109 protein-coding genes, 2 tRNA genes, 1 other RNA gene, 2 pseudogenes and 2 riboswitches (2 of these 116 running past the window's edge) are annotated in these 112,808 nt (G+C 65.6%); of the genes and pseudogenes, 69 read left to right on the top strand and 45 right to left on the bottom strand.

Translation table 11 applies throughout. From position 1 onward, the window contains the following. The 28 genes from glmM to G333_RS0110860 form a co-directional block, all read left to right on the top strand. A protein-coding gene (glmM, locus tag G333_RS0110995) for a phosphoglucosamine mutase (protein WP_018167905.1) crosses the window boundary here: on the top strand, positions 1–1,027 show its 3' portion. Its footprint begins 314 nt before the window's first position; 1,027 of the gene's 1,341 nt are visible here — the last part of the coding sequence; the start codon falls outside the window, past its left edge; the stop codon is at positions 1,025–1,027. A gap of 145 nt (positions 1,028–1,172) precedes the next feature. Beyond that, entirely contained in the window at positions 1,173–1,940 is a 768-nt protein-coding gene (tpiA, locus tag G333_RS0110990) for a triose-phosphate isomerase (RefSeq protein WP_018937955.1), read from the top strand. After that, positions 1,937–2,320 carry a preprotein translocase subunit SecG gene (gene secG, locus G333_RS0110985; RefSeq protein WP_018167903.1) on the top strand — a complete coding sequence of 128 codons (384 nt, stop codon included), beginning with the start codon at positions 1,937–1,939 and terminating at the stop codon, positions 2,318–2,320. The genes tpiA and secG overlap by 4 nt, the downstream gene beginning before the upstream one ends. 22 nt (positions 2,321–2,342) lie before the next feature. Further along, positions 2,343–2,427, top strand: a tRNA-Leu gene (locus tag G333_RS0110980). A 265-nt stretch (positions 2,428–2,692) separates the two neighbouring features. Further along, entirely contained in the window at positions 2,693–3,049 is a 357-nt protein-coding gene (locus tag G333_RS0110975) for an NADH-quinone oxidoreductase subunit A (RefSeq protein WP_018146236.1), read from the top strand. Continuing rightward, positions 3,040–3,516, top strand: a complete 477-nt coding sequence (locus G333_RS0110970) for an NADH-quinone oxidoreductase subunit B family protein (RefSeq protein ID WP_012982122.1) — start codon at positions 3,040–3,042, stop codon at positions 3,514–3,516. Before G333_RS0110975 ends, G333_RS0110970 begins: the two co-directional genes overlap by 10 nt. Positions 3,517–3,533: 17 nt before the next feature. Beyond that, positions 3,534–4,253: an NADH-quinone oxidoreductase subunit C gene (locus G333_RS0110965; protein ID WP_018146235.1), complete on the top strand. Its 720-nt coding sequence runs from the start codon at positions 3,534–3,536 to the stop codon at positions 4,251–4,253. Further along, positions 4,246–5,499, top strand: a complete 1,254-nt coding sequence (locus tag G333_RS0110960) for an NADH-quinone oxidoreductase subunit D (protein ID WP_018146234.1) — start codon at positions 4,246–4,248, stop codon at positions 5,497–5,499. The genes G333_RS0110965 and G333_RS0110960 overlap by 8 nt, the downstream gene beginning before the upstream one ends. Next, positions 5,499–6,029, top strand: coding sequence for an NAD(P)H-dependent oxidoreductase subunit E (nuoE, locus tag G333_RS0110955; RefSeq protein WP_018167902.1), 531 nt, complete (start codon positions 5,499–5,501; stop codon positions 6,027–6,029). The genes G333_RS0110960 and nuoE overlap by 1 nt, the downstream gene beginning before the upstream one ends. Position 6,030: 1 nt before the next feature. Next, complete coding sequence (gene nuoF / locus G333_RS0110950) at positions 6,031–7,311, top strand: NADH-quinone oxidoreductase subunit NuoF (protein ID WP_018176461.1); 1,281 nt, start codon at positions 6,031–6,033, stop codon at positions 7,309–7,311. Between the two features lie 33 nt (positions 7,312–7,344). Beyond that, the gene (gene nuoG / locus G333_RS0110945) at positions 7,345–9,744 is read left to right on the top strand and encodes an NADH-quinone oxidoreductase subunit NuoG (RefSeq protein WP_019628471.1); all 2,400 of its coding nucleotides are present in this window, start codon (positions 7,345–7,347) and stop codon (positions 9,742–9,744) included. A 12-nt stretch (positions 9,745–9,756) separates the two neighbouring features. Then, a complete protein-coding gene (nuoH, locus tag G333_RS0110940; RefSeq protein WP_018146230.1) occupies positions 9,757–10,821 on the top strand; it encodes an NADH-quinone oxidoreductase subunit NuoH in 1,065 nt (354 codons plus the stop codon). A gap of 10 nt (positions 10,822–10,831) precedes the next feature. After that, a complete protein-coding gene (gene nuoI / locus G333_RS0110935; protein ID WP_018146229.1) occupies positions 10,832–11,320 on the top strand; it encodes an NADH-quinone oxidoreductase subunit NuoI in 489 nt (162 codons plus the stop codon). 15 nt (positions 11,321–11,335) lie between these two features. Then, positions 11,336–11,992, top strand: coding sequence for an NADH-quinone oxidoreductase subunit J (locus G333_RS0110930; RefSeq protein WP_018146228.1), 657 nt, complete (start codon positions 11,336–11,338; stop codon positions 11,990–11,992). 89 nt (positions 11,993–12,081) lie between these two features. Further along, complete coding sequence (gene nuoK / locus G333_RS0110925) at positions 12,082–12,387, top strand: NADH-quinone oxidoreductase subunit NuoK (protein WP_018141813.1); 306 nt, start codon at positions 12,082–12,084, stop codon at positions 12,385–12,387. A 6-nt stretch (positions 12,388–12,393) separates the two neighbouring features. Continuing rightward, positions 12,394–14,403, top strand: coding sequence for an NADH-quinone oxidoreductase subunit L (nuoL, locus tag G333_RS0110920; RefSeq protein ID WP_018146227.1), 2,010 nt, complete (start codon positions 12,394–12,396; stop codon positions 14,401–14,403). 52 nt (positions 14,404–14,455) lie between these two features. Then, on the top strand, positions 14,456–15,970 hold the full coding sequence (locus G333_RS0110915; RefSeq protein WP_018167897.1) for an NADH-quinone oxidoreductase subunit M: 1,515 nt from the start codon (positions 14,456–14,458) through the stop codon (positions 15,968–15,970). Between the two features lie 13 nt (positions 15,971–15,983). Next, positions 15,984–17,432 (top strand): NADH-quinone oxidoreductase subunit NuoN, encoded by a 1,449-nt coding sequence (nuoN, locus tag G333_RS0110910; RefSeq protein ID WP_018167896.1) that lies wholly within the window; start codon positions 15,984–15,986, stop codon positions 17,430–17,432. A gap of 3 nt (positions 17,433–17,435) precedes the next feature. Beyond that, complete coding sequence (locus G333_RS0110905; RefSeq protein WP_026340955.1) at positions 17,436–17,780, top strand: DUF2818 family protein; 345 nt, start codon at positions 17,436–17,438, stop codon at positions 17,778–17,780. Between the two features lie 63 nt (positions 17,781–17,843). After that, a tRNA-Met gene (locus tag G333_RS0110900) sits at positions 17,844–17,920 on the top strand. Between the two features lie 214 nt (positions 17,921–18,134). Continuing rightward, positions 18,135–18,590: a ribosome maturation factor RimP gene (gene rimP / locus G333_RS0110895; protein ID WP_018146223.1), complete on the top strand. Its 456-nt coding sequence runs from the start codon at positions 18,135–18,137 to the stop codon at positions 18,588–18,590. Between the two features lie 77 nt (positions 18,591–18,667). After that, complete coding sequence (gene nusA, locus G333_RS0110890; RefSeq protein ID WP_018146222.1) at positions 18,668–20,161, top strand: transcription termination factor NusA; 1,494 nt, start codon at positions 18,668–18,670, stop codon at positions 20,159–20,161. Between the two features lie 64 nt (positions 20,162–20,225). Beyond that, positions 20,226–22,988 carry a translation initiation factor IF-2 gene (infB, locus tag G333_RS0110885; protein ID WP_196799827.1) on the top strand — a complete coding sequence of 921 codons (2,763 nt, stop codon included), beginning with the start codon at positions 20,226–20,228 and terminating at the stop codon, positions 22,986–22,988. Continuing rightward, positions 22,988–23,455, top strand: a complete 468-nt coding sequence (gene rbfA, locus G333_RS0110880; protein ID WP_018146220.1) for a 30S ribosome-binding factor RbfA — start codon at positions 22,988–22,990, stop codon at positions 23,453–23,455. Before infB ends, rbfA begins: the two co-directional genes overlap by 1 nt. A gap of 31 nt (positions 23,456–23,486) precedes the next feature. Further along, positions 23,487–24,458: a tRNA pseudouridine(55) synthase TruB gene (gene truB, locus G333_RS0110875; RefSeq protein ID WP_018146219.1), complete on the top strand. Its 972-nt coding sequence runs from the start codon at positions 23,487–23,489 to the stop codon at positions 24,456–24,458. Positions 24,459–24,572: 114 nt separating this feature from the next. Continuing rightward, positions 24,573–24,842, top strand: a complete 270-nt coding sequence (rpsO, locus tag G333_RS0110870; protein WP_018146218.1) for a 30S ribosomal protein S15 — start codon at positions 24,573–24,575, stop codon at positions 24,840–24,842. Between the two features lie 122 nt (positions 24,843–24,964). Continuing rightward, complete coding sequence (gene pnp, locus G333_RS0110865; protein ID WP_019571463.1) at positions 24,965–27,052, top strand: polyribonucleotide nucleotidyltransferase; 2,088 nt, start codon at positions 24,965–24,967, stop codon at positions 27,050–27,052. A gap of 69 nt (positions 27,053–27,121) precedes the next feature. Next, positions 27,122–27,739, top strand: a complete 618-nt coding sequence (locus tag G333_RS0110860) for a class I SAM-dependent methyltransferase (RefSeq protein ID WP_018167889.1) — start codon at positions 27,122–27,124, stop codon at positions 27,737–27,739. 181 nt (positions 27,740–27,920) lie between these two features. Here G333_RS0110860 and G333_RS0110855 read toward each other — a convergent pair whose 3' ends face one another. Further along, positions 27,921–28,199 (bottom strand): hypothetical protein, encoded by a 279-nt coding sequence (locus G333_RS0110855; RefSeq protein WP_018146215.1) that lies wholly within the window; start codon positions 28,197–28,199, stop codon positions 27,921–27,923. A gap of 111 nt (positions 28,200–28,310) precedes the next feature. Here G333_RS0110855 and G333_RS0110850 point away from each other — a divergent pair, with 111 nt between their 5' ends. After that, positions 28,311–29,759: a circularly permuted type 2 ATP-grasp protein gene (locus tag G333_RS0110850; RefSeq protein WP_018146214.1), complete on the top strand. Its 1,449-nt coding sequence runs from the start codon at positions 28,311–28,313 to the stop codon at positions 29,757–29,759. Position 29,760: 1 nt separating this feature from the next. Beyond that, positions 29,761–30,720 carry an alpha-E domain-containing protein gene (locus G333_RS0110845; protein ID WP_026313083.1) on the top strand — a complete coding sequence of 320 codons (960 nt, stop codon included), beginning with the start codon at positions 29,761–29,763 and terminating at the stop codon, positions 30,718–30,720. Between the two features lie 19 nt (positions 30,721–30,739). Here G333_RS0110845 and G333_RS0110840 read toward each other — a convergent pair whose 3' ends face one another. Further along, the gene (locus G333_RS0110840) at positions 30,740–31,564 is read right to left on the bottom strand and encodes a proteasome-type protease (protein WP_018937946.1); all 825 of its coding nucleotides are present in this window, start codon (positions 31,562–31,564) and stop codon (positions 30,740–30,742) included. Between the two features lie 162 nt (positions 31,565–31,726). Here G333_RS0110840 and G333_RS0110835 point away from each other — a divergent pair, with 162 nt between their 5' ends. Together G333_RS0110835 and G333_RS0110830 are read left to right on the top strand one after the other, a co-directional pair. Beyond that, the gene (locus G333_RS0110835; protein ID WP_018167886.1) at positions 31,727–32,323 is read left to right on the top strand and encodes a histidine phosphatase family protein; all 597 of its coding nucleotides are present in this window, start codon (positions 31,727–31,729) and stop codon (positions 32,321–32,323) included. 107 nt (positions 32,324–32,430) lie between these two features. Next, positions 32,431–33,030, top strand: a complete 600-nt coding sequence (locus G333_RS0110830) for a histidine phosphatase family protein (RefSeq protein WP_019628469.1) — start codon at positions 32,431–32,433, stop codon at positions 33,028–33,030. Between the two features lie 64 nt (positions 33,031–33,094). Here the strand turns inward: G333_RS0110830 and G333_RS0110825 are convergent, their stop codons facing one another. Beyond that, positions 33,095–33,544 (bottom strand): host attachment protein, encoded by a 450-nt coding sequence (locus G333_RS0110825; protein WP_018146209.1) that lies wholly within the window; start codon positions 33,542–33,544, stop codon positions 33,095–33,097. 235 nt (positions 33,545–33,779) lie between these two features. On the opposite strand from G333_RS0110825, the gene G333_RS0110820 reads away from it, so the two are divergent. Together G333_RS0110820 and G333_RS0110815 are read left to right on the top strand one after the other, a co-directional pair. Beyond that, a complete protein-coding gene (locus G333_RS0110820; protein WP_018146208.1) occupies positions 33,780–34,817 on the top strand; it encodes a DUF21 domain-containing protein in 1,038 nt (345 codons plus the stop codon). Between the two features lie 20 nt (positions 34,818–34,837). Beyond that, entirely contained in the window at positions 34,838–35,419 is a 582-nt protein-coding gene (locus tag G333_RS0110815) for a GNAT family N-acetyltransferase (protein ID WP_019612521.1), read from the top strand. A gap of 29 nt (positions 35,420–35,448) precedes the next feature. Here G333_RS0110815 and G333_RS0110810 read toward each other — a convergent pair whose 3' ends face one another. The 3 genes from G333_RS0110810 to G333_RS0110800 form a co-directional block, all read right to left on the bottom strand. Then, entirely contained in the window at positions 35,449–35,835 is a 387-nt protein-coding gene (locus G333_RS0110810; protein WP_018146206.1) for a YajD family HNH nuclease, read from the bottom strand. 70 nt (positions 35,836–35,905) lie between these two features. Continuing rightward, positions 35,906–36,940, bottom strand: a complete 1,035-nt coding sequence (locus tag G333_RS0110805; RefSeq protein ID WP_038038264.1) for an alpha/beta fold hydrolase — start codon at positions 36,938–36,940, stop codon at positions 35,906–35,908. Then, entirely contained in the window at positions 36,930–38,951 is a 2,022-nt protein-coding gene (locus G333_RS0110800) for a site-specific recombinase (protein WP_018937939.1), read from the bottom strand. Before G333_RS0110800 ends, G333_RS0110805 begins: the two co-directional genes overlap by 11 nt. Positions 38,952–39,217: 266 nt before the next feature. Between G333_RS0110800 and G333_RS0110795 the strand changes: the two genes are divergently transcribed. From G333_RS0110795 to G333_RS0110785, 3 genes are all read left to right on the top strand, one after another. After that, a complete protein-coding gene (locus tag G333_RS0110795) occupies positions 39,218–39,832 on the top strand; it encodes a BMC domain-containing protein (protein ID WP_018937938.1) in 615 nt (204 codons plus the stop codon). Between the two features lies 1 nt (position 39,833). Next, positions 39,834–40,406, top strand: coding sequence for an NUDIX hydrolase (locus tag G333_RS0110790; RefSeq protein WP_018146202.1), 573 nt, complete (start codon positions 39,834–39,836; stop codon positions 40,404–40,406). A gap of 76 nt (positions 40,407–40,482) precedes the next feature. Next, complete coding sequence (locus G333_RS0110785; protein WP_019628468.1) at positions 40,483–41,772, top strand: TlpA disulfide reductase family protein; 1,290 nt, start codon at positions 40,483–40,485, stop codon at positions 41,770–41,772. 144 nt (positions 41,773–41,916) lie between these two features. Here the strand turns inward: G333_RS0110785 and G333_RS0110780 are convergent, their stop codons facing one another. Then, complete coding sequence (locus G333_RS0110780) at positions 41,917–42,591, bottom strand: rhodanese-like domain-containing protein (RefSeq protein ID WP_019628467.1); 675 nt, start codon at positions 42,589–42,591, stop codon at positions 41,917–41,919. A 271-nt stretch (positions 42,592–42,862) separates the two neighbouring features. Between G333_RS0110780 and G333_RS15285 the strand changes: the two genes are divergently transcribed. Both G333_RS15285 and G333_RS15280 read left to right on the top strand, forming a co-directional pair. Then, the gene (locus G333_RS15285) at positions 42,863–43,030 is read left to right on the top strand and encodes a hypothetical protein (RefSeq protein ID WP_018951281.1); all 168 of its coding nucleotides are present in this window, start codon (positions 42,863–42,865) and stop codon (positions 43,028–43,030) included. Between the two features lie 14 nt (positions 43,031–43,044). Next, positions 43,045–43,242, top strand: coding sequence for an SHOCT domain-containing protein (locus G333_RS15280; protein ID WP_018951280.1), 198 nt, complete (start codon positions 43,045–43,047; stop codon positions 43,240–43,242). A gap of 35 nt (positions 43,243–43,277) precedes the next feature. Here the strand turns inward: G333_RS15280 and G333_RS0110770 are convergent, their stop codons facing one another. From G333_RS0110770 to G333_RS0110760, 3 genes are all read right to left on the bottom strand, one after another. After that, positions 43,278–44,582 (bottom strand): TlpA disulfide reductase family protein, encoded by a 1,305-nt coding sequence (locus tag G333_RS0110770; protein ID WP_018937935.1) that lies wholly within the window; start codon positions 44,580–44,582, stop codon positions 43,278–43,280. 108 nt (positions 44,583–44,690) lie between these two features. Beyond that, the gene (locus G333_RS0110765; protein ID WP_019628466.1) at positions 44,691–46,205 is read right to left on the bottom strand and encodes a GGDEF domain-containing protein; all 1,515 of its coding nucleotides are present in this window, start codon (positions 46,203–46,205) and stop codon (positions 44,691–44,693) included. A gap of 113 nt (positions 46,206–46,318) precedes the next feature. Continuing rightward, positions 46,319–46,552 carry a hypothetical protein gene (locus G333_RS0110760; RefSeq protein ID WP_018146192.1) on the bottom strand — a complete coding sequence of 78 codons (234 nt, stop codon included), beginning with the start codon at positions 46,550–46,552 and terminating at the stop codon, positions 46,319–46,321. Between the two features lie 137 nt (positions 46,553–46,689). On the opposite strand from G333_RS0110760, the gene G333_RS0110755 reads away from it, so the two are divergent. The 5 genes from G333_RS0110755 (at position 46,690) to G333_RS0110735 (ending at position 51,356) form a co-directional block, all read left to right on the top strand. After that, entirely contained in the window at positions 46,690–48,006 is a 1,317-nt protein-coding gene (locus G333_RS0110755; RefSeq protein WP_019628465.1) for a rhodanese-like domain-containing protein, read from the top strand. 221 nt (positions 48,007–48,227) lie between these two features. Continuing rightward, positions 48,228–48,872 (top strand): TetR/AcrR family transcriptional regulator, encoded by a 645-nt coding sequence (locus tag G333_RS0110750; protein WP_019628464.1) that lies wholly within the window; start codon positions 48,228–48,230, stop codon positions 48,870–48,872. After that, positions 48,869–49,360: a DsrE family protein gene (locus G333_RS0110745; protein ID WP_019562695.1), complete on the top strand. Its 492-nt coding sequence runs from the start codon at positions 48,869–48,871 to the stop codon at positions 49,358–49,360. Before G333_RS0110750 ends, G333_RS0110745 begins: the two co-directional genes overlap by 4 nt. Positions 49,361–49,430: 70 nt before the next feature. Then, positions 49,431–49,931, top strand: coding sequence for a DsrE family protein (locus tag G333_RS0110740; protein WP_026340954.1), 501 nt, complete (start codon positions 49,431–49,433; stop codon positions 49,929–49,931). Positions 49,932–50,315: 384 nt separating this feature from the next. Beyond that, on the top strand, positions 50,316–51,356 hold the full coding sequence (locus tag G333_RS0110735; RefSeq protein ID WP_018951277.1) for a GGDEF domain-containing protein: 1,041 nt from the start codon (positions 50,316–50,318) through the stop codon (positions 51,354–51,356). Between the two features lie 142 nt (positions 51,357–51,498). On the opposite strand, the gene G333_RS0110730 is transcribed toward G333_RS0110735, so the two are convergent. Genes G333_RS0110730 through mscL form a run of 3 tightly spaced genes read right to left on the bottom strand, consistent with a single transcriptional unit; the run spans position 51,499 to position 53,709 of the window. Next, a complete protein-coding gene (locus tag G333_RS0110730) occupies positions 51,499–52,266 on the bottom strand; it encodes an ABC transporter permease (protein ID WP_018951276.1) in 768 nt (255 codons plus the stop codon). Further along, a complete protein-coding gene (locus G333_RS0110725; protein WP_018937927.1) occupies positions 52,263–53,231 on the bottom strand; it encodes a daunorubicin resistance protein DrrA family ABC transporter ATP-binding protein in 969 nt (322 codons plus the stop codon). Before G333_RS0110725 ends, G333_RS0110730 begins: the two co-directional genes overlap by 4 nt. A gap of 55 nt (positions 53,232–53,286) precedes the next feature. Next, positions 53,287–53,709: a large-conductance mechanosensitive channel protein MscL gene (gene mscL / locus G333_RS0110720; RefSeq protein WP_018937926.1), complete on the bottom strand. Its 423-nt coding sequence runs from the start codon at positions 53,707–53,709 to the stop codon at positions 53,287–53,289. A gap of 227 nt (positions 53,710–53,936) precedes the next feature. Between mscL and G333_RS0110715 the strand changes: the two genes are divergently transcribed. Continuing rightward, entirely contained in the window at positions 53,937–55,430 is a 1,494-nt protein-coding gene (locus G333_RS0110715) for a plastocyanin/azurin family copper-binding protein (protein WP_019628462.1), read from the top strand. A gap of 159 nt (positions 55,431–55,589) precedes the next feature. Here the strand turns inward: G333_RS0110715 and G333_RS0110710 are convergent, their stop codons facing one another. Together G333_RS0110710 and G333_RS0110705 are read right to left on the bottom strand one after the other, a co-directional pair. Then, positions 55,590–55,937: an antibiotic biosynthesis monooxygenase gene (locus tag G333_RS0110710; protein ID WP_019562701.1), complete on the bottom strand. Its 348-nt coding sequence runs from the start codon at positions 55,935–55,937 to the stop codon at positions 55,590–55,592. Between the two features lie 262 nt (positions 55,938–56,199). Further along, entirely contained in the window at positions 56,200–56,502 is a 303-nt protein-coding gene (locus tag G333_RS0110705; RefSeq protein ID WP_019567719.1) for a DUF3817 domain-containing protein, read from the bottom strand. Between the two features lie 109 nt (positions 56,503–56,611). Here G333_RS0110705 and G333_RS0110700 point away from each other — a divergent pair, with 109 nt between their 5' ends. After that, positions 56,612–57,229 (top strand): class I SAM-dependent methyltransferase, encoded by a 618-nt coding sequence (locus tag G333_RS0110700; protein ID WP_019628461.1) that lies wholly within the window; start codon positions 56,612–56,614, stop codon positions 57,227–57,229. A 38-nt stretch (positions 57,230–57,267) separates the two neighbouring features. On the opposite strand, the gene G333_RS0110695 is transcribed toward G333_RS0110700, so the two are convergent. From G333_RS0110695 to G333_RS0110675, 5 genes are all read right to left on the bottom strand, one after another. Beyond that, complete coding sequence (locus tag G333_RS0110695; protein WP_019628460.1) at positions 57,268–57,537, bottom strand: hypothetical protein; 270 nt, start codon at positions 57,535–57,537, stop codon at positions 57,268–57,270. Between the two features lie 172 nt (positions 57,538–57,709). Further along, on the bottom strand, positions 57,710–58,144 hold the full coding sequence (locus G333_RS0110690) for a DsrE family protein (RefSeq protein ID WP_019612534.1): 435 nt from the start codon (positions 58,142–58,144) through the stop codon (positions 57,710–57,712). A 340-nt stretch (positions 58,145–58,484) separates the two neighbouring features. Next, complete coding sequence (locus G333_RS0110685) at positions 58,485–60,119, bottom strand: methyl-accepting chemotaxis protein (RefSeq protein ID WP_019628459.1); 1,635 nt, start codon at positions 60,117–60,119, stop codon at positions 58,485–58,487. Between the two features lie 264 nt (positions 60,120–60,383). Further along, a complete protein-coding gene (locus G333_RS0110680; RefSeq protein WP_019628458.1) occupies positions 60,384–61,016 on the bottom strand; it encodes a hypothetical protein in 633 nt (210 codons plus the stop codon). 69 nt (positions 61,017–61,085) lie between these two features. Continuing rightward, the gene (locus G333_RS0110675) at positions 61,086–61,715 is read right to left on the bottom strand and encodes an alternative oxidase (RefSeq protein WP_019567723.1); all 630 of its coding nucleotides are present in this window, start codon (positions 61,713–61,715) and stop codon (positions 61,086–61,088) included. Between the two features lie 236 nt (positions 61,716–61,951). On the opposite strand from G333_RS0110675, the gene G333_RS0110670 reads away from it, so the two are divergent. Both G333_RS0110670 and G333_RS0110665 read left to right on the top strand, forming a co-directional pair. Next, a complete protein-coding gene (locus tag G333_RS0110670; protein WP_019628457.1) occupies positions 61,952–62,359 on the top strand; it encodes a rhodanese-like domain-containing protein in 408 nt (135 codons plus the stop codon). A gap of 179 nt (positions 62,360–62,538) precedes the next feature. After that, entirely contained in the window at positions 62,539–63,468 is a 930-nt protein-coding gene (locus G333_RS0110665; RefSeq protein WP_019628456.1) for a hypothetical protein, read from the top strand. Positions 63,469–63,554: 86 nt separating this feature from the next. Here G333_RS0110665 and pyk read toward each other — a convergent pair whose 3' ends face one another. Beyond that, complete coding sequence (gene pyk, locus G333_RS0110660) at positions 63,555–65,018, bottom strand: pyruvate kinase (protein WP_019628455.1); 1,464 nt, start codon at positions 65,016–65,018, stop codon at positions 63,555–63,557. Positions 65,019–65,312: 294 nt separating this feature from the next. Then, positions 65,313–65,897, bottom strand: coding sequence for an ion transporter (locus G333_RS0110655; RefSeq protein ID WP_019567725.1), 585 nt, complete (start codon positions 65,895–65,897; stop codon positions 65,313–65,315). A gap of 476 nt (positions 65,898–66,373) precedes the next feature. On the opposite strand from G333_RS0110655, the gene G333_RS0110650 reads away from it, so the two are divergent. Then, positions 66,374–67,021, top strand: coding sequence for an HD domain-containing protein (locus G333_RS0110650; RefSeq protein ID WP_018176429.1), 648 nt, complete (start codon positions 66,374–66,376; stop codon positions 67,019–67,021). A gap of 414 nt (positions 67,022–67,435) precedes the next feature. Here the strand turns inward: G333_RS0110650 and G333_RS0110645 are convergent, their stop codons facing one another. The 3 genes from G333_RS0110645 to G333_RS0110635 all read right to left on the bottom strand — a co-directional run bounded on the left by G333_RS0110645 (position 67,436) and on the right by G333_RS0110635 (position 71,361). Then, complete coding sequence (locus tag G333_RS0110645; RefSeq protein WP_019562710.1) at positions 67,436–67,873, bottom strand: GreA/GreB family elongation factor; 438 nt, start codon at positions 67,871–67,873, stop codon at positions 67,436–67,438. A 325-nt stretch (positions 67,874–68,198) separates the two neighbouring features. Next, positions 68,199–69,305: an SEL1-like repeat protein gene (locus G333_RS0110640; RefSeq protein ID WP_019628454.1), complete on the bottom strand. Its 1,107-nt coding sequence runs from the start codon at positions 69,303–69,305 to the stop codon at positions 68,199–68,201. A gap of 259 nt (positions 69,306–69,564) precedes the next feature. Continuing rightward, the gene (locus G333_RS0110635; RefSeq protein ID WP_038038295.1) at positions 69,565–71,361 is read right to left on the bottom strand and encodes an SLC13 family permease; all 1,797 of its coding nucleotides are present in this window, start codon (positions 71,359–71,361) and stop codon (positions 69,565–69,567) included. 94 nt (positions 71,362–71,455) lie between these two features. On the opposite strand from G333_RS0110635, the gene G333_RS14885 reads away from it, so the two are divergent. After that, positions 71,456–71,605, top strand: coding sequence for an integrase core domain-containing protein (locus G333_RS14885; RefSeq protein WP_081618745.1), 150 nt, complete (start codon positions 71,456–71,458; stop codon positions 71,603–71,605). 179 nt (positions 71,606–71,784) lie between these two features. Further along, a complete protein-coding gene (locus G333_RS0110630; RefSeq protein WP_019628452.1) occupies positions 71,785–72,750 on the top strand; it encodes an IS5 family transposase in 966 nt (321 codons plus the stop codon). Between the two features lie 146 nt (positions 72,751–72,896). Here G333_RS0110630 and G333_RS0110625 read toward each other — a convergent pair whose 3' ends face one another. The 12 genes from G333_RS0110625 to G333_RS14880 form a co-directional block, all read right to left on the bottom strand. Beyond that, a complete protein-coding gene (locus G333_RS0110625; protein ID WP_196800524.1) occupies positions 72,897–74,174 on the bottom strand; it encodes a hypothetical protein in 1,278 nt (425 codons plus the stop codon). 290 nt (positions 74,175–74,464) lie between these two features. Next, complete coding sequence (gene modC, locus G333_RS0110620) at positions 74,465–75,571, bottom strand: molybdenum ABC transporter ATP-binding protein (protein ID WP_019628450.1); 1,107 nt, start codon at positions 75,569–75,571, stop codon at positions 74,465–74,467. Next, positions 75,568–76,260, bottom strand: a complete 693-nt coding sequence (modB, locus tag G333_RS0110615; RefSeq protein WP_026340952.1) for a molybdate ABC transporter permease subunit — start codon at positions 76,258–76,260, stop codon at positions 75,568–75,570. The genes modC and modB overlap by 4 nt, the downstream gene beginning before the upstream one ends. A gap of 6 nt (positions 76,261–76,266) precedes the next feature. Continuing rightward, positions 76,267–77,067: a molybdate ABC transporter substrate-binding protein gene (gene modA, locus G333_RS0110610; RefSeq protein ID WP_019628448.1), complete on the bottom strand. Its 801-nt coding sequence runs from the start codon at positions 77,065–77,067 to the stop codon at positions 76,267–76,269. A 192-nt stretch (positions 77,068–77,259) separates the two neighbouring features. Next, positions 77,260–77,646 carry a winged helix-turn-helix domain-containing protein gene (locus G333_RS0110605; protein WP_019628447.1) on the bottom strand — a complete coding sequence of 129 codons (387 nt, stop codon included), beginning with the start codon at positions 77,644–77,646 and terminating at the stop codon, positions 77,260–77,262. 309 nt (positions 77,647–77,955) lie between these two features. Next, entirely contained in the window at positions 77,956–79,914 is a 1,959-nt protein-coding gene (gene acs, locus G333_RS0110600) for an acetate--CoA ligase (RefSeq protein WP_019628446.1), read from the bottom strand. A 102-nt stretch (positions 79,915–80,016) separates the two neighbouring features. Beyond that, on the bottom strand, positions 80,017–80,628 hold the full coding sequence (locus G333_RS0110595) for a 3'-5' exonuclease (RefSeq protein WP_018176416.1): 612 nt from the start codon (positions 80,626–80,628) through the stop codon (positions 80,017–80,019). 125 nt (positions 80,629–80,753) lie between these two features. After that, positions 80,754–82,580, bottom strand: coding sequence for a putative nucleotidyltransferase substrate binding domain-containing protein (locus G333_RS0110590; RefSeq protein WP_019628445.1), 1,827 nt, complete (start codon positions 82,578–82,580; stop codon positions 80,754–80,756). Positions 82,581–82,775: 195 nt separating this feature from the next. Further along, positions 82,776–84,545, bottom strand: coding sequence for a sodium:solute symporter family protein (locus tag G333_RS0110585; protein WP_019628444.1), 1,770 nt, complete (start codon positions 84,543–84,545; stop codon positions 82,776–82,778). Between the two features lie 7 nt (positions 84,546–84,552). Next, positions 84,553–84,816 (bottom strand): DUF4212 domain-containing protein, encoded by a 264-nt coding sequence (locus tag G333_RS0110580; RefSeq protein ID WP_018948713.1) that lies wholly within the window; start codon positions 84,814–84,816, stop codon positions 84,553–84,555. A gap of 56 nt (positions 84,817–84,872) precedes the next feature. Beyond that, positions 84,873–86,747, bottom strand: a complete 1,875-nt coding sequence (locus G333_RS0110575) for a DUF294 nucleotidyltransferase-like domain-containing protein (RefSeq protein WP_019628443.1) — start codon at positions 86,745–86,747, stop codon at positions 84,873–84,875. A 225-nt stretch (positions 86,748–86,972) separates the two neighbouring features. Next, positions 86,973–87,137, bottom strand: coding sequence for a DUF1328 domain-containing protein (locus tag G333_RS14880; protein WP_018146152.1), 165 nt, complete (start codon positions 87,135–87,137; stop codon positions 86,973–86,975). Between the two features lie 342 nt (positions 87,138–87,479). On the opposite strand from G333_RS14880, the gene G333_RS0110565 reads away from it, so the two are divergent. Both G333_RS0110565 and G333_RS0110560 read left to right on the top strand, forming a co-directional pair. Then, entirely contained in the window at positions 87,480–87,773 is a 294-nt protein-coding gene (locus G333_RS0110565; protein ID WP_019628442.1) for a hypothetical protein, read from the top strand. Positions 87,774–88,086: 313 nt separating this feature from the next. Next, positions 88,087–88,695, top strand: coding sequence for a porin family protein (locus tag G333_RS0110560; protein ID WP_019628441.1), 609 nt, complete (start codon positions 88,087–88,089; stop codon positions 88,693–88,695). A 96-nt stretch (positions 88,696–88,791) separates the two neighbouring features. On the opposite strand, the gene gorA is transcribed toward G333_RS0110560, so the two are convergent. Then, a complete protein-coding gene (gorA, locus tag G333_RS0110555) occupies positions 88,792–90,186 on the bottom strand; it encodes a glutathione-disulfide reductase (protein ID WP_019628440.1) in 1,395 nt (464 codons plus the stop codon). A gap of 195 nt (positions 90,187–90,381) precedes the next feature. Beyond that, on the bottom strand, positions 90,382–91,131 hold the full coding sequence (locus G333_RS0110550) for a glutathione peroxidase (RefSeq protein ID WP_018938436.1): 750 nt from the start codon (positions 91,129–91,131) through the stop codon (positions 90,382–90,384). 264 nt (positions 91,132–91,395) lie between these two features. Between G333_RS0110550 and ffs the strand changes: the two genes are divergently transcribed. From ffs to G333_RS0110525, 6 genes are all read left to right on the top strand, one after another. After that, positions 91,396–91,492, top strand: an RNA gene (ffs, locus tag G333_RS14875) — signal recognition particle sRNA small type. Between the two features lie 86 nt (positions 91,493–91,578). Next, a complete protein-coding gene (gene dnaX, locus G333_RS0110545; RefSeq protein WP_019628439.1) occupies positions 91,579–93,423 on the top strand; it encodes a DNA polymerase III subunit gamma/tau in 1,845 nt (614 codons plus the stop codon). Positions 93,424–93,474: 51 nt separating this feature from the next. Then, on the top strand, positions 93,475–93,801 hold the full coding sequence (locus G333_RS0110540) for a YbaB/EbfC family nucleoid-associated protein (RefSeq protein ID WP_018146146.1): 327 nt from the start codon (positions 93,475–93,477) through the stop codon (positions 93,799–93,801). Between the two features lie 22 nt (positions 93,802–93,823). Continuing rightward, positions 93,824–94,414 (top strand): recombination mediator RecR, encoded by a 591-nt coding sequence (gene recR, locus G333_RS0110535; RefSeq protein ID WP_018146145.1) that lies wholly within the window; start codon positions 93,824–93,826, stop codon positions 94,412–94,414. A gap of 33 nt (positions 94,415–94,447) precedes the next feature. After that, positions 94,448–94,792, top strand: a complete 345-nt coding sequence (locus tag G333_RS0110530; RefSeq protein WP_018169363.1) for a histidine triad nucleotide-binding protein — start codon at positions 94,448–94,450, stop codon at positions 94,790–94,792. Between the two features lie 30 nt (positions 94,793–94,822). Continuing rightward, entirely contained in the window at positions 94,823–95,617 is a 795-nt protein-coding gene (locus G333_RS0110525) for a hypothetical protein (RefSeq protein WP_019628438.1), read from the top strand. A 310-nt stretch (positions 95,618–95,927) separates the two neighbouring features. On the opposite strand, the gene rsgA is transcribed toward G333_RS0110525, so the two are convergent. From rsgA to G333_RS0110510, 3 genes are all read right to left on the bottom strand, one after another. Next, positions 95,928–96,824: a ribosome small subunit-dependent GTPase A gene (rsgA, locus tag G333_RS0110520; protein WP_019628437.1), complete on the bottom strand. Its 897-nt coding sequence runs from the start codon at positions 96,822–96,824 to the stop codon at positions 95,928–95,930. Between the two features lie 310 nt (positions 96,825–97,134). Continuing rightward, complete coding sequence (locus tag G333_RS0110515; protein ID WP_018169366.1) at positions 97,135–97,470, bottom strand: 4a-hydroxytetrahydrobiopterin dehydratase; 336 nt, start codon at positions 97,468–97,470, stop codon at positions 97,135–97,137. Then, complete coding sequence (locus G333_RS0110510; protein WP_018169367.1) at positions 97,463–97,783, bottom strand: cytochrome c; 321 nt, start codon at positions 97,781–97,783, stop codon at positions 97,463–97,465. Before G333_RS0110510 ends, G333_RS0110515 begins: the two co-directional genes overlap by 8 nt. 128 nt (positions 97,784–97,911) lie before the next feature. On the opposite strand from G333_RS0110510, the gene orn reads away from it, so the two are divergent. Next, positions 97,912–98,475, top strand: a complete 564-nt coding sequence (orn, locus tag G333_RS0110505) for an oligoribonuclease (protein WP_019628436.1) — start codon at positions 97,912–97,914, stop codon at positions 98,473–98,475. A gap of 231 nt (positions 98,476–98,706) precedes the next feature. On the opposite strand, the pseudogene G333_RS14865 reads toward orn, so the two are convergent. Continuing rightward, positions 98,707–99,687: pseudogene (locus G333_RS14865) on the bottom strand (IS481 family transposase); the annotation flags it as partial. Between the two features lie 338 nt (positions 99,688–100,025). Here G333_RS14865 and G333_RS15395 point away from each other — a divergent pair. Continuing rightward, positions 100,026–100,230 (top strand): annotated as a pseudogene (locus tag G333_RS15395) (hypothetical protein). Positions 100,231–100,546: 316 nt separating this feature from the next. On the opposite strand, the gene nadC reads toward G333_RS15395, so the two are convergent. After that, a complete protein-coding gene (gene nadC, locus G333_RS0110485) occupies positions 100,547–101,380 on the bottom strand; it encodes a carboxylating nicotinate-nucleotide diphosphorylase (protein WP_019628432.1) in 834 nt (277 codons plus the stop codon). Between the two features lie 64 nt (positions 101,381–101,444). Further along, positions 101,445–102,836, bottom strand: coding sequence for a sodium:alanine symporter family protein (locus G333_RS0110480; RefSeq protein ID WP_019628431.1), 1,392 nt, complete (start codon positions 102,834–102,836; stop codon positions 101,445–101,447). A gap of 158 nt (positions 102,837–102,994) precedes the next feature. Here G333_RS0110480 and G333_RS0110475 point away from each other — a divergent pair, with 158 nt between their 5' ends. From G333_RS0110475 to G333_RS0110440, 8 genes are all read left to right on the top strand, one after another. After that, positions 102,995–103,915 carry a ZIP family metal transporter gene (locus G333_RS0110475; protein ID WP_018951160.1) on the top strand — a complete coding sequence of 307 codons (921 nt, stop codon included), beginning with the start codon at positions 102,995–102,997 and terminating at the stop codon, positions 103,913–103,915. Between the two features lie 360 nt (positions 103,916–104,275). Next, positions 104,276–104,377: riboswitch (glycine riboswitch) on the top strand. Position 104,378: 1 nt separating this feature from the next. Beyond that, positions 104,379–104,490, top strand: a riboswitch (glycine riboswitch). A gap of 120 nt (positions 104,491–104,610) precedes the next feature. Continuing rightward, entirely contained in the window at positions 104,611–105,714 is a 1,104-nt protein-coding gene (gcvT, locus tag G333_RS0110470) for a glycine cleavage system aminomethyltransferase GcvT (protein ID WP_018938445.1), read from the top strand. 75 nt (positions 105,715–105,789) lie between these two features. Continuing rightward, positions 105,790–106,182 (top strand): glycine cleavage system protein GcvH, encoded by a 393-nt coding sequence (gcvH, locus tag G333_RS0110465; RefSeq protein ID WP_018176402.1) that lies wholly within the window; start codon positions 105,790–105,792, stop codon positions 106,180–106,182. Between the two features lie 84 nt (positions 106,183–106,266). Further along, positions 106,267–107,619 (top strand): aminomethyl-transferring glycine dehydrogenase subunit GcvPA, encoded by a 1,353-nt coding sequence (gene gcvPA / locus G333_RS0110460; RefSeq protein ID WP_018951162.1) that lies wholly within the window; start codon positions 106,267–106,269, stop codon positions 107,617–107,619. A 65-nt stretch (positions 107,620–107,684) separates the two neighbouring features. Then, entirely contained in the window at positions 107,685–108,212 is a 528-nt protein-coding gene (gene tpx / locus G333_RS0110455) for a thiol peroxidase (protein ID WP_018951163.1), read from the top strand. Positions 108,213–108,293: 81 nt separating this feature from the next. Beyond that, complete coding sequence (gene gcvPB / locus G333_RS0110450; protein WP_018951164.1) at positions 108,294–109,802, top strand: aminomethyl-transferring glycine dehydrogenase subunit GcvPB; 1,509 nt, start codon at positions 108,294–108,296, stop codon at positions 109,800–109,802. 247 nt (positions 109,803–110,049) lie between these two features. Continuing rightward, positions 110,050–112,422, top strand: a complete 2,373-nt coding sequence (locus G333_RS0110445) for a PAS domain S-box protein (RefSeq protein WP_019568491.1) — start codon at positions 110,050–110,052, stop codon at positions 112,420–112,422. Positions 112,423–112,453: 31 nt separating this feature from the next. Next, positions 112,454–112,808 carry the 5' end (the start) of a PAS domain S-box protein gene (locus G333_RS0110440; protein ID WP_019628430.1) on the top strand. The gene runs 3,188 nt beyond the window's last position, so 355 of the gene's 3,543 nt are visible here — the first part of the coding sequence; the start codon lies at positions 112,454–112,456; its stop codon lies off the right edge, out of view.

The raw sequence follows: 112,808 nt of genomic DNA, 5'->3' as shown, positions 1-112,808 counted from the left end.
ATTCCACGACAACGGGTTCAAGTTCTTTACCCCCGAGGGCGACAAGCTGCCGGATGCGACCGAGGCGGCCATCGAGGCGCGTCTCGATCAGCCGGCACAGCCCATCAACAGTGCGCGTCTGGGCAAGGCCGTGCGCATCCAGGATGCCGCTGGACGCTACGTCGAGTTCTGCAAGAGCGCGATCCCGGCGCGTTCCGAGCTGCGCGGGATGAAGATCGTCATCGATTGTGCCCACGGTGCGACCTACAACGTCTCCCCGCACGTGTTCGAAGAGCTGGGGGCGCAGGTCGAGATCCTCGGCGCCAGTCCGGACGGCTACAACATCAACGACGGGGTCGGCGCCCTGCACCCGGAGAACGTCGCCGAACAGGTGCGGGCGACCGGGGCGGATCTCGGGATCGCGCTGGACGGCGACGGTGACCGGGTGATCCTGGCCGATGCCGACGGCACCGTGGTCGATGGGGACCAGATCCTCGGTATCCTGGCGCTGGCGCGGCAACAGGCCGGGGGCTTCGACGGCGGTGTGGTCGGGACCCTGATGACCAACCTGGGGCTGGAGCAGGCCCTGGGGGGCGCCGGCATCCCGTTCGTGCGTGCGAAGGTCGGGGATCGCTATGTCCTGGAGGAGCTCCGCCGTCGCGACTGGACCCTGGGCGGCGAGGGGTCGGGGCATATTGTCTGTCTGGAGCACACCACGACCGGCGACGGTACGGTGGCGGCGTTGCAGGTTGCACACCTGATGCACCGTACCGGTCAGCCGCTCTCGGCGCTCGCAGCGGCCATTCCCAAGCTGCCGCAGTGCCTGATCAACGTGCCCGTCAGCGGTGCCGCGGCCGGCTGCCTGGAGGCCGAGCCAGTGCGCGCCGAGGTCGCCGCGGTGGAAGATCAGCTCGGCCAGCGTGGCCGGGTCCTGCTGCGTCCCTCCGGTACCGAGCCCCTGGTGCGGGTGATGGTTGAGGGCGAAGATGTCGACGAGACCCGCTCGGCCGCCGAGCGCATCGCGGACAGCATCCGGGCGGCGATCTGATTGCCGCAACCAAGCCTCGCCTGCGCGCCCCGCGACGGCTTGGTTGATTTGCTACCGGTGCGCCGGTAACATCCCGCCGCTCTAATCATCATGATCGGACCCCGTGTATCTGCGGGGTTCGGCCGATCGCAGGAGGAAGATCCGCATGCGCACGCCGCTGGTCGCCGGAAACTGGAAGATGAACGGTTCGCGGGACGCGAACCGCGCGCTCCTGTCCGCCCTGAAGGGCAGCCTGGGCGACATCCGGGGCGTGGACGTGGCGGTCTGCCCGCCCGCGGTCTACCTCGCCGAAATCGCGAACGACCTGTCCGGTGGCCCCATCGCCGTCGGCGCGCAGGATTGTTCCGACCAGGAAAAGGGTGCCTACACCGGCGAACTGGCCGGCTCCATGCTGGCCGAGGTGGGGTGTCGCTATGTGATCGTCGGGCATTCCGAGCGCCGCGAGCGGCAGAACGAGGACAATGCCTGGGTGGCAGCCAAGTTCGTTGCGGCGCAGGCCGCCGGGCTGACCCCGATCCTGTGTGTGGGCGAGCAGAAGGCCGACCGCGAAGGCGGGCGCACCGAGACTGTGGTGGCCGAGCAGCTCGATGCGGTCCTGGATGCGGCCGGAGTCGAGGCGTTCGCCGGCGCCGTGATCGCCTACGAGCCGGTTTGGGCGATTGGCACCGGTTTGACCGCCACGCCGGAACAGGCCCAGGAAGTGCATGCATTCATCCGCAACCGTGTTGCGGGTCGCGACCCGCAGGTCGCAGCCGATCTTCGGATCCTCTACGGTGGCAGCATGAAGGCCGATAATGCGGCCGGCCTCCTGGCGCTCGAGGACATCGACGGCGGTTTGATCGGTGGTGCCTCGCTGGATGCCGACGCATTTTCCGCCATTGCCCGCGCCGCGGGCGAGCAGGTCGCGGCATGATTTACGGCCTGCTCCTGGTGGTCCAGGTCGCGGTATCGCTTGGCCTGATCGCGCTGATCCTGATGCAGCACGGCAAGGGCGCCGACGCGGGCGCGGCCTTCGGCAGCGGCGCATCGGCGACGGTGTTCGGTGCGGCCGGGTCGGCCAACTTCCTGAGCCGCTCGACGGCCGTGCTGGCGGTGGTCTTTTTCCTCAACAGCCTGACGCTGGCGTATCTGGCGGCATCCAGCCCGGAGGCCGAGAGCCTGCTGGACCAGATGGAGGCGATGGAAGAAGAGGGCGATGGTCCGCCGGATCTCCCGCCCGAAGTGCTCCCGGGGCAAGAGCCCCCGGGTGGCAGCGGCCCGCAATCCGGCCGGCCGGCCGATGTGCCCGATTGAGATCCGGTACCTGTACGAATTGGCAGATGTGGTGGAATTGGTAGACACGCTATCTTGAGGGGGTAGTGGCGCAAGCCGTGTGGGTTCGAGTCCCACCATCTGCACCAAATACTCGTTGCCCCGGGCGGTTGAATATCTGTCGGCGCCCGGGGTAATTAACAATAAAAACAGCATCTTATAAAATTACGAATACTTGACACCGTTTTTGGGCATCACCTAGACTCCGTGCCCGGTGTACGGCTCTGCCGCGTCTGTGCGGGACCGAGTCGTACCCGCGCTTTCAACCAGCAACGCTGAACGGCTCGCCGGCGCGCTCGATCCACGCGACGCCTCGCGAACCTGCCCGCCTGAGGCGGCGTACGGGAGAGAGAAATGCTGGAAGGTTATTTACCCATCCTGCTGTTCATCGCAGTAGGCATCGTGATCGGCGTCGTGCCGCTGGTGGTCGGTATGGCCGTGGGTCCGCACAAGCCGGACGCGGCGAAGAATTCGCCCTACGAGTGCGGCTTCGAGGCCTTCGAGGATTCGCGGCTGAAGTTCGATGTCCGCTTCTACCTGGTTGCGATCCTGTTCATCATCTTTGATCTCGAGATCGCGTTTCTCTTCCCGTGGGCCGTGTCGCTAGACACCATTGGCCTGTTCGGGCTTCTTGCGATGGCCCTGTTTCTTGTCATTCTGGTCGTCGGTTTCATCTACGAGTGGAAGAAGGGGGCGCTGGAATGGGAATAGAAGGCGTTCTTGAGAAGGGCTTCGTCACCACCTCGGCGGACAAGCTCATCAACTGGGCCCGCACCGGGTCGCTCTGGCCGATGACCTTCGGTCTCGCGTGCTGCGCGGTGGAGATGATGCATGCCGGTGCCGCGCGCTACGACCTCGACCGCTTCGGGATCATCTTTCGGCCGAGCCCGCGCCAGTCGGACGTGATGATTGTGGCCGGCACCCTGGTCAACAAGATGGCGCCGGCTCTGCGCAAGGTCTACGACCAGATGCCCGAGCCGCGCTGGGTGATCTCCATGGGGTCCTGCGCCAACGGGGGCGGGTACTACCACTACTCCTACGCGGTGGTGCGCGGTTGCGACCGCATCGTGCCGGTGGATGTCTACGTGCCGGGGTGCCCGCCGACGGCGGAGGCGCTGCTCTACGGCATTATCCAGCTGCAGAACAAGATCCGGCGCACGAACACGATCGCGCGCTGACGCACCCGGGGTAGCAGATGGCTGAACAAGACAACTGGACCGACGCCCTGCGGGCGGAACTGGGCGATGCCCTGGAAAGCCTGCACGAGGCGAACGGCGAGATTACCGTCGATATCGCACCGGGCTCCTGGCGCGAGGCGGGCGAGAAGCTGCGCGACGCCCTGGGCTTCGAGATCCTGATCGACCTGTGCGGGGTGGACTACCTCGAATACGGGCAGGACGAATGGGGCACCGACTCCGCCACCAATACGGGCTTTTCCCGCGGTGTCGAAGCGGCGACCTCCGGGCGTTTCACCTTCGATGATGCGCCGGAAGATTCCAACTGGGACGGCCCGCGGTTCACCGTGGTGGCTCACCTGCTGTCGCTCGAACATAACCGCCGCGTGCGGATGCGCGCCTGGCTCAGTGACGAGGAGTTCCCCGAGGTCGAATCCCTCGTGGACGTCTGGGCCTCGGCCAACTGGTTCGAGCGCGAGGCCTTCGATCTGTTCGGCATCCTGTTCTCCGGGCATCCGGACCTGCGCCGCATCCTCACGGACTACGGCTTTGTGGGGCATCCGTTCCGCAAGGACTTCCCGCTGATCGGGCATGTCGAGATGCGTTATGACGCCGAGCAGGCCCGTGTGGTGTACCAGCCGGTGACGATCGAGCCGCGCGTGCTGGTGCCCAAGGTGATCCGCGCCGACCATCGCTACAGCGAGGGCGAGAAGCCGGGCGAAGGAGCCGAGAATGCCTGAGATTCGCAACTTCACCCTCAACTTCGGGCCGCAGCATCCCTCCGCCCACGGCGTATTGCGCCTGGTGCTGGAGATGGATGGCGAGGTGGTGCAGCGGGCCGACCCGCACATCGGCCTGCTGCATCGCGGCACCGAGAAGCTCGCGGAGAGCAAGCCGTACAACCAGTCGATCGGCTACATGGACCGTCTGGACTACGTGTCCATGATGGCCAACGAGCACGGCTACGTGCTCGCGATGGAAAAGCTGCTGGGCATCGAGGCCCCGCTGCGCGCGCAGTACATCCGGGTGATGTTCGACGAGATCACCCGCATCCTGAACCACCTGATGTGGCTGGGGGCGCATGCGCTGGATATCGGCGCCATGGCGGTGTTCCTGTACGCCTTCCGTGAGCGCGAGGACCTGATGGACTGCTACGAGGCGGTCTCGGGTGCGCGCATGCACGCGACCTATTACCGCCCTGGCGGTGTCGCGCGGGACCTGCCCGGCACGATGCCGAAGTATCAACCGTCCTCCTGGAAGTCGCAGGAGGTGGTGGATGACCTGAACAAGATCCGTCAGGGCTCGTTGCTGGACTTCATCGAGGCGTTTACCGAGCGCTTCCCCGGCTGCGTGGACGAGTACGAGACCCTGCTGACCGATAACCGGATCTGGAAGCAGCGCACCGTCGGGATCGGCGTGGTCGACCCGGATCGTGCGAAGCAGCTGGGCTTCACCGGCCCGATGCTGCGCGGCTCGGGCATCGAGTGGGACCTGCGCAAGAAGCAGCCCTACGAGGTCTACGACCGTCTCGACTTCGACATCCCGGTGGGCACCAACGGCGATTGTTACGACCGCTACCTGGTGCGCATTGAGGAGATGCGCCAGTCGAACCGCATCATTCGTCAGTGTGTGGACTGGCTGCGCCAGAATCCGGGCCCGGTGCTCCTCGAGGATCACAAGATCACCCCGCCGAAGCGCGAGGAGATGAAGGCCGATATGGAGGCCCTGATCCACCACTTCAAGCTGTTCACCGAGGGCATGTGCCTGCCGGAAGGCGAGGCCTACGCGGCGATCGAGCATCCGAAGGGCGAGTTCGGGGTCTACCTGGTCTCGGATGGTTCCAACAAACCGTATCGTCTGAAGGTCCGTCCGCCGGGCTTTGTGCACCTGTCCGCGCTGGACGAGATGGCGCGCGGCCACATGCTGGCCGACGTGGTCGCCATCATCGGGACCCAGGACATCGTATTCGGGGAGATCGACCGCTGATGGCTGCCGAACAGAAAACTGTCGCCTTCCACAAGCACGCCGCGAAGAAGGTCGAGCTGAGCGCGCACGAGCGCGAAGAGATCGACGCCTGGCTGGCGCGCTATCCCGAGGATCAGAAGCGCTCGGCCGTTCTGGGCGCACTGCGTGCGGTGCAACACGAGGATGGCTATCTCTCCACCGCGAAGATGGACGCCGTGGCCGACTATCTCGGGCTGCCGGCGATCGCGGTGTACGAGGTGGGTTCGTTCTACTCCATGTACGAACTGGAGCCGGTGGGCAAGCACACCATCATGGTGTGCGACAACATCTCCTGCATGCTGCGCGGCGCCGAGCCGATCATCGAGCACCTCGAGAAGCGTCTGGGCATCAAACGCGGCGAGAGTACACCGGACGGCAAGTTCTACCTGAAGCTGGAAGAGGAGTGCCTTGCAGCCTGTTGCGGCGCCCCGATGATGCAGGTGGACCACAAGTACTACGAGAATCTCACCCCCGAGCGGGTCGACGAGATCCTCGACGGTCTGGAGAAGTAGCATGGCCAACCAGATCTGCTTTGCGACGCGTTACCTGGACAACGCCGCCGCGCTCGAGACCTACAAGAGCGTCGGCGGCTATCAGGCGCTGGAGAAGGTCTACAAGGGCAAGATGGCCCCCGAGGACGTGATCGAGGAGGTCAAGACCTCCAACCTCCGCGGCCGCGGAGGTGCGGGTTTCCCAACCGGTCTCAAGTGGTCGTTCATGCCGCGCAACAGCCCGGGGCAGAAGTACATCGTCTGCAACTCGGATGAATCCGAGCCGGGTACCTGCAAGGATCGCGAGATCCTGATGTACAACCCGCATGCGCTGATCGAGGGCATGGCGATCGCTGGGTACGCGATCGGCGCGACGGTGGGCTACAACTACATGCGCGGCGAGTTCATGGACGAAGTGAACACGCGCTTTACGGCCGCGCTGCAGGAGGCCTACGAAGCCGGCTACCTCGGCAAGGACATCTTCGGCTCGGGGGTGGACTTCGATCTGCATCCGTCGCTGGGGGCGGGCGCCTATATCTGCGGCGAAGAGACGGCGCTGCTGGAATCGCTGGAAGGCAAGAAGGGCCAGCCGCGCTTCAAGCCCCCGTTTCCGGCCAACTACGGCCTGTACGGCAAGCCGACCACGATCAATAACACCGAGTCGCTCGCCTCGATCCCGTCGATCATCCGCAACGGCGGCCAGTGGTTCGCGGATCTGGGTGTGCCCAAGTCCGGGGGCGAGAAGCTGTTCTCGGTGTCCGGGCACGTGAACAAGCCGGGCAACTTCGAGATCCCACTGGGCACTCCGTTCAAGGATCTGCTGGAAATGGCCGGCGGTGTGCTGAACGGGCGCAAGCTGAAGGCGGTGATCCCGGGCGGATCATCGGTGCCGGTGGTACCGGGCGACGTGATGCTGAAAGCCAACATGGACTTCGATTCCATCGCGCATGCCGGCTCCATGCTGGGCTCCGGGGCGGTGATCGTGATGGACGAGACCGCTGACATGGTGAAGTCCCTGCAGCGGATCTCTCGCTTCTATTTCTCCGAGTCCTGTGGCCAGTGCACGCCCTGCCGCGAGGGGACCGGCTGGCTCTACCGCATGCTCACTCGCATCGTCGAGGGCCAGGGCCGACCCGAGGACCTGGAACGGCTGGACGACGTGGCCAGCAAGATCGAGGGCCATACCATCTGCGCCCTGGGCGACGCCGCCGCCATGCCGGTGCGCAGCTTCGTCAAGCATTTCCGCCACGAATTCGAATACTACATCCAGCACGGCCGGAGCCCGGTGGCAGACGCCGCCTGACGCTCTACCGCGCCATCGCATCAGGAATCGAGCATGAGTCAGGATCAGAAACAAGATCTGGTCAGCATCGAGATTGACGGCCGTACGGTGGAGGCGCCCAAGGGCGCCATGCTCATCGATGTCGCCGATGATGCCGATATCCGCATTCCGCGGTTCTGCTACCACAAGAAGCTGTCGGTGGCGGCCAACTGCCGTATGTGTCTGGTCGAGGTGGAAAAGGCGCCCAAGCCGCTGCCGGCCTGCGCCACGCCGGTGATGGACGGCATGAAGGTGTACACCCAGTCCCCGCTGGCGCTACGCGCGCAGAAGGGGACCATGGAGTTCCTGCTGATCAACCATCCGCTGGACTGCCCGATCTGTGACCAGGGCGGCGAGTGCGAGCTGCAGGACGTGGCCATGGGCTACGGCGAGAGCGTGTCCACCTATACCGAAGCCAAGCGCGTGGTGAAGGACAAGGACATCGGTCCGCTGATCGAGACCGAGATGACCCGCTGCATCCACTGCACCCGTTGTGTGCGCTTCGGCGAGGAGATCGCCGGGGTGCGCGAGCTGGGCGCGACCGGACGCGGCGAGCACATGCGCATCGGCACCTACGTCGAGAAGACCGTGGCCCACGAGCTCTCCGGCAACGTGATCGACCTGTGCCCGGTGGGGGCGCTGACCGCCAAGCCGTCGCGCTACAGCGCGCGTGCCTGGGAATACGCGCAGGCGGCGACGATTGCCCCGCATGACGCGGTCGGCTCCAACCTGTTCCTGCATACTGACGACGGCCGTGCGATGCGGGTCGTCCCGCGCGAGAACGACGCGGTCAACGAGACCTGGATCTCCGACCGCGATCGCTTCAGCTACACCGGTCTGTATGCGGAGGATCGACTGACCCGCCCACGGATCAAGGTCGACGGCCAGTGGCAGGAGGTCTCCTGGGAGACCGCATTGAGCTACGCCGTCGAGGGCCTGAAGGAAGTGGCCCCGGATCGCATCGGTGCGCTGCTGTCGCCCTCGCTTTCGCTGGAAGAACACTACCTGGCGCAAAAGGTGTTGCGGGGCATGGGTGTCACCGACATCGATCACCGCGTGAATCAGCGCGATTTCCGCGACGAGGCGGCGGCCCCGCTGTTCCCGTATCTGGGGGTCGCAATTGGCGAGCTCGAAAATGCGGATGCCGTTCTGCTGGTGGGCAGCAACCCGCGTCGCGAGCAGCCGTTGCTGGCACACCGCCTGCGCAAGGCGGCCTCGCGTGGTGCACATGTGAGCCTGATCAACGACATGCTGCTGGACCTGACCTATCCGGTTCAGGCCCAGCTGGTCGGCGACGAGCATGACCAGGTCCTGGCGCTCGCCGGGATCGCCGGGCAGCTCGCCGCGGCCGGCAAGTCGCTGCCCAAAAAGCTGGAGAAGATCGTCAAGGCGGCCGCGACAGACGACGGCGAGACGCGGGAAGCCTTCGAACGCGCAGCCCGGGCGCTGCTGGACGCGAAGCGAGGCCATGTGCTGCTGGGCGTCGCCGCAATCAACGGGCCAGCCTTTGCCACGTTGCGGGCCCTGGCAGGCTGGATCGCCAAACATACCGGTGCCAGCCTGGGCTACCTGCCGCAGGGCGCGAATGCCGCGGGTGCCTGGCTGGCTGGCGTCCTGCCGCATCGTGGCCCGGGTGGGGCGGAGCTGGATGTCGCCGGTACGAATGCCGCCGAGATGCTCGAGCAGGGACGCGATGCATTCGTGATCGCCGGGCTGGAGCCGGGCCGCGATGGGGTCGATCCGGTGGCCTTCCAGGCAGCCCTGGAGCGTGCCGGTCTGGTGGTCGCCCTGAACAGCTTCGCCACACCTGAACTGGAGGCTGTGGCAGATGTGCTGCTGCCGATCGCCACAAGCTTTGAGCAATCCGGGACCTTCGTGAACGCCGAGGGCCGTTGGCAGAGTTTCCGCGCCGCCTCGCGCGCCCCCGATGACGCCCGGCCGGGCTGGAAGGTCTGGCGCGTGCTCGGCAATCTGCTCGACCAGAGCGGCTTCGATTACCTGGATTCGCCCGCGGTGCGGGACGAGCTGAAGGGCCAGCTGGCGGAAGCCAGCTTCGATACCGGTGTCAACCTCAACAAGGTGCAGGTAGAGGTGCCCGAGGCCGGCGCGGGCGACGGGCTGTACCGTGTGCAGGCGGCCGCGCTCTACAGCGGTGATCCGCTGGTGCGCCGTGCCGAGCCGCTGCAGACCAGCCCCGAGGGGCTGCTGGCCGAGAGCGTGCTGGTGCATCCCGAGTCCGCCGGCGAGCACGCCCATGGCAGCCGCGTGCGACTGCGTCAGGGCAAGGCCGAAACGGAGTTGACCCTGTTGCTGGACGATTCGGTGCCGCCGGGTCTGGCCGTGACCTTTGCGGGTTCCGCGGCCATGGGGGCCCTCGGCCTGCCGAACACCACGGTCACGCTGGCGCGGGCCTGAGGGACTTAAGACATGTTCGACTGGATGATGAACCTCTTCTACAGCCTTCCGACGGTCATGCAGATCCTGATCGGCATTCAGCTGATCGTGATTCCGCTGATGCTGGCCGTGGCCTACACGACCTTCGCCGAACGCAAGGTCATCGGTTACGCCCACGTGCGCATCGGCCCGAACCGGGTGGGCCCGCGCGGCTGGCTGCAGCCGATCGCGGACGCCCTGAAGCTGTTGACCAAGGAGGTCATCCTCCCGACCAACGCCAATCGCTTCCTGTTCCTCAGCGCCCCGGTGCTTACCATTGCGCCGGCTTTGGCGGCCTGGGCGGTGGTTCCGTTTTTCGACGGCGGGGCCCTGGCGGACGTGAACGCCGGCCTGCTGTATCTGCTGGCCCTGACCTCCCTCGGTGTGTACGGCATCATCATCGCGGGCTGGGCCTCGAACTCGAAGTACGCGCTGCTGGGCTCGCTGCGCTCGGCCGCGCAACTGGTCTCCTACGAGATCGCGATGGGCTTTGCCCTGGTGGGCGTGCTGATGGCTGCCGGCACCCTGAACGTGGGCGGGATCATCGAGGCGCAGTCCGGGAGCATGTACCACTGGTTCCTGCTGCCGCTGCTGCCGATGTTCTTCGTGTACTTCATCTCCGGGATCGCGGAGACCAACCGTGCGCCCTTCGACGTCGCGGAGGGCGAGTCCGAGATCGTGGCCGGGTTCCACGTGGAATACTCCGGCATGGCGTTCGCGGTGTTCTTCCTGGCCGAATACGCCAACATGATCCTGATCTCGGCCCTGACCGCGATCCTGTTCCTGGGGGGGTGGCTGTCGCCGTTCCAGGGCATCCTGCCGGCCGCCGTGTTCGACTGGCCGGTGATCGGGGCGCTGCTGGATCACGGGATTCACTGGTTCCTGTTCAAGACGGCGGTGTTCCTGTTCGCCTTCCTGTGGTTCCGCGCCACCTTCCCGCGCTATCGCTATGACCAGATCATGCGCCTGGGCTGGAAGGTCCTGATCCCGGTGACCATCGTCTGGCTGTTTGTCGAGGGCGTGCTGGTCGCGTTCAACGTCGGCCCGTGGTTCGCCTGAGGAGATCGTGATGAAAGCCGTGCGCCGTTTCTTCAAGAGTTTCCTGTTCTTCGAGCTGCTGCTGGGGCTGCGCCTGACCGGGCGTTACCTGTTGAGCCGCAAGTTCACCGTGCAATACCCGGACGAGAAGACGCCGATGTCGCCGCGCTTCCGCGGGCTGCACGCCCTGCGCCGTTATCCCAACGGCGAAGAGCGCTGCATCGCCTGCAAGCTGTGCGAGGCGGTGTGCCCGGCGCTGGCAATCACCATCGACTCCGAGGAGCGCGACGACGGCACGCGGCGGACCACGCGCTACGACATTGACCTGTTCAAGTGCATCTTCTGCGGCTTCTGCGAAGAGGCCTGTCCGGTGGATTCCATCGTCGAGACGCACCTGTTCGAGTACCACTTCGAGAACCGGGGCGAGCAGATCATGACCAAGGACAAGCTCCTGGCCATTGGTGACCGCTTCGAGAAAGAGATCGCGCAGGCCCGCGCGGTCGACGCCCCCTACCGGTAACGCAGGGAACGCCTCATGACCTTCGAGCTTGTCCTTTTCTACCTGTTCGGTGCGATCCTGCTGGGAGGCGCGCTGGCGATGATCAGCGTGCGCAACCCGGTGCATGCGGCGCTGTTCCTGGTGCTTTGCTTTGTTGCCGCCGCGGCGTTGTGGGTCATGGCGGAGGCCGAGTTCCTGGGCATCGTCCTGGTGCTGGTGTACGTCGGCGCGGTCATGGTGCTGTTCCTGTTCGTGGTGATGATGCTGGACATCAACCTCGCCAAACTGCGCGAGGGCTTCGCCGAGTATCTGCCGGCGGGGATCGTGGTCGCGCTGGCCATGGCCACCGTGCTGGTGCTGGTGATTACCCGCTACATCACCATGGACGCCCCCGAGCGCGCCGGCCCCGAGTACGCCAACACCGAGGCCCTGGGCGCGATCCTGTACACCGAGTACGTCTACCCGTTCGAGATCGCCGCGGTCATCCTGCTGGTCGCGATCATCGCCGCGATCTCGCTGACCATGCGCAAGCGGCCGGACAACAAGTCGATCGACCCGGGCAAGCAGATGGCGGTCTCCCGCGAAGGGCGGGTGCGCATGGTCGCCATGCCGTCGGAGAAGAAAGAAGCCCCGCGCCGGGGTGCGCAGGGGTCCGGGGCGAACGCCCCGGGCAGGGACGACGGCTCGAAGTAGGCACACCGAGTACACAGGCATCCCGGCCGCGCGCCGGGACCCGGACACCGGGGGCGGCCAACGTCCCCGAAAGAACTCAGGGCTAGAACATGATTACGCTAGAGCACTACCTGGTGCTGGCCGCGCTTTTGTTTTCCATTAGCGTGGCCGGGATCTTCCTGAACCGGAAAAACGTGATCGTGCTGTTGATGTGCATCGAGCTGATGATGCTCGCGGTGAACATCAACTTCATTGCCTTTTCGTTTTTCCTGCAGGACCTCGCGGGCCAGGTGTTCGTGTTCTTCATCCTGACCGTCGCCGCGGCCGAGGCGGCCATCGGCCTCGCCATCCTGGTGTTGCTGTTCCGTAATCGCGGAACCATCAACGTCCAGGACATGGATGCAATGAAGGGATAAACGGCCATGGATACGATCTATCTACTCATTGTTCTGGCGCCGCTGTTCGGCGCGATCGCCGCCGGCCTGTTCGGTCGCCAGATTGGCCGTGCCGGGGCGCACACCGTCACCATCCTGGGGGTGGCGGTGTCGTTCATCCTGTCTGTGGTGGTCTTCTGGGCGCATGTCTTCGGGGATGCCGGGGTCTACAACGAGACCCTCTACACCTGGCTGGTGTCGGACGGCATCCAGTTCGAAGTCGGGTTCCTGGTCGACAACCTGACCGCGATGATGATGCTCGTGGTCACCTTCGTCTCCCTGATGGTGCACATCTACACCATCGGGTACATGAAGGACGATCCAGGCTATCAGCGCTTCTTTGCGTACATCTCGTTGTTCACCTTCTCCATGCTGATGCTGGTGATGGCGAACAACTTCATGCAGCTGTTCTTCGGCTGGGAGGCCGTGGGGCTGGTCTCCTATCTGCTGATTGGCTTCTGGTACAAGCGCCCGACCGCGACCTACGCGAACATGAAGGCGTTCATCGTGAACCGGGTCGGGGACTTCGGTTTCCTGATCGGCATCGCCGCGCTGGTGTTCTATACCGGCAGCCTCAACTACACCGAGGTGTTCGCCGAAGGCCAGGCGATGAGCGAGGCCACGATCACCATCTGGCCGGGCTGGACCTTCGGCCTGCTGGACCTGGCCCTGATCTTCCTGTTCATCGGTGCGATGGGGAAATCCGCCCAGGTGCCGCTGCACGTCTGGCTGCCGGATTCCATGGAAGGCCCGACGCCGATCTCCGCGCTGATCCACGCGGCCACCATGGTGACCGCGGGCATCTTCATGGTCGCGCGCATGTCGCCGCTGTACGAGTTCTCGGTCGCGGCGCTGTCGTTCATTCTCATCATCGGCGCGATCACTGCGTTCTTCATGGGCCTGATCGGGCTGGTGCAGAACGACATCAAGCGCGTGGTCGCCTATTCGACGCTGTCCCAGCTGGGTTACATGACCGTGGCTCTGGGTGCGTCGGCGTACGCCGCGGGGCTGTTCCACCTGATGACCCACGCCTTCTTCAAGGCGCTGCTGTTTCTGGCGGCCGGGTCGGTGATCATCGCCATGCACCACCTGCAGGACATGCGCGCGATGGGCGGCCTGCGTCGGTACATGCCGATCACCTACGTGACGGCGCTCATCGGGTCACTGGCGTTGATCGGCTTCCCGTTCTTCTCCGGGTTCTTCTCCAAGGACGCGATCATCGAGGCGGTGGGCTATTCCGAAACCCCGGGGGCCACGTTCGCCTACTGGCTGGTGCTGGCCGGGGTGTTCGTCACCGCGCTATATACCTTCCGCATGTTCTTCATGGTGTTCCATGGCGAGGAGCGCTATGACCAGGCACACAAGTACATGCCGGACCACGGCGATGAACACGACGATGAGCATGGCGATGACCACCACCACGGTCCGTTGCAGCCGAAGGAGTCGCCGTGGGTGGTGACCGTGCCGCTGATCCTGCTGGCGATCCCGTCAGTCGTGGCTGGCTACTTCATCGGTCCGATGTTGTTTGGCGACTTCTTCGCCAACAGCCTGTTCGTGCTGCCGGAGCAGGATGTGCTGGCGACCAAGGGCGAGACCTACACCGGGGTCATCGGCTTTGTACTGCACGGTCTGATGCTGCCGGCGTTCTGGCTGGCAATGGCTGGCCTGGCGACCGCCTGGTACCTGTACATGAAGCGCCCGGAACTGCCGGCGTTAATCGCCGAGCGCCTGAAGCTCGGGGTGCGCATCCTCGAGGACAAGTACGGCTTCGACCGCTTCAACGACTGGTTCTTTGCCGGCGGGTCGGTGCGTCTCGGGCGGGCGCTGTGGCGCTATGGTGACGCGCTGATCATCGACGGCTTGCTGGTCAATGGCACGGCGCGCTCGATCGGCTGGATCTCGTCGCGTGTCCGTCACATGCAGTCCGGCTTCCTCTACCACTACGCGTTCGTGATGATCATCGGCCTGCTGGTCCTGATGTTCGCCTTCGTGATCTGAGCGGCTTCGACACCCATGCGCTCGAAGCCCATCGCTGTTTCAAGGAACGACCATGTTTGCTGACTGGCCTATCTTGAGTCTGTTGATCTGGCTGCCGATTCTCGGCGGCTTCCTGGTGCTCGCCGCCGGGCGCGACGCGCCCCATGTGGCGCGTCGGCTCGGGCTCGCGGTGGCCGTAGCGACCTTTGTCGTCAGCCTGCCGCTCTGGTTCGTGTTCGAGCGGGGGACCGCCGAGATGCAATTCCAGGAGCTGGCCTCCTGGATCCCGGCGTTCAACGTGAACTACCACCTGGGTGTGGACGGCATCTCCATGCCGCTGATCCTGCTGACCACGCTGATCACTGTGGTCGTCGTGGTTGCCGCGTGGGAATCGGTGAAGGACCGCATCGCCTACTACATGGCCGCGATGCTGGTGATGGAAGGCCTGATGATCGGCATGTTCGCATCGATGGATGCGGTGCTGTTCTACGTGTTCTTCGAGGCGATGCTGATCCCGATGTTCCTGGTGATCGGGATCTGGGGCGGTCCGCGGCGCGTCTACGCCACCCTCAAGTTCTTCCTCTACACCTTCCTCGGTTCGGTGTTCATGCTGGTCGCGCTGATCTGGATGTACATCCAGTCCGGCAGCTTCCTGATCCAGGATTTCCATGCCCTGCAGATCGGCCTGACCGCGCAGATCCTGATCTTCCTCGCGTTCTTCATGGCGTTCGCGGTGAAGATCCCGATGTTCCCGGTGCATACCTGGCTGCCGGATGCCCACGTGGAGGCGCCCACTGGCGGCTCGGTGATCCTGGCGGCGATCATGCTGAAGATCGGGGGCTATGGCTTCCTGCGCTTCTCGCTGCCGATCACCCCGGATGCCAGCGCCGTGCTCGACACCATGATGATCGTGCTGTCGCTGATCGCGATCGTCTACATCGGCCTGGTGGCGCTGATCCAGAGCGACATGAAGAAGCTGATCGCGTATTCGTCGATCGCGCACATGGGCTTCGTGACCCTGGGCTTCTTCCTCGCGTTCTACATCTACTCCAACACCGGTGACTGGGAAGGCGCCTCGCTGGGTATCGCCGGCGGCATGGTGCAGATGATCTCGCACGGCTTCATCTCGGCGGCGATGTTCCTCGCGGTGGGGGTGCTGTACGACCGCCTGCACAGCCGGCAGATCGCCGACTACGGCGGTGTGGTGAACACCATGCCGTGGTTCGCCGCGTTCTTCGTGCTGTTCGCCATGGCCAACACCGGCCTGCCGGGCACGTCCGGATTCGTCGGCGAGTTCATGGTCATCCTGGCCGCGTTCAAGGCGGATTTCTGGATCGCCTTCCTCGCTGCTACCACCCTGATCCTGGCCGCTGGCTACACCCTGTGGCTGGTCAAGCGCGTGATCTTCGGCGCGGTGGCCAATGAGAACGTGGCCGGTCTTTCCGACATGAATCGCCGCGAGTTCTTCCTGATGGGCGTGCTGGCCTTCTTCACGCTGCTGCTGGGCGTATGGCCGGCCCCGCTGCTGGATGTGATGAACGCGACCATCGACCACCTCGTGGCGCATATCGCGCAGTCGAAGCTCTGAAGGGGCGCCTGACATGAATTTCGAGATCCCCAATTTCCTCCCCGCCGTGCCCGAGATGTTCGTGCTCGGGATGGCGTGCCTGATCCTGGTGATCGACGCGTTCCTGCCGGATTCGCGGCGTGATGTCACCTACGGCCTGGTGCAGGCGACCCTGGTCGCGGCGGCGGGTCTGACACTGTGGATGATGGGGCCGGAGACGGTCCTGACCTTCTCGGATACCTTCGTGAAGGACCCGATGGCCGACATCCTGAAGGTGGCGGTGTACGTGACCAGCTTCCTGGTCTTCCTGTATGCCCGTCCGTACCTGATGGAGCGCGGTATCCACAAGGGCGAGTTCTACGTGCTGGGCCTGTTCGCGGTGCTCGGCATGATGATCATGATCTCGGGGCACAACCTGCTGACCCTGTACCTGGGCCTGGAGTTGCTGTCCCTGTCGTCCTACGCGCTGGTCGCGTTCTGGCGCGACAACTCGCGCGCCACCGAGGCGGCCATGAAGTACTTCGTACTGGGCGCTCTGGCATCCGGTTTGCTGCTCTACGGCATGTCCATGATCTATGGCATGACCGGTTCGCTGGATATCGCGGTGATTGCCGCCGAATTGGTGGCTGCGGACGAGAGCATGAACGTCCCGCTGGTCTTCGGTCTGGTGTTCCTGGTGGTCGCCATCGCGTTCAAGCTGGGGGCGGTGCCGTTCCATATGTGGGTGCCGGACGTCTACGACGGCGCCCCCACCGCGGTCACGCTGTTCATCGCCACGGCGCCGAAGATTGCGGCATTCGCCTTCCTGATGCGGCTGCTGGTGGAAGGGATGGGCCCACTGCACGCCGACTGGCAGGGCATGCTGATTATCCTCGCAGTCCTGTCGCTCGCCGTGGGCAACGTGATCGCGATCGCCCAGACCAGCATCAAGCGCATGCTGGCCTATTCGACCATTGCCCATATCGGGTTCCTGTTCATGGGGATCCTGGCGGGCACCGACAGCGGGTACGCCTCGGCCATGTTCTACGTGATCGTCTACGCGATCACGGCCGCCGGTGGTTTCGGGATGATTGTGTTCCTGTCGCGCAAGGGGTACGAAGCGGACCAGATCGATGACTTCAAGGGGCTCGCCAAGCGCAACCCCTGGTTTGCGTTCATCATGCTGCTCCTGTTGTTCTCCATGGCCGGTGTACCGCCGACGGTCGGCTTCTACGCCAAGCTGGCGGTGATCCAGGCCGCCGTGGGCGCGGAACTGGTCTGGCTGGCGATCGTCGCGGTGATCTTCTCGATCATTGGCGCCTTCTACTACCTGCGTGTGGTCAAGATGATGTTCTTCGACGACCCCCAGGAAGGTGCCGAGGAGCCGGTCCAGCCGTCCGGTGCGCTGGCCGCTGCGCTTAGCATTAATGGGCTTGCGGTGCTGCTGTTGGGAATTTTCCCGGGTCTGCTGCTGTCTTTAACCCACTACGCAATTATCGGGTAACTCGTGACACAGTGGATTCCGTTTGATGTTCTAGTCTGGGGGTTTGTGGTGGTGGCGTTTATCAGCGCCAACCTGCCCTGGCTCAGTGATCGTATCGGCCTGATGGTGGTGCCGGAGAGCGGCATCAAGGGGCCATGGACCCGCATTGGCGAATGGCTGGTGCTGTATCTCGTGATCGGCGCCATCGGGAAGGGGCTGGAGTTCCAGGCGACCGGCGGTATCCATCCGCAGGGCTGGGAGTTCTACGTGATCACCCTGTCGCTGTTCGCCATGTTTGCCCTGCCCGGATACATCTGGCGCTACGACCTGCGTCCACACCTGCGGGCTGGCCAGCGCCGGGCACGGTAGTAAATAATCGGCGACAGCCCTTGCGGGGCGGGTCGCCGCTTTGGTATAGTTCTGCGTCTCGGATGCGGGGTGGAGCAGTCTGGCAGCTCGTCGGGCTCATAACCCGAAGGTCGCAGGTTCAAATCCTGCCCCCGCTACCAATTGTCAGAGAGGCCCCGTACGGGGCCTTTTTGTTAAGGACCGATGGTCCGGTCGCAACTGCTCGCGGTCGGCCCGCCGTCCTTAAGGCCGCGCTCCCGCGCGCCTCGCAGCGGATGTTTCGCTGCAGTCATCTTGAGAGGTGTACGAGGGGCGTTCGGCGCCCTTTTTTTGTTTCTGGGTCCCGCCCGCGGGACGGAGTCGATCGAGACGCCCTTGTCGCAGAAGGCTGAACAACTGAAAACACTGCTGACCCCGGTTGTCGAGGGGGAAGGCATGCAGCTGTGGGGGCTGGAGTACCACTCCGGTTCCACGCCGCCTGTCCTGCGGATCTATATCGATGGCGAGAATGGCGTCACTGTGGACGATTGCGCGCGCGTCAGCGATCAGGCCGGTGCGGTCATCGAGGTCGAGGAGGCTCTGAAGGGGAACTACACCCTGGAGGTGTCCAGTCCCGGTATCGAACGCCCTCTGTTTACCCCCGAGCAGTTCCGGAGCTACATCGGTCATCCGGTGAAGGTGCGTCTGGCATGGCCGGAGCATGACCGCCGCAATTTCCGTGGCGTACTGCTGTCGGTGGAAGACCCGATGATCGAGGTGGAAGTGGACGGCATGGCCTACGAGCTGCCGCTGGCCGCGATCCACAACGCGCGTGTCCTTGAGCAGCTATAAAAAATAGCTGTAGTCCAGGGCGCTGCTACGCTTTTTGTTGAATCGGCAGGCAACTGCCGAGTGCGGAGAGGCAAGACATGAACAAGGAGATCCTGCTGGTCGCTGATGCTGTGGCGAACGAGAAAGGAGTGGAGAAGGACATCATCTTCGAAGCCCTGGAATCGGCCCTGGCGATGGCGACCCGCAAGTACCACGGCGGCAAGATGGACGTTCGCGTGAGCATCGACCGCGAGGAGGGTGATTACGAGGCCTTCCGGCGCTGGACCGTGGTGGACGACGAGGACCCCGAGTTCGAATCCCCGGAATACCAGACGCTGCTGTCCTATGCCCAGCAGAAGAATCCGGATGCCCAGGTCGGCGACGTGATCGAGGAGCCGGTCGAGGCCGTGGACTTCGGTCGCATTGCGGCCCAGGCCGCGAAGCAGGTCATCGTGCAGAAAGTACGCGAGGCCGAGCGAGCCAAGGTCGTCGCGGAGTACCAGGATCGCGTTGGCACGCTGGTCATGGGGATCGTCAAGCGTACGGATCGCAATGGCACCTATGTGGACCTCGGGAGCAACGCCGAGGCCCTGATCCCGCGCGAACACATGATCCCGCGCGAGACCGTGCGTACCAATGACCGGCTGCGCGGCTATCTCAAGGAGATCCGCCCCGAGGCCCGCGGCCCGCAGTTGATCCTCAGCCGCACCGCGCCGGAGTTCCTGATGGAGCTGTTCAAGCTCGAGGTACCCGAGGTCGGCCAGAACATTATCGACATCATGGGCGCGGCCCGTGACCCGGGTATGCGTGCCAAGATTGCGGTGCGCTCCAACGACCCGCGTCTGGATCCGGTCGGCGCCTGCGTCGGCATGCGCGGCTCGCGTGTGCAGTCGGTGTCCAACGAGCTGGCCGGCGAGCGCATCGACATCATCGTCTGGGACGAGAATCCGGCTCAGTTCGTGATCAATGCGATGTCGCCGGCGGAGGTCCTGTCGATCGTGGTCGACGAGGACAAGCAGTCGATGGATATCGCGGTCGAGGAGGACAAGCTGTCGCTGGCCATCGGCCGTGGAGGCCAGAACATCCGCCTGGCCTCCCAGCTGACCGGCTGGGAACTGAACGTGATGACCGAGGAACAGGCGGCCGAAAAGAGCGACGCCGAGGCCCAGCAGTTGGTCGCGTTCTTCATGGAGGCCCTGGATGTCGACGAGGAAGTTGCCAGCATCCTGGTTCAGGAAGGCTTTACGACCCTGGACGAAGTGGCCTATGTGGAAGAGGCAGAACTGCTGGCGATCGAGGAGTTCGACGAGGCCATGGTCGAGGAGCTGCGCAATCGTGCGAGCGACGCGCTCCTGACCAAGGCCATCGCGGCCGAGGGTGGCGATGGCTATCAGCCCGCGGAGGATCTCCTCGGCATGGAAGGCATGAGCCCGGCGCTGGCGAACAAGCTGGCGTCACATGGCGTGTGCACCATGGAGGACCTGGCGGAGCAGGCATCCGACGACGTGGTCGAGATGACCGGCCTGGATACGGAAGAGGCGTCGGCGCTGATTATGACGGCGCGCGCCCCGTGGTTCGAAACCGGGGAGTAAGCCCCGGTCGCTCGTCTCGCGGACGCGTATCACAGGCTGTCGGTTGGCCTGAAAAGAATCTGGAATGGAGGTAGGCGCCATGGCGCAAATGACAGTGCAGCAATTCGCGGAATCGGTGGGAACACCGGTTGACCGCCTCATGGTTCAGCTCAAGGAGGCGGGCGTCGAGGTCGATGGTCCGGAAGCGGCGATCACCGATGCCGAAAAGCGCAAGCTGCTCGATCACCTCCGTCAGGCGCATGGCGAGGGCGACGCAGGGCGCGTGACCCTGAAGCGCCGGACCCAGGCGCAGACCCTCAAGGTCAGTTCCGGCCAGGGGCGCTCCAAGACGGTCAACGTCGAGGTGCGCAAGAAGCGGACCCTCAAGCCCAAGCCGGCCGAGGCGCAGCCCGAGGCCCCGGTGGAAGAGGCCCCGGTGGCCGAGGAGCAACAGGCCCCGGCGCCCGAGGCCCCGGAAGAAATCCGTGCCGCCGGCCAGGCGGAAGAGACGGCCCCCGAGGCCCCGGTCGAGGACGAGACCCCGGTCGCCGAAGAGGTGCCGGTCGAGGAGCCCAAGGCTGAAGAGCCGGTCGTCGAGACTCCGGCCGAGCCGGAACCCGAGGTGGCCGAAGAGGCGCCGGTCGAGGAGCCCGCTGCCGAACCGGAACCCGTGTCCGAGAAGCCGAAGCGTCCGCTCAGCCGTACCGAGCAGCTGGCGCTGCAGGTGGAGGCCGAGCGCGAAGCCCAGCGCAAGGCGTCCGACGCGCGCAAGCAGGAAGCCGTTGAACGCGAAGAACGCCAGAAGCGTCGGGCGAAAGAGCTCGAGGCCCAGGAGGCCAAGCGCGAGAAGGAAGAACAGACACGGTTGGAGCGCGAAGCCGCAGCGCGGCAGGCCGCTCCGGCGGCTGCCCCGGCAGCCGATGCCAAGGCCGGCAAGGGCGCCCGCAAGGGTGGTCGCAAAGACGAGCGCAAGGAACTGCATGTCGCCGGGGACCGCCGCGGTCGCCGCAAGAAGGGCGAGAGCCGCAAGGCCCAGTCCGCAGCGGCTCAGGCCGTGACCAGCAAGCACGGCTTTGCCAAGCCGACCGCGCCGGTGGTGCGGGATGTCGAGGTGCCGGAAACCATTACCGTGGCCGACTTGGCCCAGGCGATGGCGATCAAGGCGCCGCAGCTGATCAAGGCCCTGATGGGCATGGGCGTGATGGCGACCATCAATCAGTCGATTGATCAGGACACCGCGATGCTGGTGGTCGAGGAGATGGGGCATAACCCGATCGCCGCGAAGGAAACCTCGGTCGAGGACGAGATCGATACCGGTCTCGAGCAGAATGCCGAGGCCCGGCCGCGGCCGCCGGTGGTGACCGTGATGGGTCACGTCGACCACGGGAAGACCTCGCTGCTGGACTATATCCGCAAGGAGAAGGTCGCCTCTGGCGAGGCGGGTGGGATTACCCAGCACATCGGCGCCTACCACGTTAAGAACAACCACGATGGCGTGACCTTCCTGGATACCCCGGGGCATGCCGCGTTTACCGCAATGCGTGCCCGCGGCGCCCAATCCACCGACATTGTGATCCTGGTGGTTGCGGCGGATGACGGCGTGATGCCGCAGACCATTGAGGCGATCCAGCATGCGAAGGCTGCGGGTGTACCGATGGTCGTGGCGGTCAACAAGGTCGACAAGCCCGAGGCCGAACCGGATCGGGTCATGAACGAACTGGCCCAGCACGAGGTGATCCCCGAGTCCTGGGGCGGCGATACCCAGTTCATTCAGGTCTCTGCCCATACCGGCCAGGGGATCGACGATCTGCTGGAGTCCCTGGGGCTGCAGGCCGAGGTGATGGAGCTGAAGGCCCCGGACGAGGGTCCGGCGCGGGGTGTGGTCATCGAATCGCGCCTGGAGAAAGGCCGCGGCCCGGTCGCGACCATTCTGGTCCAGTCCGGCAAGCTCAAGCACGGCGACATCGTGCTCTCGGGCAAGGAATACGGCCGCGTGCGGGCGATGTTCGACGACACCGGCACGGCCGTGAAGGAAGTCGGCCCGTCGATGCCGGTCGAGGTCCTGGGCCTGTCCGGGGTGCCGGACGCTGGCGACGAGGTGCTGGTGGTGGCCGATGACAAGACGGCCCGCGAGGTCGCAGAACATCGCGACACCAAGCAACGGGAACGCAAGCTGGCCGCGCAACAGGCGTCGAAGCTGGAGAACATCTTCAACCAGATGCAGGACGGCCAGATCGCGACCGTGAACATCCTGATCAAGGCGGATGTGCAGGGCTCGGCCGAGGCCCTGCGCGAGTCGCTGATCAAGCTGTCCACCGACGAGGTCCGCGTGAAGGTGGTCTCCGCCGGCGTGGGCGGGATCTCCGAGTCCGACATGAACCTGGCGATGGCCTCCGAGGCGATCGTGATCGCGTTCAACGTGCGTGCCGATGCGGGCGCGAAGCGCCTCGCGGCGGAGAACGAGATCGACGTGCGCTACTACTCGGTGATCTACGAGGCGATCGACGACGTGAAGCAGGCGCTGTCCGGTCTGCTGTCGGCCGAGATCCGCGAAGAGATCGTCGGCCTGGCGCAGGTGCGCGACGTGTTCAAGGCCTCGGGCTTTGGTCAGGTGGCCGGCTGTCTGGTGATGGAGGGCGCGGTCAAGCGGGGCAACCCGATCCGCGTGCTGCGCGACAACGTCGTAATCTACGAGGGCGAGCTGGAGAGCCTGCGTCGCTTCAAGGACGATGTGAACGAGGTCAAGGCCGGTACCGAATGTGGTATCGCGGTGAAGAACTACAACGACGTGAAGGCGGGTGACCAGATCGAGGTCTTCCAGCGCGTCGAGGTGGCCCGGACGCTCTGATGCCCGGTAACCGCGACTTCCATCGTTCCGACCGTGTCGGGGAGCAGATCCAGCGCGAGCTGGCCGAGCTCATCCGCATGGAGGTCAAGGACCCGCGGGTCGGCATGATCACGCTGGCCGGGGTCGAGGTGTCGCGCGATCTGGCGTATGCCCGAGTGTATTTCACCCAGCTCGGCGGGGCCGAGAAGGGTCAGGAGGCGCAGAAGGGCTTGAACAGCGCCGCCGGTTTTCTGCGTCGGGCCCTGGGGCAGCGCATGCGTCTGCGCTCGGTGCCGCAACTGCGCTTCATCTATGACGATACGCCCGAGCGCGGTGCGCACCTGTCGTCACTGATTAACCAGGCGCTGGCCGAGGATCGGGCGCATCATGCCGACGATCCCGAGACCCTGGATGGGGACGGCGCGGCAGATGACGGTGGCTCCGACAAGCGACGCGATCCGGACGAGGGACCGGAACGCGGGGCCTGAGCCCGGGCGTTTGCGGCCGGGCGGTTCATCCATGGCGAGCAAGCGTCGCGACGTCGACGGCATCCTGTTGCTGGACAAGCCGCGGGGGCGCAGTTCCAACCAGGCGCTGGGCCGGGTCAAGTATCTGTTGCAGGCGAAGAAGGCCGGTCATACCGGGGCACTGGACCCGCGGGCGACGGGCCTTTTGCCGTTGTGCTTCGGGCAGGCCACCAAGGTCTCCGGCTGGCTGCTGGATGCGGACAAGCGCTATGTCGCCGAGGCGCGCCTGGGTGTGGAGACGGACAGCGCGGACCTCGATGGCGCAGTGATCCGCGAGGCGGCGGTGCCGCCCATCGAGCCGGCCACCCTGCGCGAGCTGGAGCGGCGGTTCAGTGGCGACCAGGCGCAGGTCCCGCCAATGGTCTCGGCCCTAAAGCATCAGGGCAAGCGCCTGTACGAGCTCGCGCGTCAGGGGGTGGAGGTGGACCGCCCCCCGCGTCCGGTGCAGATCCATTCCCTGGAGATCGAGCAGATCGCGGCGGATGGCCTGCGTTTGAAGGTGCACTGTTCCAAGGGGACCTATATCCGTTCGCTGGTTGCCGACATCGGGCATGCGCTCGGTTGTGGAGCGGCGGTGGATACGTTGCACCGGGTCGGGCACGGCCACTTCGATGCCGCCGCGATGGTCTCGCTGGAGGCCATTGAGGCGGCCTTCGAGGCGGGCGGGGTCGCCGCCATCGAGGCCTTGCTGCAACCGGCGGAGGCGGCGCTGGCGCACTGGCCGTCGGTCACGCTCGACGCCGCCGCCAGCGCCGCCATGCGCCATGGCAACCCGGCCGCGCCGACCGCCGTGGTCGGGCAGGCCCCAGGGGCGGCGGATGCGCCGTACGAAGGGGATACTGGCTGGCCCCTGGTGCGGATTTTTGATGATGGTGGCCGCTTCCTGGCGGTCGGTGTTCGCGACCCCGACGGGCAGATCCGGGCGCGGCGTTTGTTCGTGCCGGCGGCGCACGCGCCGGCCTGAGCGTGCCCGGTCTCTTTCTGTTCACGTCGTCGTGCGTCGTGCTACCATTGCCCGCCTATCGCCAGCGCCACTGGTCGGTTAACGGTTTAGAAATTTTTCAGGAGTCAGGTTTTCATGTCGCTCACCACCGAAGAAAAATCGGCCATCGTCGAGAAGCACAAGCGCGATCCCAACGACACCGGTTCGCCGGAAGTCCAGGTCGCGCTGCTGACGGCCCGCATCCAGCATCTGATGGGGCACTTCGACAAGCACAAGCAGGATCATCACTCGCGCCGCGGCCTGTTGAAGATGGTCAGCACGCGCCGCAAGTTGCTGACCTACCTCAAGCGTCATGACCAGGAGCGCTATCAGGCCCTGGTTCAGGAGCTTGGGCTGCGCCGCTAAGGCCGGCATGACGGGCCCGCGCCATTGGTGCGGGCCCGTTCGCTTTCGGGCCCGCACCAATGGGTCGCGAGAGCCAGAATTCAGGCATCAAAGTCGCAAGAACACGGGAAACGGGAAATAACGTGGCATACAAGAAGTCATTCCAGTACGGAAACCATACGGTCACCTTCGAAACCGGTGACATCGCTCGTCAGGCCAGTGGCGCCGTCATCGTCAATATGGCCGAGACCGTGGTGCTGGTCACCGTGGTGGCTCGCAAGGAAGCCGACCCGGGCCGAGACTTCTTCCCCCTGACCGTGAACTACCAGGAACGCACCTACGCGGCCGGCAAGATCCCGGGTGGATTCTTCAAGCGCGAGGGGCGTCCGAGCGAGAAGGAAACCCTGACTTGTCGCCTGATCGACCGACCGATCCGTCCGCTGTTCCCGGAAGGTTTCAAGAACGAGACCCAGGTGGTCGCGACGGTAATGTCGATCAACCCCGAGGTGGATCCCGATATCCCCGCGATGCTCGGGACCTCGGCCGCGCTGGCGCTCTCCGGCGTGCCCTTCGCCGGGCCGATTGGCGCCGCGCGAGTCGGTTACCGCGCCGGTGAGTACCTGCTGAACCCGACCTACAGCGCCCTGGCGGATTCCGACCTTGATCTTGTCGTGGCGGGCACCGAGAACGCCGTGCTGATGGTCGAATCCGAGGCCAACCAGCTCTCCGAGGAGGTGATGCTGGGTGCGGTGATGTACGGCCACGAGCAGATGCAGGCCGCGATCCAGGCAATCAAGGAACTGGCGGCCGAGGCCGGCAAGCCCGCGTGGGAGTGGCAGCCGACGGCGTCGCTCGAATCGCTCGAGGAGCAGATCCAGGGGGTGGTCGGCGAAGAACTGGTAGAGGCGTACCAGATCGCCGAGAAGCAGGCGCGCACGCAGCGCATTGGCGAACTACGCGGCAAGGCCGTGGAGGCCCTGGTCAGTGAAGATGAGTCGGGGCCCAGCCTGGATGACGTGAAGACGGCCTTCCACGACCTGGAGTACCGCCTGGTCCGTGATCGTATCCTCGACGGCAACCCGCGCATCGATGGCCGCGACACCAAGACGGTGCGCCCGATCCACGTGGATACGGGCGTGCTGCCGCGCGCGCACGGCTCCGCCGTGTTTACCCGGGGCGAGACGCAGGCAATGGTGGTGGCCACCCTCGGCACCGATCGCGATGCCCAGATCATCGACGCCCTGGAAGGCGAGCGCCGCGACCGTTTCATGCTGCACTACAACTTTCCGCCTTACTGCACCGGCGAAACCGGCTTTGTCGGGACACCCAAGCGCCGCGAGATCGGCCACGGGCGCCTCGCCAAGCGTGGCGTGCAGGCGGTGATGCCGAACGAGGCGGACTTCCCCTATGTGCTTCGCGTGGTCTCCGAGATCACCGAATCCAACGGGTCCAGCTCCATGGCCTCTGTCTGCGGTACCTCGCTGGCGCTGATGGATGCCGGCGTGCCGCTGAAGGCTCCGGTTGCAGGTATTGCGATGGGCCTGATCAAGGAAGGCGATCGCTTCGCCGTGCTCTCCGACATCCTCGGCGACGAGGACCATCTGGGGGACATGGACTTCAAGGTGGCCGGCACCAACGACGGCGTGACCGCGTTGCAGATGGACATCAAGATCGACGGGATCACCCGCGAGATCATGGAGCGGGCGCTGGCCCAGGCCCGTGAGGGCCGCATGCATATCCTCGGATGCATGAACGAAGTGCTGCCGCATCATCGTGACGAGATGTCCTCGCACGCGCCGCGCTTCATCACCATGAAGATCAACCCGGACAAGATCCGCGACGTGATCGGCAAGGGCGGGGCGACCATTCGCGCACTGACCGAAGAGACCGGCGCGACCATCGACATCCAGGACGACGGCACGGTGAAGGTCGCCTCCACCGATCAGGCGGCGGGCCTCGAGGCCAAGCGCCGTATCGAAGAGCTGACTGCGGATATCGAGGTGGGGCGCCAGTACACCGGGAAGGTGGCGAAGATCATGGACTTCGGGGCGTTCGTCTCGATCCTGCCGGGCCGTGACGGTCTGGTCCACATCTCGCAGATCTCCGACGAACGTGTCGAGAGCGTCGGCGATTTCCTCGCGGAAGGGGATTCGGTGACGGTGCGGGTACTGGAAGTGGACAAGCAGGGCCGCATCCGTCTGAGCATGAAGGCGGTCGAACCCGAGTCCTGATCGGACTCGCTTCGATCACGGGCGCTGCTTTTCCCGGCGTCCGGCCATTCAGATTCGGGACGCGTGGGCATGGACCTCGTCAGTATTCGCAAAAGTTACCGGCGCTACGCTCGCCACTACGACGCCACCTTCGGTCGAGTGTTCGCGACCGGGCGCGCCAGCGCGCGGGAGACCCTGGCGCCGGTCTCGGGCAAGCGCATCCTGGAGGTCGGGGTCGGCACCGGGATCTCGCTGCCGGATTACCCGGATGACTGCGAGGTGGTGGGGATCGATGTATCCCGCGAGATGCTGGAGGTTGCGCGTGGGCGCCTGAACGGTGGCCTGCCGGCAGTATCTGGCCTGTGCGAGATGGATGCCGAAAAGCTCGGCTTCGCCGATAATAGCTTTGACGCGGTGGTCGCGATGTATGTGGCAACCGTGGTGCCCAACCCCGATGCCCTGTTCGCCGAGATGTGGCGAGTCTGCCGCCCCGGGGGGCGCTTGCTGGTGGTCAACCACTTTGCCTCGCAGCAATGGTTGTTGCGCGGCGTCGAGCGCTGCCTGCGGCCGCTGTCAAAGGCCGTTGGGTTCCGGCCGGACATGGAATACGAGGACTTCGTGCGCGTGACCGGGCAGGAGCCCTGCATGGTCGCCCCGGCGAGCCTGTTCGGCTACTGGAAACAGGTCGAATTCCGCAAGCCTGTCTGAACGTTCGTCCTCGCATGGCGCCGCCACGAGCCCCGTGATGGCGAGGAGCGCAGCGACGAAGGAAGCAACCTCCGTCCGCACCCCCTGCGTTTTGTTCGGTTCGGTTGCCTGGCCGCCCAGGAAGGCCGCCATGTCGCTACATTCCTTGCGATGGCAGGGCTTGTGACAAGGCCATGGTTGGTCAGCGGCGGGTGAACAACGGCAGCTCGTGGCGCCGCGCATTGGCGGCGAGAAACTGCCCGCGGCCATCCCGCTCGGCATCCAGCCCGGCCTGTTCCGTTGAAGGTTCCCCCAGGATTGTTGCCAGGAAGACCTCCAGTTCCCGCCCGTCCACCCGCAACCTGCCGAAGGGCGTGCCGTCGGCGGCCGCATACCAGAACAACCGTGGCTGCCAGTTGCATCCCTGGATCTTTGGGTGGCGGTAGAGTTCGATCAGGCGCTGTTCGAGTGCGTCGGACATGGGAACCTCGGTCGGGGCGGGCCGGACGAAACGCTGTGGGCAGAAACGTCGACTGTCGCCAAAAGGCGTTACTGTAGAACAACACCATCCCCGCGTCAGAGGACCCGACGAATGGCCATCGACTGGAAGCAATACGATTCCGCCCCGTTTTACGACGAACTGATCGAGAAACCTGGCCAGCCACGCCCTCCGGCTCGGGCACTCGCGGAATACCTGGCCTCGCTGGACGCGGGCGAGATCCACAGCCGCAAGCAGGCCGCGGACAGCGCGATTCTCGAGATGGGTATCAGCTTCACGGTCTACACTGAAGGCGAGAACATCGACCGTGCCTGGCCGTTCGACATCATCCCGCGGGTCATTGCGCGCAAGGAATGGGATCAGGTCACGGCCGGCCTCGAGCAGCGCCTGAATGCCCTGAATCTGTTCATTGACGATATCTACAACGAGCAGCGGATCTTCCAGGACAAGGTGATTCCGCGCTACGTGCTGAACCAGTCAAAGAACTTCCGCGAACAGTGTGTTGGCATCAAGCCGCCGCAGGGCGTCTGGGCACACATCTGCGGCTCGGACCTGGTGCGCGACGGCTCGGGGCAGTTCTACGTGCTGGAGGACAACCTCCGCGTGCCCTCCGGCGTGTCGTACATGCTGGAGAATCGGCAAGTCACCAAGCGGGTGTTCCCGGAGCTGTTCGAGAGTTCCAGCATCCTGCCGGTGGATGAATATCCCACCCAGCTGTTCGACATGCTCGCCTCGATCTCGCCGCGTCCGCAGGACTACCCGGAGATCGCGGTGCTGACGCCGGGGATCTACAACTCGGCCTACTTCGAACACTCCTTCCTCGCCCAGCGCATGGGCGCGGAGCTGGTGGAGGGCGCGGATCTGGTGGTCGGCGACGACGACTGCGTCTACATGCGCACCATCGATGGTCTGGAGCGCGTCGACGTCATCTACCGGCGCATCGACGACGAGTTCCTGGATCCGGAGGTCTTCAATCCGGATTCGATGCTGGGCGTGCCCGGGCTGATGCGCGCATGGCGCCAGGGCAACGTGGGGCTCGCCAACGCGCCGGGCGCGGGCGTGGCCGACGACAAGGTGATGTATGCCTTTGTGCCGGACATCATCCGCTATTACCTGGATCAGGAACCGATCATCCCCAACGTGCCGACCTATCTCTGCGTCAACGAGAAGGATCGTGCCTACGTGCTGGATCACCTCGACGAGCTGGTGGTGAAGCCGGCGAACGAGTCCGGTGGCTACGGCATGCTGGTCGGCCCGCACGCAACCAAGAAGCAACGTGCCGAGTTCGCGCAGCTGATCAAGAAGGACCCGCGCAACTACATCGCACAGCCGACGCTGGACCTTTCGGTGGCCCCGACGCTGTGCGGTGACGAGATCGAACCGCGGCACCTGGATCTGCGCCCGTTCGTCCTGCAGGGGGTGCGCACCGACGTGACCGCTGGCGGGCTGACCCGCGTGGCGATGCGCAAGGGCTCGCTGGTGGTGAACTCCTCGCAGGGCGGGGGCAGCAAGGACACCTGGATCGTGGACGAGGAGAACTAAGATGCTCTCGAGAGTCGCAGAACGCGTGTACTGGATGGCGCGCTACGTTGAGCGTGCCGAGAACACGGCGCGCATGGTCATGGCCTTCAATCTGCTGGCGCTGGACATGCCGAAATCGGTGCAGCTGTCCTGGAAGGGGCTGGTGGACGTCACCGGTAACGAGGCCCTGTTCGACAACCACTACCAGCGCGAAGATGAACGGAACTGCGTGAAGTTCCTGCTGGCCGATGCCGATAACCCCAGCTCCATCCTCAACTCCCTGCGCGCCGCGCGCGAGAACGTTCGCACCACGCGCGATCTGGTGCCCTCCGAGGCCTGGGAGGTGATGAACGAACTCTATCTGTTCGCGCGCGACCATATCGATCAGGGTATCGGCAAGCGCGGGCGTTTCGAATTCCTCTCGGACGTCATCCAGCGCTGCCAGACCCTGACCGGGCTGCTGGCCGGAACCATGAGCCACGATGCCGCCTACGACTTTATCCGCCTGGGGCGCAACCTGGAGCGGGCCGACATGGGGACGCGGCAGATCGACGTTGGCGCACTGCGCCACCTGAAGAAGGATGGTGAGGACCCGGGGCCCTACGAGGGACTGCTGTGGACCAGCATCCTGCGTTCGGAGAGCGGCTTCCAGATGTATCGCCAGCATGTGAAGCGGCGCATCAACGGCGTGGATGTGGTGCGCTACCTGTTGCAGGACACCGCCTTCCCGCGGTCGGTTACCCACGCCTTGACCCAGGTACAGGACGCGCTGGAAAAATTGCCGAACAACGAACTGCCCCTGCGCCTGGTGATCCAGGGGCGCCGTCACGCGGCCGATGCCCACGTGGACGAATTGATCAAGGAAGAGGCCCTGCACGCCTTCATCGACGTGCTGCAGCGGGATATCGGAGATATTCACGGCGCGAACGCCGAGACCTGGTTCCTGGCCTCGCCGGCGCAGGTGCAGACTCAGGCGGCGTAGCGTCGCCGCGCTGCGGTGTTCAGCGCCGCGGCTTTTTCGTCTTGGCCGAGGAAGACCCCGCCGTCTTGCCGGAGCCGCGGCTGACGCGCGTCCCGCGCTGCTTGCGTTCGTGGGCGGATTCCCAGTCGAAGCGCGGCAGGTCGGTGAAGGCCTTCTTGATGTTCATGTCCCAGGCCTGGGTGAGCGACCGCAGGTAGTCGTCGTCCGTCTCCAGGCACAGGTAATGGTCGAAGGTCAGGGTGCCGCGCTCATAGACCATCACCTCGATCGGTGGCCCCACGGTCAGGTTCGAACGGATCGTCGAGTCGATGGAGACCAGGGCACAGCGCGCGGCATCGCCCAGCGGGGTGGTCGGGTCGATGATGCGGTCCAGAATCGGCTTGCCGTATTTGCTCTCGCCGATCTGCAAGAAGCGTGTCTGCTGCGAGGTGGTGATGTAGTTGCCCTGCGGGTAAACCATGAAGATCGCTGGCGCGTCCTGGCCGATCTGGCCGCCGATGATCAGCGTGGCCTCGGCCTTGATGCCGGAGCGGGACAGTGCCTCGGAGTGCTTTTCCGCCTCTTCGCGGTTGAGCCGGCCCAGATAGTCGGCTGCATCCGACATGCGCTCCACGGTGGCCAGGCTCTCGTCGGCACCTTCTTCCATGTCCCGTTTGAGCTGCTGTACCACGGATTGCGTAGTGGCGAGGTTACCGGCAGCGAGGACCACAAAGACCCGCTGACCCTCGATCTCGAAGGTGTGCATCTTGCTGTAGGTGCTGACCTGGTCGACGCCCGCATTGGTGCGGGAGTCGGAGGCGAAGACGAGACCGTCGTCCAGATCGATGGCGACACAATAGGTCATGGGGACGCGGGTTTCCGGGCAAGGGGGTGACGGCATACTAGGGCTGGGGTCGGGGGGCGTCAACGCGCCGGGCGGATGGTTGCGCCCAGAATATGCATCGAACCGATGCCCTTGGATGACGGTCTCTTGCTTCGTTGAACCCCGTTCTCACTGGAGGTCCCGATGCTGCGGCGCTGGTTCTTGTTCCTGATCATCCTTGGATTTTCCCCCGTAATCGCGAGCGCCGACACACTGGCCCCGGATGCGCTGATCGAGCGCATGCAGGCGGGTGGGCTGGTGATCTACTGGCGGCATGCGGCCACCGACCGCAGCCAGCGGGACACCGACCTGGCCGACATGAGCCGTTGCGAGGGGCAGCGCAATCTCGACGACCGCGGGCACGAGCAGGCGCGTCAGGTGGGCGAGGGCTTCGAACGTCACGCGATCCCGGTCGAGCGCATCCTGAGCTCGCCCTTCTGCCGCAATGTCGACAGCGCCCGGATCGCCTTCGGCGAGGATTCCTGGGAGGTCCGTGACGACCTGTTCAATATGCCGCCAGTGCGTGACCGTCAGCGCCAGCAGGAGCTAGTCGATGCATTGCGGCGCTATCTGGTGACGGCGCCGGGGGATGCCGGGAAGAACGTGGTGATCGTGGGCCACAACATCAATCTTCAGCAGGCCGCCCGGGTTCGCATCGACGAGGGTGAAATCGCCGTGTTCGAGCCCGGCAGCGACTCGCCCCGGGTACTCGGGGTGCTGACGCCCGACGACTTCGACTGAGCCCCGGGAGACTGTGAGGGGCGGGCCCGGTGGGTGCCGGGTACCGCGGCCGCAGAGCGTCTGCACACAAGGGAAACACCCAATCCATCACTCGCGAGGAGGACGGCATGCGAAATGGGATGCTGGGCGCAATCCTGGCCCTGTTGCTGGTGGCGTTCGCTACCGCAAATGCGGGGACGCTGGCACCGGATGCGCTGATCGAGCGTATGCAGGCGGGTGGGCTGGTGGTGTACTGGCGGCATGCGGCGACCGATCGTTCGCATGACGACTACGACCTGTCCGACATGGACGATTGCGAAGGACAGCGCAATCTGAGTACGCGCGGGCGCGAACAGGCGCGCCAGGTGGGCAAGGGCTTCGATCATTACGCGATCCCGGTGGAGCAGGTACTGACCAGCGAGTTCTGCCGTAACTGGGAGACCGCGCACTATGCCTTCGGTGACTACGAGATTCGGACCGAGCTCTACAATCTGCCGATTATCCAGGACGATGAGCGCCGCGAGGACCTGATCGAAGGCCTTCGGGGGCATCTAAATACTCCGCCCAGGGATCCGGAGAAAAACATCGTCGTTGTGGGCCACGATCTCAACCTGCGCCACGCCGCGGATGTGGAAATCGAGGAGGCGGAAATGGCGGTGTTCGAGCCACACGCCGACGGCCCGCGCCTGCTGGGCACGCTGCAGCCGGACGATCTCGGCAAGCGTTGAGGGGCGTTGGGTCCGACCGGTCGCACCCTGGCCCCGCTATGCGGGGCCAGGGCTGGAATGGTGCCTAGTAGAGGAAGTCGGGCAGGTGCTTGCGCAGGGTGGTGGCGTCGGTCGACTTGGTGATGTTCTTGGCGACCTCGGCGGTGACGCTATGGGCGACGGTCGGGTCCAGCATTTCGCGCAGGGCGCCCAGGAACGAGGGGGCGGCGACGATCACCAGTTTTTTGAAGGTGCCGTCGTTATGGGCGGACTTGAGGCGTTCGGCCACCTGTCGGGCAAAGCGGTTGCGCTCGTTGGCGGCGGGGTCGGTGCTGTCCTGCATGGCGTGGCGGGCGTCCCCGCTGGCGCTGCTCCAGCTGCGCCCGGGACGATCCGAGACGAGATCCTGATTGTGGGCGCGGGATTCGCTGTGCGAGAGCGTCTCGCTCTCGTGCATCCCCTGGCAGGCACGGCCCTCGCAGGTGAAGATGCGGGCTCGTGCGGCGTCGGCGACAACGATCCAGACAGTATCCATGCAGATCCTCCTGTAGCGTATTCGGTGGCCCGACCGGCCGTTTCCTGACGTACCGGGCCGCTGTGGCGCCGGCCCGACAGGCATCGGCCCCATCTCCGAGTGTAGATGTTTTGCCGGTTTGCGGGTGCGGCTTGGCATGACGAAACGTACGTTCCGTGCGGGCGCGCACGGCTTGCCACGCGGTACCCTGAAGCCTCTCCCGTTCGTGCGCCGTGTTGCCCAAGGAAAAGACCCCATGAGCGTCCTCACCTGGCTGGGTATCCTCGTCTGCCTGTCCCAATCGGCGATTCTGTCCGGACTCAATCTCGGACTGTTCTCGCGCAGCAAGCTGGAGCTGGAGGTCGAGGCGCAGAAGGGCGACCGGCGCGCGGAGCGCCTGCTGGCCCTGCGCGCCGATGCCAACTTTGCCCTGGTGACCATTCTCTGGGGAAACGTCTCCGTCAACGTGCTGCTGGCGTTGTTGTCGGGTTCGGTGATGGGCGGCGTGGCGGCATTCCTGTTCTCTACCGTGGTGATCACGATCTTTGCCGAGATTCTGCCGCAGTCCTACTTTTCGCGGCATGCCCTGCGGGTCGCGGGGGCGCTGTATCCACTGCTGCGCTTCTACCAGATCCTGATGTACCCGGTGGCACGGCCCACTGCCTGGGTGCTGGACCGCTGGCTGGGGGGCGAGGAGATTCGCTTCTTCCCCGAGCGGGATCTGCATCACCTGATCGACCTGCACATGCAGGCCCACGGCAGCGAGATTACCCGGGTCGAGGGGCGGGGCGCGCGGAATTTCCTCGAGCTGGACGACATCCTGGTGCAACACGAGGGCCAGGCGCTGGCCCCGGACAGCGTGATCACGCTGGACTTCGAGGCCGGGCGTCCGGTGTTCCCGGCGATCGAGCCCCGTACCGATGATGCGTTCCTGCGTCGACTCAATGGGCCGGGTCGCAGCTGGATGGTGGTCATCGATCCCGAGGGCGAGCCGCGCACGGTGATCCGGGTCGCGGATTTTACCCGCGAGGCGCTGTTTGCGCCGGAGCGGTTCGATCCCCACCATCACTGCCATCACCCGCTGGTCGTGCGTGATGGCAGCCACCGGCTGGGCAGCCTGGTACCCCATTTCCGGGTGCGCCCGGCCAGCAGCGGCGACACGGTGGTTGGGGACGACGTGATCCTGCTGTGGACCGATAGTCAGCGCCGGATATTGAGTGGGTCGGATATCCTTGGGCGCCTCTTGCGTGGTGTCGGCCGAGAGGCCCCTGCGGACACGCCGGCGCCGGTTTGATTGCCATGCCGGGAGGACGAATGGAGTTCAGGAGCGTGGGAGGGGCGGGGATTGCCCCCTATCTGGAGGATGTTGCACGCCTGCGCATCGCAGTCTTCCGCGAGTGGCCATATCTCTACGACGGCAGCGCGGAGTACGAAGAGCGGTATCTGCAGGACTACGTCGACTGCCCGGACAGTACGCTGGTACTCGCGCTGGAAGGTGATCGCGTCGTGGGGGCCTCCACTGCGCTGCCGCTGGCTGCGGCCGAGGCGGAATTCCAGGCTCCCTTCCTTGAGCAAGGACTGGACCCGGCGGCGTATTACTACCTGGCGGAATCGGTACTGGAGCCGGACTTCCGCGGCCAGGGGGCGGGGCATCGGTTCTTCGACGAGCGCGAGGCGGCAGCGCGGCGCCTGGGCTTTGCCCATGCCACCTTCTGCGCGGTGGTGCGCCCGGAGGATCACCCGCGACGCCCGGCCGGTTACCGGCCCCTGGACGGGTTCTGGAAGAAGCGCGGCTACCGGCGCGCCGAGGGGCGGGTTGGCCACTTCCCGTGGCCGGATATCGGCGAGAGGCAGGAGAGCCTCAAGCCATTGCAGTTCTGGTGGCGCCGGCTCTGACCCGATGCCGACTCCAGCCCGCAGTCGTTCTACGCCTTCGAGTCGTCGCCGCCCCGGTCGTTCGTGTCAAGCAACCCGGCCAGCCCGGCAAACGGGTTGTGGGTGGCCGAGGAGGTGCTCGCCGTATTCCCGCTGCCCGGAGTGGCGTCGGTGTAGCGCTGGTGTTCGTTGTCGTGGCAGTACAGGCACAGCAGCTCCCAGTTGCTGCCGTCGGATGGATTGTTGTCGTGGTTGTGGTCGCGGTGGTGCACGGTTAGCTCACGCAGATTGACGCGGGTGAATTCGCGCCCGCAGCGGCCGCATACCCACGGATACATCTTCAACGCTTGCTCGCGGTAGCCCTGTTCCCGTTCCGCCTGGTCGCGGCGGCTGCGGGCAACCAGGTCGTCGAGGCGGTTGGGGGTCGAGTGGCTCATAGGGCGTTCTCCGAAGGTTGGCTGGGTCCACCGTAGCGCCAGCGCGCGGTGGTGGCCAGAGAAACCCGAGTCAGTGCTTTTCGCGCAGGTACTGTGCCAGGGCGTCGGGCGAGCGTTCGTGGCCCGAGGGGAGGCTTCCTTGGGGGTCCCGCAGCCAGGCGGCGATGTCGTCGAACGTGGTCTCGGCCCCGGTATACCGGGTCAGCATGTGATAGCCCTCGGGGTACAGCGCGGCCCGATGGTCATCGGATCCCTGGGCGCTCAGGGCCTCCAGCAGGCGCGCCAGGGGCAAGGGTGGCACCAGATCGTCGCGCGCTCCGTACAGCGTCAGGCTCGGTGGGGGCAAAGTCGGGCCCGCCTCCAGCGCGTGGGTCATCAGGGTGGTCAGGCCGTCCAGGGCATCGATGCGGGCATCACGCAACACCAGCGGGTCGTCACGCATCTGTTGTAGCACCGCGGGGTCATCGGTGGGGTGGATGTCGAGGTCAGCGGCCATCTCGCCGTCCAGGCGCCAGCCGGGCGCCAGGCGCGCCCCGAGCCACAGGCCGAAGCGCTGATACCAGGGCATGTCGCCACGGCTCCAGACCGCCGGGGCGATCAGGACCGTGCCGGCGACCCGGGGCGATGCAGTGGCGGAATCGGTCGTTTCCTCCATGGCCAGCAGCGCGACAGCGCCGCCCATGCTCTTGCCGATCAGGTAGGGCGTCTGGTCGGGGTAGCGCTCTTGCAGCAGCCGGAGTGCGGTGCGGGCGTCCTCGGCCAGCAGTCGGTGACCGGACCAGTAGCCGGCGTTGCGCGTGGCTCCGAAGCCGCGCTGGTCATAGGCATACACCGCAATGGCGTGCCCGGCCAGCGCCTCGCCCAGCGCCTGCATGCTGCCACCGTGGTCGTTGAAGCCGTGCAGGGCCAGCACAACCCGCTCGGGGGTGTCCGGCCCCCAGCGGTGCAGCGGCAGCCGGTCGCCATCCGTCGTGTGGATCACCTCGGAGGCGATCATCGGGGTGCGGGTCTCCTCACCGGAGGGGCTGGGTGCCGTCCCGGCACAGCCGGCGAGCGCTAGCGCGAGTGTCGGCGCCAGCAGACGCAAGGCCCTGCTAACGAGCATCGGACTCGTCGTCGCCTCCGTTGGTCGTGGTCTGCGCGCCGGGCGGGAACAGGAATTCGCCCGGACGTTCGCGCAGGTGGCGACCATAGGCGCGAACGACGCGGCCAAAGGTGCCGATGCGCACGCCACGGGCACGCAGCGCAACGTACAGCGCGAGCCCGAAGCTGACCCACAGGTTGACCGCCCCGATCAGCAGCACGAACCCCAGAAACAGGACGAACATGCCCAGCCCGGGCGCTTCGCTGGCGGTGACATAGCCGAGGTTGGCCGAGGCAAAGGCGACGTGCTGGATGTCCAGTGGCAGGTTCAGCAGGTAGCCGACATATCCGGTCACTCCCAGAAGCACGCCGAACAGGAAGTTGCCGATCAGTGCACCGTAGTTGTGACCGATCCAGTCGGCCAGGCGGTGGCGCGCCCCGGTCGGCAGCAACCGGCGCAGAAGCGGATGCTCGCGCAGGCGGCCGGGCAGGTCGAGGTAGGCGCAGCGGTTGTCGAAGAAGCCCGCAATCAGGCCGGAGACGAACAGCCAGACTCCGGCGATCGCGGCAAAGAATAGCGCCAGGCCCATGATCGGGTGCAGCCCGTCCACCAGGTAGTCGACCTCGCGACCGGACAGGACTGGAGCGCTGAACAGGCCCGCCGCAAACAGACCGATCAGGATGGCGGTCGGCAGCGCGATGCCCACGTTGCCGAGTACTGCGGCGAACTGCGAACGGCCCACCCGCATCAGGAGATCGGCCATGGTTCGTGGATCGGCTGTGCCGCGTTCGCTTTCCTCGATGGCGGCGGCCAGACGCGCGGCGGTCATTGCCGGCTGCTTGGTGGCCACGGTGAAATGCAGGATGTGGATCAGCACAAAGCCGAGGCCGTAGTTCAGGCTCACCCACAGGGTGTTGACCGCGTGGGACAGTCCCAGGGATTCGATCTGGATCTTGATCAGGGCCATGACCGCGATGATCAGCCCGGCGCCGGCTCCGGAGCGCAGCATCTGGAAGTATTCGCTGCGCGACTGGGTGATGTAGTGCTCGCCGGTGTCGCTGACTTGCTGGGTGATGCTGCGCGAGACCAGCTTGATGTTGTCCTGCCACAGCGCGCGTACACCGTGCTGGCGGGCGCTGATGGTGATGAGTTCGCGGAACACCCCGACCGAGGCTGCGCGCGTGTCGCGGTCCGCGTCCGGCTCCAGCAGGTCCAGTAGCTTGTGAATGCGGCCGAGGGTCTGGTCCAGACGTTCCAGAAGGTGGGTGAGCGACAGGCTGTTGCCATGGGTGATGGCTAGCTGGCGCAGGCGCGCGATCTGCTCGCTGCACTGCTCCAGTAGCACCCGGGCATGGCGGTCATCCATGCGCTCGTGATCGGGGTCTTCCAGCGCGGCTCGGTAGTCGCGCACATAGGCGGAGATCTCGCGCTCCTGGGCGACAAAGGCCGAGTTGTGCTCGGCGATCGACGGGTCCAGGCGCAGCAGTTCCGGTTCCAGTTCTTCCGCGGCCACCCAGATCGACAGCATCTCCAGGGCGTAGAGGATCTCCTCGCGTGCCCGTTGCAGGACCCCGGGGTGTTCCCCGGTCAGGCAGCCCAGGGCCTCCAGCAGGCGCCACCAGGCATCGTCCGGCAGGGCCGCAACCCAGGCGGCGTCATCGGTCTGGTGAAACACGTGATAAAGCACGTCTTTCAGGTCGCGCCGGTCCATTGGGCGCGGATTGATCCGCTCGTAGATCAGCTCCGCGGCCTCGCGGAAGAAACCCTTGCGCGAGAACAGCCCGATCCCGGTGTACAGCGTCAGGTGCCGGGCGTCCTCCAGCCCGTCCTCCAGGCGCTCACGCAGCCGGTCCTGCAGGCGCGGGTTCTCGCCCAGGGCGAGGGTTAACTGCTCAATACGGGAGATCACCGGCGCGACATTGCGCGGGTCTTCCGGGCGCAGCCAGTCCACGAGCTGGCGCAGGGTCTCGGCCAGATCGAGATCGGCGTCTTCCACGCTGGCGAGGAGGTGTTCCGCATCCTGCTTCGGCATGACAATCCCTGTGGCTGCGGGGTTGGCGTTGCATTATACGAGCGTCTTCCCGGGACGTGTGGCCGCCCGAAGGCCGGCCCCTGAAGGCACTCAACGTTGAGCTTGGGGCGCGCTGCGTTCACAATACGTCCTTCAATTCTCCCGCGTGTGCACGCGAGCCCGCCCATTTCGGGGCGGCTTGCATGAGGCGTGCGCGAATTCCCGCGCGGGTTCGGGCCGCGACGCGCGGGAACCATGGGCCGCGGGCCCTGGCCCAGAGCGAATCGATGATCCAGCTGCGCACCTACGTCTACATGGATTCCCTCCAGCCGCAGCTGGCGGAATACATGGCTACGGTCTCCCAGGGCTTCCTGCCCGTTCCGGGAGACTCCTGCCTGTGGGTGGAAGTGTCCCCGGGGATGGCGGTGCACCGCCTGACCGACGTCGCACTGAAGGCGACCAACGTGCACCTCGCGCAGCAGGTGGTGGAGCGCGAATTCGGCTCCATGGTGATTCACCATCGCAGCCAGAGCGAGGTGATCGAGGCCGGCCGGGTGCTGCTGGAGCGTCTCGGTGCCAGCCAGGAGGACCGCCAGCCCTGTCGCATCCCGTGGCAGGAGACCATCCGTGGGATGACCCCGGACCACACCGTGTTGATCAACCGCCAGAACCGCCGCGGGAACATGATCCTGCCGGAACAGAGCATGTTCATCCTCGAGGCGGAACCGGCCGGCTACATCATTTATGCCGCGAACCAGGCACTGAAGGCATCCAATGTTTCGCTGATCGACGTGCGCGCAGTCGGCGCCTTTGGTCGCTTGACCCTCGCGGGACGGGAAGGCGACGTGGACGAGGCGGCGCGTGCGGCGATCCACGCGCTGCACAACCCCGCCGGGACCTGAGATGCATCGCGCCCAGCTGCTGGACCTGCTCGCCCGACACCAGACGACCTTCATCGAGGAGGCCGGCTACGTCCGCCGCGCCCTGGAGTTCGTCAGCGAGCACCCGGACTGCTTCCACTGCGATCTCCTGCCCGCGCATGTAACCGGTTCCGCCTGGGTGGTCAGCCCCGACCGTGAGCAGGCCCTGTTGCTGCTGCACGGCAAGCACCACCGCTGGTTCCAGCCCGGCGGGCATGCCGACGGCCAGGCCGACATCCTGCAGGTGGCTCTGCGCGAGACCCACGAAGAGACTGGCCTCGCCCCCGAGCAGATCCGCCTGGTGGAAGAGGATGTCTTCGATCTCGACATCCACACCATCCCGGCCAGCCCGCATTTCCCGATGCACGAGCACATCGACGTGCGCTTCCTGCTGGAGATCGACGACCGCCTGCCGGTGCCCGGCAGCGACGAGTCGAACGACATCCTCTGGGTGCCGCTGCAGCACGTCTCGCGCTACAACAACTGCCGTTCCCTCTGGCGCATGGTGGAAAAGACCCGCCGTCTACGCACGTTCCGGCATACGCACCCGCGCTGACCCAATCCCTCGGGGCTCTTCCGTGCGGCGTTCCCGCGGGCATGACGGGACGCTATAGTCGCGGTCGGTCCCCTTGATGGATGCCCGCGTGTCGATACGATTCCTGCCGCGCCTGTGCCTGCTGCTGTCTCTGCTTCTGCTGCTTCCGCCGGCGGGTGCCGGAGAGGTTGAATCGCGCACGTTGACAGTGACCGATCCCGCCGGCGTCGACCTGGGCGTCACCGTGTACCCGGCCACTGGCGATCGGCTCTACCTGTGGCTGCTTCCGCAGGCGGGCGAACATACCAACCATGCGCGCTTCGGGCACGAGCTGGCGGCGATGGGCGTGGAGGTCTGGCAGGTCGATCTGCTGGATGCCCATTTCCTCCCGCGCACCAATGAGAGCATGCGCAGCCTGGATGGCGTCAGCGTGGCCGCATTGCTGCGCGCAGCGCACGCGCAGACCGGCAAGCAGGTGATGCTGGTCGCCTCGGGCCGCCCGGCGATCACCGCCCTGCGCGGCCTGCGTCAGTGGCAGGCGGACGGCCCCGAAGCGGCCTACGTACTCGGTGCGGCGCTGGCCTTCCCCAACCTGATGGTCGACACGCCGGTGGCGGGTGCCCCCGCCGAGTTCGTCGATGTGGTGCGCGCCACCAGTCTGCCGGTCTTCCTGCTGCAGCCCACCCAGGGCGTCTATCGCTGGCACCTGGACGACATCCTGACCGACCTGCGCCACGGCGGCAGTGCGGTGTTCGTGCAGATGGTCCCGGACGTACGCGACTTCTATTACCTGCGCCGCTCCGATCCCGAGCCGGAGGAACAGGCCGCGGCCGAGCGCCTGCCTGCGCAACTGCTGCAGGCGGGCCGGCTCCTGGCCAGCGTCCCGCGCCCGCTGGCGGCCGCGCCGCTGCCGGAGGCCACCCGTGCGATCGAAGTCGGCCGCGGGCTGGTGGAGCGTGATCGCCCGCGGCCGCTCGCGGACTTCACGCTGACCGATCACCTGGGTGATGAACAGTCACTGTCCGACTATGACGGCCAGGTGGTTTTGCTCAATTTCTGGGCCAGTTGGTGCCCGCCCTGCGTGCACGAGATCCCGTCGATGAACCGCATGGCCGAGACCCTGGGCGAGGGCTTCGCCATCGTATCGGTCAATTATCAGGAGAGCGCCGAGCACATCACGGCTTTCATGCAAGAGGTGCAGGTGGATTTCCCGGTCCTGATGGACTTCGACGGACGGGTGGCTGCCGACTGGCGCGTTTTTGCCTTCCCCAGTTCGTTCATTCTCGACCGTGACGGCCGCGTGCGCTATTCGGTCAACAGTGCCATTGAGTGGGACGACCCCGATGTCATCGCCACGGTCGAGGCCTTGATGGCGGAGCCGAAGTAGCTGATTCGCTGCCTGGCGGAGTCACCGCCGATTCGCCACCCATTCCGTCCTTGCGAGCACCGCGAAGTAATCGGGTGGGGCTGTGCCCTGGTCTGGCCGATGGCGTCGCTGCGCTTGCAACGACGAGGCAGGTGTCCTCTCGGGCTAGCCGTCGGTCTCGCCCTCGACCGTGGTCAGGCCGAAGGCGTGCCACATCTGCATGCCGCCGCGGTACCACTTGAGGCGCTCGGCCGGGTAGCCGAGGTTGGTCAGGGTGCGGATGTTGGTGGGTGACTGGCCGCACCAGGGGCCGTTGCAGAACAGCACCAGGGTCTTCGCCCGGCTGAAGTCGTAGAAGTCGCCGTCGAAGATTGCGCCGAAGTCTTCGGTCAGCACGTTGCGCACGTCGTCCGGGTTCGCGCCGGAGGCAAAGTGCAGGCGGTCCCAGGGGATGTTGACGGCGCCGGGGATGGTGCCGCGGCGGTATTCGCGCGGGGTGCGCGAATCGATGATCACCAGGTCGTCGTGCTCCGTGGTCTGCTGGAGGTAGTCGATGAACTCCAGCTCGCCCAGGGTCTCGACGCCGGGCCCAAGGCTCATCGGCTGGATACAGAACGGTGGGCAGGGCCGCGCGACCTGTGCATAGTCGAGGTCGATGGTCGCGAAGGTGTCCTGGTCGCGGGTCACCGTTACCAGTTCGTCGCCGTGGCGCACCTCGAACTCGGCCATGTCGGTGGTGATGCCGACCTCTGTTTCCGCGAATGCCGGAACGCTCAGGAACAGGACCGCCGCTGCGAGCAGGTTTGATCGCACTTTTGGTGCGGTAAAGGGTGCTTTCATGGGGGAGGCTCCGCTATGTCTCTCATACCTCGAACGTAGACTCGAACTGCGGCGATTGCGCGAAATAACGCCTGCCCGCGTGGGCATTTCCTGACCCGGTAACGTCCTGCACAAGGGGGCGCGCGATCCATCTGGTGGGGGTGACCGATGATGTACGGACGCCTTGATATTCGGGGGGGCGTGCAGGTCTGGTAGGGTGCGCGCTCGCTCGCGCGGGGCAGGTGCGCACAGGATTGCGTCCAGAGGAAGGAAGGTGTTTGTGTTGCGAGGGATGCGTACGTTTTGGGTGGCCGGCATTGCGCTGGTGGCCACCGGGTGTTCCATCACCCAGTCGATCGAGCCGCTGGATGCGGTGGATGTCAGCCTGGTCTGCGTGCTCGACAACCCCGAGATCCACATGGCTGGATTTCAGCCCGAGATGCGCGAACGTGTACATTGATCAGTGTTTCCCTAGTGGACGAACTGTTCGCGCAAGTGAATGCCGTGGAGTTGATCCGCGGAGGCGAACAGGCGGATCAGGGACGCGATGAAGACTCCGACGGCCGTTCGGTCGAGGCGCGACTGGAAGAGCTGGATCGCTTGCACGACCGGGGGCTGATTACCGAAGCGGCCTACGAGGAGCGTCTGCGCGCCATCCTGGCGGATCTTTAGCACACCCCGCGCGGCGCCGCGCCCTTTCCGGGCCGCTATGCGTCGTCGTCCAGCAGGTCGCGGATCTGGTCGATCACGCCGGGTTCGGTCCATTCGATGGCGCCGAACAGGTAGTAGCGCAGGCGGCCCTTGCGGTCGACGACGTAGCTGGTGGGGTAGGCCATCGCGCGCCAGTCGTCGAGGGAGTCCTGTTCCGGATCGAGGAGGATGGTGAACTCGGTCTGCACCTCGTCCTCGATGAAGCGGCGGATAGTGTCCTTGTCCTCTCCCAGGTTCACCGCCAGGATGCGAAAGCCTTCGTCGCGCAGTTCGTCCTCCAGCAGTTGCATGGACGGCATCTCGTGCACGCAGGGCGGGCACCAGCTGGCCCAGAAATTGATCAGCACCACCTCGCCGCGATAGTCCTCCAGTCGATGTATATCCCCCGCCAGGTCGGGCCGCTCCAGCGGCGGGGCCGCCACGGGTTCATCCAGGGCGTTGAGCTGTGCGTCGGTGCCGCTTGGGGTGCGTACCGTCAGGTCCGTGTCCGCTTCGGCCACGGCGGGCGTCCGTTGGTGAGGCAGCCGCGTCAGCAGGTCCATGGCGAAGATCATCTCGCGGTGGAAGGTCTCGCTGGCGAGCCGCTCGGCTTCGGTCGCATCGGGGCGGAAGAAGAAGCGGTCGCGGATCCCGGGAAGCAGCCGCGCACCCACCGCGCTACTGCCCTCGGTCAGCCCGCTGCGAATCCGCCCGAGATGCTGGCGCTGGGGCGACTGGGCCGGTTGCAGGATGTACACCGGCAGATTAGTCAGCCGGACGATGGGTTGTAGTTCGGCCTCATCGGTATCCACCCCGGTATGCAGAAAGGGGCTGGTCATCAGCAGTCCGGCCAGGTAGTCGGCCTCGGGGTGGGCTTGTTGCCACTGGTACAGGCCGGTGAGCAGCCAGGGCAGGGCACGGTCATGCCCGAAGGCATAGACCGGTCGTCCGGTATCGGTGTGGGTTGCCTCGATCAGGTCCGTCACCGTGGCGGTGGGCATGTCGTCGAAGCTGGATGCCGCCTCGGGCAGGAAGTGGCCGGTGAACGGATCGACCAGCCAGGTCTCGACCCCGGCCGCCTGCAGCGCCAGCGCCTGTTGTCGATGGCCGTCCTGCAGGCCGTGTTCGGAAGGAAACCACAAAAGCACGGCGTCGCCATCGGCGCGATAGCGTTCCACCGGGATCTCGGCCCCGCCGGCCTCGATCGAAGCGGCGGCGTCGACTGCGCCCGTCGGGCCGTTCGCCTCCTGCGCCGGTGCGGCGAACGGCATCATCAGCAGGGCCGCGAGGGCAAACAGGCGTACGAGAATGCGGTGTGTCATGGAAACCTTGGTGAAGGGGCTCGGGAATAGACGCGCGAGAGCTTGATATTGCTCCACGGGTCTCCTGCGGGGTGTCAGGATTGTGTTCGCAGTCGGGGATTCCGGTCCCTACAACACGGGCATGCCTGCAACGGGTATGGGTTCGGCGGGGGCGATGATGATGCGGTCACGTCCGCCGTCCTTCGCGGCGTACAGGGCCTGGTCGGCGCGTCCCAGCAGCGAGTCCATGGTGTCGCCGGGGTGGAAGCTGGCGATCCCGGCCGAGCAGGTCTGGCCGTTGGGCATCGCGCTGCGCAGGCGTTCCAGCACGCGGCGGGCCTGCTGCGCATCAATGTGCGGGAATACCACCACGAACTCCTCGCCGCCAAAACGTGCCAGCAGGTCCGTGGGCCGCAGGATGGGGCGCCAGGCATCCACCATTTCCTGCAGCAGGGCATCGCCGGCTGCATGGCCGTGGGAATCGTTGAAGCGCTTGAAGTGGTCAATATCCAGGAATGCGAGGTTGAGCGGGCCCTGGGTGCGTTCGGCGCGGGCGATCTCGCGGGTTAACTGTTCTTCCAGGTGGCGACGATTGCCGGCCCCGGTCAGCGGGTCGGTACGCGAGAGGTTCTCCAGGCGCTTGGCCTGGTGCTGGGTCTCGCGCAGCAATCCAGCCATGCGGTACAACACCAGCAGGAACAGCAGGATGGAGGCGATCGCCGCAACGCGAATGATCTCCATCTCGCTGCCCGCCGTGAACAGGATCACCATCGGCACCAGGACGGACGCGGCGCCCAGCACGAGCAGACGCCGGCCGGAGAGTTCGGCGTGCGAGGTGTGTGCGCGCGGTTCGGTCTTGGCGGAAGGATGCCATGCCGCCGCCACGATCAGGGAATAGGCAATCAACCAGAAGGCATCGGTCAGTCCGCCCGCGGTGTACCAGCCGGTGGAGTTGCCGTGGGCGTAGAGCAGGTCGGCCGTCAGATAGGCGAGCATCCCCAGGAGGAGGAAGCTGTGGGCCGTGATGCCGGTTCGGTGGAGGAACACCAGGCGCAGGACCAGGGGCAGCAGGATCAGGTCCGCGACCGGATAGCCCGTGGATACCAGCAGTTGCAGCCAGGTCAGGTCGGGGTCGTAGGTGTAGGGTGCGATCAGCAGGGCCCACCCGAGCACCGCGGCCGAAATGCCCACGATCAGGGCATCCACAAACGCGCCGTCGTCGCGTGCGGTCTGGCTTCCCAGTTGCCACAGCGCGATGGCGAACAGCGGGTATACCGACAGGTAGAAGATATCCGCGGCTGAGGGGAAGGGTTCCAGGCCCTGCAGGTCGAGCCAGTACCAGATGCCGTGGCCGATGGCCGCCAGCGTCAGTGCGGTGGCGATCAGGCCCCAGGCGGTCGCGGCGAATGGCCTCGGCCGGCGCAGTGCGGCGATGCCGACAGCGAGGGCAGCGCTTGTGGTGCCCAGCACGTAGAGACTGCTGGCCAGCAGGCCATAGGGCAGGGCGACATAGGTTGCGGTCAGCAGGAGGCCAATGCCCAGAAGGACCTGCCAGGTATCCGGCCGAACGGCCCGGGCGCCGCGATGGTTTCCCCCGTCAGCGCAGTGCGTGTCGTCGTGCTGGATACTGGCCCATTTCCCCATGGACAATATGGTGACAGACCGATTGCGGGTTGTCCCGTTTCGGCATGCCTCTTGAGCCGCTCAGCCGGGCGCCACGGGCTACAAATAGCCGGTGACGCCCGTGTGAGGTCAGGTTACAGGCCGATCAGTTCGGCGTGGACACCGGTGGCGGTTACCGTGTCCAGCAGCTTGCGGCTGTCGACCCGTTCCGGATCGTACTCCACCACCATCAGGTGGGGCCGTTCGTCGTGACTGGAGGCGGCCATGACGCCGGGGAGTTCACGCAGGGTGTCCTGTATGCGCTCGCGGGCCGCGTGGTCGGTGTTTTCGTCGATGTGGATGGTGACATCCGCCATGTGATTGCTCATTGGGGGTTCCTTCGGCTGCTGGGCCGTGTGCCTTTACCCTGAATATAGACACTGTACGGGGTGGCTCAAACGGAGGCCTGGCCGGCGGCGGAACAGGGGGCTATGGTGGAGCGATGGACGCAAAAAGGAGAATCACGATGCGAGCGATCTGGCTGGGACTGGTCCTTGCCGCGGCAGGTAGTACCGCGCAGGCCGAAGAACTGACGGGCGACACGCTGCTAGAGGCCGCCAACGCCGAGATCACCAACATCGACAAGGAGGGCCTGCAGGAGTGGATCGCCAGCGAGCCGGACCATGTCGTGATCGACGTGCGCACCCGCACCGAGATCGAGCACACCGGCGGGCAGATCCGGTCCAGCGAGACGCTCAATATCCCGCGTGGCTGGATCGAGTTCGAGGTGCCCGGCGAGATCCCGGACAAGGACACCCCGATCGTCGTCTATTGCGGCCAGAACCTGCGTAGCGTGGCCGCCGCGCAGACCCTGCAGCAGATGGGCTACACCAACGTGCAGAACTACCCCGGCGGCTTCTTCGAGTGGCAGGACGCGGGCCTGCCACTGTACGTGCTGGACAAGGCACGCGACTCGTTCCTTTATGACCGGCCGCAGGAGGTGACCGATGGCGTTTGGTCCGCGATCGGCGCGACCCAGCCCTCCACCTACGAGAACTCCGGCCACAACAACAACCTGTCGTTCATCATCACCGAGGACGGTGTGGTGGTGATGAACGCCGGCGACAACTACCTGCTGGCGAAATCACTGCATGAGGAGATCCGGAAGCTCACCGACCAGCCAGTGAAATACGTGGTGCTGGAAAACGCCCAGGGCCATGCCATGCTCGGCATGACCTACTGGCAGGAGCAGGGCGCCACGGTGATCGCCCACAAGGATGCCTGGCGCGAGATCGAGGCCAACGGCCAGGCCAGCCTGGAGGGCGCGGCCAATCGTACCCGCGACAAGGCGTTCATGACCGAGCTGGGTACGCCGGATGTGACCTTCGCCACCCGCCTCGACCTGGACATGGGTGGCGAGACCATCCAGATCCGCTACCTCGGACCGGGCCATGCACCGGGCGATATCGCCATCTGGGCGCCCGCGCGCAAGGCGCTCATTACCGGCGACCTGGCCTTTCATCAGCGCATGCTACCGATCTTCGACTACACCGATACCGCCGGCTGGATCGAGACCTGGCACGAACTGGAGGCCCTGGATGCCGACTACATCATCCCGGGCCACGGCGAGCCGGTGAATGACTTCGACGTGCTGCGCCGCTACACCCACGACTACCTCGTGCATCTGCGCGAGGAGGTCCAGCGCATCCTCGACGAGGGCGGCACGCTGAACGATGCCTACAACATCGACCAGTCCGCCTACCGCCACCTGGACACCTACGGCGAGCTGCACCGCCAGAACGCCGGACGCGTCTTCCGCACCATGGAGTTCGAGGACTTCTGAACCGGAATCCGGGTGCGGTGACCCGGTCATTGCGAGCGCAGCGAAGCAATCTTCATCCATAACCCGGGCCGCCCATCCGCGGCCCGCCCCCCTCCAGGGTATTGATCGGGCCTGTGCAGCGCATGGGCTCGATCGTTTTTCCGCGATGTCTCGTGGCCGGCGTATGGCGTTTCGCATATGTTCGCGCTAGATTAGAACGAACGTTCGGTTCGGTTGTGGTGATGACGGAAAACCCAAAGCAATCGGTGCGCGGTGCCGCACTGCGCAAGCTCGTGCTGGATACCGCCTTGGAGCGGTTCAGTCGCGATGGCTATTTCAATACCTCCATCCATGACATCCGTCGCCAGGCCGGGGTCTCCATTGGCTCGATCTATCACCACTTCGGCAACAAGGAGGCGCTGGCCAAGGCGCTGTACGACGACCTGCTGCAGCGCATGGACGCCGGCCTGGCCGAAGTGATGGGGCGCGAGAGTGACTGCCGTGCGCGCTGCGACGGAATCATCGCGTTCCTGTTCGAGGCCGCGATCGAGGCCCCCCAGGCCATGCGTTTCGTGCTGGAGGCGCGCCACCGCGAGTTTCTCCCGGACGAGCCGCCGGTGTGTTCTTCGCAACCGTTCCAGCGGATGCGCGAGTGCATCGAGCAGGGCATTCAGAGCGGCGACGTTCGCCCGATGGAGGTGCCCGTAGCCGCCACCGCCGCGTTCGGTGGCGCAATCCGCCTGCTGCATTTACACCTCGACGGGGCTCTGGAGAGACCCCTGCCGCACTACCTGTCCGAGACCCAGGAGGCCGCCTGGCGCGCCATCGTCATGCCCCCCCCGGACAACCCGTACCCCGCTTCCACCCCTAAGGAGAGTCCCCTATGAAAATCGTCGCTTCCTTGTTCCTGCTGTTTGCCCTGTCCCTGTCTGCCTTGAGCGTCCAGGCCGATGCTCCCACCGATGCCCGGGCCCTGGAGGGTGTTGAGCAGGGTCGGGTGGTGTTCGACCTGAATAACAATGATCCGGAGATGCTGGCGCTGTACCTGATGGTGATTCGCGAGACCTTTGAAGACCTGACCGATCAAGGCGTCGAGCCGGACATGATTCTGGCGTTTCGCGGGCGGGCCGTGACCATGGTGTCCGAGGACCGAGAACGCTTCGATCTGACCGAGTTTGACCATCTCGACGCCATCGAGGAGCACGTGGCTGCGCTGAAGGAGAAGGGTGTTCACATGGAGTCCTGTGCCGTGGCCACCCGCCTGTTCGGGGTCGAACATGGCGAGCTGCTGCCCGGCATCGAACCGGTGCGCAACACCTTCGTCTCCCTGACCGGCTATCAGGCGCAGGGTTACGCGGTCATCCCGATCTACTGAGTCCGATTGATTCAGGCACCGAGTCCGGGCACAAGAGATCCGGACCTAAACCACGAAAGGAGGAGTATCCATGCGAAACCGAATAGTGATCCTGCTGGTGGCCCTGCTGCTGCCGCTCGGGCTGGGCTCGACGGCGGCCGCCGAGGGCCTGGACAACCGCGAGGCGACCCAGGGCATCGAGACCATGCGGGCGGTCTACGACATGCGCAAGTCCGACCCGAATGTGATGCTCGCCTATTTGCGTGGCATCGCCACCAACCACGAGAACCTGATCAAGGAGGGTGTGGAGCCCGATCTGCGCATGGTCTTCATCGCCGAGGCCGTCAAGTTCATCACCACGGATCCCGAGCCGGAGATCGCCATCGACCACGGCGACACCCTGGAAGAGATCGCGAAGGCCGTCGACCGCCTCGATGAGCTGGGCGTGAAGATGGAGGTCTGCGCCGCCGCGACCCGTGCCTACGGGGTGGACAACGACAAGGTGCTGGACCCGATCCAGCCGGTCCGTAGTGGCTTCATCGCCGTCATGGGGTACCAGAATCAGGGCTACGCACTGGTCCCCGTCTACTAGGAAAACGCTGACCAGCGTCTTCCTGGGTTCCCGCCGACCCCACACGGGTCATGTCTTGTCGCCGCAGGGATGCGGCGATTTTTTTGTCCTGCAAAGGGGCGTTGACATGGCCGCCAATCTGCGTGGATTGATCATTGCCTTCCTGGTGGATGGCGTCTCTATCCGTATGGATCGGCGCCGTTCATTCGAACTCCGCCGTTTTCTATTACCATAAAACTCCAATGTTTGGCGTTGCCCCGCAGGGAAACCTTGCAGGCGGGGTAGGGTCCGACATCCGCGTGATGCCGAAAGGCACCCTGCGTAGAGATGATTTCGCCCCGTTGGCGGCCCCGGATGATCGACCGGGGACGGTGGCGGCCCCTTCGACGAGACGAGATCAATGCCATGACCAGCGGTCGAGATCTGCTTGATGGGCTGGCCCACCTGACGGGCATACGCAATGCCCAGCGCTTGGAATATAGTCTGCTCAAGACGCTGGACGACATCTACGAAAGTGCCCGTATATGGGCGATTCAGCTCGATGCAGAAGGCCAGCCCCGCAGCCTGCATACCTTTGATCGCAAGCACGATGCCGTGATGACGGTGCCGTTCGACCCCAAGGACCAGCCGGTCCCTGATGGGTTGCTGGAGCAGGCGTTGGCAACCGGTCAGCCGGTTGCCGAGGCCGATGTGTCCGGTCGTCGGGTCTCGGTCTTTCCGATGTCCGGGCTCAACGAGTTCAGTATCTGCCTGGTGTTTTCATTCGATGACGACGATGCTGACGAGTCCCTGGATGCCCGCCTGGTCAAGAGCTTCCTTTCGGTGTATCGCAACTTCGTCAAGCTGATTGATGACGCCCAGACCGATGAGCTGACCGGTCTGCTCAACCGCAAGACGTTCGACGACAATTTTCGCGATCTCGCGACCCTGGAACGTAGTGTCCACCGGCCGGGGCTGGCGGAGGATCGTCGCCGGGAGCCCGATCCGGAAGAAACGCAGATCTGGCTGGGTGTGATCGATGTCGACGACTTCAAGAAGATCAACGACGGTTTCGGTCACGTGTATGGCGACGAGGTACTAATTCTGCTCGCGCGGCTGTTGCAGAAGAGCTTTCGCGAAAACGACCTGATCTATCGTTTTGGTGGGGAGGAGTTCGTGGTGCTGGCCGAGATCGCCGGTGCCGACCGGGCCGCCGCCACCTTCGAACGGCTGCAGCACGCGGTTGCCGATTATGTAGTGCCGCGAGTCGGCCGGGTCACAACGAGCATCGGCGTGACCCAGTTGCGCCCATACAAGACGGCCAGCGCCGTACTGGACGAGGCCGATCAGGCCTTGTATTACGCCAAGGCAAACGGCAAGAACCGGGTCTGTATGTACGACCGCCTGGTCGCCGAAGGCATGATTAAGCCCTCCAGGATTGACGTGGGCGAGATCGAACTGTTCTGACCACGCCGCTCGGTGCGGCCCTGCACCAAGGGGCTCGGGCGGCTTGGTCGGATGAAACGGCCGCTGGCGGTACCCCCGACCCGCGAGACCCTGGTAAATACGATTCAATGGTCTCCTGCGTACGGGGGTGCCCCAGGTTTCCCTAGCCGCGGGCGAGGCGGCGGTTGAGCGCGTAGACCGACAGCGGTGCGAAGACCAGCGCGATCGCCAGCGCCCAGGCGAGCGACCACAAGGCCGGTTCAAGGGCCGGACCCTCGGCGTTCATCAGGCCGCGGGCGGCATCTGCCAGCAGCGACACCGGGTTGGCCTGCACGAAGCCCTGCAGCCACACGGGCATCGTATCCACCGGCACGAAGGCCGAGCTGACGAAGGTGACCGGGAACAGCGCGGTAAAGCCGAACAGCTGCACGTGCTCCGGGTCGCGTGCGATGACGCCGACCAGCACCATCACCCAGGAAAAGGCCACGGCAAAGGTCAGCACCAGCGCCACCATCGCCAGTAGATGGGCCCACGAAGTCTCGAGGCGAAAGCCCAGCAGGAATCCGACGACCAGCAACAGGGCAATGCACAGCAGCTGCTTGACCACGTCCGCCAGGATGCGCCCGGCCAGCGGCGCCCAGCGCGGGATGGGCAGGGCGCGAAAGCGGTCGAACACGCCGCGGGTCAGGTCGGTGTTCAGGCCGTGGCCCACGTACACGGTAACGAACAGCATGTTCATTACGATGACACCCGGCAGCACGAACGCCAGGTAGTTCTCTGGCGAGCCGGCAATTGCCCCGCCGAATACGAACAGGAACAGCACCAGAAACAGGATCGGCTGGATGCTGTAGTCGCCCAGCTCCCAGGGGTTGCGCCGCACCTGCACCAGGCTGCGCCAGGCCAGCGCCAGGGTCTGATCGAGGGCCTTCATGGCGTGGCCTCCGCGTTGCCCGGCTCTTCGCGGCTGGCCCCGCTGCGCCCGGTCAGGGACAGGAACACATCATCCAGACTGGCGCCGCGCAGCCCTAGCTCCGCGACCTCGATGCCGGCGGCGTCCAGCTCTCGCAGCAATGCGGGCAGCAGGGCCGGGTCCGACACCGGTACGCTGATCGTTTCGCCCTCCACACGGGGCGGGGTGCCCACCATCGCGGCGACCCGCTCGCCGGCCGCCGCGGCCTGTTCCGCGCGAGCCACCATCAGGAACAGCGAGCGTCCGCCGACCCGGGCCTTCAGCTGTGCGGCGGTGCCTTCGGCGATCACGCGTCCGTGGTCCAGTACTACGATGGCATCGGCCAAGGCGTCGGCTTCCTCCAGGTACTGGGTGGTCAGCAGCACGGTTGTGCCGTCAGTCTGCAGTTGGCGGACACGCTCCCACAGGTCGCGGCGGGCCCGCGGGTCGAGGCCAGTGGAGGGCTCGTCGAGGAACAGGATGCGCGGGCGCCCGACCAGGCTGGCGGCCAGATCCAGCCGGCGCCGCATCCCGCCGGAGTAGGTCTGGGCCGGGCGCTGACCGGCCTCGCGCAGGTCGAAATCCTGCAACAACTCGTCAGCGCGGGCCCTGGCGTCACGGCGTTTCAGGCCCAGCAGGCGGCCGATCAGGATCAGGTTCTCCCGTCCGGTCAGCTTCTCGTCCACCGAGGCGTACTGGCCGGTCAGGCCGATGATCTCGCGCACCCTAGCGCCGTCGCGAGCCACATCGAAGCCGCCTACACGGGCGACCCCGGCGGTGGGCGTCAGCAGGGTGGCGAGCATACGCACCACGGTTGTCTTGCCGGCGCCGTTTGGCCCCAGCAGGCCCAGTACGTGGCCGGCCGGCACCCGCAGATCCACGCCGTCCACGGCCCGCGTGCCGCCAAAGTCGCGCACCAGGCCTTCCACTTCGATGGCGTTGTCCAAACTCGTCTCCCTGTTCGATGCCCTTGCTGAGACGCCGTCTGGCCGTACCGGTTCCTCAGCGTGTCCCCCAGTCACCTTGCCGCACCTTCAACAGGTCGCGGATCTCCGTCAACAGTTTCTCTTCGTTGCTGGGTGCCGCGGGTTCTTCCGGCTTGGCCTCTTCCTTGCGCTGCAGGCGGGCGATCCCCTTGATGGCGGCGAATACCACCACGGCGATAATCAGGAAGTCCACCACGCGCTTGATGAACAGTCCGTAATTGATCGTGACCGCCGCCACGCCGTTCTCCGCCTCGCGCAGCACGATCGCGAGTTCTCCAAAGTCGACCCCGCCGATCAGCAGGCCGATGGGTGGCATCACTACATCGGAAACCAGTGAGGACACGATCTGGCCGAACGCCAGCCCGATGATGACACCCACGGCCATGTCGACCACGTTGCCGCGCGCCACAAACTGCTTGAACTCGTTCACGATGCCCATGGCCCTTCACCAGTCGATGGATGCTGCTAGATCTATAGGCCAGCGCCGGCGCGGTTGCCATGGCAGGGCGAAGGGGGGAGACCGGAGTTTGCGCGGTGGGCACGTCAGTTTGAGTGCCGCGCCGTTGCGCTTGACGCGCGTGATTGTGCCGCGCGACGCTGTGAATAGATGCATGGTCTATAAAGGTTATAGCGGAGCGTCGTGGATCCGATCCAGAAGAGGGGGCAATGAAACGAACAGAATCGGCATATCCTTCGGCCATTGGCCGTAACCCACTGGGTGGACATTTCGCGGCCGGGTTTGCCGTGGTCCTGTTGTGGTGTTTCGCCTCAGTGGCCCAGGCATCGACGGGCCCGGATTTCAGCGAACTGTTCGGCGACAGCGACTTCATCGAGATCATCGAGCGTGACGAGGGGCTGGAGACGCGGCCGACCGGGTATGTGCACCCGGATGCCGAGCCCGATCATGTGTTCCGCATTGATCTGGACGAGGGGCAGGTGCCGATCGGGCAGGGCGTGGTCTACGACGGCTTCCTGATCGACGGGAAACTGCCCGGGCCAACCTTGCGGGTGACCGAGGGCGACATCGTGCGCATGGAGATCACTAATAGCGGCGATGTGATGCATGGCGCCTCGATCCATGCCGCCTATACCCAGACCTCGAAGCACGTCGGGCACATCCTTCCCGGGCAGACCAAGTCGATCACCTTCCGCGCGACCACACCGGGGGTCTTTATGTATCACTGTGCCCCGGGTGGTCATGCGATCCCGATGCACGTGATGTTCGGGCAGTACGGCATGATCGTTGTCGAGCCGCGCGACGAACCCTACAAGCTGGAAGCCGACCTGGGGCAGGAGCCGGACCTGAAGCTCTATATGCTGCAGCACGAGCTGTATGCCAGTGGCAAGGAGGCGGTGGAAGGCGACGCCAGTTACACCGCGTTCAACGGCCAGCTGTTTCGCTACGTGGAGAACCCGATCCCCGTCCGTCCGGGGGACTACGTGCGCATGTACTTCCTGAATGTCGGCCCCAACCTCCTGTCCACCTTCCATATTGTGGGCATCCTCTGGGACTACGTGTACTGGCAGGGGCATCCCGAGGCACTGTGGCCCGGCGGGCAGACGATAACCGCGGGCCCCTCGGACTCCTGGGTGATCGAGTTCCGAATCCCCCCGGAGGAAGGCGTCTACACGATGCTGGATCATGGCGTCGGGGCCACCAGTCGGGGTGCCATTGGGCTGCTGGACGCCCGAGCGGACGCGGAGACCTCCTCCGAGATCCTGGCCGAAGGCCCCTCGCACGAGCCGGCAGAGCGTGCGGAGCGGATCGGTGAAGCCCGGCGTGTCCTCGCGCCGTTCGGCATTCCCGACGCCGACACCAACCCGGTACCCGCCCGGGCGGATCGTCCGGTCCGGTTCGGGGCGGATGTGGACGAGGTCGTGATCGAGATGAAGGGCAATTCCTTCTACCCGAAGGTGGTCGAGGTGGCGCCGGGCACCAAGATCACCTGGGTGAACGAGGATGTCTTCACTTATGGTCTTGGGGAGACCTCGGGTGCGCACAATGCCGTCGCCATGCGCGGCCCGCAATCGTTCGCTACGGCGATGCTGGGCCACGCCGAGAGCGACAGCGTCACGCTGACCGAGCCGGGCACGTATGACTACATCTGTGCCCCGCACCCGTACATGGAAGGCCGCATCATCGTGCGCGATCCTGGGTAGGTCAGCGCTGAGTCAGGCCATCCTGGCCCTCTCGGAGCACGGGGGCTGCAGCGTGCAGTAACAAAATGCCAGCCCATCAGTGTTTCCTGAACACTCGGCAGGTCGGCTGGACGCGGCCCGATCGCGATCGAGCCGCGTGTGACGGGTTGGTGGCGAGGATCAGGCTCCGTGGGCGCTGCGGGAGTCGTCCGGCGCCTGGTCGCGGTCCTGCATGCCGTAGTCGCGCACGACCTCGGCCACGCGCAGGCGGTAGTTGGCGAAGATGCCGCCGCGCCCGGCCGCCTGCACCTGGCGGTGTTCCTCGAGGTTGCGCCATTCCCGAACGGCTGCTTCATCCCGCCAGAAAGACAGTGACAGCACCTTGCCCGGCTGGCTCAGGCTCTCGAAACGCTCGATGGAGAGGAATCCGTCGACGTCCTTCAGGTGCTCGCGCAGACTCGCGGCCGCATCCAGGTAGTCCTGCTTGCGTTCGGCGTGTGGTTCCACTTCGAAGATTACGGCGATCATGGTGGGCTTTGGTATGGGGATGAAGGGCCGATTAGACCACGCGAACGTCGGTTCTGGGGAAGGCATTCAAGGGACGAGTGGCCAGTCCGATTCATCGAGGCACACCTGGGGCCGTCATCCCGGACGCCGCGCAGCGGCGATCCGGGATCTCCGGCGCTGGGGCAGTCGCTGACGTAGGAGATCCCGGCTCTGCGCTTCGCTCCGGCCGGGATGACGAGCGGGGGCTGCAGGCGGCTGGGTCGTGGCCCGTGATGATTGGGCGTCAGGCCGTCCTGGCCGCGCTTGCGTTGGAGATTTCGCGCCGGATCAGGTGGTCGACGTAGAGAAAGCCGAAGGGCACCACCCCAAGGAACAGGACCAGCAGCCATTTCCAGACTGGCCACCCGCTCAGGTGGCTGGCGATCAACGACGTCGCGCCATAGACGATGAACAGGATGCCGTGCACCCAGCCCACGTAGGTCACCGCCAGTGGCATATCCGCGTAGGTGCGTAGCGGCATGGCGACAAAGAGCAGGGTGACGAGGGAAATGCCCTCGACAATGCTGATCAGGCGGAAGAATTTCATAGGGCTGGCCCGGCGGCATGGGAATCGGCGCGGAGGGTAGCACACGGGGCCCGAACGCCTGATATCCTTCCGGTACGAGAAGCCTTTGCTCCGGTAACCAGGAACCCGCATGAGCACCAAGCCGCACTGGGAAGACGTCTACCAGACCCGCGCCACCGATGCGGTGGGGTGGTATCAGGCGGAGGCGCGGACGTCGCGGGCCCTGATTTGGGCGGTGGCGCCGGCCCCCGATGCCGCGATTGTCGATATCGGTGGCGGTGCCTCGGTCCTGGTGGACGAGCTGCTGGCAGAGGGCTATCGCAACCTGACGGTGCTCGATCTGTCCGGGGCGGCGATCGAGAAGGCGCGCGAGCGGGTCGGGGAGCGCGCCGCGGCGGTCGCATGGCAGGAAGCGGATGCACTGGAACACGCGTTTCCGGAGGCAGCGCTTGATGTCTGGCATGACCGCGCGGTGTTTCACTTCTTGATCGCCGCGGATCAACGGGCCCGATACGTGCAGCAGGTGCAGCATGCCCTTCGCCCGGGTGGGCATATCGTAATCGGGACCTTTGCGCTGGATGGCCCGGAAAAATGTTCCGGCCTGCCGGTGCAGCGGCTTTCCCCAGAGACCCTGCAGCACGCGTTCGGTCCGGGTTTTGCGCTGGTGAAGTCGCAACGCGAGGTCCACGTGACCCCGGGCGAGACCGAGCAGCCGTTCAACTGGTGCGTGTTCCGCAAGAACGACTGATCCCGAGTGCTCCACGTTCAGCGGTGCCGCCGCGGCGATCAGCGGCGTTTGAACTCCGCGGCATGGGCCTTGGCCCGGGAGCGGATCTCCTCGAAAAACAGTGCCTCCCAGCGGGTGTTGCGTTCGTCCCTCGACAGGGCGTTGTCCTGCGACTCGCGCTTGAGGCGCTCATCCGCTCCCGTCTCCGCAGCGTCCAGGATCTGCTTGAAGCTCTCCTGTGCCGCGGCCGCCTTCGGGTCGATCCCTAGGCGTTGCAGGACATCGGCCAGCAGTGCCCCGCCTTTCTTCCACTTCGACCAAAGCCTCATAAGTGGCCCCCTGGGGTTCGTTTGGAACGGCCCGGTCCCATGCGTGACGGGCTCGGAGCCTGGGCTCCGCCAGACAACAAACAGTGTACCCGGGCGCGCCTGCAATGGAATCCGGCCGTCCAAACGGAAAAGGCCCTCCGAAGAGGGCCCCGTCAGCATCGAAAGCGGGCGATCAGTTCGAGAAGAAGCGCACGTTCGGATCGGCCATATAGGCACCGACTTCTTCCGGGTCGGCCGGGGTGATGCCGTCAAGCAGGTCGGCCTCGGTGTAGTCCGTGTTCGGCAGGAAGATGGCGCAGGTCTCAACGGTGGCGCCGTTGTTGAGCAGGTTCATCATCAGCTGCTGTGCGTTCCGGTCGGCCGGCTGCATGGTGGCGCCGTCGAAGTCTTCGGTCGCCATCGTCGCGGCGGGACCGCACAGCAGGACGCGGATCTCCTGACCCTGACGCATGCTCTGGTTGGCCAACACCATGGACATGAACTGGGTGTGGTCGTCGGCCGAGGTGACGCTGACGAACAGCTTGGAGGGCTCATCCGCCTGCGCAACTGTGCCGGCACCGGCGAGGGCGAGAAGGGCGGAAGCGGCTAGAGTCTTGATGGCTCGCATGGAAGCTCCTGATCGGTTCTTAAAGTGGAATGCCAGAATATAATCGTATGCTGATACTAAATGCAAAAGAATGCGTCTAGATCGCGTTTATCGGGCAACCCCCAATGGGTCCACCTTCGTCGGGTGGAGGCATCGCGGGCAACGTAAATCTTAGAGTGCGTTCGGCGGCTGGAGTTCCCGGTGCCCCGTGACGAGCCCCCACTTTTCGCATCGCAAGCTCGGATCGCGCGGCTGCTCCTGACGGATCCGTTTTTTTCGGATGCTTTCGTGCAAAGCGGTAGCCGCCCGCCTGGCAAGCCGGAGCCGAAGCCGAGCTCACGGTGCCCTATAAGCGTGGGGGTCAGCCAATGCGGTAGGCGGAGGCCAGGTCGCGTACGCGCGAGGCGATGTCCGCGACCTCCTGGCTGGCGGTGGCCGTCTGGCGGGCCCCGTTGGCGGTATCGCCGGTGATGTCATTGATGGCGTAGATATTCCGGTTGATCTCTTCGGCCACCGCGTTCTGTTCTTCCGCCGCGCTGGCGATCTGTGTGGTCATGTCGCTGATTCGGCCGACCGCTTGGACGATGGATTCCAGCGCTTGCCCGGCGCGTTCGGCGTCGTTGCTGGTGGCCTCGGCCATTTCGCGGCCGCGGCCCATCGCGGTGACGGCGTTGCGGGTGCCCGCCTGCAGCGACTCGATCATCGCCTGGATATCCGCCGTGGAGTCCTGCGTGCGCGAGGCGAGGGTACGCACCTCGTCGGCGACCACGGCGAAGCCGCGTCCCTGTTCGCCGGCGCGGGCGGCCTCGATGGCCGCATTCAGGGCCAGGAGGTTGGTCTGCTCGGCAATGCCGCGAATGACGTCGAGCACCGAGCCAATCTGCTGCCCCTTCTCGTCCAGGTTGCGCACGGATTCCTCGATGGTCGCGACTTCGCCCGACAGGCGTCCGATGTCGCTGACCACCGTGCGCACCACTTCGCCACCCGCGCGGGATTCCTGATCGGCTTCCTGGCTGGAGGACGCGGCATCGGAGGCATTGCGCGCGACCTCCTGCACCGTCGCGGCCATCTCGTTCATCGCCGTCGAAACCTGCTCGGTCTGCGAGCGCTGCTGGTCGATGTTCCCGTTGGTCTGGGTACTGACGGCGGACAGCTGTTCCGCGGCAGAGGCCATCTGGTCCGTCAGCGTGCGCAACTCGCGGATCGAGTCCTGGAATTGGTCGAGCATGCTGTTCAGGGCGCCTGCAGTGGCGCCGATCTCGTCGTCGGAGCGAACGTCGACCCGGCGCGAGAGGTCATGGTGCTCGGCGATCTCCGTGAGTGTCTCGCGCATCCGCGAGATCGGGAGTGCCACCGAGCGATACGTCCACACCCCGGTGACCACGACGATGATCAAGACCACCAGCATCAGCGCGCCGCTGCGCACCAGAACCTGGGTGTAGAACGCCGATACCCGCTCGGCTTCGGTCCCGGCAACATCGATCTGCAGGTCGACCAGCTGGGTAATCTGGTCGCTGATCGGATCGATGGTGTCGTACAGGGGACCGTTGAAGGCGTCGAGCTCGCCCTGGACATCGCCGGACATCCCGCCAAGAGCCCCCTCCAGACGGTCCAGGTGGGCGTTGGCTGCGCGGAACAACCCGCGGGCACCATCGGCCAGTTCCTGCTCACGGGGCGTCAGGGTCGTGGCCAGGTAGGCGTCCCAGATCTCGGCGATCTCCTCTCGTGCCTCACGGACGTCGGCGAGTGCCTCTTCCGCCGTCATCCGTCCGGCGTCCGCCTTGTTGACCGCATCGATGACCAGCACCGCATAGTTGTCGGCGATGGTCTTCAGCTGCTGCAGGGGCACGACGCGGTCGTGATAGATGTTCTGCACGCCCTCTTCGATGTTGGCTGTGCCGCGGGCGGCCAAGGCCGCCAACAGCAGGAGCGCGGCCACGGGTACCACGATGGTGATGACCAGCTTGGATCGAACGGAGAGCGAGCGGAAATTCATGGGCGGTCCTTGTGTGGCCAGTATTGGGAGCAGCCCGCAACCTCGGGCCATGACCACAGTAAACGGCCTGGCCGGCCAAACCTTGAGGTGGATCACCCGTTGCGACGTCCGCTAGAGTCCGCTGCCAGCCGGTTCGAACGGGTGTCGGGCCTGCGCGGTTGGCGGCGTACTTGCCGGGGGTTCAGCGGCGTTTTCTGCGGGGCCGACTGACGAAGCAAAAGGCAAGGTTTGAACCCGAAGGTCGCGAAGGTCTCGCGTTCTACTTCATCTCGCGGACGGTCCGGACGACAGGGTCTCGCGGATGCGCCGCACGTCGCGCACATACTCCAGCATGGCCGTCATGGCATCGGCGAACAGGTAGGCCGCGAACAGGACCATCCCGCCCGCGAACAACCCGGCGAGGGGCCAGAGGATCGCCGTCAGGAGGGCCAGTCCCCAGCTCGCCGGTTCCACCAGCTCGGCTTCAAGGCCGAACGCGGCCACCGCGGTGCCCGCAAAGGGCTCCACCGCCGTCAGGGAGATGACCGACAACGCCAGCGCGAGCAGCACGAAGGCAATCGCCAGCAGCTCGCCGACCAGCCGTGTGCAGACGACAACGCAGGTGATGGCGGGATAGTCCCGCGTCGCCAGCGTGCCCAGTGCGCGGGCCCTTCGCCACAGGAGCACGACCCAGGCCAGCACTGCAACGGCAAAGAGGGCCTGCAGCAACACCAGGGATGCGACCGGCCAGGGCACCTGCGGCGTTTCCTGTGCCAGCGTCCAGAGCGTCACCGATGTCAGTAGCCCGCCCAGGCCCGTCAGGACCGCGATACCGCGCAGTCCCCATCCTGCCAGCCGCTGCAGGGGGAGTGCGCCCTCGGTCCCGCCGGTTGTCTCGTCGTTCACGGCCGTCTCCATGTCGTTCGCATACGGCCACACGATAGTGCCCGAAAACCGGCCCCGTCAGGTCGCGGGAGAGCGCCCGGGTCAGTCCTTCTTGCCGAGCAGGTCGGCGAAGCCGTGGTTGACGTCCCGGTGGCCTGCCTCGTCGGCGCGTACCGCGCGGATGACGTCGGACAGGCGGGCATCTTCCGGAAGGTTCCAGTACTGGATCGCGCGTGCCGGCGCGGCGACGTTATCGAGCCCGCCGGACTCCACTTCCTCCAGGTACTCGGTGTAGCTGACGACCGCTTCCTCTTCGAAGTAGCCTACGATCCGGTGCGCCGTACGCGACGAGAGGATGTAGATCATAAAGAACAACGTGTAGAAGAAGCCCTGCGCCAGGATGATCAGGAAGCGCTCCAGCCAGTTGGGCGAGGTGATCTCGATGAAGGTGAGCAGGTGCATGCGCTCGTTCTCGGCCTCGTCCATCAGCGTGCGGATCCAGCCGTGGTCATCCTCCATGCGCCGCAGCGAGCGCAGGTGCTGCAGCGTGGCGCCCACCATGCCGGGGACGCCCGCAACCGTCTCCAGGACCACGGCGCGGTGTCCGTAGCGCCGGGCAAAGAAGGTGTCGGCGAAGAATCGCATCAGCGAGGTAAAGCCCCGTGCGACGCGGTCGGAGAAATCACGGGGTTCGTGGTGGCGGCTCAGGTCGATATCGTGGTCGTTCGGCATGCTGCCCCTAACGCTGATCAGTGCGCCGTTTCAGGCGGCAGGTATCCATGGAGCATAGAACCCGCCGTCTGAAATGTCGTGGGGCCGCTTCACAGAGCGTGAAACCTCAGGCATGACAGAAGCCCGGACCGGGTTTCTGATGTCCAATGTCGAGGTTGTGGATCGGGCGGTGCAATCGGGGGAACCGGGAGCCGAGAAGGCGGCCTCAGAGAGAGGCGAACATCAAAGGAGAGCGCATGGCGAACGAAACGAGCAAGCCGCAGCTGGAGATCAGCGTGAACGCGGCGCGCGAACTGGTCGATATCGGCCTGGCCGTGTTGCTGGATATCCGTCAGCCCTTCGAACTGGAGCTGGAAGGCGCGGTAGAAGGTGCCGTCCCTGTGCCCCTGTTCCGCCTGAAGCAGCTGCTGGGTCGCGAGCTGTCCGAGGAGGAACAGGAACTGCTGGATGCGGACGAGCCGGACGAGCGGGATTTCCAGCACTTCATCTCCCTGATCAACCGCCACCACGTCACCCAGGACCAGATCCTGCTGTGCCTGTGCAATAGCGGCCGCCGCAGCCTGCGTGCCGCAGAGCTCCTGCGGGACCTCGGGTATGCACGCTGCCTTTCCGTCCGGGAAGGTTTCCGCGGCTGGACCAGCTAGGGAGACACATGATCCATGGGCATGTTCGCCAGTGCTGATCGCTGATATGGGCTATCTAAGGAGGTGAGCGGGGGCGATTTCGCCTCAATGGTCACCGCGTTTCGGGCCCTGACCCGGGGCCGACCCCGTCATGACCGTCAACGGGCGCCGGCCGGGTGATTCTACGGAGGGGCGCTGCCATGCTGCGACTGCCGGCCGTTCCGTTTGCCCACCAATCCTGGTGCTGCCGACTGCACATCGGCACGCTTGTCGGGTTGGTTCTGCTTGTCGGAAGCCCTCTACTGGCGCATGCGGATGGCGCCGAAGACTGGCTGGCCGCCATTGCCGAATCACCGCTGGGCGAGCCGATTGCCGTTACCTCCACTGTGCAGGGCGGCGTCGTCGAGGGGGCGGTGCACGCCCGGCTGCCGTATTCGTTTGCGTTGGTGGCCAGTGAGCTGGAAGCGCTTTCGGCGTGGTGCGAAATCACCGTCCTGCACATCAACATCAAGAGCTGCGTCTACCGCGAGGGGGCGGACGCCTTGCTGCACCTGTACGTGGGCCGTGCGCGTTACGAGCAGGCGGAGTATGCAGAGCGTGTGGAGCTCGTCAGGCGGTCGGCCCAGATGGGTGAGGACTGGCTGCTGATCGAGCTGGAGGGCGATCGTGGGCCCTACGGAACCCGGGATTACTCCATCGTCGTCCACGTCGTGCCGCACGACACGGGGACCCTCGTCAACCTCGAGTATTCGTTGCGCTTCGGGGTGATTGCCCGGCTGGCCGCGCTCGTCTACCTCGCCACCGGGGGACGCGAGCGGGTGGGTTTCACCGTGGTCGGTTACGAAAACGGCGAGCCACAATACATCGGCGGCCTGGAAGGCATGATCGAGCGCACCGTCATGCGCTTCTATCTTGCACTGCAGGCCTGGCTCGACGTCCGCGACCGGCCGGCTCAGGAGCTCCTTTTGGCCCGCCTGGAACGCTGGTTCGACCTGACCGACGAATACCCGCGCCAGCTACGCGAGCTGGACCGCGAGACCTACCTCGAGCAGAAGCAACGCGAGTACGCGAACCAGCAGAGGCTGCAGGATGCCCCACCGCCCCGCCGGCGCATCCTGCCCCTGGACTGACGGGCTATCCGAATCCCCCTGTCCTTGCAGCTCGGACAGGAGGCGGGTGTCGTGTTCTTCCGTCTTCGGCCGCACGGGGGTGTGGGTCAGGGGTGCTCCGGTGCGTTGGTGTATTCCTGGCGGGGACGGTCGAGTTCGAGCAGTTCCAGGCGGTGGTTGCCGGTCGGATGGGGCCCCGAGGGGCCCTGGACGAGGAGGGCGAGGCCGTCGTCGATGCCGTGCTCGGTGAGCCACTGGCGCGCGAAGTCGTTCCAGTCGGCGCGGTCCTCGGCGACATCCACGGGGTGGACACCGTAGGAAAACTGCAGGCCCTGGGCGGTGGCCGGGTTCGGGGTGAAGGCGGCGATCCAGCAGGGCAGGCGCAGTCGCGCGATGCGCCGGGCGGTGGCGCCACTGGCCGTAGGCGCCAGGGTGACCCGTGGCAGGCGCCGCTGCGCGGTGTGCAGTACGCTGCGCGCGATGAGGTCGACGGCTCGGTCAAGACCTGCCTCGTCAGGGTCGTCCGGGCCGTCGGCGCCGATGCCGCCGTCGCGTTCCGGTTCGATGGAGCGGGCAATGGCCGCCAGCATCGCCACGGCCTCCACCGGGTACAGCCCCATCGCCGACTCGGCGGAAAGCATCACGCAGTCGGTGCCGCCGAGGATGGCGTTGGCGACGTCGGTGGCCTCGGCGCGGGTAGGGCGGCGCGAGGCGACCATGGACTCCAGCATCTGGGTGGCGGTGATCACCGGGCGGTTGTGCCGGTTGGCGCGTCGGGTGATGCGCCGCTGGGCGAGGGCAATGCGCGCGATCGGGATCTCCACTCCGAGATCCCCGCGTGCCACCATGATGCCGTCGGCGGCTTCGAGGATGCTGTCGAGCTGCTCCAGCGCGGCGGCGCGCTCGATCTTGGCGATGATGAAGGGGGCGTAGTCCAGTGCTTCTGCCGCCTTGCGCACCGCAAGGATGTCGTCGCCGTCGACTACGAAGCTCTGGCTGACCGCATCCACGCCGTGTTCCGCTGCAAACCGCAGCCATTGGTGGTCTTCCGTGGTGAAGGCGCGGATGCCGAGATCGATGCCCGGCAGATTCAGGCCCTTGCGCGAGCGCAGTTCTCCGCCGGTATGTACGCGGCAGATCACTTCGCTGCGCTCGACCGTCACCACCTCCAGCTCGATGAAGCCATCGTTCAGGAACAGGGCATCGCCCGGCTGCACCGCCTCCGGCAGGCTCGCGAACGACACGCTGACCCGCGAGGCATCGCCAATGCAGTCCTCGGTAGTCAGGGTGATGGTCTGGTCGGGGTGCAGTTCGATCGGCTCTTCCGCCAGTTCGCCGATACGCATCTTCGGACCCGGCAGGTCGCCGAGGATGGCGACGCGGGTGCCGGTCGCATCCGCGACGTCGCGGATGCGACCGATCAACTCGGCATGGTAGGCGGCATCGCCGTGCGAGAAATTCAGCCGAGTTACATCGAGCCCGGCCAGCATCATGCGCCGCAGCGTCTCTGGTGAATCGGACGCGGGCCCAATGGTGGCAACGATCTTGGTCTTCTGCGCGGGAAACGGCATGGGCGGGTTATTCATCCGGGCGGTGTCTTAGAAGGGTAGACCGTACCGCGGATACCTGTCGCCGTGTCCGTGGCATGTCCATGTGCGGCCGCTGGGATCGGTAGACGGCCTTCGTAGACGACCCTCAGTGCGATGCGTCCGCTTTAATCGTGGCGTAACCCTGTCGGAGCAGTGATAGCGGCCCGTTGAGTCGAACGTTCGGACCATCGGAACAACATGGGTGTCCTCTTATTCCTGGTCCTGGAGCAAGAAGGATGAGGGAGATAACAGCACAACCCATCGAGCGGTTTCCGTTTATTCGTTCATGTCTTCGCGCTTTGAGCGCTCCTCCTGACGTCGCTTGCGAATGGTGCTGGACTTTATGAATGGCAGGAGTTTCAGCAGCCCCGTAACAAGGCGTGAACGATAGTACTCGACGCGTACGATGAAGCGGACAGCCCAGTGTTCCTTACCCAACTTTTCCTTGGCCTCTGTTATCGCGGCACTGCTGCCGGCATTGCGGACGCTGGCCAGACGGAACAGTTCAATCTGTCGGAGCAGGGCCGTGTGTCGCAGCAGCGGCAGGGGGCGGAGAAGTCGGATCAGGCGAGTGGATTTGAGTATCTCGTGAAGCAGTGGAAAGGAGAAGATGATAATCAACACCGATAGCCAGTTTTCTTTGGTCGTCTTCCAGCGGTCATGCGAGATGGCCATGTAAAAAGCATACTCGACCACGAACACTGCCCAGATCAGCCAATCGGCGACCGTGATCAGGGGGTGTTCCACGTCTAACCAGTAAGTGATCGTCAGCGGCGCGGTCAGTATGGCGGCAATGATGACGGCAGCGGTCAGGTAATTGCTGAGTGATTCTTCAAGCGCCGATTCAAGCTTCAGTCGCACCGGCTCCCTCCCGCTACCCTGAGTGGCCGCCTTCCAGCGCACGAATGGCAATGGATAACGTCACGCCAGGGATTCGTGCCTTTGCATGGCGCGTTCGTCATCAACACAGACTGTTCGCCACCATAGGCCGAGGTCAGGCTGGCGTCGGTACGGTGCCAAACAGAACGGTTTTGCGGCTCTTTGCGGCGGAAAATCCGGCCTTTTCCAGCAGGGCGAGCGCCGCGGCTGACGCCAGGAGCCCGTACCGCTGGGGTCGGTGAAGGCCGGCTGCAAGAAGATGGGGATCTCTTCTTCCGGCTGAGGGGGTACCACTAGCTCCGCCATGATCGGAAGGAGGGGCAACAGGCAAGGTCGACCCCATGCCATGCGCGCACCCAATAGCGTGACGCACTTGACTGAGACCGGCGCCGTAACGTGGAGCTCTTCTGATTCGGTTTCTCTACAATACCCGGCATCACACCCTTCCGGATCAACCCATGCAGCTGGAACAACGCGCCCGTTCCTTCGCCATTGCCGCGCATGCGCGCGTCGAGCACGTCTGCCGGTATACCGGCGAGCCCTATATCGTGCATCCGGCGCGGGTTGTGGAACTGCTGCGTTCGGTGCAGCACACCGAGTGCATGCGGGCGGCCGTCTGGCTGCAGGACACCATTCGGGATACCGGGGTAAAACCGGAGACCCTGGAGCGGCTGTTTGGCGCGGAGGTCGCAGAAATGGTGGTGATGATCAGCGACGTGAGTCATCCGGAGGACGGCAACCGGGCCCAGCGCAAGGCGATCGACCGGGCGCATCTGGCGCGGGCGACGGCCCCGGCCAAGACCGTGAAACTGGCCCAGCTGATCGATCTGGCCTGTACCGTATTCATGCATGATCGTGCCTTCACCCCGGTGTTTGTTCGCGAGAAGGCGGCCTGGCTGGAGGTGCTGGAGGGCGGCGACCCGTTGCTCTGGCGCCAGTTGCGGGATCTGACACCGGCCATGCACCCGGAAATGGCGGACAAGGACGCCGATTGGCGTCGAAACTGCCCCTTCGCACGGCGCTCTCCCCTGCGCCGGTACGATGTCGCAGTGGGGCGTGGTATTCGGGAAGGATCCAGCAACCAGGACACGGCTGCGGCCGGGTGAAGCGACAGTCCGAGCCGCGCAGGAACAGGAACCGGTCCCCATTATCGCGGTCGGCGGCGGATTGGTTCTAGCGCGAGTCTTACACCGTCCCCAGCAGCGTTGGCCTCACTCGCCGGGGACACTCGCGGTGCTCGTGCCGAACGGGTGATGGACTAACTAACTGGAGGCTCGGCCTTGCGCGCCTCGGGAAGTAAGGAGGGGTCAGACCTGGTCTTTTCCTCTGCCTTCACCACAGGAGCCAAAGGCAAGGTGTGACCCCATGCCATAGCGGGAGATGCCGCATTGCCGTCTGTCTGCGAGCAAGTTGGCCATTTTCGTCCCTAAATTGTCCGTTTAAGGCCATCTGTGGGCCTGGAAACCGCTATAACCGAAAGTATTTCAGGCTCTTGTCGTGGTCCGACCCCGTCGCGCTTGTCAGCCCTTTTCCGGATCGGCTTCATCCGGGTGTTGCGGTGTCCGCTCGTCGGCGCGAAGTATGTTGACCACCATGAACCGCAGCCGGCTCCGCAGGAGGGAGACCTCGGCGGTCCCGTTCCGTTGGAGCCCCAGCAAACGTGCGCCAAGCGGCGACAGGATGGATATCTTCGCCTGTTCGGGTCTCGCGTCTTCCGGCTCGCAGAGTTCGACGACAAACGTCTCCTCGGTTTGCAGATCCAGTAGTTGTACCCGGGAGCCTACTCTGGCGATGGGCTCCCCGCGGGTTGCTGCCGCTTGGCTTCCATCGTCGAGCTTCTCGAGAAGGCAGGCGAGTTCCATCGGGGTGCCGATAGCTCCGCAGTAGTCCTTCCGGATCCATTGATGGGTTCGGGTATCGGCGGCTGGCCGAAGGTAATACGGGTTGTTGCGCGCCACGGTCGCATCTCCTGATCAGAAACAAGAAGAAGGGGGTTGGCCGGGCGCACGAACGAGGAAACGGCGCCCGGCCTAAGCGAGAGTTCTCATGGCGTTTGGGACTCCAGACCGAGTATTGCGGGGGTTGTCGTTACGAAAGCCGGATGCTAGACAGCTCCCTCGACAAAGGCAAATCCGCACGAATAGTGGTAGTTATCGTGTGCGTATGAGAGTCCGGCGTTCCCGGCTCAACAGGATGGTGCCTGTCCCTTTCATTCTCGTTACAACCGTGCCGTGGCCTCGCATCGCCAGGCGCAAGATGCGGGATCGGCGCGTGCGTGCTCGCCTATCGAGTGATGGGCGGACCGAAGGGCTCGGTCTTGCGCGTCTCGGCCTCCGCGCGTTGCTCCGGGGTGAGTTGCTGGTGGATGTAGTCGCGCGCCTCGGCCGCCGGCTTGTGGCCCTGATCGGCGGCGCGCGCGAACCAGACCCAGGCGGCGACATAGTCGACCTCCACACCATGGCCGTCGGCCAGCACGATGCCCAGGTTGTACTGCGCCGGGGCCAGGCCCTGCCGGGCAGAGGCTTCATACCAGCGCGCTGCCGCCGACTGGTCCCGGGGTACCCCCAGGCCTCGATCCAGCAGGACCCCAAGGTTGGCCTGGGCCTGGGGGTGGCCCGCTTCGGCCGCCGCCCGGTACCAGTGAGCAGCAGCTTCCATGTCTTCCTTTGTGCCCTTGCCATCGCGGCAGAGATTCCCCAGTTTCGCCGCGGCGTCGGGGTCCCCGGCCTCGGCCGCCTGCTGATACCAGCGGACAGCGGCGGTCAGGTCCGCGTCCACTCCATCGCCCTGTTCCAGGGCGAGGGCGAGATTGAAGGCCGCGTCCCGGTGGCCCGCGCTGGCGGCCTGGGCGTAGTACTCCACTGCGGCGGTTCGATCCCGCTCGCAGCCACTGCCTTGTTGGTGGGCGACCCCAAGGCTGTTCAGGGCATCGGGATCGCCGCGTTCCGCGGAGCGTTTCCACCATTGGACGGCCTCGGTGGCGGCGGCGTCGCCGCCCTGGTTGAGCAGCAGAACCGCCAGATTGTTCTGTGCCGCGACGTGTCCTGACTCGGCCGCGCGGCGATACCAATGCCGGGCCATCTCGGTATCCGCCGGCTCTGCCTTCTCGGCCATCACGCCCAGGTTGAAGCTGGCATCGCTTAGCCCCTGTTCCGCGGCCTGTGTCCAATACTCGCGTGCACGCTCTGGGGCCGCCTCCAGCCCCAGCCCCTCCGCGTAGAGGATTCCCATGCCGAGCTGCGCCCAGGCCGAGCCACCATCGGCGCGGGCCTCCCAGATGTCCCGGGCGGCCTGGTAGTCGCCCCGTTCGAAGGCGAAAAAACCCTCGCGGTCGGCGCCGCCCGGACTTTCGGGGGGCAAGGGGTTGGAGGATGAGATGGGCGTGTCCATGGCTGATGCGCTCGGTGGCAGGTGACAGCCCGAGGATACAGGCCCGGATGCCTACCGCAAGGCACAGCACGGAACATCGTCGGGGTTGCACGGCTCGCCACCCATTCGCCCGGCCGAGCCGTTCGGTCATGGCCCGTCTCCAGCCCGGACCTTGGCTCTTGGGGAACTACGATCCGGCAGCGACCGCTCGATGCTCAGTACCTTGTCGAGGTCCGCACGGGCCATGCGTGGCTGGCCCCGCTAGCCTCTCTACAACCTTTTAGGGCGGCCAAATCCACAGGATCAGCGGCACGGCAGTCACGATGACGATCAGCGACAGTGGCAGTCCCATGCGCCAGTAGTCGCGGAATTCGTAGCCACCGGGGGCCATGACCAGGGTGTTCGACTGGTGCCCGATCGGCGTCAGGAAGGCGCAGGACGCGCCCACGGCGACCGCCATCAGAAACGGATCCGGGGCCGCCTCCATCGACCGGGCCAGCGCGATCCCTACCGGCGCCGCCAGCACTGCCGCGGCGGCGTTGTTGACCACGTTCGAGAGCAGCATCACCACGACCATTAGCAACGCCAGCATCACGGCAGGGGAGGCGGCTTCGCCCAGCGCGAACAGGCCATCGGCGATCAGCTGCGAGCCGCCGGTCGTCTCCAGCGCCCGACCCACCGGCAGCAGCGCCGCCAGCAGTACGATAACCGGCCACTCGATCCCGCGATACACCTCGCTCGGCCCGATCAGCCCGACCAGCACCATCGCCACCGCGGCCCCGACCAGCGCGGGCGCCGCCGGTACCCAGCCCAGCGCCACCGCGCCCAGCGCCAGCGCAAACAGGCTGCTGGCGAGGATCACCTTGCGCGGCCGGGTGATGCGCAGCCCGCGCGAGGCTAGCGGCAGGCAGCCGAGCTCGCTCAGGGCGGCGGGCAGTTCCTCCTCGCCGCCCTGCACCAGCAGGATGTCCCCGGCGCGGAACCGCACCTTGTCCAGGCGCTCGCTCAGGCGCACGCCCTGGCGCGCAACGGCCAGCACATTCACCGCGTAGCGCTGGCGCAGTTCCAGGGCGCTGGCCGTGGTCCCGACCAGGCGCGAGCCGGGCGTGACGATCGCCTCCTCCAGTGCCAGTTCGCCCAGCGCGTTCTCGCGCTTTTCACCGTTGCCTTCCTGCTCGGCTTGCTCTTCCGCCTCCTCGACCCGCGCCTCCAGCTCCATCTCGGTCACGTCCAGCAGCGTCTTCAGGCTGTCGGAGTCCGCCTCGACCAGCAGGATGTCGTCCGCGCGCAGCACCTCGTAGATGGCGGGCATGGGCTCGCGGCGTTCCCCGCGGACGAGTCCCACCACGACCACCTCGGCCTCGCCGCGCAGCTCGCGCATCAGCTCGTAGACGGTGTGGCCGACATAGCGGTTGCCCTCCGGCACCCGCACCTCGGTCAGGTAGGCGCTGATCTCGAACAGCTCGCCGCTGGCGGCCGGGCGCTCCCGCTGCGGCGTCAGCCGCCAGCCGATCAGTGCGATGAAGGTCACGCCGACCACCGCGATCCCAAACCCCACCGGGAGGAAGTCGAACATCGCAAACGCGGTGCCCGTCGCCTCCGCGCGGTACTCGGCGATGATGATATTCGGCGGCGTGCCGATCATGGTCAGCATCCCGCCCAGCAGCGAGCCGAACGCCAGCGGCATCAGCAGGAACGCGGGCGAACGCCCGCTCTGGCGTGCCATCCAGATGGCCACGGGCATCAGCAGGGCCAGCGCGCCCACGTTGTTCATGAACCCCGAGGCCAGTGCCACGACCCCCGTGAGGGCCGCCACCTGCACCCAGGGCTGGTCACCCACACGGGTGAGCTGGCGCGCCACCGTGTCCACGACCCCGGCGTTCAACAAGCCCCGGCTCAGCACCAGCACTGCAGCGACCGTGATCACCGCCGGGTGGCCGAAGCCGGAGAACATCTCGCGAAACGGGACCAGCCCGAGAAAGGCCGCTGCCAGCAGCGCCCCGATCGCCACGATGTCGTAGCGCCAGCGGTTCCAGACGAACAACGCCAGGGTCACCGCTAGCAACCCGAAGATCATCCACTGCTCGGCCGTCACTCACCGCTCCCTCGGGTGTCCCTTTCACCCAATGTAGGGCCTTCGCGGGTTACGTGCACCGTTTTCGGCGGCAAGCGTGCGGTGCATCAGAAACGGCCAATGGCACACCGAGCAGTGGCTGCAGGACTACAACGAAACCATCCCCCACGATTCGCTGGGGGACCTGACGCCGGTCGAATGCCGGCAGCTACACCACCCGGAAACCTCTGGTTATGCGTGGACCTAATCCGGGGAAGTGGACACTATGGCTTATGACGGGAAAGGGGCAGCGGGCAAGACGGCCAAAAGAAGTGGGTGTCCTCTTCTCCCCCCTCTAAGGAAACACTGATTTATTCCGCCGTGGGTCCCGCCCACCTGGCGGGTTTGGGATAATGGCGCCAGGTTTCCTGCCCGAGGTGATGGCCGATGTCCCAGCGCAGCTTTTCCGATCTCGAGTATTCCGCCAAGCGTAAGCAGACGCGGCGCGACCGCTTTCTGGGGGAGATCGATGCGATCACGCCCTGGGCGGCGCTGGTGGAGGCGATCGAGCCGCACTACCCGAAGGGGAAGCGGGGTCGTCCGCCGATTGGTCTGGAACGGATGCTGCGGATGTACGTGGCCCAGCAGTGCTTCAACCTGTCGGACGAAGGGATCGAGGACGCGGTGTACGACAGCCAGGCGATCCGGAGCTTTGTCGGGATCGACCTGAGCCGCGAAGACGCCCCGGATGCCACGACCCTGCTGCAGTTCCGCCGGCTGCTGGAACAACACAACCTGACCCAGATCATCTTCGACCGGATCAACGCCCATCTGCAGCAGCGGGGTCTGATGCTGCGCGAGGGCACGGTGGTGGACGCCACCTTGATCGCGGCCCCGCCGTCGACCAAGAACCGGGAGAAGGCGCGCGATCCAGAGATGCACCAGGCGAGGAAAGGCAACCAGTGGTACTTCGGGATGAAGGCGCATATCGGGGCCGATGTCGTCACCGGCCTGGTTCATACCGTGAAGGGTACCGCTGCGAATGTCTCGGACGTCTCGCAGGTGCCGGAACTGCTCCACGGCGAGGAAGCGAGCCTGCATGGCGATGCCGGCTACATCGGTGTGGAGAAGCGACTGGAAGGCCATCGTCCGGAGACGCACATCGCGCGCAAGCGCGGCACTGTACGCGCGATGCCAGAGGGCCCCGAACGCGATCAGGTGCGCGCCGCTGAACGGCACAAGGCCCAGTTGCGTTCGATCGTGGAGCATCCGTTCCATGTGGTGAAGAACCTGTTCGGATATCGCAAGGTGCGCTACCGCGGCCTCAAGAAGAACACCGCGCAGCTGCACAGCCTGTTCGCCCTGGCGAACCTGTACCGTGCGCGACAATGGGGGCTGCTGCCGCAGGGGTAGTGTGTCCGCAGGACCGGAAATCGCCCCTGTAACCGCCAAAAACGGCGGTTACAGGGGCCCAGGCCGGCCGTAATGGCCCCAGTGCCCTTCCAAAAACGCTTCGGCGGGGCACGGAGCCGGATGCAGGCCCATTAATCAGCGTTTCCCTAAGCGTCAAGCCCAGCCATTTCCAAGAGCTCATCCGTGCCCTGGTTGGCCAGCCAGATAAGGAATCCCCGGTCCACTACGCTAAGCCTGCGAGTGGTGGCATCGTAGTCCAATATGATCGGCTTCACGCTCTTTTCTACTTGGAGCGAAGCCGCTGACTGAAGTGCCTGTGTTATGTTTCCTGGATTGAGGGATTTTCCATCCGGGTGTTTGTTCTGCAAAGCCTTTCTTATGTCTGCGTAAGTGAGACCATCCTCAAGCTGTTTTGAGTCAGACGTCAGAACTGGCCAGAGCAGCCAGCGATACATTTCAAGTCGGGTATCCTGAAATCCATCCGAAAAATTCGTTATGAAAGCTTGATATCTTCCACGCTGCTCGTTAACTACTTCACGAATAAGCCCCTGCACAGATCCGGCGTACCGGACTTCGACCAAGGCTTCTTGGGTGCGATATACCTCCGCCCTACGACAGGCTCTTCGACAACATTCCTGAACAATAGCGACGCTATCAAAACAGTTGTCAAGCAACTCCTCGATGAATTCGTCTTCGAAGTGGATATTGAGCAACCTAGCTCCGGAGGTTATTACTTCTCTTAGCTCATCTCTTTTCCACTCGTCGGCATCGATTGGAATTACTCGGCCCGTCAAATCACCGTTATAAACAATGAGCCGGTTCTCCTCCAGCCACACGCCTACGATAATCACACAAAAGCCAGACCCCTCGTGCAATGCCTTAAGCTCGATCGCAAAGTCCCCTTGGGCTTCAGGCGACAGATAGTGGAAGTCTTCAAGAACAATGAACTTCTTGAATCCTATGGAATCCAGGGCGCCGATTAGGTCATTTACATCATCAGGATCGAGAGTGAGCGGAGCCGTAACGGTCTTTTGGCTCTGAGACTCTTCTTTCTCGGCATCTGCACCAAGGCCGAGTCCGGCGAGTGTGGCGGAGAACTTAGCCAGGATCTTCTGGCGTCCAGAGCTCGCGCGCTCAGAAGATTGCGTTATCTCGAACCCCGCCCTCTTCAGGATATTTGTGTTTATATCAGCAATCGACCAACGGTTCGAGCACTGAACAACTATGTAATCATCTTCATCCAAGCAGTGCTTGCGCAGGCATGTCTTCCCCTGCTTTGAGCCTCCATGAATGACGATGTGCTTAATTCGCGACAGGCTTTCAATCAAATTCTGATCAACCGACTCCCTCGGTACATAGTTCAGGGGGATTTCCCTAACGACACCAAACACATCGTCAACTGTGTACTCTTTCATAGCCCTCATTACTCCGTTTTGATTCTGGCAAACAGTGATCAGGTAGAGCGCACGGATATTGGTTGAACGTGCGCGCTATACATACCGGGTGATTCGGTATCAAAAATGGTTTAAGTGTCAATCGCTTACGGTGTGGGCGTGGCGATAGATCCTAGATGCATTGAGGGGAGGATCGATTGCGGGAAGCGGTGTTTTGCGGCCCGCGGTCTCAGATAGTTTTGGGGCTGATTCTGGCACGGCCATGGTGGGTTTGCGAACCGAGGTGTTCAGAAGGGCCGATGCGGGGATGGGTGGCTGGTTCAGTCGAGAAAGGCTACAGCCTTGACTAGGGCGTGGGCGCGCGTGCCCCGCTGGAGGCCCAGTCGTTCGGTGGATAACTGCGTCAGCTCCGCCATCAAGGTCTGCCCATCGTCCTGCCGGCACACGGCGAGGACGCGTGCGGGGCCATGATGGCCGGGGGCTTCGTCCAGGGCCTCGATGGTGACGGGGATGATGTTGAGGATGGAGACGTCCTGGGGTGGGGACAGGGCGATGGAGACGTCGCGGGCGTCGATGCGCAGGCGGGCCTGGCTTCCCGCGCCGTTGGTGGAGCCGGGGGTGGCCGGAACGCGATAGCGTGCGTCCGGGGGGCCGAAGGGGTGCAGGCCGTGTTCGTCAGCCGGGCCGAGTTCGCCCTGGAGGACGGAGACGGCGCCTTCTTCGCGGAACAGGGGGGAGTCGGCGCGGGCGAGGGCCTCGCGCAGGGGTTCCAGGCGTTCGAGTTGGCCGTCGTGCATGAAGGCGACGCGGTGGGCCAGGCGTTCGACCTCGTCCGGGGCGTGGGTCACCAATAGCGTGGGGATGCCGGTCCTGTCGGACAGGCGGGCGAGGAAGGGCATGATCTCGCGCTTGGTCTGGGTGTCCAGCGCATTCAACGGTTCGTCGAGCAGCAGCAGGTCGGGGCTGATGAGCAAGGCGCGGCCCAGCGCCACGCGCTGGCGCTGGCCGCCGGAGAGGTGGTCGGCGCGGCGCTCCAGCAGCTCGATGATGCCGAGCAGGTCGGCGACCTCGTCCAGGTGCAGGCGGCGTAGAGGCTCCGGCGTGCGCTTGTAGCCGTAGAGCAGGTTGCCGCGCACGGAGAGGTGCGGGAGCAGGGTGGATTCCTGGAACACCAGGCCGACGCGGCGGCGGTGCAGCGGGACGAAGGTCTTGCCGGACTGCCAGGGCGTGTCGCCGAAGTGCACCTCGGCTCCGGGCGGATGTTCCAGGCCGGCGATGATGCGCAGGAGGGTGGTCTTGCCGCAGCCGGAGCGGCCGAACAGGGCGGTCACGCCCTCCAGCGGGAAGGCCGTGTCCACGTCCAGCGTGAAGCCGGGGCGTTCCAGCCGGGCCTGGATGCGCAGTGTTTCGCTCGTGGGTCGGGTCACAGGCGCACCGTGTCGAAGCGACGGTTGATCGCGTAGACCACGAACAGCACCACGAAGGCGAAGATGAGCAGCCCGAGCGACAGGCGGTGGGCGGAGGTGAAGTCCATCGCCTCGGCGTGGTCGTAGATCAGGATGGACAGCACCTGGGTCTCGCCAGGGATCGCGCCGCCGAGCATCAGGATCACGCCGAACTCGCCGAGGGTGTGGGCGAAGGCGAGCGTGGCGGCGACGATGAAACCGCCGCGCGACATCGGCAGCACCACGGTGAAGAAGCGATCCATGCGCCCGGCGCCCAGCGAGCCGGCGATCTCGGTGGGCCGGCGGCCGAGGTTGGCGAAGGCCTGCTGCAGGGGGTGAACGGCGAACGGCAGGGAGTAGATCACCGAGGCGATCAGGATGCCCTGGAAGGTGAACGCCAGGTGGTTGAGGCCCAGGTTCTCCAGCATGCTGCCGACCGGGCCGGCCGGGCCCAGCAACACCAGCAGATAGAAGCCGAGCACGGTGGGCGGCAGGACCAGCGGCAGGGCGACCAGTGCCTGCACCGTGGTGCGCACGCCGCCGGGGGCGCGGCCGTTGGCTAGCCACCAGGCGATGGGGGTGGCGATGACCAGCAGGATCAGCGTGGTGTACAGCGCGAGCTTGAGGGTGACCTCGATCGCCATCCAGTCCGTGGGGCTTAGCTCGAACATGACCGGTTACGGGGTTGCCGCGGCCGTATTGGCGGGCCCGTCTTCGGGGAGCGTTTCGCCGGGCATCACGAAGCCGTAGCGGCGCATGATGTCGCGGGCGTTGTCGCCGTTCATGTATTCGGCGAAGCGGTGGGCCATCTCGTTGTGTTCGCCGCGCCGGGTGATCACGAAGCCCTGGGTGAGGGGTTCGTGCAGGGCGTCGTCGATCAGGTGGTAGTTGTGCTCGGCGAGGTCCGGGAACTCGGCCAGCGACAGGGCGATGATGCCGATCTCGGCGCCACCCGCCTGGATCATGCGCGCGGTCTGGGCGATGTTGTCACCGTTGACGATCTTCGGTTGCAGGTCGTCCCAGATGCCGACGGACTTGAGCGCCTCCATCGCGCGCACGCCGTAGGGGGCGTGGGTGGGGGAGGCGATGGCGACGCGGCGGATGTCGTCGCGTAGCAGGTCTTCCAGTGTCATTTCCGAGGCATCCATGCGGTTGCTCCACAGCACGATGCGGCCGATGGCGTAGACCTCCGGCTCGGTCACCGCGTGGCCCTCGGCGCGCAGCTTCTGTGGGTAGGCGATATCGGCGGAGAAGAAGACGTCGTAGGGGGCGCCGTTCATGATCTGCGTGGTCATGCGGCCGGAGGAGCCGTAGGTGACGCGTACCGCGTCGTCCGGGTGCGCCTCGCGGTAGGCGTCCAGGATCTCGTCCAGGGCGAAGCGCAGGTCGGAGGCGGCCGCGATGGTCAGCGGGCCGTTGGCGGTGGTCAGGCCGGGTAGCAGGAGCAGCAGGGTCAGGAGGAGGGCGCGCAGGTGCATGGTGTGGGTCTTCCCTGTGGCTGGGTCTTGTTGGGCTCGGGTGGTTCCGTTGGGAGACTGCTTCGTCGCGTTGCTCCTCGCAGTGACGCGGCGCTTGTCTGGGTGGATATGCGTTTCGTTATATTTCAGTTTGCATATCGGTAGGCGCAATGATGCGTGGGCCAGGGAGACCCGTCAAGGCTGGGGTCGGCGTTACGGCTTGGGGTCGTCGGCGAGGAACTCGGCGAAGGCGTGCAGCTCGTCGCGCAGGGCCTCGCAGGCCTGGCGTTCCATGTCGCGGTAGCGTGCCAGTACGGTCTCGCCGAAGGCGGTGACCTGGGCCCCGCCGCCGCCGGAGCCGCCCTTGGCGGTGGCCACCATGGGCTCGCGGAAGCTCTGGTTCATGGTCTCGACCAGGTCCCAGGCGCGGCGGTACGACATGCCGACGCTGCGCGCGGCCGCGGAGATCGAGCCCTTGTCGCGGATGGCCTCCAGCAGCATGGCCTTGCCCGGGCCCATGGCCGTGACCTCGCCCAGCAGCACACGCAGGCGCGGGGCCTGTGAGTGGTCCTTGGGGTTGCCGGAGTGGTGGGTGCTCATGCGTTGTGGGGCCTGGGGTTTGCCGGTGATGGTGCCGGGGAGGGGTTGTGAGTGCGAATGATAACCCCCGACCCCGTCATTGCGAGGAGTGCAACGACGAAGCACAAAAGCAGCGAAGCTGCGTTGAACGGCCAAAGGCCGGCCCGAAGGGCGAGCGCAGCGAGTAATCTCCTGATGCTGGCACTGCGCGAGTGGTCAGATTCCGGTGGTTACGGACGGAGATTGCCGCGTCGCCTTCGGCTCCTCGCAATGACGCGGAGAGGAGCGGAGGGACGGAAGAGGCCGGGGCGCGGGGCCCCGGCCCGGGGCTCAGGCCTTGCCCTGGAGCTGCGGGATGACGGCCTCGTTCTCCAGCGTGGAGGTGTCGGAGGTGATCTCCTCGCCCTTGGCGATGGAGCGCAGCAGGCGGCGCATGATCTTGCCGGAGCGGGTCTTGGGCAGGCCGTCGGCAAAGCGGATGTCGTCCGGCTTGGCGATCGGGCCGATCTGGTCGGCGACCCAGTTGCGCAGTTCCTTGACCATCTCCTCGGCCTCGTCGCCGGTCAGGCGATCGCCCTGCAGGATCACGAAGGCGACGATGGCCTCGCCCTTCACGTCATGCGGGCGGCCGACCACGGCGGCCTCGGCGACCGCCTTGTGCGCGACCAGGGCGGATTCGACCTCCATGGTGCCCATGCGGTGGCCGGAGACGTTCAGCACGTCGTCGATGCGCCCCATGATCCAGAAGTTGCCTTCGGCGTCGCGGCGCGCGGAGTCGCCGGCCAGGTAGTACTTGCCGCCGAACTTCGGCCAGTAGGTGTCCTTGTAGCGCTGGTCGTCGCCCCAGACGGTGCGCAGCATGTGCGGCCAGGGCTTCTTGATGACCAGGTAGCCGCCCTCGTCGGCGCCCAGGCTCTTGCCGTCCTCGTCCACCACGTCGGCCGCAATGCCGGGAAGGGCCTGGGTGCAGGAGCCGGGGACCAGCGTGGTCGCGCCCGGGATCGGGGCGATCATGTTGGCGCCGGTCTCGGTCTGCCACCAGGTATCGACGATCGGGCAGCGCTCTTCGCCGACGGTGGTGTAGTACCACATCCAGGCCTCGGGGTTGATCGGCTCGCCGACGGTGCCCAGCAGGCGCAGCTTGGACAGGTCGTACTGCTTGGGCAGGTCCGGTCCGGCCTTCATCAGCGCGCGGATGGCGGTGGGGGCGGTGTAGAACACGGTCACGCCGTGGTCCTGGCACATCTTCCACCAGCGCCCGGCGTCGGGCACGGTCGGGGTGCCCTCGTAGACGACCTGGGTGGCACCCACGGCCAGCGGGCCATAGGCGACATAGGTGTGGCCGGTGATCCAGCCGACATCCGCGGTGCACCAGTAGACATCGTCGCCCTGCAGGTCGAACACCCACTCGTTGGTGACAATCGCGCCCAGCAGGTAACCGGCACTGGAGTGCTGGATGCCCTTGGGCTTGCCGGTGGAGCCGGAGGTGTAGAGCAGAAACAGCGGGTGCTCGGCCTCCACCCATTCCGGCTCGCAGTCGACGGATTCGCCGTCCACGGCGTCTTCCCACCAGACGTCGCGGTCGGCGTGCATGGTGACGTCGTTGCCGGCGCGCTTGCAGACGACCACTTTCTCGACGTCGCCCGGGTTGGAGTCCAGCGCCTTGTCGACGTTGGCCTTGAGCCCCACGACCTTGCCGCCGCGCTCGCCGCCGTCGGCGGTGATCACGACCTTGGAGCCGGAGTCCACCACGCGGTCACGCAGGGCGTCTGCGGAGAAGCCGCCGAACACCACCGAGTGGATCGCGCCGATGCGGGCGCAGGCCTGCATGGCGATCACGGCCTCGGCGTTCATCGGCATGTAGATGATGACGCGGTCGCCCTTCACCACGCCCATGCCCTTGAGGGCGTTGGCGAGCTTGCCGACCTCGTTGTAGAGGTCACGGTAGGTGAGGTGGCGGGTGTCGCCGTTCTCCGCCTCGAAGACGATCGCGGTCTTGTTGCCGCGGACTTCCAGGTGGCGATCGATGCAGTTGTAGGAGACGTTCATGCGCCCGTCGGCGAACCACTGGTAATGCGGCGCCTTGGACTCGTCGAGACCCTGGGTGAACTCGGTCTGCCAGTCGATCTTCTCGCGCGCGAGATCGCACCAGAAGCCCTCGTAGTCGGCCTCGGCCTTCTGGTGCAGGGCCTCGAGATCGGCCGGCTTCAGGCGGGCGTTTTCGGTGAACTCCGCCGACGGCGCAAAGTGGCGCGTCTCGGTGAGGGTGGACTCGATGTTGTCACTCATCAGGGCCTCCAGATCGGTTTTTGGTATGGGGTATGGGAGTGGCCAACCGCCAGCCCCTTTGGTGGGTGCGAGGATAGCATGCGAACCGGGCGCTGGCCGCGCTTACCAGAGCCACGCGGGGCGGAACAGCACGCGCCCCAGTGGCAGTTTTCCGTCCGGCGATTGCCGGCTCAGCAGCGCGGCGAACAGTTCGCCCGCGGCGATGGCGTCGAACAACGCGTCGTGCGCGCGATAGGCCGGCAGGTTGTAGCGCGCGCGCAGGGTATGCAGGCGCAGCCCGTGGGCCGGGATCGGCTGGCCGGCGCGGCGCAGGGCCGTCTCCGCCAGGCGCAGCGTGTCCACGATGGCCAGCGGGGCGCTTACGCCATACAGGCGCTGGCAGGCCTGCTCGAGGAAGCCGATCTCCAGGGCCGCGTGGTGCGCCACCATGACGCGCCCGGCGAGCGCGTGGAACAGGGCGTTCAGGGCCTCGTCCAGCGGTACCCCGCTGGCGGCGCGCTGATCGGTGATGCGGTGGATGACGGCGCTGGCCTCCGGCACGGGCCCTTCCGCGCGCACCAGGCGCTGGTCCGCAGTGGCGAGGTCGATGCGCGGGCCCTCCATTGCCACCCAGCCCATGCTCAGGATGCGGTCGTGTTCCGGGTCCAGGCCGGTGGTTTCCAGATCCACTGCGAGAAAGCGGCTGGCGGCCACCGGCTGGCCGGCGGGCGGCATGGGGGCCTCGAGGAGCTCGCGCAGCGGGCCCGGCGGGGCGCGGCGCGCAGCCCGACGCCGGGCGCGGCAGAAGCGCCAGTGGCCAGGCGGGCGGAGCCATGCGGCAGCGTGCAGAGGGCAGACCATCAGAGGGCCGTCTTGCGGGCGTCGTTCACCAGGCGGAAGGCGGTCTTCAGGTGACTGCGCTCCAGGGTGGACAGTCCGGCCGGGTCCAGCGCGTTGTCCGGGGGCTGGCCGTTGCGGATCTGGCGAGCCTGATGGCGGGCGCGCAGGTTAGCGATGTACAGCCAGGCATCGGCCAGGTTGTCGGCCGTGCTCTCGTTGATAACCCCCGCCCGGGCCGCGGCGTTCAGGCGTTCCACCGTGCTGCGGGCCGCGCTGCCAGCGTGCAGGGCAAAGACCCGTGCCATGGCGACGATCGGCAGCAGCCCACGCATCTTCAGGTCGAGGGTGTCGGCGTGTGCGCCGCTGTCTTCCAGCACGAACTGGCGGAAGAAGCCGAGCGGCGGGGGCAGGTTGCGCGCCTGGTCGGCCAGGGTGCTCAGCAGGGCCTCGTGGCGCGCACCAACCTCCAATGCTTGTTGGCGCAATGGTTCGAACAGTTCGGCCGCACCGTGGATCACGCGCATGTCGAGATAGTGGGTGGCCAGCATCGCATCGCGTGGGGCCGGGTGGTGCAGCACGCGTTCCATCTCGCGCGCCCAGGCAGCCGCGGGTCGGCGCCAGTCGGGATGGGTGGGATCGACATCGCCGGGGCAGGCGCGGATGCCGCAGGCGTCGAGGCCGGCGGTTACCCCGCGGGCAAGCTCCGCGAACCAGACGTCGACGTCCGGCGAGGCGTCATCGGCAATGATGAGAGCGGTGTCCTGGTCAGTGAACACGGTCTGCTCGTGGCGGCCCTGGCTGCCGCTCGCAAGCCAGGCAAAGGCGCAGGGGGCCGGGCCGCGGTCGCGTTCGTCCAGCTCGATCAGGCGCTGGGTGAGTGTGTCGATCACCGTGGTAACAGTCTGGGTGAGTTGGGCGGCGTCGGCGCCGGCCTCCACCAGTTGCACCTGCAACTGGGGCAGGGCCTGCATTACGCCCTGCAGGCCGGCAAGGTCGTCGGCACGGCGCAGGTCGCGCACCAGGTAGATGGCGCTGGTGCCCTGGTGGCGGATCAGGTCGGTGCTGGAGAGGATGCCGGCCAGGGTCCCGTCGGCCTCGTGGACGACCGGGAGGTGGTGGATGTCGTGGCGCGCCATGCGCAGCAGGGCCTCGAAGGCGGGGGTGCCGCGCTCAACCGTGGTCAGCGGGCTGGCCATGGATTCGGCAACGGGCTGGCCGGGGTCCACGCCGTTGGCGACCGCACGGCGCAGGTCGGTGTCGGTGAGGATGCCGCAGGGTTCGCCCGGGCGCTCGGGCGTGTGCAGCAGCAGCGCGGAAATGTCGCCCCGGTCCATCAGGCGCGCGGCCTCGCGCAGGCTGAGCGTGCTGACCGCCAGTATCGGGTCGCAGGTCATCAGGGCGCGCACTGGCGTGGTTAGCAGGCTGCGGTCCCCGTGCCCGCCCTGTGCTGTGCGGTCGGTGGCCAGTGGGCGCGGGGCGTCGGCGTCGAGGAACTGGGCGATGGCGTCGTCGCGCGCGGCCAGCTCAAGGGCGCGATCCAGCGGCAGGTGGTAGACCAGGGCGTCCTCGGTGACCGGGCCCAGCGGGTGCGCCGGGGTGTTGGGGATGTGCACCAGATCGCCCTCGCCCAGGCGGTCGTGCAGGGTGTCCTGCGCATCGCGGATCTCCAGCGTGCCGGTGCGCACGATCCACAGGCCGGGTTCGGCGTCCGGGGGAAAGCTGGTGCCCTCACGCAGGTAGCGCAGAGTGAGCTGGCGCAGAAAGGCATCCCGGCTGGCCTTTGGCAGGGGGGCCAGATCGGGGCAGTGGTCGAGAAACTCGCGGATCTCTTCGAGTTCGCCGTTCATGCGTGGGTCCGTGTGGGGTGGGGCAACCGGCAATCGACCGGGGTGGGGTCGATTGCCGCTTGGCCCGCAGACACTGTGCCAGATAAAAGGGGCCGACCCGGTGCACCCGAGCCGACCCCGTCTTTTCTCCTGTCGAATGACCATCCAGTCATGGTGGCAGGGGTCCCGCCATGTTGGTCATGGCGGGACCGTCCATCAGCCTTCGGTACGCGGTACGCGCACGCTTTCCACCAGATCCTGGATGTCCTTCGGCGGCTCCTTGGTCAGCTTCATCACGATGTAGGCGGTGACGAAGTTGAAGACCGCGCCGATGGCGCCGAAGCCGGTCGGGTTCACGCCCAGCAGCCAGCCGTCCGGGTTGTCCGGGAGCATGGCGGTGCCGGAGAAGAAGAACCAGCCCTTGTACGTGAAGATGTACAGAAGGGTGGTCAGCAGCCCCACCAGCATGCCGGCGATCGCGCCTTCCTTGTTCATCTTCTTTATGAAGATGCCCATCATCAGGGTCGGGAACAGCGAGGCCGCGGCGAGACCGAAGGCCAGTGCTACCACCTCGGCCGCGAAGCCGGGTGGATTCAGCCCCAGATAACCGGCGAACAGGATGGCGACACCCATGGCGATACGTCCGGCCATGAGCTCTCTCTTCTCGCTGATCCTTGGCATGAACACGCCCTTCAGCAAGTCATGCGAGATGGCCGACGCAATGGCCAGCAGCAGTCCCGCTGCGGTCGACAGTGCGGCGGCAATACCGCCCGCTGCGACCAGTGCGATGACCCAGCCCGGAAGCCCGGCGATCTCGGGGTTGGCCAGCACCATGATGTCGCGGTCGAGGGTGACGATCTCGGAACCTTCCCAGCCGTATTCCTCTTCGGCGAAAGCCGCGAACTCTTCGTTGCCGTCGTTGTAGTACTGGATCACGCCGTCGTCGTTCTTGTCCTCGAAGGCGAGCAGGCCGGTCTGTTCCCAGCGCTCCATCCACGCCGGCCGGTCCGCATGGGCCAGATGCCCCTCTTCGGTGCCGATCTCGCCCGGGTGGACGGTGTTCACCAGGTTCCAGATGGCCATCGCGCCGACTGCCGGGGCGGTGGTGTAGAGGATGCCGATGAACACCAGCGCCCAGCCGGCGGACTTGCGGGCATCACGCACGCGCGGAACGGTGAAGAAGCGGATGATCACGTGCGGCAGACCCGCGGTACCGATCATCAGCGCCAGCGTCAGCAGGAACATGTTGAGCATGCTCATGCCGCCCACTTCGGTGTAGGCGTGGAAGCCCAGATCGACCATGGTCTGGTCCAGCGCCTCCAGCAGGTAGGTATCCGTCCCCTGCAGGGTGGAGCCCAGTCCCAGCTGCGGGACCGGATTGCCGGTCAGGGTGATGGCAATGAAGATCGCCGGCACCGTGTAGGCAAAGATCATGATCACGTACTGCGCGATCTGGGTGTAGGTGATGCCTTTCATCCCGCCGAGCACGGCGTAGATGAACACCACGGTCATGCCGGCGATCAGGCCGGTGGCCAGTGGCACTTCCAGGATGTTGGAGAAGGCGATCCCGACCCCGCGCATCTGCCCGATCACGTAGGTCACGGACATCACGATCAGGGAGATTACCGCGATAATGCGCGCGGTCTTCGAGTAGAAGCGGTCACCGATGAATTCCGGCACCGTGAACTTCCCGAACTTGCGCAGGTACGGGGCCAGCAGCAGTGCCATCAGCACGTAGCCGCCGGTCCAGCCCATCAGGTACGCACCCCCGGTGAAGCCGAGGAACGCGATCAGGCCGGCCATGGAGATGAACGACGCGGCGGACATCCAGTCCGCGGCCGTGGCCATGCCGTTGGCGATCGGGTTAATGCCGCGCCCGGCGACGTAGAACTCGCTGGTCGAACCGGCGCGCGCCCAGATGGCAATGCCGATGTACAGGGCGAAGGTCGCCCCGACCACGAGCAGGCTTAGAGTCTGTTGATCCATGACAGGCTTACTCCTCGTGGACGTTGAACTTGCGATCCAGGACGTTCATGCGCCAGGCATAAACAAAGATCAGGATGATGAAGGTGTAGATCGAGCCCTGTTGCGCGAACCAGAAGCCCAGCGGATAGCCCCCCAGCTGGATCGCGTTCAGCGGCTGGGAGACCAGAATGCCCAGCACGAACGACACCAGGAACCAGATTGCCAGGCAGATGCCCAGCAGACGCAGATGCGCCCGCCAGTAGGCCTGCCGGCTCAGGTCTTCTTGTGACATGACGATGCTCCTCTCGTAAGGTTTTGTTGTTTGCCGTGACTCGTCTATGCGATTCGTCACAGCTGGTACTGCACCTCAAGCTGTCCCTGCAGCTTGCGGGCCTGCCGGAAACTCTCCTTGAGCACCCGTCCCTCCAGGGCACCCAGCTCTTCCGGCCGGATTCGGTTGTCGTCGTCGCGTCCCTCGCGCAGCGCCTTTTGCTGGGCGCGCAGGCGCAGCATCTGCAGGTAGCGCAGTGCGGCGTGGTAGTCCTGGGCATCGGCGGCGCGCATTACGTCGGCTGCAACGGCCTGGTCCAGACGTTCGTGGGTGCGTGTGGCCGGCAACTCGGCCGCCAGCGCGATCACCCGTGCGCCGTCGACGAAGGGCGTGAGCCCCTGTTTCTTGATATCGATCCCGTTGGACCCGCTCTTGATCTCGCCGAACAGACCCAGCGGTGGGCGGAACATCTGCTGGTTGGCGGCCATCTGGCGGCGGAAGCGGCTGTTGAAGGCGGTCTTCTGCAGCAGGCGGGTGCGCAGCGCCTCGACGGGTCCGGCATCGCCGTCCACGGCGCGCAGATCGAAGAAAATGCTGCTCTTGAGCAGGTGCTCCGGCGTGCCTTGCTCGATCCAGCGGGTGAAACGCTGATCCCACTCCGGGCCGCTCAGGCAGCACTCCGGGTTGCCGGCCATGATGTTGCCGGGGCACAGCATGAACCCGCACTCGGCCAGCGCCTGGTTCACGTCCTTCGCGTATGGCAGCAGGCGCTCGCGGATCGCGTCCGCGTCGCTGGCCGCGGCGTCGAACAGGATGCCGTTGTCCTGGTCCGTGACCAGGGCCTGCTCCTCGCGCGCCTGGGAGCCGAACGCCAGCCAAGTGAAGTCGATGCCCTCGATGGCCTCGTGCTGCGGCCGCAACAGGGCCAGCACCCGGCGGGTGGCGTGTTCGTTGAGACGCGTGATCAGGCGCAGGACCTGATCGGCTTCTGCGCCCTGGCCGGCCACGGCCTCGATCAGGCGTGGCACCTGGCGCAGGCGCTCGGCGACGACGGTGACAGAGTCGGCGCGGCGGATCGCGCGCACCAGACCGTCCAGGGTCAGCGGCTGACTGGTCAGCAGGTCGCGCTCGCCCAGCACGCCGACCAGGCGGCCGTCGCGCACCACACACAGGTGGGTCATCCCGTGCTCGGTCATCGCCTCGATACCCTCGAAGCCCGGGGTGCTCTCGTCCAGCGCCACCGGGTCGGGGGTCATCACGGCCGCGACCGGGGTGTCGAGGTCGACATCCGCGAGCGCCACGCGCGAGAGCAGGTCATGCAGGGTGAAGATGCCCACCGGCCGCTGGTTGTCGTCGACCGCGACGATGGAGCCGACCCGCTCGTCGCGCATGGTGGTCAGGACCTCGCGCAGCCGGGTGTCCGGGCGGCAGGTAACCGGGCTGCGCGCCAGGCGCAGGACCAGCGGCGTGTTGAGTTGTCCGGCGCCACCGTCGCGGGCGGACAGGGTGTCCAGGCCCTGCTGCAGGCGGTCCAGCAGGTTGGCCAGGCGGCGCGTGCAGAAGTCGTTAAAGACCCGCGAACGGGCGCGCAGGCGGTCGAAGTCCTCCAGGCTCAGTTCCAGGCAGACGGTGTCCTCCGCCGCGCGATGCACGGTATGTACCGCGCGGCGGCCGAGGAGGGCGCCGATCGGGAAGCATTCGCCGGGGATCAGCTCCCAGGCCTTGCCGGAGAGCTGTTCGTCCTCGCTGGGGGTCTCGCCGCGGATGCGGCCCTGGCGGATGATGTGGAAACGCTGGGCCGGACCGGCCTCGGGGTCGGTGATGCGCGCGCCACGCGCGTAGAAGCGGCTCTCCAGGCGGGGCAGCAGGAACTCCAGCGCATCCGTCTCGAGCTGGTCGAACGGGGCGTGGGCGCCGAGGAACTCCCGGGTGCTGTCGAGCGCGTCGGACATGGCGGTAGCGGCATCCCCAAAGTGATGGTGTTCACGTCTCGGGGGTCTACTGCAAGTTGCACGCCAATTCTTTGGCCCCCGCGAATCAGCAGGTTGTGGCCAAGCGGTCTGTTCCGTGCGTTACGTTGCGTAACGTGCGTGTTTCTTCTCGTTACACCGGCCCGCGGCGTAACGGGGACGAATGCCGACCTGTTCGCATTCGCCCCGGTCGTCAGCAAGCCTTCGTTACACCGGGGGGCGCCTCCCGGTGACGAAGAACACCACCGCCAGGATCAGGCCCACGACAAACAGGATCCAGGCGATTTGCGTGGCGGCCCCGGCAATCCCGCTCAGCCCCAGCGCGCCCGCGACGATCGCAACGATCAGGAAAAGTAGTGCCCATCCCAGCATTGGTTCTCTCCTTTCGACTCGTTTGAAATTTCAGTGTAGGCCAAAATTCGCTGTCCCATGGCTTCTTGTATTCGGCTTGGCGTACCAGTTCTCAGTTCCGCATTCCCATGGGCGACCTGGCGTATGCACCAAGGACACACTGGGGGCAGGTGGGTGATGCTCGCTATGGGTTTTCAATCGGATGAACGTGTGTCCGGTCGGGAAATGTGAACCTGTTCAGGACGGCTTCGGTGTATGCCGAGATAGAGGTCGCCTGCGTCGGTACAAAAATGTTGCCTTTTCGATGGATTGGGAAGCATTGATCGGCGCGCCATGGAAAAGAATTCCTGGAGGGAAAATGCAATGAGCAGCGTTATCCGAAAATCATGCAAGGATGCGGACGGTCCGTCCCGATTCCTGTCGCTGCCGGTATATGCGGTAGCCCTCGCGCTTGGCGGCATGCTGGCGGGCTGTTCCGATCCGGGCCCGGCGCAGGAGGCCGGCGAGGCAGTGGACGAGACGATCGAGGAGGTGGACGAGGATCTGCGTGGCTGGATCGAGGATCTGCGCGAGGATGAGGTGCAAGAGGACGAATCCGGCCGCGGGGGGCATGACGACGCGTTCTCCGAGGAGGATCCGGCGCACGATATGGACTGATCAGTGGTCGCCGTGCCGTGGGGCCGGGTCGGAAAGGGGCTCGGTCAAACGGATGCAGCGATCAGGAAACAAAAGGCTGGTGGGTGGGTCGCCATGAGCGGATGGCGGTTCGCCCATCAGCCTTTTTCTTTGGGTTCTGTGGGTGTGCGCGGTATCACGAGTCGGGTCTCGGGGTGGTGCTTTTTTCACGTGTTTGAAAATGAGTCACGCATTTCTGCTTTCCCAAACTGGGGTGGTTCGGGAAAATCGCCGGCGTCTTTATGGCAGTCAAGAAATTTTACATTTCGGGCACGATCAGGAAGGAGACGCGAAGATGAAAAAGATCTTGTTGAACACGGTTGTGGTGGCCGCTGCAGGGTTCTTGGCGCCCCAGGTGGTGATGGCAGATGAGTCTGATCGGGGCGAGGGCCTGTACATGGGGCTCGGTACCGGTTTCAGCGCTCTGAAGAACGACCGCGATGAAGTCGCCGATTTCATCGGTTCCGGGGCCTCGGACTACCGCCTGGACGATGACGACAACGTCTGGCGCGGGTTTGTCGGGTACAACTTCAATCCGTATGTAGGGGTCGAGGGGTTCTACTCGGATCTCGGAAAGGTGAAGCTGCGCGGTGACGAGTCCGGTGCGCATACCGACATCAAGTCCCGAGCCTATGGCGCGAGCGTCCTCGGCAAACTGCCGATCGGGCAGCATTTCGAGTTCTTTGCGAAGGCGGGCCTCGCCAAGTGGGATGCCGACGTCCGGGGCAACCTGGGTGATGAGAGCATCACCCTGCGTGATAACGATGGCGTGGATCCGGTCTACGGACTCGGTGCGCAGGTGAATCTGGACAGCTTCCTGATTCGCGCCGAGTACGAACGCTATGACTTCGACAGCGACTACAAGGTCGACGCGTTGACTGCCTCGGTTGGCTGGCGATTCTAGAAAATACGGGCACAGACGGCCCACGAGATAACGTCTTGACGCCGCCCCGGTTGGTTGCCGGGGCGGCGCGTTTACGTGGGGAGGGCGGCGTGGCCCTCAGGCGGCCTTGGCGATGCCTTCCTGGCGGCCCGGGCGGCCTTCCTTCAGGGTGACCAGTTCCTCGGCGCTGGTCGGGTGCAGCGGGATGGTCAGGTCCAGGTCGCGCTTGGTCGCGCCCATGCGCACGGCCACCGCGAAACCCTGCAGCATCTCGTCGACATTGGCGCCGATCATGTGGATGCCCACCACCTTTTCGTCGTCCCCGACGCAAACCAGCTTCATTGCCACCGGCGGCACCTCGCCCTCGGCGAAGGCGCGGTTCAGGCCACCGAACTGGGTCTCGTAGATACGCACCTTGTCTCCGTGCTTCTCCACTGCCTGCGGCTCGGTCAGGCCCACCATGCCCGCGGTCGGGTGCGTAAAGGTGACCGTGGGGATCTGGTCGTAGTCCACCGGCACGGGGTTCGTCTCCGGGGCATACCAGTGCGCGGCCAGGCGGCGACCGGCGGCGATGGCCACGGGGGTCAGCGGCCCCTTGCCGATGATATCGCCCAGGGCGTAGATGCCCTCGACGTTGGTCGCCTGCCACTCGTCTACCGGGATGGTGCCGCCGCGGGCGATCTCGACGCCGACCTCTTCCAGACCCATGTCCTGGGTGGCCGGCTTGCGGCCGACGGCCCACAGCACCTTCTCGTACGGGCCCAGTTCCTTGCCGCCTTCCAGTTTGACGGTGACCGCGCCGGGCTTGCCGCCCAGACCCGCGGCCTTCATGCCCAGATGGCGGCCGATGCCCTGGTGCTCCATGTGCTGGTCCAGCGTCTGCGAGATCATCGGGTCGGCGATCTCCAGCACGCGGTCCTCCATGGCGACCACGTCGGTCTTCACACCCATGGAGCGCAGCATGCCGGCCATTTCCAGCCCGATGTAGCCTCCGCCGATTACGGCGATGGATTCCGGCAGCTCGGTCCACTCGAAGAAGTCGTCGGAGGTGGCACCCAGCTCGGCGCCCTCGAGCGGTGGTACCAGCGGGGCGCCACCCATGGCCAACACGATGCGCTCGGCGGTGTACTCAGTGCCGCTCTCGCTGACCACCTTGTTCTTGTCGGCCAGGCGGGCGCGTTCCGGGATGTGGGTCACGCCCAGCTTCTCCAGGTGCCCGGACCAGAAGTTGTTCAGGTCCTTCAGCATTGCCTGCCGTTTGTTCGCCAGGTCGGCATAGCGGATGCCCTTGATCTCGACGTCCACACCGAACTCGCCGGCCTCACGGGCGTGCGACAGGTGCTCCGCGGCGTACCAGGTGAGCTTTTTCGGGACGCAGCCCTCGTTCACGCAGGTGCCGCCCAGGGGCTTGGGATCGAACACGGCGACGCGGGCGCCGTGCGGGGCGGCACGTTCCGCAACGGCCAGGCCGCCGCTGCCGCCGCCGATCACGATGATGTCGTAGTGTTCCATGTCGGTTCCTCGAAGGATTCGGTCAACGTTGGGTTTAGTCGAAGTTTCGCATAACGACCGCCGTCGTTACGGTCGTCAGGGTTTGCCATCCGTGTCCGGACGTCCGGATTCGACGTCCGGACACGGATGGCCACCTGTGGGAGCAGATGGCCATCCGGGGCGGGCCATGGACCCGCCCCGGGTGGTGGTGACGAGTTACGCCGCCTTTTTCTCGCGGGAGATCCACTCCTGCAGATCTTCCGCGCCGCCGATGCGGTGCCCGCCGACGAACACCTGCGGCACGGTCATCGCACCGGTAGCCGCCCGCAGGCTGCGCAGGCTGGCGTCGCGACCCAGCACGATCTCCTCGTAGTCGAGACCGGCGTTCTCCAGCATCTCCTTGGCGCTGGCGCAGTACGGGCAGCCCGGCTTGGTGAAGACCACGACGTCTTCGGGGCAGGCTGCGTCCGGGGCGACGTGGGCGAGCATCGTGTCGGCGTCGGAGACGACGAAGGGGTCGCCCGGCTCGTCCGGCTCGATGAACTGCTTCTCGATCACGCCGTCGCGCACCAGCATGGAGTAGCGCCAGGAGCGGTGACCAAAGCCAAGGTCGCTCTTGTCGACCAGCATGCCCATCTGTTCGGTGAATTCGCCGTTACCGTCGGCGATGAAAGTCACCCGGTCGGCCTGCTGATCGGCCTGCCAGGCTTCCATCACGAAGCCGTCATTGACCGAGATGCAGACGATCTCGTCGATGCCGTGCTGCTTGAGAAGCGGTGCCAGCTCGTTGTAACGCGGCACGTGGGCGGACGAGCAGGTCGGGGTGAATGCGCCCGGCAGGGCGAACACGACCACGTTGCGACCCTTGAACAGGTCTTCGCTGCGGACGTCATTCCAGTCGTTGTCCTTGCGGCAGCGGAAGGTGACTTCCGGGACGCGCTGACCTTCGCGATTTTCGAGTTCCATGTTTCGTACTCCTGTTTGGGTGTTAATTGCAGTAGACCAGAAAGAAAATTTGGGTTCGGTCGAGGCGATGCCCGACTGCGATACTCAAGATAAGGGCTGGCCTCTCATTGATCCAGTTTTCGTTCTCTATACGGTTGTTAGTTTCGGGCTATCGTCAGTTCCGGCCCTTGGTGGCGTCTCAAGGTTGACGCGTCCGCCGGAAATGCGGAAGCTTGCCGCCCGGATTCGGAAAGCCCGAATCGCGGTCCGCGTTATGGTGGTCCGTATCAGTCCCCTCGCGACGACAGGTTGTGAACCCCGCCAGGCCCGGAAGGGAGCAACGGTAGCAGCTGCGTCGGGCGCCGGGGTGTGGCGGGTGCGGGCCACCACCCTTTTCCTTGCGGCCCAGATTCCTGCGGTGATTGCCCCGCACCCGGGCACGCAACAGACTCCACTGACGGGGGAGGCATGAGTCACCAGGTTCTGGCCCGCAAGTGGCGCCCCTCGCGCTTCGAGGACCTGGTCGGGCAGCCGCATGTGGTGCGCGCCCTGGCCAATGCCCTGAGCGGCGAACGCCTGCACCACGCCTACCTGTTTGCCGGTACCCGCGGGGTGGGCAAGACCTCCATTGCCCGGATTCTTGCGCGCTGTCTCAACTGCGAGACCGGCGTGACGGCCACGCCCTGCGGCGAGTGCCGTTCCTGCGTGGAGATCGCCGAGGGTCGTCACCTCGACTTGATCGAAGTGGATGCCGCCTCGCGCACCCGGGTGGACGATACCCGCGAGCTGCTGGACAACGTTTCCTATGCCCCGACCACCGGGCGCTTCAAGGTGTACCTGATCGACGAGGTACACATGCTCTCGGAGAAGAGCTTCAACGCCCTGTTGAAGACCCTGGAGGAGCCGCCGGAACACGTGAAGTTCCTGCTGGCGACGACCGATCCGCAGAAGCTGCCGGTCACCGTGCTGTCGCGCTGCCTGCAGTTCAACCTGAAACCGATGCCGCCGGCGATGATCGCCGAGCACCTGACCCGGATCCTGGCCGCCGAAGGCGTCGAGGCGGAGCCGGGTGCCCTGCTGCGTCTGGGCGAGGCGGCCGAGGGCTCGATGCGCGATGCCTTGAGTCTGACCGACCAGGCGATTGCCTATGGCGGCGACCGCCTGAGCGAATCCGACGCCTGCGACATGCTTGGATTGCTCCCGCGCACGCGACTGGCCGCGCTGCTGGATGCGGTCTTTGCCGGGGACGGCCCGGCCCTGCTGGCGGGCCTGGCGGAGCTGGAGACGTTGGGACCCGACTGGTCGCGCCTGCTGGACGAACTCGCCGCGCTGGTGCATCAGGTGGCGGTGCAGCAGGTGGCCGGTGCCACACCGGCGGCGGGCGAGGAGGCGCTGGTCTGGGCACACGAGGCCGCCGGCCGGGTCGACCCGGAAACGATTCAGCTGACCTATCAGATCCTGATTCACGGGGTGCGTGATCTGCCCTACGCGCCGGACGCGCGCATGGGCGTGGAGATGACCCTGCTGCGCCTGCTGGCCTTTCGCCCGGAGCCAGCCCCGGGGTCTGGGGAGGGCGAGGGCCAGGCCGAACGCCGGCCGGCCACGGTGCGCGGGGAAGCGTCTGCGCCGCGCGCCGCGCCCTCCCGTAATGCGGCACCCGCGGTGCAACCCGCTGCAGTCGAACCGGCCGTGCCGAAATCGGTCGCGCAGGTGGCCTCGCGCAGCGGTGAAAACTCGCCGCCGCCCCGCGAGCGGGTGAGCGAGCCGCCACCTCCGCGGGAGGCACCCACACCGCCGGTGCACGCCGATGCGCCCACGCACCGCGAGGCGTCGCCGCGACAGGCCACGCCGGCGGCATCTTCGACGGCGGAACCGGTGGCACCTGCCGTGGCCGCAGACGGGATGTTCGACTGGCACCGTTTTGCCGAGGGTCTGCCCATGGGGACGGTGCGCGAACTCGCCCTGCACGCGGAGCTGCGCAAGCATGATCAGGAGTGCGTGGTGATTGCGGTGGCTCCGGGTACGTTGTGTACCGACCGGGCCAGGACCCGCCTGAAGGAAGCGCTGGAGAAGACGCTGGGGCACTCCCTGCGCCTGGAGATTGTCAACCAGTCCGAACCGTTGGAGACGACACCCGCGGCGCGGCTTGCGGCGGCCTCGGCGGAGCGTCAGGCTAGCGCCGAGACGACCATGCGCGAGGACCCGGTGGTCCAGGCCCTGGGCCAGGAATTTGGCGCCGAACTGGGCGCGGTGCGCATTCGCGAAACCAACGAAGACAACTCCGCGGGCGACGCGTCGTCGGCCCCGCGCTAACCCGTCGAATACGGACAAACCCGCCTTTGTGCGGGGCAGGAGATCGAACCGATGATGAAAGGTGGCATGGGTGGCCTGATGAAGCAGGCCCAGAAGATGCAGGAAGACATGCAGAAGGTGCAGGCCGAGCTGGCCGAGATGGAGATCGAGGGCCAGGCCGGCGGCGGGCTGGTCAGCGTGGTGTTGACCGGCAAGTACGCCGCGCGCCGCGTGAAGATCGACCCCAGCCTGTTCGACGATGATCGCGACATGCTCGAAGACCTGGTGGCCGCCGCGATCAACGATGCGGTGCAGAAGGTCGAGTCCACCACGCAGGAGCGCATGGGCAGCCTGACCGAGGGCATGGGCCTGCCGGCCGGCATGAAGCTGCCGTTCTGAACCGGCGGAGCGGGCGCGCCTGATGGAAGCGGAACTGGACGAGCTGGTCCAGGCGCTGCGCTGCCTCCCCGGGGTCGGGGCGAAGTCTGCGCGGCGCATGGCGCTGCACTTGCTGGAGCGCGACCGCGAGGGCGCGCGGCGCCTGTCGCGGGCGGTGGACGAGGCCGTGGCGCGCATCGGGCATTGTTCGGTGTGCCGCACGCTGACCTCGGCCGAGACCTGTTCGCGCTGTGCGGACCCGGAGCGCGATTCGCGGGTCGTTTGCGTAGTAGAGAGCCCCGGGGACGTGCTGGCGATCGAGTCGGCCACGGATTTCGGCGGTCGCTTTCACGTTTTGCTGGGCCGGTTGTCGCCGCTGGACGGGATTGGCCCGGAGGAGCTGGGGCTCGACCGACTGGAGGCCCGCTTGCAGGCGGAGGGTGTGGAGGAGCTGATCCTGGCGACGAACACGTCGGTAGAGGGCGAGGTGACCGCGCATTACCTCGCGGAGATGGCCGCACGTCACGGGATTCGTACCACGCGTATCGCCCAGGGTATCCCCAGCGGCGGCGAGCTGGAGTACATCGATGCCGGCACCCTGGCGCATGCACTTTCGGGTCGGCGCGAATATTGATGCGTGGTAATATTTTGATACAGGAGTAGCGGCATGACGGATTGCGTGTTCTGCAAGATCGTGGCGGGCGAGATCCCGGCCCGGGTGGTGTTCGAGGACGACGCGGTGCTGGCCTTCGAGGATCTGAACCCGCAGGCGCCCGAACATGTGCTGGTGATCCCGAAAACGCACATTGCCACGCTGAACGATTTGAGCGCTGCGGAGGCCCCGGTGATCGGGCAGATGGCCCGGGCCGCGGCGGAGATCGCACGCGATCGCGGATTTGCGGAGAACGGTTATCGAACCGTGATGAATTGCAACGACCACGGTGGGCAAACGGTCTACCATATACACATGCATGTCCTCGCTGGGCGTGCACTGAGCTGGCCCCCCGGCTAGCGACCAGGAACGACAACACGGATTGCTGGTGTGACGCGACAAGGATCGAACGGTGCAGCCCTGAAGCGGCCGCAGGCACAATGCCTGCGGCCGCTTCGTGCGCGCGCGTGGCGCTCGGGCTGGTTCGTGGCTTCGCTGGTGGTTGCGGGTCTCGCACTGGGCACGGGCGCTGCCAGCGCCGCCGACCGTTACTCGCTGGTTGCGCCACCCCAGACCCAGGGGATCGGTGGGGCGGGGGTGACGTTGCGCGACGAGCCGGAAACGGGGCGCGACACCGAATCGCGCTACCGCTTGTCGGTGCGCAGTACCGGCGATGCCTCGGCCCTGGACGAGGCCGACAATGCCTTTGGCGGGACACGCCTGTTCGAGGCGGTGGGTGGCTATCACCAGGAACTGGGTGGGGGCTTCGGCTACGGCCTGAATCTTGGGGTGGGCATGGAGACGCGTCCGGACTGGAACGAACTCGGGCCGTCCGGTGAGTCCACCGCGTACTTCACCGATTTCAGCTTCGGGCCGACCTTCGCCTCCGGGCGTTTCGACAGCCAGTTCCGAGTGGGCGTGCGCCAGCCCCTGTCCAGCGAGGATCGGGATCTGGGCTTCGGCTACGGTGATCGCAGTCGCGAGACGGGCCGCACCGCCGGTTACCTGAGCCTGGATGGCCGCCTGCGTCTGCAGAACCAGTCCGAGCTGTCCCTGAGCCTGTACTACGACGACTATTCGCTGAACTCCGCGGATAACTGGCTGGCCGATCGCCTCGAGTTCGAAGGCGTGAGCCGCGAGCCGGCCTCCTCGGTCATCGGCGTCGAGATGGGCCTGACCTTCTGATCCCGGCCCCCCGGCCGCGACACCTGCACACGTTTCGCCGCAACTCTCACTGCACGCCACCGTGCGGCCTCTCCGAACTCGTCTGGCGCAACCACGACGTACACGAAGGCACGAAGAAGGGCCGGAAAAGCGATTCACAGGGCATTGGGAGGTTGGGAGAAATCCCGACTGGAATTCGCTGACTCGCACGGATCGTCCCGGGGCGCCACCGAACACGCGCATTTCCAATGCCTTTCTTCGTCCAGGCGTCCCCTTCCCGTTAATCGCTTGGTAACCCTGGGTGTTCTTCGTGCGCTTCGTCGAGGAAAAGTTACCCGCGCGCGCGGTTCTGGGCGGGGATCTCGGCGGCGAGGGCGTGCCAGGCCTGCAGGCGTGCGGCGGGGAGTTCGCCGGCCTCGATCGCGGCCAGTACCGCACAACCGGGCTCGCTCTGGTGGCGGCAGTCACGGAAGCGGCATTGATCACCGCGCTCAGCGATGTCCGGGAAGCCGCGCTCCAGGGTGTCCAGGGACGGGATTTCGGGCGTGAAATCGCGCACGCCGGGCGAGTCAATCCAGGCGCCGCCGTTGGCCAGTGGAAACCACTGGGCGGTGACCGTGGTGTGGCGTCCCTCGCCGGAGGCGGCCAGGTCGCCCGTGGTTGGCGCGATCGCGTCGACGATCCCGTACTGCTCGAGCAGCGCGGCGACCAGCGAGGACTTTCCGACACCGGACTGCCCGACCAGGATGTTGGTCTGGCCGGCCGCAGCCGCCGCCAGGTCGTCCAGTCCGAACCCGCTTTTGGCGCTGACGAATAGCGGATCCAGGTCCAGCTGGCGGTAGGCGTCCAGCCACTCGGGCCGGGCCGCGGGCCCCTCGTCCTGCTTGTTGATCAGCAGGCGGGGGCGGGCAGGCAGGTTGAGGATTGCCACCAGAAAGCGGTCGATCAGGTTGCGCGAGGGTGCCGGTTCCGGCGCGATCACAATCCACACGCAGTCGATATTGGCCGCGATGACCTTGCGCCGGCCGAAGCCGTCGCGGCGCACGAGCACGTTGTTGCGATCCAGCTGGCGGGCCACCTCGTCGCCGGTGGCATCCAGCTCGACCAGGTCGCCGCAGGCGAGGTCGCGGAAGCGGCGGTGCAGGCGTAACCGACGCGGGGCCGCGCCGGGCCCCGCGATGTCGGCCATCTGGTTGTGGCGGGCGAAGACCCGGGCGATCTGCGTCAAGCTCGTACTCGGCTGTGGCGGCTAGGGGAACACTGATTAATGTACACGTTCGCGCTCGAGTCGCTTTTGCGTGCGAACAAGGCGCGGTGACTGCCGTGCAGCGTTCTGCACAAGGGAGCCGCAACGCCGTGCGCGCGCAAAAGTGGCCGAGCCCCTTCATTCGATAGCTTGTGGGGTTGGTTCCCCAGGTTCCCCGATCCTGCGTTGCGCCCCTTGCCGGTAGAACCACTACCGGCTGCGGACCGCGCCTTGTCTCGGAAAACCTGGGGGACCAACGCGAACGTGTACATTGATCAGTGTTCCCCTAGGGTTAGTCGAACAGGGCATCGACGCGCGCGGCACAGATAAAGTCATTCTCGCTCAGCCCGCCGATGGCATGGGTCGAGAACTCCACCGCACAGCGGTTGAAGCCGACCGCCATGTCGGGGTGATGATCCTCGCCATGCGCGATCCAGGCGACGGCGTTCACGAACGCCATGGTCTCGTGGAAGTTCTTGAACTTGAAGCTGCGCTGGATACTCTTGCCGGTTTCGTCGATACCCCAGGCATCGTGCAGCTGTCCCAGGGCGCGCTGGGCATCGTCCCGTGGCATCGGGTTGGTAAAGCCTTCGCAGGACTGGCAGTGCTTGGTCTTCAGATCAGTCATCGAACTGGTAGTACTCCGCGTTGAGGTAGGCGACCACGGCATTGACCTCGTCGTCGAACCAGTTGGTGCCGAGATTCACGTTGCAGTTGTTAACCTGGGCCACCAGTTCGTCGTGCGAGCCGACCATGCGGTTTGATCGCGTGTAGAGGTCGGAGCCATCGCCTCCGACCATGTCGGCGTGACAGCTGATGCAGTTGTCGCTGTGCAGCTCCTGTCCCATGCGGATGTCATCCGCCAGCGCGATGTTCGCGCCGCCAAGGCTCAGGGCCAGCGCGGCAGTGCCGGCGGCAATACGTGCGTTGGTATGTCGCATTGTTCCCTCCTGATCACGGGGGTTGGAGTCCGGGGCCACAGGCCCCGCAACCATGATGATAGACTCCTGCGGCATATGAAAGGGCCGTGGTCGTCACACGACGGCCTCCCCGCGAAGGAGTACGCGACATGGCCGTGAATGCCGAAAACCTGATCTGGATCGATCTCGAGATGACCGGTCTGGAGCCGCAAACCGACCGGATCCTGGAGGTGGCGACCATCGTCACCGACAAGGACCTTAACATCCTGGCCGAAGGGCCAGTCATCGCCCTGTACCAGCCGGCCGAGGTGCTGGAGGGGATGGACGAATGGAACCAGCGCACCCATGGAACATCGGGGCTGATCGAACGGGTGCGCAACAGCTCGTCGGACACCCGCGATGCGGAGCAGGCGACCCTGGAGTTCCTGGCGCAGTATGTGCCGAAGGGGGCCTCGCCGATGTGTGGCAATTCCATCTGCCAGGACCGGCGCTTCATGGCGCGCCTGATGCCGGAGTTGGAGCAGTACTTCCACTACCGCAATCTGGATGTCTCCACCTTGAAGGAGCTGGCGCGGCGCTGGGCGCCGGACGTGATCGCGCAGTTGCGCAAGAACGCGTCGCACCAGGCCATGCAGGATATCCGCGATTCCATCGACGAACTGCGCCTGTACCGCGAACGCTTCATCCAGATGCCGCTGGCGTCGCAGAACTAGCCTCCCGTCCTTCCAGACCCCATGGCGCACTTGGGGTGTGTGTGCTGTGCTCGCCCTGGCTGGGTCCCGTTCGACATCTGGTGTTTCTGGTGGCCTCTGTGCCGCGCCGATCCCAGAAGGCTGGTCCCGGTTCATCGTCTGGTGTTTACGGTGGCGTCGGTCCGCCGCCTGCCACGCGCTCTCTCGCGAGCGCACCGCGGGGTACTTCTTTGCTCGTGCAAAGAAGTACCTGTCAGGTCTCGGCTGGTTATAAACGCGTTTTCGAAAGCAGTCGGGGTGGGTTTGCTGCCACGCCTTGAGGGCCGCTACGGGCGTTCGGTGACCCAGGGCCTTTTGCTGGATGGCGTGGTTGTACAAGTACAGGTAATGGTACAGGGCGTCCTGCATCTGCTCGCTGGAGTCGATGTGGTACGTGCGCAGGAGATCGGCAATGCGCCCGTTGAAGCGCTCGACCATCCCGTTCGTCTGGGGCTTTCTGGGCTGGGTCAGGCGGTGTTGGATGCCGTGTTCGGCGCACAGCCGGTCGAATGGGTGACGGCCGGTCGGCTGGCGCTCTCCGGTGACCACAAAACGGTCGGTAAACTCCTTGCCGTTGTCGGTCAGTACATGCGTGACGTAGAACGGTGCCCGTTCGAGCAGCCGTTTCAGAAAGTCTCGCGCTGCCGCCCCGGACTTGGATGAACGAACTTCGAGATAGACCCAGCGAGTCGCCCGATCGATCGCCACGAACAGATAGCGACGCGAGGACTCTTCAGCCAGCTTCGGCAGGTACTTCACATCCACATGCACAAAGCCCGGGACGTACGCCTTGAAGGCCTTGCGGGGTGGCGCCGGCTCCCCCTCGGCCTGCTGCCGCAGCGCCTTCAGGCTGGCCACGCCGTGGCGGCGCAGGCAGCGGTCCAGGGCGGCGCGGCTCAGGTCCGGCTGCACGAACTCGCGGGCCACGACCAGCAGATCATCCAGCGACAGCCACAGCCACTCGCGTACCGCGATGAGGATGGCTTCCTCTCCGGGCGTCAGGGCCGTCTTCATCTGGTGCGGGCGGTGAGACCGGTCCTGGGTGTCTTCCCGGTGGCGCCACTTCATCACCGTATGGCGACTGATGCCCAGGCGGCGTGCCAGGTCCCGGTGACGGACCGACGGCGGTGCTTGCTGGATCTCGCGCCGGGTCCGCGGGGTGGTACGGGCGTTCACGTGAATCGCACTGGACATCGAATCACCTCCGGTGGGGCTCTGCCAACAGGGTAGCTAGCCACTCCCGAGCTCGAAACAGCGGCTCCTTCTCCGACGGTAGGTAACCACCTGAGACCTGACAAGTACCCAAGAAACACGCCCGACTGCCGCGACCCCGGCCCGCTGCGCGGGCCGGGGTTTCCCTCGCTCCGAGGCTTTTCGCGGGCGGCGCTGAACTCGCTGTGCCTTCGGCTCCGCTCAGACATCCAGCGCCCCGTGTCAATTTAGAATCGTCCCGCGAAAACCCTCTCCACTCGGCGCGACGACAACGGGGAGGTAGGTCCAAACAACGGCTATCCCAACGTTACTACCAGTGGATGATGGCTAGTTGTTCGTACATCTTCGGCACGCTCGGCCTGTGGCCGTTGCGTGCCGCGCCCGCGCGGCGGGCGCCGGGGCTTTCCGGCGGCGATGCTTATGGTTAGGCGGAAGCGCGGGATACGGTCGGTTTTGACCTTCTCCTCCCGTATGGAGCCCCTCGCGGAGGGCGTGATGGGCCGGGAGAAGGCGCTGGATGTCTGAGCGAAGCCGGCAGGCGTAGCGAGTTCAGCGCCGCCGGCCCAGCGCGTCCGGGGCGAGGTTCCCGGGCGGAATCCGGGTGTCCTTCTTTGGGTCCTTTCTTGGACAAGCAAGAAAGGACCTCGCGGCGCGCTGGCGAGTCAGCGCCGGGCAGTATGCGGACCGAAAGCACGTAAACACCCAGCGATGAACTGGGACCAGCCACAACAAGGCAGGTGGCGGACCGGGGCACCGTAAACTCCGCAGGATGAACCAGGCCCGGCCCCAGGCGGTGAACGGCGCGCAGTAATCGCCGGGATCGCAACGCGAAAGCCGCGGGCTAGTCCAGGCGCAGGGAGTAGTCGATGGCGTGGAGGTGCTTGGTCAGCGCGCCAACCGAGATGTAGTCCACGCCGGTGGCGGCGATGGCCGCAAGGGTATCCGGTGTGACCCCGCCGGAGGCCTCGGAGATTGCGCGGCCGCGAATGCGCTGCACGGCCGTGGCCAGATCTGCCATCGACAGCTCGTCGAGCATGATCACGTCGGCCCCGGCGGCCAGGGCCTGATCGACCTCGTCGAGGGTCTCGGTCTCGACCTCTACCCAGCGCCCGGCGCCCAGGGTGCGGGCCCGTTCCACTGCGGCCGCGATGGAGCCGCAGGCGGCGATGTGGTTTTCCTTGATCAGCACGGCATCCCACAGGGCGAGGCGATGGTTGTGGCCGCCGCCGCAGCGCACGGCGTACTTCTGCCCGTGGCGCAGGCCCGGGAGGGTCTTGCGGGTATCGAGGATGCGGCTGTCGGTGCCCTCCAGGCGGGCGACCCAGCGGGCGGTCTCGGTGGCCGTTCCGGAGAGGGTCTGGAGCAGGTTGAGGGCCGCGCGTTCGGCCGCCAGAACGGCCCGTGCGGGGCCTTCCAGGGTGGCGATCACGCGCGGTTCGTCGTCCACTTCCACGTGGGTGCCTTCGGCCACCTGCCAGTCGATCCGGGTCTCCGGCGCGAGGCTGGCGAACACGCGGTCGAACCAGGGCTGGCCACAAACGATCGCGCTTTCCTTCAATAGCAGCGTCGCGCGCGCCACCCGTTCAGCCGGGACCAGGGCGGCGGTCAGGTCGCCGTCGACACCATCGGGGCCCAGATCCTCCGCGAGGGCGCCTTCGACCTCGCGCACCAGCATGGCCGCGTCCGGACGTGCGGGGCCCTGTGCGAACGGGTCGGCTGGACCGCCCGCAAAGCTGTGCTCATCCCTCATGGCGATCCGGCATCGGGCGATGCGCCACGTAGTCGTCGCGCAGCTTCTTGACCAGGCCGGCCAGCAGAATCAGCGCGATCAGGTTGGGTGCGGCCATCAGGATGTTGGCGATGTCGGAGAAGTTCCAGACCACGCCCAGCGGGATGGTCGCGCCGATCACGATGAGGATGACGAACACGACGCGGTAGGGCATCACCGCGCGTTCGCCGAACAGGAAGTAGGCCGAGCGGTCGCCGTAGTAGGACCAGGCGATCATGGTGGAGAAGGCGAACAGCATCAGGCTGATGCCGACCACCATGGCGCCGAACGGGCCCAGCGTGGAGCTGAAGGCGGTGGCCGTCAGCGAGGCCCCGACCACGTCGTCGGCGCGGTCAATGTAGGCCCCGGTGACGACGATGGCCAGGCCGGTCAGGGTGCAGACCACGATGGTGTCGATGAACGGCTCGAGCATGGCCACCGAGCCCTCGCGCGGCGGGTCGCCGTTCTTGGCCGCGGCGTGCGCCATGGCCGAGGAGCCCAGGCCCGCCTCGTTGGAGAACATGCCGCGCGCAACGCCGTACTGGATGGCGAGGCCGATGGCACCGCCGCCGGCGGCCCAGGGGTTGAGCGCGAGATTCAGGATGGTGCCGATCGCGGCCGGGACGGCCTCGATGTTGGCGGCGATCACCACGAAGGCGCCCAGCATGTAGATCACGGCCATGAACGGGACGATGGTCGAGGCGATCATGGCGATGCGCTTCACACCGCCGATGATCACCAGCGCCACCAGCACGGCCATGGTCAGGCCGATGATCAGGGCCATCCAGCCCATGATGTCGTCGTCGGCGCGCAGATCCGGCACGATGAAGGTCAGGCCGTCGACCACCGAGTTGGCCTGCACCATGTTGCCGATGCCGAACGAGGCGATCAGGGTGAAGACGGCGAACAGAATCGCCAGCCTCTTCATCTTGAGGCCGTGGAGCAGGGTGAACATTGGCCCGCCGGCGATGCTGCCGTCCGGGGCGATCTCGCGGTAGCGAACGGCCAGGGTGGTCTCGGCGAACTTGGTGGCCATGCCGAAGAAGGCCGTCACCCACATCCAGAACAGCGCCCCGGGGCCGCCCAACGCGATGGCCGTGGCCACACCGGCGATGTTCCCGGTACCGATGGTGCCGGACAGCGCGGTCGACAGCGCCTGGAACGGCGAGATCTGCCCGGTGCCGCCGCCGCGTCCATCTGACCCGCGCAGGGCGCGCCAGCCCTCGCGGAATGCGACGACCTGGACCAGCCCCAGGCGAATGGTGAGGTAGAGCCCGGTGCCCAGCAGCAGGATCAGGGTGAGCGGGTTGCCCCAAAGCAGGCCGGCGGTGTCGCCGAGGAACTGGTCGATGGTGTCGAGCATCGGTGGGTCCTTGTGGTCCGGAGCGGCTTTGGCTGAAAACTCTACCGCGCACAACGGGTGTTGACGATAGCTTTTGTCGAACCCGGCCATTGGGCGCGTCTGTGGAACGCCGCGATGGACCCTGTTTCAATGGCGGCTTCGACTCTCAAGGACGACGCATGACCGAACCCTCTCCCGCCGTTTCCGAGCCGGATCACGGCAAACCGGTGCCCCGGATCTTCCTCGTCGGATCGCTGATCGCGCTGGCGGTCTTCATCTGGCTGGTCAGTCTGCTGTGGCCGATGCTGGAAGAACGCATTGCCGATCTGAGCACCCTGCAGATCGGCTTGCTGGCGAGTTTCGTCGCCGGTCTGATGACCGCGGTGGGGGCGATCCCGATCTTCTTCCTGCGCCGCATCAGCCAGTCGGTCGAGGATGCAATGATGGGTTTCGGCGCCGGGGTGATGCTGTCGGCCACGGCCTTCGAGCTGGTGCTGCCCTCGGTGGAGCAGGCGGAAGCGCAGTACGGCGGCGTGGGCATGGCCATTGTCGTACTGGCGGTGGGGATCGGGCTGGGTGGCGGTGCATTGCTGGCGCTGCACAAGTTGGTGCCGCACGAGCATTTCTTCATCGGGCCGCAAAGCGGGGCCGACCCGCAGAAGATCCGCCGCGTCTGGTTGTTCATCTTTGCAATCGCACTGCACAACCTGCCGGAAGGCCTGGCGGTGGGGGTCGGCTTCGGCGGCGATGACGTGAGCGACGGGATCGCGCTGGCCATCGGGATCGGGCTGCAGAATATGCCCGAGGGGCTGGTGGTCGCCATCGCCCTGCTGTCGCTGGGCTACAGCAAGTGGGCGGCATTCGGGGTGACGTTGCTGACGGGCCTGGTGCAGCCGATCGGCGGCCTGATCGGGGCCGGAGCGATCACGCTGATGGAGTTCCTGCTGCCCTGGGGGCTGGCGTTCGCGGCCGGGGCGATGCTGTTCGTGATCAGTCACGAGATCATCCCCGAGTCGCACCGCAAGGGCCACGAGGCCCAGGCCACGGTGGGGGTGCTGGTCGGCTTCGTCGTCCTGCTTGCGATCGACATGGCGTTGTAGGGCGCGCCCAGAGTGTCGCCCGCGCAGAGTGTCGCCACTGGCACCGTCATTGCGAGGAGCGCAGCGACGCGGCACAAAAGCGCGCAGCGCGTTGAACGGCCGCAGGCCGGCCCGAAGGGCGAGCGCAGCGAGTAACCTCCGTCCGAAACCACCGGATGCTGATCGTGACGCACTGCCAGCTTTCGGAGGTTGCTTCGTCGCCTTCGGCTCCTCGCAATGACGGTGTTTTTTGGATGCATGCGGGGGCAGGTGACGGGGCAGGCCGCGGCGCCGGAATAGTGGCGCGGCCCGTCCGGGCTTTCGCAGCGAGGGTATTTTGGTCTACAATTACTTTCGTCTGTGGGCGCTCGACAATGCCCGCACACCGTTCTGGAAGAGATCTGCGATCGCCAGTCGATTGGCAGACGCCGAAGGCGCAACATCCGCCCGGAATCGCTCAGGCTACAGGACCGGAACGGTGCAGGAGACACACTCTGGAGAGCGGCCGGAAACGGCCCACCGAAGGGGGCGGTCACGCAGTCCGACAACGGGCTGACGCGACGCAAACTCTCAGGTTTCAGGACAGAGGGGCGGCTGGCAGATTCATTCTGCCGGCCGCCCCTTTTTTTATGCCCGGAGCGCGGCGGCCGGGCCTCGCGGTTCTACCGGCGGATGCCGGCGAGCCGACCACGACACGCAAGCAAGGCGAGAACTAGATGACGACGTTGAAGACAACTCCGCTCCATGCCGCGCATCAGCGCGCGGGGGCCAAGCTGGTCGATTTCGCCGGTTGGGAGATGCCGCTGCATTACGGCTCCCAGATGGAGGAGCACAAGCGGGTGCGCGAATCCGCCGGCATGTTCGATGTCTCGCACATGCAGGTCGTGGATATCCACGGCCCGCAGGCCCAGGCCTTCCTGCGCTATCTGCTGGCCAACGACGTGGCCAAGCTGAAGACCGAGGGTCGCGCGCTGTACAGCTGCATGCTGAACGAGGCCGGCGGCGTGATCGACGACCTGATCATCTACTGGACCGGTGGCGATACCTACCGCGCGGTGGTCAATGCCGCGACGGCCGAGGGCGACATCGCTCACATGCAGGCGGTCGCGAAGGACTTCGACGTGAACGTGGAGCCGCGCCCGGAGTTCGCCCTGATTGCGATTCAGGGCCCGCAGGCGGTAGAGAAGACCCTGCCGCTGTTGCCGGCCGATTTGCGCAATGCGGGGGATCTCAAGCCGTTTTCCGCGGTCTGGAATGACAAGTGGTTTGTCGCCCGCACGGGCTACACCGGCGAAGACGGCTTCGAGGTGATGCTGCCGGCTGAGGAGGCTGACGGTCTCTGGGAACAGCTGAAGGATGCCGGCGTGCACCCCATCGGCCTCGGCGCGCGCGACACCCTGCGCCTGGAGGCTGGCATGAATCTCTACGGCACGGACATGGACGACCAGACCAATCCGCTGACCGCCAACCTGGGCTGGACCATCGCGCTGAAGGATGCCGAGCGGGACTTCATCGGCCGCGCGCCGATCGAGCAGTCGAAGGCCGAGGGCGTGAAGGAACGCATGGTGGGGCTGGTGCTGGATGGTCGCGGGGTGCTGCGTGGCGGCACCCGCATCGAAACCGAGGCCGGCGACGGCGTGGTCACCTCCGGCAGTTTCGCGCCCAGTCTGGGCGTGTCGGTCGCGTTCGCGCGTATCCCGGCCGGGGTCGAGGCCGAGCAGCTGCACGCGGACATCCGCGGCCGCAAGCTGCCGGTGCGCGTGGTCAAGCCGGTGTTCGTCCGCAACGGCGAGCCGCAGATCGATCTGCCGAAAAACTGAAGCGAGGATTGCCTCATCCCGCGTGCACCGGACTACACTGCGCAGGCGGGATCTAACAAGCAAAAGGAAGATGTCATGAGCGAAGCACCGAAGGATCTGAAGTACACCAAAAGCCACGAGTGGGTGCGCAGCGAGGCCGACGGCAGCGTGACCGTGGGTATCACCGATCACGCGCAGGAACTGCTGGGCGATCTGGTGTTTGTCGAGGCCCCGGAAGCGGGTAGCACCATCGAGGCCGGCACGGCCTGCGCCACGGTGGAGTCGGTCAAGGCCGCCTCGGATATCTATGCGCCGATCTCCGGCGAGGTGACCGCGGTCAACGAGGACCTGGCCGACAGCCCCGAGAAGGTCAACGAGTCGCCCTTCGAGGATGGCTGGCTGTTCAAGGTGGAGCCCTCCGATGCCGGCCAGCTGGATGCACTGATGGATGCGGATGCCTATGCCGCGCACGTCGAGGCGGAATCCTGAGCGTAGCCGCGTATCACCGGTCCCGGCCGCGTCCGGCCGGGACCCAACCGAACTTCGCCGCAATCGGCGAAAGCGAGACCTGACATGCCGTTTATCCCGCATACCGAAGAAGACATCCGTGCCATGCTCGACAGCATTGGCGCCGAATCCGTCGAGGACCTGTTCGACGAGATTCCCGCCGACCTGCGTGCGCCGCCACTCACGGGGATCCCCGAGGGCGAGAGCGAAATGGGCATCACCCGCCTGATGCAGGAGCGGGCTGCGAAGGACGGCATGCCATCGAATTTCATCGGGGCCGGTGCCTACGAGCACCACATCCCGGCCGCCGTGTGGCAGATCGCTACGCGCGGCGAGTTCTACAGCGCCTACACGCCGTACCAGGCGGAGGCCAGCCAGGGCACGCTGCAGCTGATCTACGAATACCAGACGATGATCAGCCGCCTGACCGGGATGGAGGTCTCCAACGCCTCCCTGTATGACGGGGCCTCCGCCCTGGCCGAGGCCGTGCTGATGGCGGTGCGCGTGAATCGCCGCTCCAAGGCCAAGCGGGTGCTGCTGCCGGGGGCGCTGCACCCGGACTATCGGAAGGTGGTGAAGACGCTGATCGGCAACCAGGGCATCGAACTGGTCGAACTGCCGTTCGACGAAACCACCGGCCAGACCCCGGTGGAGGTGCTGGCGCCGTATGCGGACGACGACGTCACCGCCATGGTGATCAGCCAGCCCAACTTCTTCGGCATCCTGGAGGACGTGGATGCCCTGACCGGGTGGGCCGAGGAACGCGGCATCCCGGTTATCGCCGTGGTGAACCCGGTCTCGCTGGCGCTGCTGAAGCCGCCGGGCGAGTGGGGCGCCAATGGCGTGGACATCGTGGTCGGCGAGGGCCAGCCGCTGGGTGCGCCGCTGTCGTCCGGCGGGCCGTACTACGGCTTCATGACCACGCTGAAAAAGCATATCCGGCAGATGCCGGGGCGCATTGTCGGCCGTGCCGAGGACGCCGACGGCAAGCCCGGTTTCGTGCTGACCCTGCAGGCGCGCGAACAGCATATCCGCCGCTCCAAGGCGACCTCGAACATCTGCACCAACCAGGGACTGGTGGTGACGGCGTCGACGATCCATATGTCGCTGCTGGGTGACGAGGGCCTGACCCGCGTGGCCGAGGCCTGCTACGCCAACACCCATGCGCTGGTGGAAAAACTGGCCGCCAAGGGCATCAAGCCGCGCTTTACCGGCGAGTACTTCCACGAAGTCGCGCTGGACTTCGGCGGCGATGCCGCGACCCGCGTGCAGACCATGGCCGATGCCGGCGTGCTGGCGGGCCTCGAGCTGAGCCGGGACTATCCGCAGCTGGATGGCTGCGTGCTCGCCTGCGCCACCGAGACCAAGACCGAATCCGACCTGGAGCAGTACGTGACCACTTGGGAGCAGGCCGCCTGAGGCGGTTATCGGCTTCCCACGGTCAACGACACCAAGCGCCATACACATCAAGCCGGGAGGCAACCATGGCCGAAATCAAGCTGCAAGGTAATCCGATCAACACCAACGGCGATCTGCCGCACGTGGGCTCGCCGGCCCCGGACTTCAAGCTGACCAACAAGGATCTGCAGGATGTCTCGCTGGCCGACTTCGGCGACAAGCGCAAGCTGATCTCCATCGTGCCCAGCCTGGATACCCCGGTCTGCGCCGACTCCACCAAGAAGTTCAACGAGATGGTCGCCAGCCGTCCGGATCTCGAGATCCTGATCGTCTCCGCCGACCTGCCGTTCGCGATGAGCCGCTTCTGCGCTGCCGAGAACCTGGAACGCGTGACCGTGCTGTCGATGATGCGTGATCGCGATTTCGCCAAGGACTACGGCGTGCTGATCCAGGACGGCCCGCTGGCCGGGATCACCGCGCGCGGTGTGGTCGTGCTGGATACCGACAACCTGGTGATGCACGCCCAGCTGGTCTCCGAGATCGGCGACGAGCCGGATTACGACGCCGCGTTCGCGGCCCTGGATGATCGGGCCAACCTGAGCCCGACCCAGTAATCGGCCGGACTCCCTCCGTGCCGCCGGTGGCCGGGCCTGTGCCCGGTCGCCGTCACCCGAATACGCAAGCGAGAAACCGCTATGAGCACCACTGAAGCCAATCTGATCTTCGAACGTTCCCGCGCCGGCCGCTCGGCCGTGGCCCAGGCGCCGCGCGACCACGCCGCGACCCGCATCCCGGCGAACCTGCAGCGCAAGTCCGCCCCGGGTCTGCCGGCGGCCTCGGAACTGGACGTGGTGCGGCACTACACGCGGTTGTCGCAGAAGAACTTCTCCATCGACACCGAGTTCTACCCACTGGGCTCGTGCACGATGAAGTACAACCCGCGCGCCTGTAACAGCCTGGCGATGCTTCCGGGGTTCCTGAACCGGCATCCGCTTGCTCCGGCCAGCCACAGCCAGGGCTTCCTGCAGACGATGTTCGAGCTGCAGGAGATGCTGAAGGAAGTGACCGGCATGAAGGCCGTGTCGCTGGCGCCGATGGCGGGTGCCCAGGGCGAGTACACCGGTGTGGCCATGATCCGCGCCTACCACGATTCCCGCGGCGATACCGAGCGCCGCGAGATCATCGTGCCGGATGCCGCCCACGGTACCAACCCGGCGACCGCGATCATGTGTGGCTACGAGGTGCGCGAGATCCCCACCGACGATACCGGTGACGTGGATATCGAGGCCCTGAAGGCCGCCGTGGGTCCGCACACCGCCGGGATCATGCTGACCAATCCGTCCACCGTGGGCGTGTTCGAACGGCGCATCAAGCAGATTGCCGGCATCGTGCACGAGGCCGGCGGCTTGCTGTACTACGACGGCGCCAACCTGAACGCGATCCTCGGCAAGGTGCGCCCGGGCGACATGGGCTTCGACGTGATCCACATGAACCTGCACAAGACCTTCTCCACGCCGCATGGTGGCGGTGGACCGGGTTCCGGTGCCGTGGGCGTGGCCGAACGGCTGTTGCCGTTCATGCCGATCCCGCACGTGGTCGAGGCGGAGCAGGGCGGCTACCGCTTTGCCGAGGAGTCCGATCGTCCGCAGAGCATCGGGCGCCTGTCCGCGTTTGCCGGGAACGCCGGTGTGCTCCTGCGGGCCTATATCTACATGCGCATGCTGGGGCGCGAGGGCATGGTGCGGGTCTCCGAATTCTCGACCCTGAATGCCAACTACCTGGCGCGCGAACTGGCCGCAGCCGGGTTCGACCTGGCCTATCCCAAGCGCCGTGCCACCCACGAGTTCATCGTGACCATGAAGAAGCAGGCCAAGGAACGTGGACTGACTGCGGGCGATGTGGCCAAGCGCCTGCTCGACCACGGCTACCATGCGCCGACCACCTACTTCCCGCTGCTGGTGCCGGAGTGCCTGCTGGTGGAGCCGACCGAGACCGAGTCGAAAGAGACCCTGGACGGCTTTGTCGAGGCGATGGCCTGCATCCTGGCCGAGTCGGAGAACGACATGGAAACGATCAAGAGCGCGCCACACACGCTACCGAACCGGCGCTTCAACGAAGTGGCCGCCGCCAAGGCGCTGGATGTCGTGTTCCAGCCCGCCGAGGACGGGGACGCCAGCGCGCCGCGCACCGGTACGCACGGCTGACGGGATTCCCGGGGGCCGGCCCCGGGCTTCCTGGTTCGTTCGGAAACGCCCCCGCTTGTCGGGGGCGTTTCCGTTTTGCAGGGCAGTAAACGCCTTTTTGTGGGGTCAAGCGGAAACCAGACTCGTCATCTGGTAGTTTTCTGGATTCAGTCTATCAATCCACTGCCAGGTCCGAGGGCAGAAGACACGCCGGGCGTGTCTTTCACGAAGTCTCCGAAAAGAGAGACACAGACGGGCAAGGAACCCGATGAGCGAGATTTGTGCCATCCACGGCTATGCGGCGCTGTTCGAGCATGCGCCGGTGGGGCTGGCCGAGATGGATACCGAGGGGCGCATCCTGCGCGCCAATCCCCACCTGGGCGCCTTGCTGGCCTGCGATCCGGCGGATCTGACCGACGCGATCCTGCAAGACTACGTGTGCCCGGACGACCGTGAGCGTTGCGCGGCGCGGCGTCACGCCCTGCTGACCGGGGATTGCAGCACCAGCAGCTTCGAGGCGCGTCTGCTGGATGCCACCGGCCAGACGCGCTGGGTGGAAATGACCACGAGCCGAATCCCGGCCACCGAGGACTGTCCCGAGGCCCTGCTCGTGGCGGTCGCCGATATCGCCGTGCGCAAGGAGACGGAGCAGCGTACCGAGACCCTGCTGCGTGCCAGTCCCGCGGTGATCTACACCATGGACCCGTCGGACTTCGGCACCATGACCTGGCTCAGCCGCAACGTGCAGGCGGTCACTGGCTGGGCACCGGAACAGATCACGACCCAGCCGGACTGGCTGCGGACCCATCTGGCTCCCGAGGATTTTCGTCGCTCTGTCGACCAGGTGAAGCGCTGGCTGGCCGAGGGCGCGCGCGGATTCTGTCGTCTGAGCTATCGCCAGCGCATGCCCAGCGGGCACTGGCAATGGCTGGAGGATCAGGTTACCGCGATCCGCGACGGTCAGGGCGCGGTCGTCGAACTGGTGGGTGCCTTCCAGGACGTGGGGGCGCGGGTGGAGACCGAGCGCCATCTGGAAAAGATTGCGCACAACATGCCCGGGGTGATCTACCAGTACCGCCAGCACCCGGATGGCCGGGCGTCGTTCCCGTATGCCAGTGAGGGCATGGTCGATGTGTACGGCGTGACGCCCGAGGCCGTAATGCTCGATGCCCGCCGCGTCTTCGACGTGATCCACCCGGATGATGTTGATCGGGTCGCCGCCAGTATCGAGGCCTCCATGCGCTGCCTGGAATCGTGGCGTCAGCGCTATCGCGTGCGCCACCCCGAGCGCGGCGAGATCTGGGTGGAAGGGCACGCCAGTCCCGAGGCACTGGAGGATGGCAGTGTGCTCTGGTTCGGGGTGATCCTGGACATCACCGAACGGGTGCAGGCCGAAGAGGTCCTGCATCTGCGCGAGCGCGAGTTGGCCGAGGCCCAGCGCATCGCGCATATCGGCAACTGGGTGTCGGACTTTGTCCGCAACGAGGTTCGCTGGTCGGACGAGGTCTTCCGGATTTTCGGGATGTCCCGCGGTGAATGGGGCGGGACGCACGAGGCCTTTATGCATGCGGCGCATCCGGACGATCGCGAACGGGTCCAGGCCGAGGTGGATGCCTCTCTGGGTGGGGACGGGGCGCTTGATATCGTGCACCGGGTTCTGCGCCCGGACGGCGAAGAGCGCGTGGTGCACGAACGCGGTTATGTAGAGTTCGATGCCGACGGACGCGTCCAGCGGATGATCGGCACGGTCCAGGACATCACCGAACGCCATCATCTGGAGCAGGAGCAGCGTCTGCTGGCGGCGACCTTCGACAGCAGTCAGGCCATCTTCATCACCGATGTCGAGGGTACGATCCAGCGCGTCAATGCGGCCTTTACCGAGCTCACGGGATTCACCGAGGAAGACGCGGTGGGCCAGAATCCGCGCATCATGAATTCGGGCCGTCAGGACCGCGGCTTTTATGAGGAGATGTTCCAGTCCGTGCGTGCAAACGGCCACTGGTCCGGCGAGGTGTGGAACCGGCGCAAGGATGGCCGGATCTTTCCGCTGCACGAGATCGTGACCGCGATCCGGGATGCCAGCGGTGTGATCGAGTACTACATCGCCATGTTCCACGACATCTCGCGGCAGAAGGAGCTGGAGGCTGCGCTGGAATATCAGGCCTTCTACGACACGCTGACCGATGCCGCCAATCGGGGCCATTTCGAGGCATTGCTGGAGCAGGAGGCCCGGCGGGCGGAGCGCTATGCGGACCCCTGTTCGCTGGTGATGCTGGACCTGGACCACTTCAAGCGGATCAACGACACCCATGGCCACGACATCGGCGACGAGGTCCTGCGCCGGGTGGTGGCGACGGCCGGCGAACGCCTGCGCCAGTCCGATGTGCTGGGTCGTTGGGGTGGCGAGGAATTCATGGTCATGCTGCCCAGTACCCGGGCCGAAGATGCCTGCCGCCTGGCCGAGGATCTGCGCCGGCAGGTGGCCGCGCTGGATCTGCCCCGGGTCGGGCGGGTGACCATCAGTCTGGGGGTGGCCGAGTGTCGTCGTGGCGAGGCGATCAAGGACTGGATCAAGCGCGCGGACGATGCGATGTACCGGGCCAAGCGCTCGGGGCGCAATCGGGTCGTATGGCAGGATTGACGGCCACGGCCAACCGGCTGAGGGAGACTTGATGGATCCTGCGGAGCATGCAGGCGCGGGCTTGTTCCACCGGGCCGCCGTGGGGTTGGTGTTTCTGGAGGCCAGCGGTCGCATCCATGCGGCCAATGCGCGCCTGGCAGAATGGCTGGGCTGCGCGGCGGACGACCTCCATGGTGTGCGGCTGGCCGATTGTGTGCCGCAGGGGCAGCACAAGGCGTTGATGGACGCCCTCGCGCGCTCCGGTTCGGCCGAAGTGACTCTGGAGCTTTCATTCAGGGCGCCGCACGTGGAGGACGCGACGGCGGTTGCCTGCACGCTGGTGCTGGCGCCCGACCCGGACGGGCGGCTTGCCACCATCCAGCGCCGGGCGCCGGGCGATTCGGCCG

Origin of the sequence: Thioalkalivibrio sp. AKL10 (assembly GCF_000381845.1) — a bacterium.
GTDB classification, from domain to species: Bacteria; Pseudomonadota; Gammaproteobacteria; order Ectothiorhodospirales; family Ectothiorhodospiraceae; genus Thioalkalivibrio; species Thioalkalivibrio versutus.
This window is presented reverse-complemented; position numbering and strand designations above follow the sequence as displayed.

Coding starts and splice junctions, on each gene's coding strand:
- tpiA (WP_018937955.1), top strand. CDS start 1,173: ATGCGCACGCCGCTGGTCGCCGGAAACTGGAAGATGAACGGTTCGCGG.
- secG (WP_018167903.1), top strand. CDS start 1,937: ATGATTTACGGCCTGCTCCTGGTGGTCCAGGTCGCGGTATCGCTTGGC.
- G333_RS0110975 (WP_018146236.1), top strand. CDS start 2,693: ATGCTGGAAGGTTATTTACCCATCCTGCTGTTCATCGCAGTAGGCATC.
- G333_RS0110970 (WP_012982122.1), top strand. CDS start 3,040: ATGGGAATAGAAGGCGTTCTTGAGAAGGGCTTCGTCACCACCTCGGCG.
- G333_RS0110965 (WP_018146235.1), top strand. CDS start 3,534: ATGGCTGAACAAGACAACTGGACCGACGCCCTGCGGGCGGAACTGGGC.
- G333_RS0110960 (WP_018146234.1), top strand. CDS start 4,246: ATGCCTGAGATTCGCAACTTCACCCTCAACTTCGGGCCGCAGCATCCC.
- nuoE (WP_018167902.1), top strand. CDS start 5,499: ATGGCTGCCGAACAGAAAACTGTCGCCTTCCACAAGCACGCCGCGAAG.
- nuoF (WP_018176461.1), top strand. CDS start 6,031: ATGGCCAACCAGATCTGCTTTGCGACGCGTTACCTGGACAACGCCGCC.
- nuoG (WP_019628471.1), top strand. CDS start 7,345: ATGAGTCAGGATCAGAAACAAGATCTGGTCAGCATCGAGATTGACGGC.
- nuoH (WP_018146230.1), top strand. CDS start 9,757: ATGTTCGACTGGATGATGAACCTCTTCTACAGCCTTCCGACGGTCATG.
- nuoI (WP_018146229.1), top strand. CDS start 10,832: ATGAAAGCCGTGCGCCGTTTCTTCAAGAGTTTCCTGTTCTTCGAGCTG.
- G333_RS0110930 (WP_018146228.1), top strand. CDS start 11,336: ATGACCTTCGAGCTTGTCCTTTTCTACCTGTTCGGTGCGATCCTGCTG.
- nuoK (WP_018141813.1), top strand. CDS start 12,082: ATGATTACGCTAGAGCACTACCTGGTGCTGGCCGCGCTTTTGTTTTCC.
- nuoL (WP_018146227.1), top strand. CDS start 12,394: ATGGATACGATCTATCTACTCATTGTTCTGGCGCCGCTGTTCGGCGCG.
- G333_RS0110915 (WP_018167897.1), top strand. CDS start 14,456: ATGTTTGCTGACTGGCCTATCTTGAGTCTGTTGATCTGGCTGCCGATT.
- nuoN (WP_018167896.1), top strand. CDS start 15,984: ATGAATTTCGAGATCCCCAATTTCCTCCCCGCCGTGCCCGAGATGTTC.
- nusA (WP_018146222.1), top strand. CDS start 18,668: ATGAACAAGGAGATCCTGCTGGTCGCTGATGCTGTGGCGAACGAGAAA.
- infB (WP_196799827.1), top strand. CDS start 20,226: ATGGAGGTAGGCGCCATGGCGCAAATGACAGTGCAGCAATTCGCGGAA.
- rbfA (WP_018146220.1), top strand. CDS start 22,988: ATGCCCGGTAACCGCGACTTCCATCGTTCCGACCGTGTCGGGGAGCAG.
- truB (WP_018146219.1), top strand. CDS start 23,487: ATGGCGAGCAAGCGTCGCGACGTCGACGGCATCCTGTTGCTGGACAAG.
- rpsO (WP_018146218.1), top strand. CDS start 24,573: ATGTCGCTCACCACCGAAGAAAAATCGGCCATCGTCGAGAAGCACAAG.
- G333_RS0110860 (WP_018167889.1), top strand. CDS start 27,122: ATGGACCTCGTCAGTATTCGCAAAAGTTACCGGCGCTACGCTCGCCAC.
- G333_RS0110855 (WP_018146215.1), bottom strand. CDS start 28,199: ATGTCCGACGCACTCGAACAGCGCCTGATCGAACTCTACCGCCACCCA.
- G333_RS0110850 (WP_018146214.1), top strand. CDS start 28,311: ATGGCCATCGACTGGAAGCAATACGATTCCGCCCCGTTTTACGACGAA.
- G333_RS0110845 (WP_026313083.1), top strand. CDS start 29,761: ATGCTCTCGAGAGTCGCAGAACGCGTGTACTGGATGGCGCGCTACGTT.
- G333_RS0110840 (WP_018937946.1), bottom strand. CDS start 31,564: ATGACCTATTGTGTCGCCATCGATCTGGACGACGGTCTCGTCTTCGCC.
- G333_RS0110835 (WP_018167886.1), top strand. CDS start 31,727: ATGCTGCGGCGCTGGTTCTTGTTCCTGATCATCCTTGGATTTTCCCCC.
- G333_RS0110830 (WP_019628469.1), top strand. CDS start 32,431: ATGCGAAATGGGATGCTGGGCGCAATCCTGGCCCTGTTGCTGGTGGCG.
- G333_RS0110825 (WP_018146209.1), bottom strand. CDS start 33,544: ATGGATACTGTCTGGATCGTTGTCGCCGACGCCGCACGAGCCCGCATC.
- G333_RS0110820 (WP_018146208.1), top strand. CDS start 33,780: ATGAGCGTCCTCACCTGGCTGGGTATCCTCGTCTGCCTGTCCCAATCG.
- G333_RS0110815 (WP_019612521.1), top strand. CDS start 34,838: ATGGAGTTCAGGAGCGTGGGAGGGGCGGGGATTGCCCCCTATCTGGAG.
- G333_RS0110810 (WP_018146206.1), bottom strand. CDS start 35,835: ATGAGCCACTCGACCCCCAACCGCCTCGACGACCTGGTTGCCCGCAGC.
- G333_RS0110805 (WP_038038264.1), bottom strand. CDS start 36,940: ATGCTCGTTAGCAGGGCCTTGCGTCTGCTGGCGCCGACACTCGCGCTA.
- G333_RS0110800 (WP_018937939.1), bottom strand. CDS start 38,951: ATGCCGAAGCAGGATGCGGAACACCTCCTCGCCAGCGTGGAAGACGCC.
- G333_RS0110795 (WP_018937938.1), top strand. CDS start 39,218: ATGATCCAGCTGCGCACCTACGTCTACATGGATTCCCTCCAGCCGCAG.
- G333_RS0110790 (WP_018146202.1), top strand. CDS start 39,834: ATGCATCGCGCCCAGCTGCTGGACCTGCTCGCCCGACACCAGACGACC.
- G333_RS0110785 (WP_019628468.1), top strand. CDS start 40,483: ATGGATGCCCGCGTGTCGATACGATTCCTGCCGCGCCTGTGCCTGCTG.
- G333_RS0110780 (WP_019628467.1), bottom strand. CDS start 42,591: ATGAAAGCACCCTTTACCGCACCAAAAGTGCGATCAAACCTGCTCGCA.
- G333_RS15285 (WP_018951281.1), top strand. CDS start 42,863: ATGCGTACGTTTTGGGTGGCCGGCATTGCGCTGGTGGCCACCGGGTGT.
- G333_RS0110770 (WP_018937935.1), bottom strand. CDS start 44,582: ATGACACACCGCATTCTCGTACGCCTGTTTGCCCTCGCGGCCCTGCTG.
- G333_RS0110765 (WP_019628466.1), bottom strand. CDS start 46,205: ATGGGGAAATGGGCCAGTATCCAGCACGACGACACGCACTGCGCTGAC.
- G333_RS0110760 (WP_018146192.1), bottom strand. CDS start 46,552: ATGAGCAATCACATGGCGGATGTCACCATCCACATCGACGAAAACACC.
- G333_RS0110755 (WP_019628465.1), top strand. CDS start 46,690: ATGCGAGCGATCTGGCTGGGACTGGTCCTTGCCGCGGCAGGTAGTACC.
- G333_RS0110750 (WP_019628464.1), top strand. CDS start 48,228: ATGACGGAAAACCCAAAGCAATCGGTGCGCGGTGCCGCACTGCGCAAG.
- G333_RS0110745 (WP_019562695.1), top strand. CDS start 48,869: ATGAAAATCGTCGCTTCCTTGTTCCTGCTGTTTGCCCTGTCCCTGTCT.
- G333_RS0110740 (WP_026340954.1), top strand. CDS start 49,431: ATGCGAAACCGAATAGTGATCCTGCTGGTGGCCCTGCTGCTGCCGCTC.
- G333_RS0110735 (WP_018951277.1), top strand. CDS start 50,316: ATGACCAGCGGTCGAGATCTGCTTGATGGGCTGGCCCACCTGACGGGC.
- G333_RS0110730 (WP_018951276.1), bottom strand. CDS start 52,266: ATGAAGGCCCTCGATCAGACCCTGGCGCTGGCCTGGCGCAGCCTGGTG.
- mscL (WP_018937926.1), bottom strand. CDS start 53,709: ATGGGCATCGTGAACGAGTTCAAGCAGTTTGTGGCGCGCGGCAACGTG.
- G333_RS0110715 (WP_019628462.1), top strand. CDS start 53,937: ATGAAACGAACAGAATCGGCATATCCTTCGGCCATTGGCCGTAACCCA.
- G333_RS0110710 (WP_019562701.1), bottom strand. CDS start 55,937: ATGATCGCCGTAATCTTCGAAGTGGAACCACACGCCGAACGCAAGCAG.
- G333_RS0110705 (WP_019567719.1), bottom strand. CDS start 56,502: ATGAAATTCTTCCGCCTGATCAGCATTGTCGAGGGCATTTCCCTCGTC.
- G333_RS0110700 (WP_019628461.1), top strand. CDS start 56,612: ATGAGCACCAAGCCGCACTGGGAAGACGTCTACCAGACCCGCGCCACC.
- G333_RS0110695 (WP_019628460.1), bottom strand. CDS start 57,537: ATGAGGCTTTGGTCGAAGTGGAAGAAAGGCGGGGCACTGCTGGCCGAT.
- G333_RS0110690 (WP_019612534.1), bottom strand. CDS start 58,144: ATGCGAGCCATCAAGACTCTAGCCGCTTCCGCCCTTCTCGCCCTCGCC.
- G333_RS0110685 (WP_019628459.1), bottom strand. CDS start 60,119: ATGAATTTCCGCTCGCTCTCCGTTCGATCCAAGCTGGTCATCACCATC.
- G333_RS0110680 (WP_019628458.1), bottom strand. CDS start 61,016: ATGGAGACGGCCGTGAACGACGAGACAACCGGCGGGACCGAGGGCGCA.
- G333_RS0110675 (WP_019567723.1), bottom strand. CDS start 61,715: ATGCCGAACGACCACGATATCGACCTGAGCCGCCACCACGAACCCCGT.
- G333_RS0110670 (WP_019628457.1), top strand. CDS start 61,952: ATGGCGAACGAAACGAGCAAGCCGCAGCTGGAGATCAGCGTGAACGCG.
- G333_RS0110665 (WP_019628456.1), top strand. CDS start 62,539: ATGCTGCGACTGCCGGCCGTTCCGTTTGCCCACCAATCCTGGTGCTGC.
- pyk (WP_019628455.1), bottom strand. CDS start 65,018: ATGCCGTTTCCCGCGCAGAAGACCAAGATCGTTGCCACCATTGGGCCC.
- G333_RS0110650 (WP_018176429.1), top strand. CDS start 66,374: ATGCAGCTGGAACAACGCGCCCGTTCCTTCGCCATTGCCGCGCATGCG.
- G333_RS0110640 (WP_019628454.1), bottom strand. CDS start 69,305: ATGGACACGCCCATCTCATCCTCCAACCCCTTGCCCCCCGAAAGTCCG.
- G333_RS0110635 (WP_038038295.1), bottom strand. CDS start 71,361: ATGATCTTCGGGTTGCTAGCGGTGACCCTGGCGTTGTTCGTCTGGAAC.
- G333_RS0110630 (WP_019628452.1), top strand. CDS start 71,785: ATGTCCCAGCGCAGCTTTTCCGATCTCGAGTATTCCGCCAAGCGTAAG.
- G333_RS0110625 (WP_196800524.1), bottom strand. CDS start 74,174: ATGAGGGCTATGAAAGAGTACACAGTTGACGATGTGTTTGGTGTCGTT.
- modB (WP_026340952.1), bottom strand. CDS start 76,260: ATGTTCGAGCTAAGCCCCACGGACTGGATGGCGATCGAGGTCACCCTC.
- modA (WP_019628448.1), bottom strand. CDS start 77,067: ATGCACCTGCGCGCCCTCCTCCTGACCCTGCTGCTCCTGCTACCCGGC.
- G333_RS0110605 (WP_019628447.1), bottom strand. CDS start 77,646: ATGAGCACCCACCACTCCGGCAACCCCAAGGACCACTCACAGGCCCCG.
- acs (WP_019628446.1), bottom strand. CDS start 79,914: ATGAGTGACAACATCGAGTCCACCCTCACCGAGACGCGCCACTTTGCG.
- G333_RS0110595 (WP_018176416.1), bottom strand. CDS start 80,628: ATGCCGCCCGCCGGCCAGCCGGTGGCCGCCAGCCGCTTTCTCGCAGTG.
- G333_RS0110590 (WP_019628445.1), bottom strand. CDS start 82,580: ATGAACGGCGAACTCGAAGAGATCCGCGAGTTTCTCGACCACTGCCCC.
- G333_RS0110585 (WP_019628444.1), bottom strand. CDS start 84,545: ATGGATCAACAGACTCTAAGCCTGCTCGTGGTCGGGGCGACCTTCGCC.
- G333_RS0110580 (WP_018948713.1), bottom strand. CDS start 84,816: ATGTCACAAGAAGACCTGAGCCGGCAGGCCTACTGGCGGGCGCATCTG.
- G333_RS0110575 (WP_019628443.1), bottom strand. CDS start 86,747: ATGTCCGACGCGCTCGACAGCACCCGGGAGTTCCTCGGCGCCCACGCC.
- G333_RS14880 (WP_018146152.1), bottom strand. CDS start 87,137: ATGCTGGGATGGGCACTACTTTTCCTGATCGTTGCGATCGTCGCGGGC.
- G333_RS0110565 (WP_019628442.1), top strand. CDS start 87,480: ATGAGCAGCGTTATCCGAAAATCATGCAAGGATGCGGACGGTCCGTCC.
- G333_RS0110560 (WP_019628441.1), top strand. CDS start 88,087: ATGAAAAAGATCTTGTTGAACACGGTTGTGGTGGCCGCTGCAGGGTTC.
- gorA (WP_019628440.1), bottom strand. CDS start 90,186: ATGGAACACTACGACATCATCGTGATCGGCGGCGGCAGCGGCGGCCTG.
- G333_RS0110550 (WP_018938436.1), bottom strand. CDS start 91,131: ATGGAACTCGAAAATCGCGAAGGTCAGCGCGTCCCGGAAGTCACCTTC.
- dnaX (WP_019628439.1), top strand. CDS start 91,579: ATGAGTCACCAGGTTCTGGCCCGCAAGTGGCGCCCCTCGCGCTTCGAG.
- G333_RS0110540 (WP_018146146.1), top strand. CDS start 93,475: ATGATGAAAGGTGGCATGGGTGGCCTGATGAAGCAGGCCCAGAAGATG.
- recR (WP_018146145.1), top strand. CDS start 93,824: ATGGAAGCGGAACTGGACGAGCTGGTCCAGGCGCTGCGCTGCCTCCCC.
- G333_RS0110530 (WP_018169363.1), top strand. CDS start 94,448: ATGACGGATTGCGTGTTCTGCAAGATCGTGGCGGGCGAGATCCCGGCC.
- G333_RS0110515 (WP_018169366.1), bottom strand. CDS start 97,470: ATGACTGATCTGAAGACCAAGCACTGCCAGTCCTGCGAAGGCTTTACC.
- G333_RS0110510 (WP_018169367.1), bottom strand. CDS start 97,783: ATGCGACATACCAACGCACGTATTGCCGCCGGCACTGCCGCGCTGGCC.
- orn (WP_019628436.1), top strand. CDS start 97,912: ATGGCCGTGAATGCCGAAAACCTGATCTGGATCGATCTCGAGATGACC.
- nadC (WP_019628432.1), bottom strand. CDS start 101,380: ATGCTGGTGCGCGAGGTCGAAGGCGCCCTCGCGGAGGATCTGGGCCCC.
- G333_RS0110480 (WP_019628431.1), bottom strand. CDS start 102,836: ATGCTCGACACCATCGACCAGTTCCTCGGCGACACCGCCGGCCTGCTT.
- G333_RS0110475 (WP_018951160.1), top strand. CDS start 102,995: ATGACCGAACCCTCTCCCGCCGTTTCCGAGCCGGATCACGGCAAACCG.
- gcvT (WP_018938445.1), top strand. CDS start 104,611: ATGACGACGTTGAAGACAACTCCGCTCCATGCCGCGCATCAGCGCGCG.
- gcvH (WP_018176402.1), top strand. CDS start 105,790: ATGAGCGAAGCACCGAAGGATCTGAAGTACACCAAAAGCCACGAGTGG.
- gcvPA (WP_018951162.1), top strand. CDS start 106,267: ATGCCGTTTATCCCGCATACCGAAGAAGACATCCGTGCCATGCTCGAC.
- tpx (WP_018951163.1), top strand. CDS start 107,685: ATGGCCGAAATCAAGCTGCAAGGTAATCCGATCAACACCAACGGCGAT.
- gcvPB (WP_018951164.1), top strand. CDS start 108,294: ATGAGCACCACTGAAGCCAATCTGATCTTCGAACGTTCCCGCGCCGGC.
- G333_RS0110445 (WP_019568491.1), top strand. CDS start 110,050: ATGAGCGAGATTTGTGCCATCCACGGCTATGCGGCGCTGTTCGAGCAT.